Source organism: Uliginosibacterium sp. 31-16, assembly GCF_030730865.1.
In the GTDB taxonomy this organism is placed as follows: Bacteria; Pseudomonadota; Gammaproteobacteria; order Burkholderiales; family Rhodocyclaceae; genus Uliginosibacterium.
Map to the genome: position 1 here is coordinate 861,608 of NZ_JAVALZ010000001.1, position 111,010 is coordinate 972,617.

At 62.7% G+C, this 111,010-nt stretch carries 115 protein-coding genes and 1 pseudogene; 63 read left to right on the forward strand and 53 right to left on the reverse strand.

Annotated features, from left to right (window positions below; all coding sequences use genetic code 11):
- The first annotated feature begins 92 nt into the window (after positions 1-92).
- The 17 genes from mreC to Q9Q94_RS04060 all read left to right on the forward strand — a co-directional run bounded on the left by mreC (position 93) and on the right by Q9Q94_RS04060 (position 13,911).
- Positions 93-1,109, forward strand: coding sequence for a rod shape-determining protein MreC (gene mreC / locus Q9Q94_RS03980; protein WP_305978720.1), 1,017 nt, complete (start codon positions 93-95; stop codon positions 1,107-1,109).
- The gene (mreD, locus tag Q9Q94_RS03985; RefSeq protein ID WP_305978721.1) at positions 1,109-1,630 is read left to right on the forward strand and encodes a rod shape-determining protein MreD; all 522 of its coding nucleotides are present in this window, start codon (positions 1,109-1,111) and stop codon (positions 1,628-1,630) included. Before mreC ends, mreD begins: the two co-directional genes overlap by 1 nt.
- 22 nt (positions 1,631-1,652) lie before the next feature.
- Positions 1,653-3,557, forward strand: a complete 1,905-nt coding sequence (gene mrdA, locus Q9Q94_RS03990; RefSeq protein ID WP_305978722.1) for a penicillin-binding protein 2 — start codon at positions 1,653-1,655, stop codon at positions 3,555-3,557.
- Positions 3,550-4,683 (forward strand): rod shape-determining protein RodA, encoded by a 1,134-nt coding sequence (rodA, locus tag Q9Q94_RS03995; RefSeq protein WP_305978723.1) that lies wholly within the window; start codon positions 3,550-3,552, stop codon positions 4,681-4,683. Before mrdA ends, rodA begins: the two co-directional genes overlap by 8 nt.
- 24 nt (positions 4,684-4,707) lie before the next feature.
- Positions 4,708-5,724, forward strand: coding sequence for a septal ring lytic transglycosylase RlpA family protein (locus Q9Q94_RS04000; protein WP_305978724.1), 1,017 nt, complete (start codon positions 4,708-4,710; stop codon positions 5,722-5,724).
- A 245-nt stretch (positions 5,725-5,969) separates the two neighbouring features.
- Positions 5,970-6,239 carry a YbeD family protein gene (locus Q9Q94_RS04005; protein ID WP_305978725.1) on the forward strand — a complete coding sequence of 90 codons (270 nt, stop codon included), beginning with the start codon at positions 5,970-5,972 and terminating at the stop codon, positions 6,237-6,239.
- Positions 6,236-6,862: a lipoyl(octanoyl) transferase LipB gene (gene lipB, locus Q9Q94_RS04010; protein WP_305978726.1), complete on the forward strand. Its 627-nt coding sequence runs from the start codon at positions 6,236-6,238 to the stop codon at positions 6,860-6,862. Before Q9Q94_RS04005 ends, lipB begins: the two co-directional genes overlap by 4 nt.
- Before the next feature lie 16 nt (positions 6,863-6,878).
- Positions 6,879-7,826 (forward strand): lipoyl synthase, encoded by a 948-nt coding sequence (gene lipA, locus Q9Q94_RS04015; RefSeq protein ID WP_305978727.1) that lies wholly within the window; start codon positions 6,879-6,881, stop codon positions 7,824-7,826.
- 232 nt (positions 7,827-8,058) lie between these two features.
- Positions 8,059-9,279 (forward strand): glycoside hydrolase family 5 protein, encoded by a 1,221-nt coding sequence (locus tag Q9Q94_RS04020; RefSeq protein WP_305978728.1) that lies wholly within the window; start codon positions 8,059-8,061, stop codon positions 9,277-9,279.
- Between the two features lie 133 nt (positions 9,280-9,412).
- Positions 9,413-10,309, forward strand: coding sequence for a hypothetical protein (locus Q9Q94_RS04025; protein WP_305978729.1), 897 nt, complete (start codon positions 9,413-9,415; stop codon positions 10,307-10,309).
- 84 nt (positions 10,310-10,393) lie between these two features.
- Positions 10,394-10,927 (forward strand): DUF2628 domain-containing protein, encoded by a 534-nt coding sequence (locus tag Q9Q94_RS04030; protein WP_305978730.1) that lies wholly within the window; start codon positions 10,394-10,396, stop codon positions 10,925-10,927.
- 91 nt (positions 10,928-11,018) lie between these two features.
- Complete coding sequence (locus tag Q9Q94_RS04035) at positions 11,019-11,330, forward strand: helix-turn-helix transcriptional regulator (RefSeq protein WP_305978731.1); 312 nt, start codon at positions 11,019-11,021, stop codon at positions 11,328-11,330.
- An 84-nt stretch (positions 11,331-11,414) separates the two neighbouring features.
- On the forward strand, positions 11,415-12,146 hold the full coding sequence (locus Q9Q94_RS04040) for a YiiX/YebB-like N1pC/P60 family cysteine hydrolase (RefSeq protein WP_305978732.1): 732 nt from the start codon (positions 11,415-11,417) through the stop codon (positions 12,144-12,146).
- A 20-nt stretch (positions 12,147-12,166) separates the two neighbouring features.
- Positions 12,167-12,712 carry a hypothetical protein gene (locus Q9Q94_RS04045; RefSeq protein ID WP_305978733.1) on the forward strand — a complete coding sequence of 182 codons (546 nt, stop codon included), beginning with the start codon at positions 12,167-12,169 and terminating at the stop codon, positions 12,710-12,712.
- 88 nt (positions 12,713-12,800) lie between these two features.
- Complete coding sequence (locus Q9Q94_RS04050; protein WP_305978734.1) at positions 12,801-13,184, forward strand: hypothetical protein; 384 nt, start codon at positions 12,801-12,803, stop codon at positions 13,182-13,184.
- Positions 13,181-13,537: a DUF4124 domain-containing protein gene (locus tag Q9Q94_RS04055; protein ID WP_305978735.1), complete on the forward strand. Its 357-nt coding sequence runs from the start codon at positions 13,181-13,183 to the stop codon at positions 13,535-13,537. The genes Q9Q94_RS04050 and Q9Q94_RS04055 overlap by 4 nt, the downstream gene beginning before the upstream one ends.
- On the forward strand, positions 13,534-13,911 hold the full coding sequence (locus Q9Q94_RS04060) for a YchJ family protein (RefSeq protein ID WP_305978736.1): 378 nt from the start codon (positions 13,534-13,536) through the stop codon (positions 13,909-13,911). Before Q9Q94_RS04055 ends, Q9Q94_RS04060 begins: the two co-directional genes overlap by 4 nt.
- An 84-nt stretch (positions 13,912-13,995) precedes the next feature.
- Here Q9Q94_RS04060 and Q9Q94_RS04065 read toward each other — a convergent pair whose 3' ends face one another.
- From Q9Q94_RS04065 to ybgC, 11 genes are all read right to left on the reverse strand, one after another.
- On the reverse strand, positions 13,996-14,901 hold the full coding sequence (locus Q9Q94_RS04065) for a prohibitin family protein (protein ID WP_305978737.1): 906 nt from the start codon (positions 14,899-14,901) through the stop codon (positions 13,996-13,998).
- Positions 14,902-15,027: 126 nt separating this feature from the next.
- On the reverse strand, positions 15,028-15,444 hold the full coding sequence (locus tag Q9Q94_RS04070; RefSeq protein ID WP_305978738.1) for a hypothetical protein: 417 nt from the start codon (positions 15,442-15,444) through the stop codon (positions 15,028-15,030).
- Positions 15,437-16,117 (reverse strand): 7-cyano-7-deazaguanine synthase QueC, encoded by a 681-nt coding sequence (gene queC / locus Q9Q94_RS04075; protein WP_305978739.1) that lies wholly within the window; start codon positions 16,115-16,117, stop codon positions 15,437-15,439. The genes Q9Q94_RS04070 and queC overlap by 8 nt, the downstream gene beginning before the upstream one ends.
- A gap of 170 nt (positions 16,118-16,287) precedes the next feature.
- Complete coding sequence (queE, locus tag Q9Q94_RS04080; protein ID WP_371929815.1) at positions 16,288-16,989, reverse strand: 7-carboxy-7-deazaguanine synthase QueE; 702 nt, start codon at positions 16,987-16,989, stop codon at positions 16,288-16,290.
- On the reverse strand, positions 16,946-17,719 hold the full coding sequence (ybgF, locus tag Q9Q94_RS04085; protein WP_305978741.1) for a tol-pal system protein YbgF: 774 nt from the start codon (positions 17,717-17,719) through the stop codon (positions 16,946-16,948). The genes queE and ybgF overlap by 44 nt, the downstream gene beginning before the upstream one ends.
- A 68-nt stretch (positions 17,720-17,787) precedes the next feature.
- On the reverse strand, positions 17,788-18,321 hold the full coding sequence (gene pal, locus Q9Q94_RS04090; protein ID WP_305978742.1) for a peptidoglycan-associated lipoprotein Pal: 534 nt from the start codon (positions 18,319-18,321) through the stop codon (positions 17,788-17,790).
- Positions 18,322-18,370: 49 nt separating this feature from the next.
- Complete coding sequence (gene tolB, locus Q9Q94_RS04095; RefSeq protein ID WP_305978743.1) at positions 18,371-19,651, reverse strand: Tol-Pal system beta propeller repeat protein TolB; 1,281 nt, start codon at positions 19,649-19,651, stop codon at positions 18,371-18,373.
- Between the two features lie 22 nt (positions 19,652-19,673).
- On the reverse strand, positions 19,674-20,495 hold the full coding sequence (locus tag Q9Q94_RS04100; protein ID WP_305978744.1) for a TonB C-terminal domain-containing protein: 822 nt from the start codon (positions 20,493-20,495) through the stop codon (positions 19,674-19,676).
- Positions 20,496-20,499: 4 nt separating this feature from the next.
- Positions 20,500-20,907: a protein TolR gene (gene tolR, locus Q9Q94_RS04105; RefSeq protein ID WP_305978745.1), complete on the reverse strand. Its 408-nt coding sequence runs from the start codon at positions 20,905-20,907 to the stop codon at positions 20,500-20,502.
- 3 nt (positions 20,908-20,910) lie between these two features.
- Complete coding sequence (gene tolQ, locus Q9Q94_RS04110; RefSeq protein WP_305978746.1) at positions 20,911-21,585, reverse strand: protein TolQ; 675 nt, start codon at positions 21,583-21,585, stop codon at positions 20,911-20,913.
- Positions 21,582-22,013 carry a tol-pal system-associated acyl-CoA thioesterase gene (gene ybgC / locus Q9Q94_RS04115; RefSeq protein ID WP_305978747.1) on the reverse strand — a complete coding sequence of 144 codons (432 nt, stop codon included), beginning with the start codon at positions 22,011-22,013 and terminating at the stop codon, positions 21,582-21,584. The genes tolQ and ybgC overlap by 4 nt, the downstream gene beginning before the upstream one ends.
- 203 nt (positions 22,014-22,216) lie before the next feature.
- On the opposite strand from ybgC, the gene dksA reads away from it, so the two are divergent.
- The 3 genes from dksA to Q9Q94_RS04130 all read left to right on the forward strand — a co-directional run bounded on the left by dksA (position 22,217) and on the right by Q9Q94_RS04130 (position 25,027).
- On the forward strand, positions 22,217-22,624 hold the full coding sequence (gene dksA / locus Q9Q94_RS04120; RefSeq protein ID WP_305978748.1) for an RNA polymerase-binding protein DksA: 408 nt from the start codon (positions 22,217-22,219) through the stop codon (positions 22,622-22,624).
- 146 nt (positions 22,625-22,770) lie between these two features.
- Complete coding sequence (locus tag Q9Q94_RS04125) at positions 22,771-23,943, forward strand: sulfate transporter (protein WP_305978749.1); 1,173 nt, start codon at positions 22,771-22,773, stop codon at positions 23,941-23,943.
- Between the two features lie 199 nt (positions 23,944-24,142).
- Positions 24,143-25,027 (forward strand): AEC family transporter, encoded by an 885-nt coding sequence (locus tag Q9Q94_RS04130; protein ID WP_305978750.1) that lies wholly within the window; start codon positions 24,143-24,145, stop codon positions 25,025-25,027.
- 102 nt (positions 25,028-25,129) lie between these two features.
- Here Q9Q94_RS04130 and Q9Q94_RS04135 read toward each other — a convergent pair whose 3' ends face one another.
- Positions 25,130-26,047, reverse strand: coding sequence for a LysR substrate-binding domain-containing protein (locus tag Q9Q94_RS04135; RefSeq protein WP_305978751.1), 918 nt, complete (start codon positions 26,045-26,047; stop codon positions 25,130-25,132).
- A 243-nt stretch (positions 26,048-26,290) separates the two neighbouring features.
- Here Q9Q94_RS04135 and Q9Q94_RS04140 point away from each other — a divergent pair, with 243 nt between their 5' ends.
- Entirely contained in the window at positions 26,291-27,757 is a 1,467-nt protein-coding gene (locus tag Q9Q94_RS04140) for a DegQ family serine endoprotease (RefSeq protein WP_305978752.1), read from the forward strand.
- A 334-nt stretch (positions 27,758-28,091) separates the two neighbouring features.
- On the forward strand, positions 28,092-30,008 hold the full coding sequence (locus Q9Q94_RS04145) for an ABC transporter substrate-binding protein (protein WP_305978753.1): 1,917 nt from the start codon (positions 28,092-28,094) through the stop codon (positions 30,006-30,008).
- 72 nt (positions 30,009-30,080) lie between these two features.
- Here the strand turns inward: Q9Q94_RS04145 and Q9Q94_RS04150 are convergent, their stop codons facing one another.
- Positions 30,081-31,010, reverse strand: a complete 930-nt coding sequence (locus tag Q9Q94_RS04150; protein ID WP_305978754.1) for a ZIP family metal transporter — start codon at positions 31,008-31,010, stop codon at positions 30,081-30,083.
- Positions 31,011-31,262: 252 nt separating this feature from the next.
- Complete coding sequence (locus Q9Q94_RS04155; RefSeq protein ID WP_305978755.1) at positions 31,263-31,544, reverse strand: hypothetical protein; 282 nt, start codon at positions 31,542-31,544, stop codon at positions 31,263-31,265.
- On the opposite strand from Q9Q94_RS04155, the gene Q9Q94_RS04160 reads away from it, so the two are divergent.
- Positions 31,543-33,153 (forward strand): GDSL-type esterase/lipase family protein, encoded by a 1,611-nt coding sequence (locus tag Q9Q94_RS04160; protein ID WP_305979481.1) that lies wholly within the window; start codon positions 31,543-31,545, stop codon positions 33,151-33,153. The genes Q9Q94_RS04155 and Q9Q94_RS04160 overlap by 2 nt on opposite strands.
- Positions 33,154-33,421: 268 nt before the next feature.
- Positions 33,422-33,682, forward strand: coding sequence for a TIGR02647 family protein (locus tag Q9Q94_RS04165; protein ID WP_305978756.1), 261 nt, complete (start codon positions 33,422-33,424; stop codon positions 33,680-33,682).
- A 69-nt stretch (positions 33,683-33,751) separates the two neighbouring features.
- Here Q9Q94_RS04165 and Q9Q94_RS04170 read toward each other — a convergent pair whose 3' ends face one another.
- A complete protein-coding gene (locus Q9Q94_RS04170; RefSeq protein WP_305978757.1) occupies positions 33,752-34,741 on the reverse strand; it encodes a succinylglutamate desuccinylase/aspartoacylase family protein in 990 nt (329 codons plus the stop codon).
- Positions 34,742-34,887: 146 nt separating this feature from the next.
- Between Q9Q94_RS04170 and yciA the strand changes: the two genes are divergently transcribed.
- The gene (gene yciA / locus Q9Q94_RS04175; RefSeq protein ID WP_305978758.1) at positions 34,888-35,343 is read left to right on the forward strand and encodes an acyl-CoA thioester hydrolase YciA; all 456 of its coding nucleotides are present in this window, start codon (positions 34,888-34,890) and stop codon (positions 35,341-35,343) included.
- A 115-nt stretch (positions 35,344-35,458) separates the two neighbouring features.
- On the opposite strand, the gene Q9Q94_RS04180 is transcribed toward yciA, so the two are convergent.
- Positions 35,459-37,045 (reverse strand): YdiU family protein, encoded by a 1,587-nt coding sequence (locus tag Q9Q94_RS04180; RefSeq protein WP_305978759.1) that lies wholly within the window; start codon positions 37,043-37,045, stop codon positions 35,459-35,461.
- 89 nt (positions 37,046-37,134) lie between these two features.
- On the reverse strand, positions 37,135-38,157 hold the full coding sequence (locus Q9Q94_RS04185; RefSeq protein ID WP_305978760.1) for a zinc-binding alcohol dehydrogenase family protein: 1,023 nt from the start codon (positions 38,155-38,157) through the stop codon (positions 37,135-37,137).
- Between the two features lie 127 nt (positions 38,158-38,284).
- On the opposite strand from Q9Q94_RS04185, the gene Q9Q94_RS04190 reads away from it, so the two are divergent.
- Positions 38,285-39,190: a LysR family transcriptional regulator gene (locus tag Q9Q94_RS04190; RefSeq protein WP_305978761.1), complete on the forward strand. Its 906-nt coding sequence runs from the start codon at positions 38,285-38,287 to the stop codon at positions 39,188-39,190.
- A 67-nt stretch (positions 39,191-39,257) separates the two neighbouring features.
- Here Q9Q94_RS04190 and Q9Q94_RS04195 read toward each other — a convergent pair whose 3' ends face one another.
- Positions 39,258-40,145: an AraC family transcriptional regulator gene (locus tag Q9Q94_RS04195; protein ID WP_305978762.1), complete on the reverse strand. Its 888-nt coding sequence runs from the start codon at positions 40,143-40,145 to the stop codon at positions 39,258-39,260.
- A gap of 1 nt (position 40,146) precedes the next feature.
- On the opposite strand from Q9Q94_RS04195, the gene Q9Q94_RS04200 reads away from it, so the two are divergent.
- The 4 genes from Q9Q94_RS04200 (at position 40,147) to Q9Q94_RS04215 (ending at position 42,727) form a co-directional block, all read left to right on the forward strand.
- On the forward strand, positions 40,147-40,827 hold the full coding sequence (locus Q9Q94_RS04200; protein ID WP_305978763.1) for a GFA family protein: 681 nt from the start codon (positions 40,147-40,149) through the stop codon (positions 40,825-40,827).
- A 36-nt stretch (positions 40,828-40,863) separates the two neighbouring features.
- On the forward strand, positions 40,864-41,739 hold the full coding sequence (locus Q9Q94_RS04205; protein ID WP_305978764.1) for an alpha/beta hydrolase: 876 nt from the start codon (positions 40,864-40,866) through the stop codon (positions 41,737-41,739).
- Between the two features lie 18 nt (positions 41,740-41,757).
- Positions 41,758-42,255 (forward strand): nuclear transport factor 2 family protein, encoded by a 498-nt coding sequence (locus tag Q9Q94_RS04210; protein WP_305978765.1) that lies wholly within the window; start codon positions 41,758-41,760, stop codon positions 42,253-42,255.
- Positions 42,256-42,454: 199 nt separating this feature from the next.
- Positions 42,455-42,727, forward strand: coding sequence for a hypothetical protein (locus Q9Q94_RS04215; RefSeq protein ID WP_305978766.1), 273 nt, complete (start codon positions 42,455-42,457; stop codon positions 42,725-42,727).
- A 49-nt stretch (positions 42,728-42,776) separates the two neighbouring features.
- Here Q9Q94_RS04215 and Q9Q94_RS04220 read toward each other — a convergent pair whose 3' ends face one another.
- The 3 genes from Q9Q94_RS04220 to Q9Q94_RS04230 form a co-directional block, all read right to left on the reverse strand.
- Positions 42,777-43,838: an SMP-30/gluconolactonase/LRE family protein gene (locus Q9Q94_RS04220; protein ID WP_305978767.1), complete on the reverse strand. Its 1,062-nt coding sequence runs from the start codon at positions 43,836-43,838 to the stop codon at positions 42,777-42,779.
- Positions 43,839-43,903: 65 nt separating this feature from the next.
- A complete protein-coding gene (locus Q9Q94_RS04225; protein ID WP_305978768.1) occupies positions 43,904-44,953 on the reverse strand; it encodes a hypothetical protein in 1,050 nt (349 codons plus the stop codon).
- A 362-nt stretch (positions 44,954-45,315) separates the two neighbouring features.
- Positions 45,316-46,299, reverse strand: a complete 984-nt coding sequence (locus Q9Q94_RS04230) for a glycoside hydrolase family protein (RefSeq protein WP_305978769.1) — start codon at positions 46,297-46,299, stop codon at positions 45,316-45,318.
- Positions 46,300-46,582: 283 nt separating this feature from the next.
- Between Q9Q94_RS04230 and Q9Q94_RS04235 the strand changes: the two genes are divergently transcribed.
- Positions 46,583-47,086, forward strand: a complete 504-nt coding sequence (locus Q9Q94_RS04235) for a DUF1993 family protein (protein WP_305978770.1) — start codon at positions 46,583-46,585, stop codon at positions 47,084-47,086.
- On the opposite strand, the gene cadR is transcribed toward Q9Q94_RS04235, so the two are convergent.
- Positions 47,071-47,562: a Cd(II)/Pb(II)-responsive transcriptional regulator gene (gene cadR, locus Q9Q94_RS04240; protein ID WP_305978771.1), complete on the reverse strand. Its 492-nt coding sequence runs from the start codon at positions 47,560-47,562 to the stop codon at positions 47,071-47,073. The two genes, Q9Q94_RS04235 and cadR, sit on opposite strands and share 16 nt — an antisense overlap.
- Before the next feature lie 94 nt (positions 47,563-47,656).
- Between cadR and Q9Q94_RS04245 the strand changes: the two genes are divergently transcribed.
- From Q9Q94_RS04245 to Q9Q94_RS04255, 3 genes are all read left to right on the forward strand, one after another.
- Positions 47,657-48,274, forward strand: a complete 618-nt coding sequence (locus Q9Q94_RS04245) for a cation transporter (RefSeq protein WP_305978772.1) — start codon at positions 47,657-47,659, stop codon at positions 48,272-48,274.
- 80 nt (positions 48,275-48,354) lie between these two features.
- Entirely contained in the window at positions 48,355-48,723 is a 369-nt protein-coding gene (locus Q9Q94_RS04250; RefSeq protein WP_305978773.1) for a YajD family HNH nuclease, read from the forward strand.
- A 147-nt stretch (positions 48,724-48,870) separates the two neighbouring features.
- Entirely contained in the window at positions 48,871-49,083 is a 213-nt protein-coding gene (locus Q9Q94_RS04255) for a VF530 family protein (protein WP_305978774.1), read from the forward strand.
- A gap of 11 nt (positions 49,084-49,094) precedes the next feature.
- On the opposite strand, the gene Q9Q94_RS04260 is transcribed toward Q9Q94_RS04255, so the two are convergent.
- From Q9Q94_RS04260 to Q9Q94_RS04280, 5 genes are all read right to left on the reverse strand, one after another.
- Complete coding sequence (locus Q9Q94_RS04260) at positions 49,095-49,676, reverse strand: DUF3299 domain-containing protein (RefSeq protein ID WP_305978775.1); 582 nt, start codon at positions 49,674-49,676, stop codon at positions 49,095-49,097.
- A 4-nt stretch (positions 49,677-49,680) separates the two neighbouring features.
- Positions 49,681-50,241 carry a carbonate dehydratase gene (locus Q9Q94_RS04265; RefSeq protein WP_305978776.1) on the reverse strand — a complete coding sequence of 187 codons (561 nt, stop codon included), beginning with the start codon at positions 50,239-50,241 and terminating at the stop codon, positions 49,681-49,683.
- A gap of 77 nt (positions 50,242-50,318) precedes the next feature.
- Positions 50,319-51,587: an ABC transporter permease gene (locus Q9Q94_RS04270; protein ID WP_305978777.1), complete on the reverse strand. Its 1,269-nt coding sequence runs from the start codon at positions 51,585-51,587 to the stop codon at positions 50,319-50,321.
- A complete protein-coding gene (locus Q9Q94_RS04275; protein WP_305978778.1) occupies positions 51,584-52,282 on the reverse strand; it encodes an ABC transporter ATP-binding protein in 699 nt (232 codons plus the stop codon). The genes Q9Q94_RS04270 and Q9Q94_RS04275 overlap by 4 nt, the downstream gene beginning before the upstream one ends.
- 2 nt (positions 52,283-52,284) lie before the next feature.
- Positions 52,285-52,827, reverse strand: coding sequence for a DUF2796 domain-containing protein (locus Q9Q94_RS04280; protein ID WP_305978779.1), 543 nt, complete (start codon positions 52,825-52,827; stop codon positions 52,285-52,287).
- A gap of 152 nt (positions 52,828-52,979) precedes the next feature.
- Here Q9Q94_RS04280 and chrA point away from each other — a divergent pair, with 152 nt between their 5' ends.
- The 5 genes from chrA (at position 52,980) to Q9Q94_RS04305 (ending at position 57,564) form a co-directional block, all read left to right on the forward strand.
- A complete protein-coding gene (gene chrA / locus Q9Q94_RS04285) occupies positions 52,980-54,323 on the forward strand; it encodes a chromate efflux transporter (RefSeq protein WP_305978780.1) in 1,344 nt (447 codons plus the stop codon).
- The gene (locus Q9Q94_RS04290) at positions 54,323-54,691 is read left to right on the forward strand and encodes a YbaN family protein (protein WP_305978781.1); all 369 of its coding nucleotides are present in this window, start codon (positions 54,323-54,325) and stop codon (positions 54,689-54,691) included. The genes chrA and Q9Q94_RS04290 overlap by 1 nt, the downstream gene beginning before the upstream one ends.
- Positions 54,692-54,765: 74 nt before the next feature.
- Positions 54,766-56,514, forward strand: a complete 1,749-nt coding sequence (locus Q9Q94_RS04295; RefSeq protein WP_305978782.1) for a DUF4037 domain-containing protein — start codon at positions 54,766-54,768, stop codon at positions 56,512-56,514.
- A 25-nt stretch (positions 56,515-56,539) separates the two neighbouring features.
- Positions 56,540-57,148, forward strand: coding sequence for a DUF4125 family protein (locus Q9Q94_RS04300; RefSeq protein ID WP_305978783.1), 609 nt, complete (start codon positions 56,540-56,542; stop codon positions 57,146-57,148).
- Positions 57,149-57,345: 197 nt separating this feature from the next.
- The gene (locus Q9Q94_RS04305) at positions 57,346-57,564 is read left to right on the forward strand and encodes a hypothetical protein (protein ID WP_305978784.1); all 219 of its coding nucleotides are present in this window, start codon (positions 57,346-57,348) and stop codon (positions 57,562-57,564) included.
- 255 nt (positions 57,565-57,819) lie between these two features.
- On the opposite strand, the gene Q9Q94_RS04310 is transcribed toward Q9Q94_RS04305, so the two are convergent.
- From Q9Q94_RS04310 to Q9Q94_RS04355, 10 genes are all read right to left on the reverse strand, one after another.
- Positions 57,820-58,272, reverse strand: coding sequence for an Hsp20 family protein (locus Q9Q94_RS04310; protein ID WP_305978785.1), 453 nt, complete (start codon positions 58,270-58,272; stop codon positions 57,820-57,822).
- Between the two features lie 147 nt (positions 58,273-58,419).
- Entirely contained in the window at positions 58,420-58,779 is a 360-nt protein-coding gene (locus Q9Q94_RS04315; protein WP_305978786.1) for a DUF1304 domain-containing protein, read from the reverse strand.
- Between the two features lie 24 nt (positions 58,780-58,803).
- Positions 58,804-59,103 carry a putative quinol monooxygenase gene (locus tag Q9Q94_RS04320; protein ID WP_305978787.1) on the reverse strand — a complete coding sequence of 100 codons (300 nt, stop codon included), beginning with the start codon at positions 59,101-59,103 and terminating at the stop codon, positions 58,804-58,806.
- Between the two features lie 84 nt (positions 59,104-59,187).
- On the reverse strand, positions 59,188-59,826 hold the full coding sequence (locus tag Q9Q94_RS04325; protein ID WP_305978788.1) for an NAD(P)H-dependent oxidoreductase: 639 nt from the start codon (positions 59,824-59,826) through the stop codon (positions 59,188-59,190).
- Positions 59,827-59,877: 51 nt separating this feature from the next.
- On the reverse strand, positions 59,878-60,558 hold the full coding sequence (locus Q9Q94_RS04330; protein WP_305978789.1) for a type 1 glutamine amidotransferase domain-containing protein: 681 nt from the start codon (positions 60,556-60,558) through the stop codon (positions 59,878-59,880).
- Positions 60,559-60,574: 16 nt separating this feature from the next.
- Positions 60,575-60,985 (reverse strand): organic hydroperoxide resistance protein, encoded by a 411-nt coding sequence (locus Q9Q94_RS04335; protein WP_305978790.1) that lies wholly within the window; start codon positions 60,983-60,985, stop codon positions 60,575-60,577.
- A gap of 30 nt (positions 60,986-61,015) precedes the next feature.
- The gene (locus Q9Q94_RS04340; RefSeq protein WP_305978791.1) at positions 61,016-62,038 is read right to left on the reverse strand and encodes an NADP-dependent oxidoreductase; all 1,023 of its coding nucleotides are present in this window, start codon (positions 62,036-62,038) and stop codon (positions 61,016-61,018) included.
- A gap of 48 nt (positions 62,039-62,086) precedes the next feature.
- Entirely contained in the window at positions 62,087-63,241 is a 1,155-nt protein-coding gene (locus Q9Q94_RS04345; protein ID WP_305978792.1) for an iron-containing alcohol dehydrogenase, read from the reverse strand.
- A gap of 84 nt (positions 63,242-63,325) precedes the next feature.
- On the reverse strand, positions 63,326-63,922 hold the full coding sequence (locus tag Q9Q94_RS04350; protein ID WP_305978793.1) for a TetR/AcrR family transcriptional regulator: 597 nt from the start codon (positions 63,920-63,922) through the stop codon (positions 63,326-63,328).
- 247 nt (positions 63,923-64,169) lie between these two features.
- Positions 64,170-65,060 carry a LysR family transcriptional regulator gene (locus Q9Q94_RS04355; protein ID WP_305978794.1) on the reverse strand — a complete coding sequence of 297 codons (891 nt, stop codon included), beginning with the start codon at positions 65,058-65,060 and terminating at the stop codon, positions 64,170-64,172.
- 104 nt (positions 65,061-65,164) lie between these two features.
- On the opposite strand from Q9Q94_RS04355, the gene Q9Q94_RS04360 reads away from it, so the two are divergent.
- Together Q9Q94_RS04360 and Q9Q94_RS04365 are read left to right on the forward strand one after the other, a co-directional pair.
- Positions 65,165-66,037: an MBL fold metallo-hydrolase gene (locus tag Q9Q94_RS04360; protein ID WP_305978795.1), complete on the forward strand. Its 873-nt coding sequence runs from the start codon at positions 65,165-65,167 to the stop codon at positions 66,035-66,037.
- A gap of 73 nt (positions 66,038-66,110) precedes the next feature.
- Positions 66,111-66,809 carry a DsbA family protein gene (locus tag Q9Q94_RS04365; RefSeq protein WP_305978796.1) on the forward strand — a complete coding sequence of 233 codons (699 nt, stop codon included), beginning with the start codon at positions 66,111-66,113 and terminating at the stop codon, positions 66,807-66,809.
- 457 nt (positions 66,810-67,266) lie between these two features.
- On the opposite strand, the gene Q9Q94_RS04370 is transcribed toward Q9Q94_RS04365, so the two are convergent.
- Positions 67,267-68,022, reverse strand: a complete 756-nt coding sequence (locus Q9Q94_RS04370) for a DUF5677 domain-containing protein (protein ID WP_305978797.1) — start codon at positions 68,020-68,022, stop codon at positions 67,267-67,269.
- Positions 68,023-68,204: 182 nt separating this feature from the next.
- Between Q9Q94_RS04370 and Q9Q94_RS04375 the strand changes: the two genes are divergently transcribed.
- Positions 68,205-68,690 (forward strand): hypothetical protein, encoded by a 486-nt coding sequence (locus Q9Q94_RS04375; protein ID WP_305978798.1) that lies wholly within the window; start codon positions 68,205-68,207, stop codon positions 68,688-68,690.
- Between the two features lie 147 nt (positions 68,691-68,837).
- On the opposite strand, the gene Q9Q94_RS04380 is transcribed toward Q9Q94_RS04375, so the two are convergent.
- The 7 genes from Q9Q94_RS04380 to Q9Q94_RS04410 all read right to left on the reverse strand — a co-directional run bounded on the left by Q9Q94_RS04380 (position 68,838) and on the right by Q9Q94_RS04410 (position 77,564).
- Positions 68,838-71,963 (reverse strand): efflux RND transporter permease subunit, encoded by a 3,126-nt coding sequence (locus Q9Q94_RS04380; RefSeq protein ID WP_305978799.1) that lies wholly within the window; start codon positions 71,961-71,963, stop codon positions 68,838-68,840.
- Between the two features lie 115 nt (positions 71,964-72,078).
- Positions 72,079-73,575 (reverse strand): efflux RND transporter periplasmic adaptor subunit, encoded by a 1,497-nt coding sequence (locus Q9Q94_RS04385; RefSeq protein WP_305978800.1) that lies wholly within the window; start codon positions 73,573-73,575, stop codon positions 72,079-72,081.
- Complete coding sequence (locus Q9Q94_RS04390; RefSeq protein ID WP_305978801.1) at positions 73,572-74,840, reverse strand: TolC family protein; 1,269 nt, start codon at positions 74,838-74,840, stop codon at positions 73,572-73,574. The genes Q9Q94_RS04385 and Q9Q94_RS04390 overlap by 4 nt, the downstream gene beginning before the upstream one ends.
- Complete coding sequence (locus Q9Q94_RS04395; protein WP_305978802.1) at positions 74,837-75,331, reverse strand: cupredoxin family protein; 495 nt, start codon at positions 75,329-75,331, stop codon at positions 74,837-74,839. The genes Q9Q94_RS04390 and Q9Q94_RS04395 overlap by 4 nt, the downstream gene beginning before the upstream one ends.
- A 13-nt stretch (positions 75,332-75,344) precedes the next feature.
- On the reverse strand, positions 75,345-75,689 hold the full coding sequence (locus tag Q9Q94_RS04400) for a copper-binding protein (RefSeq protein ID WP_305978803.1): 345 nt from the start codon (positions 75,687-75,689) through the stop codon (positions 75,345-75,347).
- Positions 75,690-75,765: 76 nt separating this feature from the next.
- Positions 75,766-76,077, reverse strand: coding sequence for a hypothetical protein (locus Q9Q94_RS04405; RefSeq protein WP_305978804.1), 312 nt, complete (start codon positions 76,075-76,077; stop codon positions 75,766-75,768).
- Between the two features lie 179 nt (positions 76,078-76,256).
- On the reverse strand, positions 76,257-77,564 hold the full coding sequence (locus tag Q9Q94_RS04410; RefSeq protein WP_305978805.1) for a putative acyl-CoA thioester hydrolase: 1,308 nt from the start codon (positions 77,562-77,564) through the stop codon (positions 76,257-76,259).
- Between the two features lie 352 nt (positions 77,565-77,916).
- On the opposite strand from Q9Q94_RS04410, the gene gatB reads away from it, so the two are divergent.
- Both gatB and Q9Q94_RS04420 read left to right on the forward strand, forming a co-directional pair.
- Entirely contained in the window at positions 77,917-79,380 is a 1,464-nt protein-coding gene (gene gatB / locus Q9Q94_RS04415) for an Asp-tRNA(Asn)/Glu-tRNA(Gln) amidotransferase subunit GatB (protein WP_305978806.1), read from the forward strand.
- A gap of 71 nt (positions 79,381-79,451) precedes the next feature.
- Positions 79,452-80,180 (forward strand): annotated as a pseudogene (locus Q9Q94_RS04420) (YoaK family protein); the annotation flags it as partial.
- A 223-nt stretch (positions 80,181-80,403) separates the two neighbouring features.
- Here Q9Q94_RS04420 and uxuA read toward each other — a convergent pair.
- The 4 genes from uxuA to Q9Q94_RS04440 form a co-directional block, all read right to left on the reverse strand.
- Positions 80,404-81,453, reverse strand: a complete 1,050-nt coding sequence (gene uxuA / locus Q9Q94_RS04425) for a mannonate dehydratase (protein ID WP_305978807.1) — start codon at positions 81,451-81,453, stop codon at positions 80,404-80,406.
- Between the two features lie 24 nt (positions 81,454-81,477).
- On the reverse strand, positions 81,478-81,681 hold the full coding sequence (locus Q9Q94_RS04430; RefSeq protein WP_305978808.1) for a hypothetical protein: 204 nt from the start codon (positions 81,679-81,681) through the stop codon (positions 81,478-81,480).
- Between the two features lie 18 nt (positions 81,682-81,699).
- Positions 81,700-82,557: an SDR family oxidoreductase gene (locus Q9Q94_RS04435; RefSeq protein WP_305978809.1), complete on the reverse strand. Its 858-nt coding sequence runs from the start codon at positions 82,555-82,557 to the stop codon at positions 81,700-81,702.
- Positions 82,558-82,901: 344 nt separating this feature from the next.
- Complete coding sequence (locus Q9Q94_RS04440; RefSeq protein WP_305978810.1) at positions 82,902-83,801, reverse strand: LysR substrate-binding domain-containing protein; 900 nt, start codon at positions 83,799-83,801, stop codon at positions 82,902-82,904.
- A gap of 115 nt (positions 83,802-83,916) precedes the next feature.
- Here Q9Q94_RS04440 and creB point away from each other — a divergent pair, with 115 nt between their 5' ends.
- From creB to Q9Q94_RS04470, 6 genes are all read left to right on the forward strand, one after another.
- The gene (gene creB, locus Q9Q94_RS04445; RefSeq protein WP_305978811.1) at positions 83,917-84,597 is read left to right on the forward strand and encodes a two-component system response regulator CreB; all 681 of its coding nucleotides are present in this window, start codon (positions 83,917-83,919) and stop codon (positions 84,595-84,597) included.
- A gap of 178 nt (positions 84,598-84,775) precedes the next feature.
- Positions 84,776-86,206, forward strand: a complete 1,431-nt coding sequence (gene creC / locus Q9Q94_RS04450; RefSeq protein ID WP_305978812.1) for a two-component system sensor histidine kinase CreC — start codon at positions 84,776-84,778, stop codon at positions 86,204-86,206.
- Between the two features lie 256 nt (positions 86,207-86,462).
- Positions 86,463-87,302: an abortive infection family protein gene (locus Q9Q94_RS04455; RefSeq protein WP_305978813.1), complete on the forward strand. Its 840-nt coding sequence runs from the start codon at positions 86,463-86,465 to the stop codon at positions 87,300-87,302.
- Between the two features lie 128 nt (positions 87,303-87,430).
- Entirely contained in the window at positions 87,431-87,961 is a 531-nt protein-coding gene (locus Q9Q94_RS04460; RefSeq protein WP_305978814.1) for a GNAT family N-acetyltransferase, read from the forward strand.
- Positions 87,962-88,392: 431 nt separating this feature from the next.
- On the forward strand, positions 88,393-89,733 hold the full coding sequence (gene creD, locus Q9Q94_RS04465; protein WP_305978815.1) for a cell envelope integrity protein CreD: 1,341 nt from the start codon (positions 88,393-88,395) through the stop codon (positions 89,731-89,733).
- Between the two features lie 196 nt (positions 89,734-89,929).
- Positions 89,930-90,766, forward strand: a complete 837-nt coding sequence (locus tag Q9Q94_RS04470; RefSeq protein ID WP_305978816.1) for a hypothetical protein — start codon at positions 89,930-89,932, stop codon at positions 90,764-90,766.
- Between the two features lie 123 nt (positions 90,767-90,889).
- Here Q9Q94_RS04470 and Q9Q94_RS04475 read toward each other — a convergent pair whose 3' ends face one another.
- Complete coding sequence (locus Q9Q94_RS04475) at positions 90,890-91,609, reverse strand: FadR/GntR family transcriptional regulator (RefSeq protein WP_305978817.1); 720 nt, start codon at positions 91,607-91,609, stop codon at positions 90,890-90,892.
- 300 nt (positions 91,610-91,909) lie between these two features.
- Between Q9Q94_RS04475 and Q9Q94_RS04480 the strand changes: the two genes are divergently transcribed.
- The 11 genes from Q9Q94_RS04480 to Q9Q94_RS04530 all read left to right on the forward strand — a co-directional run bounded on the left by Q9Q94_RS04480 (position 91,910) and on the right by Q9Q94_RS04530 (position 103,941).
- Positions 91,910-93,064, forward strand: coding sequence for a mandelate racemase family protein (locus tag Q9Q94_RS04480; protein ID WP_305978818.1), 1,155 nt, complete (start codon positions 91,910-91,912; stop codon positions 93,062-93,064).
- A gap of 38 nt (positions 93,065-93,102) precedes the next feature.
- On the forward strand, positions 93,103-94,701 hold the full coding sequence (locus tag Q9Q94_RS04485; protein WP_305978819.1) for an ABC transporter substrate-binding protein: 1,599 nt from the start codon (positions 93,103-93,105) through the stop codon (positions 94,699-94,701).
- 66 nt (positions 94,702-94,767) lie between these two features.
- A complete protein-coding gene (locus tag Q9Q94_RS04490; protein WP_305978820.1) occupies positions 94,768-95,808 on the forward strand; it encodes an ABC transporter permease in 1,041 nt (346 codons plus the stop codon).
- 10 nt (positions 95,809-95,818) lie between these two features.
- On the forward strand, positions 95,819-96,718 hold the full coding sequence (locus Q9Q94_RS04495) for an ABC transporter permease (RefSeq protein WP_305978821.1): 900 nt from the start codon (positions 95,819-95,821) through the stop codon (positions 96,716-96,718).
- A 12-nt stretch (positions 96,719-96,730) separates the two neighbouring features.
- On the forward strand, positions 96,731-97,603 hold the full coding sequence (locus tag Q9Q94_RS04500) for an ABC transporter ATP-binding protein (RefSeq protein WP_305978822.1): 873 nt from the start codon (positions 96,731-96,733) through the stop codon (positions 97,601-97,603).
- Between the two features lie 11 nt (positions 97,604-97,614).
- A complete protein-coding gene (locus Q9Q94_RS04505) occupies positions 97,615-98,400 on the forward strand; it encodes an ABC transporter ATP-binding protein (protein ID WP_305978823.1) in 786 nt (261 codons plus the stop codon).
- Positions 98,401-98,417: 17 nt separating this feature from the next.
- Complete coding sequence (locus Q9Q94_RS04510; RefSeq protein WP_305978824.1) at positions 98,418-99,212, forward strand: HpcH/HpaI aldolase/citrate lyase family protein; 795 nt, start codon at positions 98,418-98,420, stop codon at positions 99,210-99,212.
- Positions 99,213-99,249: 37 nt separating this feature from the next.
- Complete coding sequence (gene glxR / locus Q9Q94_RS04515; RefSeq protein WP_305978825.1) at positions 99,250-100,140, forward strand: 2-hydroxy-3-oxopropionate reductase; 891 nt, start codon at positions 99,250-99,252, stop codon at positions 100,138-100,140.
- A gap of 86 nt (positions 100,141-100,226) precedes the next feature.
- Entirely contained in the window at positions 100,227-101,510 is a 1,284-nt protein-coding gene (locus Q9Q94_RS04520) for a glycerate kinase (protein ID WP_305978826.1), read from the forward strand.
- A gap of 47 nt (positions 101,511-101,557) precedes the next feature.
- Complete coding sequence (locus Q9Q94_RS04525; RefSeq protein WP_305978827.1) at positions 101,558-102,868, forward strand: putative acyl-CoA thioester hydrolase; 1,311 nt, start codon at positions 101,558-101,560, stop codon at positions 102,866-102,868.
- A gap of 287 nt (positions 102,869-103,155) precedes the next feature.
- Positions 103,156-103,941, forward strand: coding sequence for an aspartate dehydrogenase domain-containing protein (locus Q9Q94_RS04530; protein ID WP_305978828.1), 786 nt, complete (start codon positions 103,156-103,158; stop codon positions 103,939-103,941).
- A gap of 10 nt (positions 103,942-103,951) precedes the next feature.
- On the opposite strand, the gene Q9Q94_RS04535 is transcribed toward Q9Q94_RS04530, so the two are convergent.
- The 3 genes from Q9Q94_RS04535 to Q9Q94_RS04545 all read right to left on the reverse strand — a co-directional run bounded on the left by Q9Q94_RS04535 (position 103,952) and on the right by Q9Q94_RS04545 (position 107,850).
- Complete coding sequence (locus Q9Q94_RS04535; RefSeq protein ID WP_305978829.1) at positions 103,952-105,277, reverse strand: polysaccharide lyase family 1 protein; 1,326 nt, start codon at positions 105,275-105,277, stop codon at positions 103,952-103,954.
- A 124-nt stretch (positions 105,278-105,401) separates the two neighbouring features.
- A complete protein-coding gene (locus tag Q9Q94_RS04540; RefSeq protein ID WP_305978830.1) occupies positions 105,402-105,989 on the reverse strand; it encodes an LURP-one-related/scramblase family protein in 588 nt (195 codons plus the stop codon).
- Between the two features lie 49 nt (positions 105,990-106,038).
- Positions 106,039-107,850, reverse strand: coding sequence for a hypothetical protein (locus Q9Q94_RS04545; RefSeq protein WP_305978831.1), 1,812 nt, complete (start codon positions 107,848-107,850; stop codon positions 106,039-106,041).
- A 240-nt stretch (positions 107,851-108,090) separates the two neighbouring features.
- On the opposite strand from Q9Q94_RS04545, the gene Q9Q94_RS04550 reads away from it, so the two are divergent.
- A complete protein-coding gene (locus tag Q9Q94_RS04550; RefSeq protein WP_305978832.1) occupies positions 108,091-109,089 on the forward strand; it encodes a LacI family DNA-binding transcriptional regulator in 999 nt (332 codons plus the stop codon).
- Positions 109,090-109,470: 381 nt separating this feature from the next.
- Positions 109,471-110,724: a hypothetical protein gene (locus tag Q9Q94_RS04555; RefSeq protein ID WP_305978833.1), complete on the forward strand. Its 1,254-nt coding sequence runs from the start codon at positions 109,471-109,473 to the stop codon at positions 110,722-110,724.
- Positions 110,725-111,010: the final 286 nt, after the last annotated feature.

The following is a 111,010-nucleotide window of genomic DNA, read 5'->3' on the forward strand; positions in this document are numbered from 1 at the left end:
GCTCAGGTTTCTTGTATGCAACCAGCAATGCGCCGCAAGGCGCATTGCCGTATTTCACGTATCACGTTTCACATGTGACGCAGCACTGACGCATGGCCTCCCACGATCACCAGACTCCCCCATTCTTCAAGCGCGGCCTGCCTCCGGCAGCACGCCTGACGATCTATCTGGCCCTGTCGTTCTCCCTGCTGGTGGCTGATCTGCGCCTGCATTACCTCGAAACCCTGCGTCAGGCCCTGTCGGTTCTGACCTACCCGTTGCAGATTGCTGCGGCTACACCGGCAGATTTCGTCTCCAATGCCTCGGACTATTTCAGCGGTCTGATCAGCGTGCAGCGCGAAAACAAGAGGCTGAAGACCCAGCAGCTCAATATGGCCAGCCAGGTCTTGTTTACCGAGCAGCTGCAGCGCGAGAACATCGAGCTGCGCGGCCTGCTGGCCATGCAGGCATCGCTCAAGGTGCGCAGCACGGCAGCAGAAATCATCTTCACCGCACGCGACCCCTTCTCGCGCAAGGTCATCCTGAACAAGGGCGGCCAGCAGGACATCGAACCGGGCTCGCCAGTGGTTGATCCGCTCGGCGTGATCGGTCAGGTCACCCGCGTGTTTCCGCTGCATGCCGAAGTGACCCTGCTCTCCGACAAGGAACAGGCGATCCCGGTCATCGTTGAACGCAGCGGGCTACGTGCGGTGATGTTCGGCACCGGCAATGGCCTGATGGAACTGAAATTCCTCGCCGCCAACGCCGAGGTGAAGCCGGGCGACCGCATCCTGACCTCGGGGCTGGATGGAGTCTTCGCTCCGGGTCTGCCAGTGGCGACGGTGCTCAAGGTGACCCGCGACAGTGCCGAATCTTTCGCCCGGATCCTGTGCAGACCGACCGGCAGCGTGGAGCGCAACGGCCCGGTGCTGGTGCTGTCGCGCACCGGACCACGTCCGCAGCGTCCGGCCGACGACGACAGCATTGATCCGCGCCGCGCCTCGGGTGGCCGCATCCGCCAGAACAAGGCCGAGGCGCCTGCCTCTGCACCGACACCGGCCAGTGCCCCTGCGCCGGCCCAGAGCGTCGCCCCGCCCGCGGCAGCCAGCCCGGCACGCAAGGAGCCCTGATGCAAGCGACCCATCGTTCTTCGCGCCTGCTCCTGCCAGTCCGCATCAGCTTTGTAGCCCTCAGCCTGATCGTGGCACTGGGTCTGAATTTCGTGCCGGTTGGCCGCTTCTACGCCGTGCCGGATTTCGTCGCACTGGTGCTGGCCTTCTGGTGTGTACGCGAGCCGCACCGTGTCGGCATGGGCACCGCCTTCATCGTCGGCACCCTGGTGGATGTGGTGCATGGTGCGGTCATGGGCCAGCATGCTGCGGCCTATGTGCTGCTGGCCTGGGCCTCCATCGTCAATTCACGCCGCCTGCTGTGGTTCTCGCCAGGGGCCCAGGCCCTGCACATGGTGCCGCTGTTCCTGATGGTGCAGGTCGTCATGCTGATCCTGCGCCTGCTGGCAGGCCATCGCTTCCCCGGCTGGGAATATTTCTTCACCTGCTTCACGACGGCCGCACTGTGGTTGCCCACGTACTACCTGCTGTTGCTGCCCCAGATGCGTCCGATTGACCGTGACGAGAACCGACCACTTTAGGTAGTGGATTCGCTCCCCAGGCATGGAACTCAAAGCCCCTGAACAGGAACTCTCGCGTTTCCGCGCCCGTGTGGCAGCGGCGGCGGTGTTCGTGCTCGTCGGTTTCAGCCTGATCGTGGCGCGTTTCGTGTATCTGCAGATCGTGCGCTACGACTACTACGCCACGCGTGCGGAAGAAAACCGTATCTCGCTCTTGCCCATCGTGCCCAACCGCGGCCTGATCATGGATCGCAACGGCGTGGTGCTGACCCGCAACTATTCGGCTTACACACTGGAAATCACGCCGTCGAAGGTGCGCAACCTGGAAGACACGATCGACGAACTGGCCGAGTTCATCGACATCCAGACCAAGGACCGCAAGCGCTTCCGCAAGCTGCTCGAAGAGAGCAAGAACTTCGAGTCGCTGCCAATCCGCACCCGCCTCACCGACGAGGAGGTCGCCAAGTTCATCGCCCGGCGTTACAAGTTCCCCGGCGTGGACATCAAGGCGCGCCTGTTCCGCCAGTATCCCTTCGGCGAATTTGCCTCGCATGCCATCGGCTACATCGGCCGGATCAACCAGAAGGAAATGGCCCGGATCGAGGATGACGAAGATCTGGCGGCCAATTACCGGGGCACCGAACACATCGGCAAGACCGGGCTGGAGCAGAGCTACGAGAAGGAGTTGCACGGCATTACCGGTTTCGAGCAGGTCGAGGTGGACGCTTCCGGCCGCGCCGTACGTTCGCTGGCGCGCACGCCGCCGATACCGGGCAACAACCTGCAGCTCACGATGGATGCCGAGTTGCAGCGCATCGCCGAACAGGCTTTCGGCAACCGCCGTGGTGCCCTGGTTGCCATCGAGCCGGGCACCGGCGGGGTGCTTGCGCTGGTATCCACCCCGCGCTTCGATCCGAACCTGTTCGTCGACGGCATCACCCCGGACAACTGGGATGTGCTCAACACCTCGCTCGACAAACCGATGATCAACCGGGCGCTGAACGGCGCCTATCCGCCCGGCTCGACCTTCAAGCCCTTCATGGCGCTGGGTGCGCTGGTCACCGGCAAACGGGCCGCCAACGTGGCGATTGCCGACCCGGGCTATTTCGTCTTCGGCAACAATACCTTCCGCGACGACAAGGTCGGCGGCCACGGCATGGTGGATATGGTCAAGTCCATCGTGGTCAGCTGCGACACCTACTACTACACCCTGGCCAACGAGATGGGCATCGACCTGATCTCGGACTTCATGGGCAAACTGGGTTTCGGCTCGCGCACCGGCATCGACATCGAGGGCGAATCTACCGGTGTGCTGCCCTCGCAGGCCTGGAAGAAAAAACGCTTCAAGAAACCCGAACAGCAGAAGTGGTACGCCGGCGAAACGATCTCCATCGGCATCGGCCAGGGTTACAACGCCTACACCCCGCTGCAGCTGGCACATGCCACGGCCACCCTTGCGGCGGGCGGCATCATGTTCAAGCCGCACATCGTCAAGTACGTGGTGGACGCCCAGACCGGCCAGCGTCGCGTGGTTGAGCCGACGCCGGTGGCGGATCTGGGCTTCAAGCCCGAGCATCTCGACGTGATCCGCCGCGGCATGGTCGGCGTGATGACGGGTGGCACCGGCGCGCGCGCCTTTGCCGGGGCCAAGTACGAAGCCGCCGGCAAGACCGGCACCGCCCAGGTGTTCTCGCTCAAGGGCGGCAAGTACAAGGAAAGCGAGACCCACGAGCGCCTGCGCGATCACGCCCTGTTCATCGCCTACGCTCCGGCGAAAGACCCGAAGATCGCGCTGGCCGTGCTGGTCGAAAACGGCGGTTTCGGTGCCGCCGCCGCCGCGCCGATTGCGCGTCAGGTGCTGGACTATTATCTGCTCGGCGTAAAACCCGCCGGAGCGGCACCGGAAGATGCCGACGCTGACCCGGAAGACGCCCACACCCATGATTAACCTGACCGATCTGCGCCTGTTCCTGTTGCGTCTGGTGCGCCCGATCGACCCCTTCCTGCTGGGGGTCACCCTGTGCATCATGGCCTGCGCCTACCTGATGATGCTCAGCGCCTCGCCCGAGCGCATGAACGCGCACATCCTCAATATCATCGTGGCCCTGGGCGTCATGTGGATCATCGCTAGCCAGCCGCCACCACGCCTGCACAGCTTCGCCCTGCCGCTGTATGTGCTCGGCGTGCTGTTGCTGATCGGTGTGGCCCTGTTTGGCGACATTTCCAAGGGCGCGCGACGCTGGCTGAATCTGGGCGTGATGCGCATCCAGCCCTCGGAACTGATGAAGATCGCCATGCCGCTGATGCTGGCCTGGTATTTCCAGAAACGCGAAGGCGCCCTCAAGGTGCGCGACTTCCTGATCGCCACCCTGCTGCTCGCCATGCCGGTCGGCCTGATCGCGGCGCAGCCCGATCTGGGCACAGCCATCTTGGTGCTGGGCGCTGGGGTTTTCGTAATCTTCTTTGCCGGGCTGTCGTGGAAACTGATCATCCCGGTGGGCGTGCTGGGCATTGCCGCGGTCGTCGCGGTCATCATCTTCCAGACCGACATCTGCGCACCGGAGGTGAACTGGCCAGGCCTGCACGACTATCAGAAACATCGCGTGTGCACCCTGCTCGATCCCTCGTCCGACCCGCGCGGCAAAGGCTTCCACACCATCCAGTCAACGATTGCAGTGGGCTCCGGCGGCTTCCTCGGCAAGGGCTGGCGCCAGGGCACCCAGACCCATCTGGACTTCCTGCCCGAACGCCACACCGACTTCATCCTCGCCGTGATCTCGGAGGAGTTCGGCCTGGCCGGCGTGCTCATCATCGCCATCCTGTACTGCCTGCTGATCGCCCGCGGGCTGATGATCGCGAGCAACGCCGCGACCCTGTTCGCACGCCTGCTGGCCGGTTCGGTCACAATGATCTTCTTCACCTATGCCTTCGTGAACATGGGCATGGTCAGCGGCATCCTGCCCGTGGTCGGCGTGCCGCTGCCGATGGTGAGCTACGGCGGCACCGCACTGGTGACCCTGTGTCTGGGCATCGGCATCCTGATGAGCGTTCAGCAGCACCGCCGCCGACGCTGATGCCGGATTCGGGAAAGGGATGACATGAGAGCCACCCAACGCCTGCGTTTCATCGCCTGCCTGTGCAGCGGCGCCCTGCTTGCCGCTTGCAGCACCGTGCCCTACGAGCGGCCCGCAGAGCCACGCTCCAGCCAGCCAGCCTCGAAACCCGCGCCAGCAGGCGCTGCGCAGGCACCCGGCGTGCTGAATCCGCCCGTCACCACCCAGAAAGGTGGCGGCTTCTACAAGGATGACGGCCCCGGCGAGAACATCCCGCCAAATCTTGCCGACATCCCCGATGCAGTACCGCGCGTCGAACCGATCCGTGCCGCCAACACGCGCCCCTACGCCGCACTGGGCCAGACCTTCACACCGCTGAAGGAACTTCAGCCCTTCAGCCAGACCGGCATCGGCAGCTGGTACGGCAAGAAATTCCATGGCGCCAAGACCTCCAGCGGCGAGCGCTACGACATGTACGGCATGACCGCCGCGCACCCGACCTTGCCGATCCCGAGCTACGCCCGCGTCACCAATCTGGCCAACAACCGCAGCGTGGTGGTGCGCGTCAATGACCGCGGCCCCTTCCTGCACAGCCGGATCATCGACCTCTCGTATGCCGCGGCCTGGAAGCTCGGTTACGTGAATCAGGGCAGTGCGCGCCTGCAGGTCGATCTGATCGTGCCGGATGAGCTGGACAGCCTGATCGCCGCCGCCCCTGCCACGCCTGAAACCGAGCCGGCTCCGCCAAGCGCCAGCGCATCGGCCCCGGCCGCAGTTGCCGTCGCCCCTTCACCTGCCGCACCCACAGTGGACAGCCCGGCGAATGTCGACAGCGGCATTTTCCTGCAGCTTGGCGCCTTCGCCTCCAGTGCAAACGCCGACAGCTTCCGCGACTACGTACAGGGCGAACTCAAATGGCTGCAACACGCCGTCCAGACCCGCCTGATCGGCGACAAGTACCGTCTGCACGTCGGCCCGTTTGCCAGCGCCAGCGAGGCCCGTGGCGTGGGCGAGCGGATCGCCGCGGCGATCCGGGTTCAGCCTTTCGTGGTGACCCGCTGAAGAGCCGCACCGGACGAGCCTCTTCAGCGCATCACGCTGCAGAATGAGGCTGGATGCACCTCTCCAGACACCTGACCTGCAGATGCCCGCCGCACGCGGATCTTCGGGACTGTGCATTTCCAGCAGGCTTCCCCGCCGATTTGCCGGATAATCCCGGCTGAGCGACGCAACTCTTGAAGTCTGAGGGCGCGCCTCAATATGCCAAGAAATCAGCCGGCCTCCACGGCTGGCACCGGACCCGATTCATGTCTCAAGAACGCACCAGCCTGCTCGAATTCCCCTGCGATTTTCCGCTCAAGATCATGGGTGCGCGCCACGACGCCTTTGCCCAGACCATCGTCGCCGTCGTCCTCGTGCACGCCCCGGATTTCGACCCGGCCACCCTGGAAATGCGCCCCTCCAAGGCCGGCAACTACCTGTCGCTGACCTGCACCATCCGCGCCACTTCGCAGCTCCAGCTCGACACCCTGTACCGCGAACTCTCCTCGCACCCGATGGTGAAGGTTGTCTTGTGAGCCTTGTGCACCGGCCGCTGGGTAGCGTCGATTACGTCACGACCTTCGAGGCCCAGAAACGCTTCACCGCCGAACGTGGCCCCGACACGCCGGACGAGCTGTGGCTGCTGCAACATCAGCCGGTCTACACCCTGGGCCTGGCGGGGAAGCCGGAGCATCTGCTGATCCCCAGCGAAGTGCCGGTCGTGAAGATCGATCGGGGCGGCCAGATCACCTATCACGGCCCCGGTCAGGCGGTGGTTTATCTGCTGATCGACCTGGCCCGCCGCAATCTCAAGGTACGCGAACAGGTCACGTTGATGGAGCAGGCCATGCTCGACGTGCTGGCCAGCCACGGCATCACCGCCGAACGCCACGAAGGCGCTCCCGGCGTATATGTGCGCGACGCCAAGATTGGCGCGCTGGGCCTGAAAATCGCCCGCGGCTGCAGCTATCACGGCCTGTCACTCAACGTCGATCTCGACCTCGCCCCCTTCCTGCGCATCAACCCCTGCGGCTACGAAGGCTTGCGCAGCACCAGCCTGAAAGAAGAAGGGGCGACTGTCACGACCGACGCCGTGCTGGCACAATTGGCGACTCGCCTGACCGAACTCCTCGAACGCGACTACCCCCTCGCGCGATAAAACAGAAAGTCCCCCGATGAGCACCGACAACCCCAAGAAACTCCGTGGCGCCGACAAAACCGCGCGCATCCCGATCAAGATCGTGCCGGCCGAAAAGCTCAAGAAGCCCGAGTGGATCCGCATCAAGCTCGGCACGGCCGAAGAAACCGCGCGCTTCAACGAGATCAAGGACACCCTGCGCGACCACAAGCTGCACACCGTGTGCGAGGAAGCCTCCTGCCCCAACATCCACGAATGTTTCGGCAAGGGCACGGCCACCTTCATGATCATGGGCGACATCTGTACGCGCCGCTGCCCCTTCTGCGACGTCGGCCACGGCCGCCCCGAACCGCTCAATGCGGATGAGCCGAAAGAACTGGCACAAACCATCGCCGCCATGCGCCTCAAGTACGTGGTGATCACCTCGGTGGACCGCGACGACCTGCGCGACGGCGGGGCTGCACACTTCGTTGAATGCATCCAGGCAACCCGCGCCGCCAGCCCGCGCACCCAGATCGAAGTACTGGTGCCGGATTTCCGCGGCCGCATGGAAGTCGCACTGGAAATCTTCAACCAGGCACCGCCGGACGTGATGAACCACAACATGGAAACCGTGCAGCGTCTCTACAAGGCGGCGCGCCCCGGCGCGGACTACGCCTATTCGCTGAAGCTGCTGAAAGAGTTCAAGGCCATGCATCCGCAGGTGCCGACCAAGAGCGGCCTGATGGTCGGGCTGGGCGAGACCGACGAGGAAATTCTGGAAGTGATGCGCGACCTGCGCGCCCACGACGTGGAAATGCTCACCATCGGCCAATACCTGCAGCCCTCCGGCGGCCACCTGCCAGTGCTGCGTTACGTCACGCCCGAGACCTTCAAGATGTTCGAGACCGAAGCGCTGAAGATGGGCTTCAAGAACGCCGCCTGTGGTCCGATGGTCCGCTCCAGTTACTGGGCAGATCAGCAGGCGCAGGGCGCAGGCGTTTAACAGGAAAACAACAGCTTCCTGCGAAGCCGCACCCCGCCTTGCTCCCCGGCAAGGCATGCTGGAGAGCCTCATCCCGCGCGGCTCTCCAGCCAGTTCAGGCTTGCCAATAGAGCGTGATGAATTTCACGCTTGTCAGACAAAGACTTACTTGGGTCAGGGTAAACCTTGTCAGTCTGCACACTTCCCAGTTTGATGCCGCCTTGGCTGAACAAATCAAACTGACGAGGCAAAAATGACGGGATTGCATGCGCGCGGGTGGGTACTGGCACTGAGTCTGAGCACACTCGCCGCTTGCGGCGGGGGTGGCGGTGGGAGTGGCAGCGATGGCGGCACAGGCACGAGCTCCGGCAGTTCGTCGTCGAGTTCCAGCAGCTCCTCATCCTCTTCAAGCAGCTCCTCAAGTTCCAGCAGTTCGTCTTCTTCCTCCAGCAGCTCCTCGTCTTCCAGTTCGAGCAGCTCATCCTCAAGCTCGTCGTCCAGCAGCTCCTCGTCTTCGGGCGGCGGCAGCGCTCTGTCCTACCGGGGAGTCAGTCTTGCCGTAGCCGAGTTCGGCGCGGGCGTATGGGGTGACGGGACATTCCCGGGCACCTACAACACCACCTATACCTACCCGACCAACGCCGAAGTGGATTACTTCGTCGGCAAGAAGATGAACACCTTGCGCCTGCCCTTCCGCTGGGAGCGCCTGCAACGCACCCTGGGCGGCGCGTTTGACAGCACAGGGCAAGGCTACATGGACAGCTTCGTCGCCTATGCCACCAGCAAAGGCGCCTATGTTGTGCTCGATCCGCACAATTACGCCCGCTACAACGGCAACAACGTCATCGGAGCCGCCGGCTCCAGCGTGAGCCAGGCCCACTTTGCGGATTTCTGGAGCCGTCTGGCGACCCGCTACAAGGGCAACAGCAAGGTCATCTTCGCCCTGATGAACGAGCCGCATGACATGTCCACCAGCCTCTGGGTCGACAACGCCAATGCGGCCATCACCGCGATCCGCGCCACAGGGGCCACCAACCTGATTCTGGTGCCGGGTAATCACTGGACCGGAGCGCACAGCTGGACCACCACCGACAACGCCACCGAGATGCTCAAGATCGTGGATTCGGGCAACAACTACGTGTACGAAGTCCACCAGTATCTGGACAGCGACAGCTCCGGCACCAACAGTGCCTGCGTGAGCAGCACCATCGGCGCCGAGCGTCTCGCCGCCTTCACCGCCTGGCTCAAGAGCAATGGCAGGAAAGGCTTCCTCGGTGAGCTAGCCGGCGCCAACAACACGACCTGCCAGGCTGCGATCACCGGTCAGCTGCAGCACCTGAAGGACAACGCCAGCGTCTGGGTCGGCTGGACCTGGTGGGCCGCCGGCCCGTGGTGGAATGACTACATGTTCACCCTCGAACCGAATGGCGCAGACCGCCCGCAGATGAGCTGGCTGACGCCCTTCCTGCCCTGAAGCGGCACAGGCAATCCAGCTCTTTCCGCAAGCACGCCCTTTTCCTGCAAGGAGAGGGCGTTTTTCATTCCGCAACGGATCCGGTGCGGAACTCGACTAAGATTGCCGCCTTCCTGCCGCACATCATTGCCCCATGCTGTACCGTCTATTGATCTGTTTTGTTGTATTGCTTGCCAGCGTCCTGCCGGCAGCACAGGCCAGCACCGCATTCTGGTGTGCGGAACGCTTTCTCGACCCGGCCGCCAAACCCTTTGACGCGCAACACCTGAAGGTGGCGCAGCGCGGCTATCTGTACGCCATGGCCGCCGCGCTGGCGCTGCAGAAGAACAATGCGGAAGGGCGTGCCTACCACTTCGCCACACCCGCCCGCCTGCGCGAGGTGGATCGCCCGCGCCGTGATCGCTCCGGCTTTGAAGTCAGCAGCTTCGAGCTGCTGGATGCGCCGGGCGGACAGGTCAAGGAACTCGTGATCGCCTTCAGCGGCTCGAATGATGACGCCGACTGGGACACCACCAACTTCGGTGACGACACCCGTCAATACACGCTCGCTCGCCGCTATCTGCAAAAGATGGCGGCGCGCCCTGAGTACCGCACGGTGCGTCTGGTCGTCACCGGTTTTTCACTCGGCGGCGCGCTGGCGGTGCATGTCACCAAGCATGCCGAAACACGGCGACTGGTTGCAGAAACCTGGGCCTTCAACCCCAGTCCGAAAACCTGGGTGGGCAACCAGACCGACCGGCGCATCTGGCTCGCTGCCACGGCCAGCGATGGTCTGGCCCCATTGCGCCAGCTCGGTGCCAGCCTGTTGCCCGGCGTCGGCCTGATCGGCGCTCCGGCCAATCAGCGTGCCGAGAATTTCTACCTGCTCGAAGCCAACCCGGTGATCAGCCACTACCGCTGGGTGCTCACCCGCAACCTGCTGCACGTGGCGGACCTGGCGCAGCGCATCGAACAGAGCTCCGATGCGCCCACCGAAGCGTTCGATATCCTGCAGGCATCCAGCTTCCGATCTTGCCAGAAACCAGGCTGATTACATTCGCATAGGCTGTCTGGACGCCATGTACTGCAGCATGCCAGAATCGGCCCCTTCACCACTTCTGCGTACGCACCCATCATGGACAGCACCAATCCCTACCAGCCTCCCAAAGCCGAACTCGATGGCAGCACCCCGCAATCTGAAGCCCTGAACGGCGATCAGGCGCTGGAAACCTTCATCGGCAAGAAATACGCGTACTACACGCGCAAGTGGGAAGAAGCACAGCGCAAGGGCAGCATCCAGTCGTGGAACTTATCGGCTTTCTTCCTGGGTTTCGCATGGATGGCCTACCGCAAGATGTACAAGTACTGCGGAATCTTCATCGCCGCAATCTCGGTGGAAACCGTGTTAGAGATGATGCTCAATCTGCCTCAGGCAATTTCCAGCGGCGTCAATATCGGGCTTGCGGTCTGTTTCGGCATGTTTGGCAATCACCTGTACAAACTCCATGTCGAGCAGAAGATCCGTGAGATCAGCGCTCACGGCAGCCCTGCCCAGATCAACGCCGAACTTGCCCGCCAGGGCGGCACCAGTGTCGGTGCTGCGATTGGCTTTGCCGTGCTGCTGCTGGCGGTCATTCTCGGTCTGATGATGCTCATCGGCGACTTCTGAGCCCTGCTGGCAAGCACTCCCGGGCGGCCTGCGGGCCGCCTTTTCATTTCCGGCTTGACAGACGCGATAACATATCGATATCTTTCGATATATGAACAAGGACTACTCCCGCGCCATCCCTCCCGCCTGGCAGAGCATGGCGGCTGTTTTCGTGGCGCTCGGCGACGAGCATCGCCAGCGCATCCTGCTGACGTTCTCGCCGGCTGAGCGACTCAATGTCGGACAGATCGCCGAGGTGTCGACGCTGGCTCGCTCGACCGTCTCGCACCACCTGAAGATCCTGCGCGAGGCGGGCGTACTGAGCTCGGAGAAGATCGGCAAGGAAGTGTATTTCTGGGTGAACAAGCCACTGCTCGCCGAGGTGTTCGCCAGTGTGGCGGAGTATCTAGACAAGAACGCCTGAAACACACCGCAGCCGGCAGACCGCCGGCTTTATTTGACTTAACGTAACGATATGTTTCGATATTTCGACTCAAGGAGACTTTCCATGCAAGGCAAACACTGGCGTCGTTTTGCGGCCATCCTGCTGCTTTCACCGCTTGGTCTGCTGGGGCTGAACGATCTGCACGCCGCCCTGTTCGTCCGCCGTGCGAGTCTGCCGGATGAGGTGGTGCGCAACCTGCAGGTCGGCGATGTGGTGTTCACCCGCGAGCCCTACTATCTGCTGCGCAAGGTGGCGGATGCCAGCGGCAGCTGGAGCAACCATGTCGGCATCGTGATCGACACCACCGGCGCCGAACCGCTGGTGGCCGAGAGCAAGGTGCCGAAATCCGTGATCACCCCGCTCTCGCGTTTCGTCGGGCGTTCAGAGGCCGGCTATGTTGCGGTGCGCCGCCCGGTGCATGCGCTCAGCATCGACGAGGAAAACCTTCTGGCCGAAGCCGCCCGTGCCCGCATGGGGCGCTGGTACGACCTCGGCTTCAATCTGCATTCCTCACGTCAGTTCTGCTCCAAACTGGTCTATGAAAGCCTGCGCGCAGCCACCGGGGAGGAGGTCGGTGAGGTCAGCAATTTCGAGGCTTTGCTGAAGAGCAACCCGGACGCACCGCTGGCCTTCTGGCGCATCTGGTATCTGGGGCGCATCCCCTGGCAGCGCGAAACCGTCACCCCGGCCAGCCAGCTCGTCAGTGCGCAACTCGCAACGATCTACGACGCCAGCCAGCCGCAGCCTCGCGAACCGGGCGCCTCGGTCAGCAATTTTTTCCGGGAAACGCACTGAGCAAGCGCTAACATCCCTGCATGCGCGACGAATCTCCCGGCGAAAGCGACCCTGACACTGAAGCGGAGGACTGGCGTCCGGTCTCCGGCATCGAGATTGGCTTCGTGCTCCTGCTGCTTGCCTATGTCCTCTGGCAGCATTTCCTGACAGAAGATCGCTGGGTCTTCCTGCTGGATAACGCCAATCTGGCCATCCACGAAGCGGGACATCCTCTGATCGGCCTGCTGTCGGAACGCCTGATGGTGTACGGCGGCACCCTGTTCCAGCTGGCTTTCCCGCTGGCATTTGCGCTGCATTTCCGGCGCCAGCGTCATGCCACGGGCTGGGCGGTTTCACTGGCATGGTTCGGCGAGAACCTGCTCAATGTCGGACGCTACATGGCGGATGCGCGCGCACAATTGCTGCCACTGGTGGGTGGTGAGCATGACTGGACGGAAATCTGGGGCCGCTGGGGCCTGCTAGCCCGGGATACAAGCCTGGGCGGATTCACCCGCTTGATTGGCCTCGCGGTCATGGTGTGGGCAGCGTTCTGGCTGTGGCGACGCTGGTGCAGTGCTCAGGACTGAAGCCCGCCCGACGCATCCCTGCAGCCGGTCACCGGTTCGTCGCCACGCTGCAGTTATACTTGCGCCGAATATCACCGGAGCCCATCCCATGCGCATTCCCCGACAACGCGGCGCGGCCGCCCTGATCATCCTTGGCGCGATTCTCGCCGTCGTCGTCCTGCTTGCTGCGGCGTACACCTGGCTGTCCTTGAGCTATGACTATTCGGACGGTGAACGTGCTGGCTATGTGCAGAAGTTTTCGCGCAAGGGCTGGGTGTGCAAGACCTGGGAGGGCGATCTGGCGCTGGTGAACCTGCCAGGCCAGCCGGCCGAGATCTTCACTTTCAGCGTACGTGACGACGCTGTGGCCACGCAGATCAACGCCTTGATGGGCAAGCGCGTCACCCTGACCTATGAACAGCACATCGGCGTGCCGAGCAGCTGTTTCGGCGAAACGCAGTATTTCGTGACAGCCATCAGGGCGGTGGAATGAGCGGCGTGAAGTGGCTGCGTCTGGGTGGCCTGCTCGCGGCGCTGGCCGGCGTGGCCTGGTATGCCGGTCTGCTGCCACGGCTGACGCAGCTTGCCACCGGAACGCTGGCTCTGCCCGAAGTGATGACGCCCGCCCCCCAACTGTTCCGCTGGAAAGACGCCAGGGGCCAGATCACTTACGGTACGCAGCCACCGCCAGGGGTGAAGGCCGAGCCGGTGGCGGACAAGGGCACGATGAGCATGGTGCCGGCCGCGAAGATTCCCGAACCGCCGAAGAAGGAACTGCCACCGGGTGTGACGATCCAGCAGCTTGCCACCGAGCGCGCCATCGATCAGGCGACCGGCGCAAAATGAAGTCGCCCTGCCCCTGCGGCCTGCCCGCAACGTATTCCGCCTGCTGCGGACGCTACCATGCCGGCGCTGCCGCGCCGACCCCCGAGGCGCTGATGCGCTCGCGTTACAGCGCCTTTGCACTGGGGCTGGGTGATTATCTGCTGGCGAGCTGGCACGCCTCGACCCGACCTGCCGATCTGGATGTCATCACTCCGCCGCAGCCGAAATGGATTGGCCTGCAGATCCTTGGCGCGGCCCTGCAGGATGAAAGCCACGGCACGGTGCATTTCATCGCCCGCTGCCGGGTCGGCGGGCGGGCCGAGCGGCTGGAGGAAATCAGTCGCTTCGTGCGTGAAGAGGGGCGCTGGTACTACGTCGACGGGGCGATTGCCTGAAGAAGCGCGCCCCGCCTACCTGTGCGCAAGGCTTGCCCGCAGAGCCGCGCCTGAAGAGGATCTGCGGGCAGGTGCTGCGTGGCGTTATTTGCTGACGTTGAGGAAGGGAATCGGCGCACCGGCGTAGATGTGCTCGGGCAGCTTGCCGTCCCAGCGCTCGGCCTTGATCTTCTCGACCTCGATGCGGCGCAGCTCCAGCACTTCCTTGCTTTGCACCAGTGCGGCGTTCTGCACCTTCAGCGCCTCGGCCTGCGCCTGGGCGATCTTCAGGTTGGCGTAGGACTCGCCATCGGCCTTGGCGCGGGTCGCGGCCGCTTCAGCTTCGGCAATCGCCACCTTCTGCTTCTGCTCGGCTTCAACGGTCTTGAGCTGGTTCTCGGCCACCAGACGCAGCTGCTCCTGGGTCACCTTCTGGTTGATCGCCGCCATGTAGGTGTCGGAGAAGGCGAAGTTGCGCATGTCGATGTTGATGACATTCGCTCCATACAGGGCGAGCTTCTCCTTCAGCGCCGTGTTGATGTCGCTGGAGACCTTGGAGCGCTGGCTGATCAGCTCCGGCGCGGTGTAGCGCGCGGTAACGGCCTTGAAGATTTCCTGGGTGGCGGTCTGCACGTAGGACGACAGGTTGCCGTCGTGCGAATACTTTTCGTACACTTCAGCGACCCGGTCGGTGGCGATGCTGTAGCGCACCGTCATGCTGACCTTGACCGGCTGGGTGTCGCTGGTGCTGCCTTCGGCATGCTCGATGGTGGCTTCCTCGGCGCGGATGTTGAAGACGGCAAGCTTCTGCCAGGGAGGCAGGAAGACCAGACCCTCGGGTTCGATGCCCTTGATCGCGCCGAACTGGGTGATCACCCCGCGCGTGCCGGTCGGCACCGAATTGAAGGGATTGGCCCACAACAGCAGGATCAGTACGGCAAGGCCAATGCCCGCGTCGCGCAGCACGGCGGACAGGTTGAGGCGATTGGTGTCGGTGGTATAGCGGCCCATGAAGATTCCCCTGAGAAATGACGGCGCCAATGACGATATGAATGACAGCCGAATGCATTGTGCCTTGCGTCAGGCGCTGCAGACCAGCCACGACGACAGGAGGTGGGGCTGCGCCGGGAATGTCGCTCAGCGGGCGCCGAGGTTCAGTTTGGGGCTCAGGGCCTCCACCTGCTTGCGCTCTTCATGGCTGAGCGCCTTGTAGCCGCGCCCCCAGGGCCAGCCATACCCCCAGCGAAAACGTGTCGGCCAGAACGGCGAGCCACCCACGCGCACGCCGGCCAGCATCAGCGCCGCAATCGCCGGTTCGCCAACCGCGCCGACACAGCGCTCCAGCTCCCGGTCGGCTGTCATGCGCTCGGCGTACGAGCCGCCGGCCCAGTACGCCAGATCGTGTGCCACGCAGCAGTCGCGCCACAGCGTTTTCTGGCTCGGCGTTCCGTCGGGGAATTCGCTGCAGCCGTCGGTGCTGAATGGAGCAGGTGCTTCCGCGTGGGCACTGGCCCAAACGGCAAGCAGCAGAACGGCCAGCCAGTGCTTAGGCATAGCGTGTCGGATCGGCAAGGCCTGCGGCTTCAAAGCCGGCGCGGCGTAGGCGGCAGGCGTCACACTGACCGCAGGCATGGCCTTCGTCATTGGCCTGATAGCAGGAAACCGTCATGCCGTAATCAACGCCCAGCGCGGTACCGCGCTGCACGATCTGAGCCTTGCTGAGGTGAATCAGGGGCGCATGGATAGAGAGCTTCAGGCCTTCCACGCCGGTCTTGGTGGCGAGATTGGCCATCGTTTCGAAAGCGGCGATGAATTCGGGGCGGCAGTCCGGATAGCCGGAGTAATCGACGGCATTGACGCCGACGAAGATCGCGTTGGCCTTGAGCACTTCAGCCCAGCCCAGCGCCAGCGAAAGCATCACGGTGTTGCGTGCCGGCACGTAGGTGACCGGGATGCCGCCTGCCTCCACGCCGGTGGTCGGCACCGCGATGTTGGCGTCGGTGAGCGCCGAGCCACCGAACTGCCCCAGATCGACGTGGCCGACGCGATGTTCCTTCGCACCCAGGGCCGCGGCTACCCGCGTCGCGGCATTCAGTTCGGCCGCATGACGCTGGCCATAAGCCACCGACAGTGCATAGGTTTCATAACCTTCCGCGCGGGCAATCGCGAGGCAGGTGGCGGAATCGAGTCCGCCGGAGAGCAGGACTACGGCACGGGGAGCTGACATGAGGGAACGGCCTTGAAAATTCTGGAAACAGGGCGGGATTATCCACCTTTCGCGGCGCCCGCCGCTAGGCGACGCGCTGCCTGAAGAGCCGCCCGGGGCGGACCTGTGCAGGCAGGCGGGCTGGAGAAGCCCGCCGGGAGCGGGTCTCGGGGCAATACCCGAAGGCCGGCTTAAACGCCCGTCTTGTCGCCCCAGATGATGCGGTGCATCTGCAACTGCATGCGCACCTGCAGGCGGTCGCGCAGGACCCATGCCGCCAGATCCTGCGGATCGAGCTTGCCACTGACGGGCGAGAGCAGCACGGTACAGCGCCCGCTCAGCGCGTGTTCCTGCAGGATTTCGCGGGCCCACAGATAGTCGGCCTCGTCGGCGAGGATGATCTTGATCTCGTCGCTGGCGGTGATGTGGGCGAGGTTGCTCCACAGATTCTTCGCCACTTCGCCGGAACCGGGGGCCTTCAGATCCATGATCTTTGAGACGCGTGGATCAACCCCACTCACATCCAGCGCACCGCTGGTTTCCAGCGACACCGAGTAGCCCGCGTCGCACAGCGCACGCAGCAGTTCGAGGCAGGGCTTTTGCGCCAGCGGTTCGCCGCCGGTGACACACACGTACTGCGCGCCATGCCCTGCCACCTCGGCGAGGATGCTGTCCAGCCCGCGCATCTCGCCGCCGCTGAAGGCATATTCGGTATCACACCACACACAGCGCAGCGGACAGCCGGTCAGGCGCACGAACACGGTGGGCAAGCCTACGCGCGTGGACTCGCCCTGCAGGGAATGGAAAATCTCGCTGATGCGCAGGCGCGATGCTGTACTGCTCACCGGCTTACTTCTTTTTGCCCAGACGCTGCTTGGCCGTCTTGGCCGCATCGCTGTTCGGGTAACTGGCGACGAGCTTTTCCAGCGTGGCCCGGGCGCTCTTGGCGGCACCGGCTTCGGTCTCGGCATTGGCCTGACCGAGCAGCGCATCCGGGGCCAGCGTATCGTCCGGCCAGATGCTCACGAGCTTGGCGTAATACTCCTTGGCGCCTTCAAAATCGCGAGCCTGCAGCAAGGCAGATGCCGCCCAGAAGTGCGCGCCGGGCTGAAAGGCGCTCTTCGGCCAGGCCTTGATGAATTGCTTGAAGGCAGCGACAGCATCCACGTGCTTGCCCGCACGCAGGGTGTTGATGGCGGCTTCGTAATCCTTGGCTTCCTGCGCCGGATCCACTCTGGTCTCGGTCGCAGCGGGAGCAGACTGAGCGGCAGTCTGGCCCTGGGTGAGCTGGGCAACCAGCGCTTCGATCTTGCGCAGGCGGTTATCCAGATCAATGTAGAAATCCTTCTGGCGCTTCTGCGCCTGCTCGCCATCGTTGGCAAGCAATTCCACCTGGCCGCGGATCTGCGAGAGATCCTGACGGGTACGTTCGAGCTGGTTGTTCAGCTCCAGCTGGGCACGCGAAGTTGCGTCGGTGGACGACTCTACCTTCTGGATGCGCGCATCGGCTTCCTGCTTGATCTGGTCAATGCGACGGCGCGCTTCTTCATCGTCAAACAGGCCGGCATGTGCAGGCAGGGACGAACTCAACAGCAAGGCGAGGAACAGAGCATGCAGTTTCAAGATGACTCTCCAGAAATGAGGAGAGCGGACCCACGGGTCCGCTCTGTCAAACACGAGCAAACAATCGCTTACTTGGCGCCGTAAACCAGGTCACCGCGACGGTTTTCAGCCCAGGAGGCTTCGTCGTGGCCAGTGGCCTTGGGCTTTTCTTCACCCAGCGACACGGCTTCCAGTTGCTTTTCCTGCACGCCCAGCAGCTTCAGGTTGGTGTAGATGGCTTCAGCGCGCTTCTGACCCAGGGCCAGATTGTATTCACGCGAACCGCGCTCGTCAGCATTGCCCTGGATCAGCACCTTGGCAGCCGGGTTGGCCTTCAGGTACTTGGAGTGGGCTTCGATCACGGTCACGTAGTCCAGCGCGATATCGTACTTGTCGTATTCGAAGTAGATGCTGCGCTTCTTCAGCAGCTCGATCTTGTTCAGGGCGTCAGCATCCTTGAACGGATCTGCCACAACCGTCTTCGGTGCAGCAACAGGCTTGATGTCGGACTTGGCGGACTGGTCAGCCGTACGGGCTTCAGTCTTGGCCGGTTCGACCGGTGCGGTGGTACAAGCGGCCAGCAGGGCGGCAAGGGTTGCGGCAACAACAAGGGACTTCTTCATGGCTTTTTTCTCCGGATCCGAAGGTTTATGGTTGAAGGGAAGACTGTCATTACTTCTCAAACGGCCCCCAAGCCGGTTCACGCACATCGCCAGCCCGGTTGTTAAGCCGGTAGCGGGTGCGGCCGTCGGTGGAGACAACCGAAAGCACTCCACGCCCGCCTGCCTCTGTCGCATAGAGGATGGTGCGGCCGTCGGGCGCAAAACTGGGTGATTCATCCTTGGCAGAGTCAGTGAGAGCCTGCGTTTGCTGGCTGGCCAGATCCTGCATGGTGATCTGGAAGCGGCCATCATTACGCGAGATATACACCAGCGTCTTGCCGTCAGGGGAAACCCGAGGGCTGACATTGTACGCTCCTGCGAAGGTAACGCGTTGCACGGCACCACCATCAGCCGGCACGCGATAGATCTGGGGGCTGCCGCCACGATCGGAAGTGAAGTAGATATGGTTGCCATCCGGCGACCATTGCGGCTCGGTATCAATGCCATTGGAACTGGTCAGACGACGCAGGCCGCTGCCATCCATATTCGCGACATAGACCTGTGACAACCCATCCTTGGTCAGCGTCATGGCCAAGCGGCGCCCGTCCGGCGACCAGGATGGGGCCGAGTTGGAGCCCTTGTAATTGGCCAGCACGGTGGTCCGCACGCTGTCGAGCGCGCGCACGTAGATGATCGGCTTCTTCTTGTCGAAGCTCACATAAGCAAGGCGTTTGCCATCCGGCGACCAGGCCGGCGACATGATCGGCTCCTGCGAAATGAGGGCCGGTACGGCATTTTCCCCGTCGAAATCCGAGATCAGCAACTGATAGCGCGAACCCTGTTTTTCAACATAAGCGATCCGGGTCGAGAAGATGCCGGGCTGACCAATCAGCTTTTCATACACCTTGTTGGCGATGTGGTGGCCCAGCGCACGCTGCTGGTCCGGCCGCACCGAGACCTTGAGGACGAACAGTTCGGTCGCCCGCACCGTGTCATAGAGGCGGAAGCGCACATCAACCAGCCCGCCCTGACCCGGATTGATGCTGCCGAGCAACAAAGCGTCGGCGCCACGCCCTTTCCAGGCCGCGTGATCCGGCTGCACCCCCTCCACGCCAAGCAGGTTGCCTGGCTCGACAATGCGCAACAGCCCGGTCAGCGCCAGATCCTTGCGCACCACCTCGCTGACACTGCCCTGCATCAGGGCTTCGCCGGCAAAGTTCGGGGCGGCCAGTGGAATGCTGTTGGCGCCAGAGCCAAAAATTTCAATGGTCAGCTGGGCCGACGCCAGCGGAGCAGACAGGAGAGCGCCGAGCATGAGCAGCGCGGCAAAGGCTTTCTTGAAATTCATCATGTATTGCAGTTCTTCCGTGATTTTATTCCCCATCCGCCAGCGGATGGAATTTCAAAATTAACTCGCGCTGAAATACTTCACCTTTTGTGGGTTTGGGCAATGGCGAAGATTTGAGGATCGCACGCCTGACAGCCTCATCCAGACTGCTGTTCCCTGATGATTTGTTCAGTTTTGGCTCACCCATGATTTCACCGGAAGGTAACAGTTCTACCTTGAATTCAACCACCGGATTGCCGCTTGCTCCGGGCGGACGCATCAGGTTCGACTTCACTTTCTGCGCAATCTGCCCCATCCAGTCCCCGGTCGCGCTGCCCAGCGAGGCTGCAGCATTCAGCGCATCCTGCTTGGCGCGCGCATCTGCAGCAGCCTGATTCAGCCGATTCTGGTTGTTTACTGCACCAGCCTTGGCAGCTTCATTGGCCAGCATCTGCTCCATGCGTGACATGGGCGGCGCTTTTTCCGGCGGTTTTTCGGCCGGTTTCGTCACCGGCTTTGATTGCGCGACCGGAGGCACCGGCTTCGGCTCTTCCTTCTTTTTCTCCGGCTTCTTCTTTTCCGGCTCCTTGATGGCGATATCGGGCTTGATCACCGGCGCGGGCTTCACTTCGACCGGCTTGACCTCCACCGGCTTGGGCGGCACAACTTCCTTGACTGGCGGCGCAGGCGTTTCCGGCATCGAAGCGGGCGGCAGGCTGCGCACCAGCTCGACGCTCACGGCGGCAGGCGGGCGACTCTGCCACTGCACGCCGTAAAACAGCACAGCGACCAGCAACCCGTGCATGAGCAGGCTGAATACAGCTGCCCCCCATTTGCCGGGCTCAGGTCGCTGAAGCGTGAATTCCATGCTTTTACTGTGCGGACTGCACCAGCAGCCCCACCTTGTTAACATTGTTTCGTTGCAACAGGTCCATCAGCTTCATGACCTCCTCGTAACTCATCTTCTTGTCCGCCTGGATCACCACCGGACGATCAGGGTTCTGCTCCTGCGCAGCCTTGAGCCGCTCCAGCAACTCCTGCTCTTTAACGGACGAGGGGCCTTTATTGGTCTGCCGGTCTTCCAGGGTCCAGTTGTCACGCCCCTTGACCGTAACGATCAGGGGCTGCTCCTTGGCCTGTGAAGTCTTCTGCATCTTGGGCAGATCAACGGTGCCACTGGGCATCATCGGCGCAGTAACCATGAAGATCACCAGCAACACCAGCATCACGTCGATGTACGGCACGACGTTGATCTGGTTCATGACTCGACGTTGGCGCATGATTTATCTCAGCTGGCGCTGGAGGATGTTGGAGAACTCCTCCATGAAGCTCTCGAAGCGAATCGACAGGCGATCCACCTCGTGGATATAGCGGTTGTAGGCCACCACCGCCGGAATCGCAGCAAACAGGCCGATGGCCGTAGCGACCAGCGCTTCTGCAATGCCGGGGGCAACGTGGGCCAGAGTGGCAGAACCGACATTGGCGAGGCCCCGGAAGGAATTCATGATGCCCCACACCGTGCCGAACAAGCCGACATAGGGGCTGACCGAGCCAACCGAGGCAAGGAAGGCCAGATGCGCTTCCAGATCGTCGATCTCGCGCTGATAGGTGGCGCGCATGGCGCGCCTAGCGCCATTGATGATGTCTGCCGGCTCCAGACCCTTCTGGCCATGCAGCTTCGAGAACTCGCGAAAGCCTGATTCAAAGATGCGGGCCAGCGGGCCGGCGTTGTCGCGGTCCTGCGACACATTGCGATAAAGCTGCACCAGGTCGATACCGCTCCAGAACATCTGCTCGAAATTCCCCGTTTCAGCGCGCACTGCTCGAAGGGTCAGGCCCTTGCGGAAAATCCAGTACCAGGACATGAAAGACACGCCGGCCAGCATGGCCATGACAAACTTGACCACCAGACTGGCTTCGGCAATCAGGCTGAGGATCGATAAATCTTGAGAGTTCATGCTTCGCTTTCGAGAAGACTGCGCAGGGAATCAGGAATCCGCGTGGCACGACGGCGGTTCCAGTCGACGCAGGCGATGGTGACAATGGCTTCAAACAGACATTCGTCGCGGCGCATCACGCGCTGCAGGAAGCGCAGGGAGGCAGCACCCATTGAAGTCACGGTGGAGAGGACCAGCAATTCGTCATCAAGTTCCGCACTCTGGAAATAATCAGCCTCCACGCGGCTGACCACGAAGACGATGCCTTGTGTGGCACGCAACTCATGCTGATTGATGCCGAGTGCCCGCAAACGCTCGGTACGGGCGCGCTCGCAGAAACGTAGGTAGTTTGCGTAATAGACAACGCCGCCAGCATCGGTATCTTCGTAATAGACGCGTACTGGCCAGGCCGACTGACGGGCGGCGCCGGTATTGTGAATCTCGGACATCCTGCTATTGTACCGTCCCCGAAGCGTCCGGGTCTGATTACAATCGCCCGCCGGTCATATGGATGACCGTCAAAACCCGTCTGACCTGCACAAGACGCCAAGCGTACGGATTGTGTAAAGTGACGCATGACTGTGATTTATCAAGGGAGTCGGGCACAATGCCGCGTCCCTTGCACTCGAATAATTGATGGAGGAGTGTCCCCATGGCGCTGACAGAAGCCGCACTGCTGAAGATGCCCGAATCGGAGTACATGAACGAGCAGCAGCTGGCCTTTTTCCGCGATCGTCTTTCCTCGATGCGCAGCGAGCTGCAACTCAAGGTAGACGAAACCGTCGAGCACATGCGCGAACAGGAAACGGTTGCCGATCCGGCCGACCGTGCCACGGTGGAAGAAGAACACGCTCTTGAATTGCGCACCCGCGACCGGGAGCGCAAACTGTTGAAGAAGATTGATCAGGCCTTGAATCGAATCACGGACGGCTCCTACGGCTTTTGCGAAGAAACCGGGGAACCTATCGGTCTGGCCCGTTTGCTGGCTCGCCCCACGGCAACCATGTCGGTTGAAGCCCAGGCGCGCCGCGAACGCATGCAGAAAATGTTTGCCGATTGAGCAAGTCATGCCTCAGCGTCCCGTCTGCACGATTTTGTCCGCCCGGACGGGAATGGCTTCGGCATGCTTGCCCGGTCTGGACTAGCTTGTTTCAGGTGATTACCCGATCACCATTACTGGCTGCTTAGCTCGGGTCTGAACACAATATGGCGCTACCTTTTTTCGGTAAGAAACCCGCCAACGGCGACAGAGCCGGCGATTCGTCGCACCCGGGGAAATCAGACAAGGGCGACGTCACCACCTCGCTTGATTTCACCCATGTTGGCGACATCGGACGCTCACTGGCCGCTGCTGCCGGCAAGATCCAGGTACAGGAAGTCTCGGTCGAGGACGTTGCGGCCATCGAAGAAGCTGCGGTGCTCTATGCCAACGCCAACGACAGTGGCGCCAAGGCGGTACTGGAAGAGGCCGTAAACGGCAGCAGCAAGAAATCAGACCGGCTCTGGCGAATGCTCTTCGACCTGTACCGGCTCACTGGCGACAAATCCGCTTTTGACAGTCATGGCGTGGACTTTGCCAAGCTGTTTGAAAAATCTCCTCCGGTCTGGGACGACGCCACCCCCGTTGCCTCGGCGGCAGGCCCGAAGGACGCAGCCCCCGCCGTCAATCTGTCCGGCAATCTGTCGGGCAACGCTCGCACCCAGTTTGAGCAGTTGGTCCGCATCGGCGCCAAAGTCGGCAAACTGCGCATTGATCTGTCGCGTCTGCGTGGCATTGATGACGCCGGTTGTACGCTGCTCAGCGATACGCTGGAAAGCCTCAAGCGCGGCAAGGTCAAGGTAGCCTTGCTGGGCGCGCAACAGGCCCTGAGTCTGCTCGAACCGAAACTCAAGGTTGGCGAAGCGGCCGACCGCGTGTACTGGCTGGCTGCGCTGGCAATGATGCAGCAACTCGGCGACGAGGCACGCTTTGAAGACATGGCGGTGAATTTCGCCATCACCTTCGAGGAGTCGCCACCGTCCTGGGATCCGCCCGAAGCCGTACTCAGCCCGACCGATTCGGGAGATTTTCCGAAACTCGAGGAAGCGCCGGTGCCCGAGCGCGAAGGCTTCATCCTCGACGGAGTCGTTGCCGGCGCCCAGCCCGAAGTCCTGCGCAAGCTGGCCGTTTATGGCTCGGATCGCAATTCCATCGAAATCGACGCAACCCAGCTCAAGCGCCTAGAGTTCGTCAGTGCTGGCTCGCTGTTCAACCAGCTCGCCCAGTTCCAGACCCAAGGCAAGCTCACCGTGATCCGCCACCCGAATGAGATGGTGGCCGCGCTGATGCGCGTGATGGGCATCGATCAGGTGGCCCAGATCGAACACAAGAAGTTCTAGAAACAGGCATGAACTGCACCGGGATATCTCAGGACTCCGGTGCTGAAAGCGTCACTTATGCCCTCCCGGCCCCCTTGCCGCAGCGCCTGTGCGCGGCCTTTCCCGGCTGAAATCACGGCAGGCTTGCGCTGAATCAGTCTGCTGCGAGAGCGCGGTACCACCACCTCGTTACAATGCCTGACTGCCACGCGAGGTCGCCATGCTCGAACGCATCATCTCCATCCTGTTCCCGGTGTTCGCCATTACCGCGATCGGCTATTTTGTGTCGCTGCGCCGCAAGCCGGACATGGCTCAGGTCAATCAGCTGATCGCCGACGTGTTCGTACCGGCACTGGTTTTCGGCGCCTTGGCCGGGCGCGATTTCCACATTTACGAATACCGCTGGCTGGCGCTGGCCATGCTGCTGGTGACCATTGCCTGCGGCGCGGTCGGCTTCGTGCTGGCGCGCATCCTCAAAGTCGGCCACCGCGTGCTGGTACCGCCGATGATGTTTTCCAATTCAGTTAATCTCGGCGTGCCGGTGGCTGTGCTGGCGTTTGGCGACCGTGCGCTGCAGCCAGCCATCGTGCTGTTCCTGATTTCCAGTCTGCTGCATTACTCCTACGGCCTGTGGTTGCTGGATCATCAGGCGCGCGTATCGCAGATGTGGCGCGTGCCTTCGCTGCTGGCCATGCTCGCCGGCATTGCGGTATCGCTACTGGGCATCCAGGTGTGGCAGCCCGCCGTCACCGCGCTGCGCATGCTCGGCGATATCTGCATTCCGCTGATGCTCTTCGCGCTGGGCGTGCGGCTGACCGACATCAGCTTCAAAGGCTGGAGCATCGGCGTGATCAGTGGTCTGGTGCGGCCGGCCGCAGGCATGATTCTGTCCTGGGCGGTGGCTGAACTGCTGGGCATGCAAGGCTTCGAGAAAAGCCTGCTGGTCATTTACGGCGCGCTGCCGCCCGCAGTGATGAACTACATTTTTGCCGAGCGCTACAACGCCGACCCTGACCGGGTGGCTTCCATCGTGCTGATCGGCAACCTGCTGTCGCTTGTGATCCTGCCGCTAGCCCTGGCCCTGGCTTTGCAGACGGCGCCCTGAAATCCGCTTGCAGCAAGGCTCTTCGGACATGCCTGTCTGAAATCAGCCATCAGCAAGGATCTTCAGGCGTAAAGCCTGAAGAAGCCCGCCACAAGAAGCTCTTCAGGAACCTACCGGCGTAACCCCTGGCAGCTTGCTGTCCAGAATCGCCGCTCGCAGGAGGTCGATGACCTTGGTGCGCGGGTAGGTGACCCGCCAGGCAATCGCCACCCGCCGGCTCGGCTCGGGTGCCGCGAACGGCCGGATCGCCACGAGTTTCTGGTTTTCCTTCAGCGGGTCTGCTGCCGAACTTGGCAGCACCGTGACGCCCAGCCCCGTTGCCACCATGTGGCGGATGGTTTCCAGCGAGCTGCCTTCCATGGTCTTCTGCAGGCCGGTGCCATGGGCACAGCGCGGGCAGGCCTCGATGACCTGATCACGGAAGCAGTTGCCCGCGCCCAGCAGAAGCAGCGGCTCTTCCTGCAGCAGGGTTGAGGAAATCTGTTTTTCCTTGCTCCATGCGTGGGCGGCAGGCAGCACCACGCGGAAGGGTTCGTCATACACCGGCTGGGTGACGATGCCCTGTTCGGTAAAGGGCAGCGCCAGAATCGCCACATCGATGTCGCCTTTCTTGAGCAGATCGGCAAGACGATGGGTGTAATTCTCCTGAATCATCAGCGGCATGCGCGGCGCACGCTCGGCCAGCAGCGGGATCAGCGATGGCAGCAGATACGGCGCAATCGTGTAGATCACACCGATGCGCAGCGGCCCGGAGAGGGCGTCGCGCCCCGCTTCGGCCAGGTCCCGGATCTGGCTGGCCTCACGCAGCACGCGCTCGGCCTGCTCAACAATGTGGCGGCCGATCTCGGTCACCTTCACATCCACCGCGCTGCGCTCGAACAGCAGCACGCCAAGTTGCTCTTCGAGCTTCTTCACGGCCACCGACAAGGTCGGCTGGCTGACGTGGCATTTCTCGGCGGCGCGCCCGAAGTGGCGTTCCTGAGCAAGAGCAACGATGTATCGCAGATCGGTAAGCGTCATGACATGGTCCCGGCCAGCGTATCCGGACACGGCGTCCGGATAGGATTTTCCAATTATAGGCCGATGAGCGGATAGTTTTTTGATCAGTGTCGACGCCTCTTGAACTTGTCCGCATCCCACCCCATTTCTTACCCGACGCGCAAGACCGGAACCTTCATCAGGCAGCCCGGTCATACGCTGCAGCGTGCCGGACCAGGCGTCTGATCACGCACCGAATCTGTTTTCATGTCTCTGGAGGAGTTTATGCCCTGGTCTTTGACACGCGCTGCGCTTGTATCCAGCGTGGCGGCTGTAGCATTTACCGGTTGCCTGCAGGAGTCAGGCATCAATTCATCGCACGCCAGTGGGGCTGCGAGCACCGTTGCAGCGGCCAGCGCCCGGGTCGCCCTGCCCGACTTCAGCCCGCTGGTCGAGGCCATTGGCCCCGCCGTGGTCAACATCAGCGTGACCAGCATCGACAAGAGCGCGCGGGCCGCATCGCCTTTTGGTGACGAAAACGATCCCTTCGATCTGTTCCGCCGTTTCGGCATTCCGGTGCCCGGCCAGAACGGTCAGGGCCAGCAAGCCCAGCCACGCGTGCAGCAAGGCGTGGGTTCCGGTTTCATCGTGAGTGGCGATGGCTACATCCTGACCAATGCCCATGTCGTGGATGGCGCCAGCGAAGTCACCGTCAAACTCACCGACAAACGTGAATTCAAGGCCAAGGTCATCGGCGCCGACAAACGCACCGATGTGGCCCTGATCAAGATCGACGGCAAGGATCTGCCCACCGTGAAAACCGGTAATCCTGACGCCGCCAAGGCCGGTCAGTGGGTGCTCGCCATGGGCTCGCCCTTTGGTCTGGAAAATACCGTGACCGCCGGCATCATCTCGGCCAAATCGCGCAAGCTGCCGGACGAAACCTATGTCCCCTTTATCCAGACCGACGTGGCGATCAACCCCGGCAATTCCGGCGGCCCGCTGATCAATCTGGATGGCGAGGTCATCGGCATCAATTCACAGATCTATTCGCGCTCGGGCGGCTATCAGGGCATCTCGTTCTCGATTCCCATTGATGTGGCACTCAAGGTCAAGGAACAGCTGCAGAAGCACGGCAAGGTTTCGCGCGGCAAGCTCGGCGTGGTGATCCAGAACGTAGACAAGGATCTGGCCCAGTCCTTCGGGCTGGACAAACCTGCCGGTGCCCTGGTCAGCTCGGTCGAACAAGGCGGCCCGGCCGACAAGGCCGGCCTGCAGAATGGCGACATCATCCAGCAGGTCGACGGCGTGGTTGTCGCCGAATCCAGCGACCTGCCACGCATCATCGGCGAGCGCAGCCCGGGCGACGTCGTGAAGCTCAAGGTCTGGCGCGACAAGAGCGGGCGTGACATTTCCGTCAAACTCGGAGAGCAAGCCAGCGAGCGCATCGCCCTGGGCAAGGATGATGACCCAAGCGGTGCCACGGGCGGCAAGCTCGGACTCGTCGTGCGCCAGCTCAACGCACGTGAGGCCCAGCGCCTGGGTATCCCCAGCGGGGTGCTGGTCGAAGAAGCCAGCGGTGCAGCCGCCAAGGCGGGTATCCGTCAGGGCGATGTGATCCTCGCCGTAAGCAACCAGAAAATCACCAGTGCAGAGCAGCTGCGCAAAGCCGTCGAAGGTGCCGGCAAGAACGTACCGCTGCTGATCCAGCGCGGCGAAATCCAGCAATACGTGGTGGTGCGCACCAACTGAACGCAACTGTTTCCTGTCTCCTCCCCTTGCCGGGCCACCTTGTGTGGCCCGCTTTTTTTATTGCTGCGCGCGACAAGGCGGATGAAAGGTAATCGTTTTCCTTTTGTTACCTTTGAATATCCTGTTCGGCGCCCGTCCCGTCGCCGGACGGGCAGAGACGAATTCCGTTTTTTTCCAGGGCCTTTCGATATGGCGCAGTCAACGCGCGGAAAACCCATATCGGAAAGTCCTGCCGGCATTCACGACACTCGTCTTGACTTCCCGAGTTAAACGTTTTACTTTGTAATCATCGGCAGCGCCGTCATTTCTTTCGCCGCTTTCCAGGAGACACCCGATGAGATTCCCCGCCCGGCCTTGCGCCGCCCTTCCCCTGATCGCCTTGCTGGCCTGTCTGGCCGCACCGGCGGCCCACGCCTTCAAGCAGGCCCCGATGCTGGACAAGGCCGTACAGGACAAGGTCCTTGAACCGGTCGACAAGCGCCTGCCGGAGAAACCCGAGCTCATCGCTCCTGTCGCCAAAACCGGCAGCTACGGTGGCACCCTGCGCACCGCCATGCGGGCGAACGCCGATCACAACAGCATCACCCGCATCATCAGCGGCCAGGGACTGGTGCGCTGGCGCATGGATTTCAACGGCGTCCTGCCCAATGTCGCCGAAAGCTGGTCGATCAGCCCGGACGGCAGCGAATACACCTTCAAGCTGCGCCGTGGCATGCGCTGGTCCGACGGTTCGCCTTTCACTGCGGACGATGTGCTCTTCGCCATGAATGATCTGGTCTACAACAAGCAGTTCTTCGCCTCCTCGCCCGACCAGTATGTCGTCAAGGATCAGCCTGCCATCCTCAGCAAGCTGGACGACTCCACCGTGCGCTTCAAGTTTGCCGGCCCCAATCTGGGCTTTCTCGACCAGCTCGCCACCCCGCTGGGCCAGCATCCTGTGATGTATCCGAAGGCTTATTGCAGCCAGTTCCACCCGAAATACAACCCGAAGGTCGAAGAACTGGTCGCCCGGGAAAAGGCCAAGAGCTGGGCCGTCCTGATGCGCATCAAGTGCGGCGACATCGAAACCCCGACGCGCTGGGGCAATCCCGAGAAACCGACCCTGGATGCATGGGTGATCAAGGAGCCCTACACCGGCAGCGCCACCCGCGTCACGCTGGAGCGTAACCCCTATTTCTGGCAGGTTGATCCGGCAGGCCAGCAACTGCCCTACCTCGATCGTGTGCAGTTCCAGATCATTTCCGAGGTGGAGACCATCGTGCTTGCCACCATCAATGGCCAGCTCGATTACCAGCACCGCCATATATTCGGCATCCAGAACCGTCCGGTTCTGTCGGAAAACGCAGCCAAAGGCGGCTACCGTGTCATGGCCCTGCCCGGCACCGGTGCCAACTCGGTCGGCCTGTGGCTGAACCATTCAACCAAGAATGCCAAGCTGCGCCCCTTCCTGCGCAACAAGGATGTACGCGTCGCACTGTCCATCGCGACCGACCGCAAGGAAATCAACGATATCGTGTATCTCGGTCAGGGCATGCCCTGGCAGATCGGCCCGCTGAAACAGTCCAAGTGGTTCAACGAAAAACTCGGTACGCAGAACCTGAGCTACGAGCTCAAGCGCGCCAACGAGCAGCTTGACCGTGCGGGTCTCGCCAAGCGTGACGGCGACGGCTTCCGCGTCTATCCGGATGGCGGACGCGTGTCGCTCAACGCCATCGTCTCGACCGCCCAGACCAACCAGATGGAAACCCTGGAACTGATCCGCAAACAGTGGGCCAAGGCTGGCGTCGAATTGACCATCCTGTCTTCGGAGCGCTCGCTGTTCTACGACCGCGCCACCAACAATGAATACGACATCAGTGTCGACATCATCCCCGGCGGCATGGACATCACCATGAACCCGCGCGCCGTGGTGGCTGTGCATCCGCAGGAGTCCCGCATGAGCCTGCCCTGGGCACGCTGGTTCCTGTCCAATGGCAAGCAGGGTGAAGAGCCGCCAGCCAGCATGAAAACCCGCATGCAGCTTTATGAACAGTGGCAAAGCGCGGCCACGCCGGCTCAGGCCGAGGCCCTGTTCAAGCAGATCCTCGAAATTGCTGCCGACGAATTCGAGATCATCGGCGTGATCCGCTCACCCAGCGACACCGCCATCCGCAGCAACCGCCTGCAGAACGTGTACGAGCAGATGCTGATCAGCTGGACCTACCCGAACCCCGCGCCAGCCCTGCCACAGCAGTGGTTCCTGAGCAAATAGACACCTGCCTCACCCGCTCCTCCTCCTTCGCCCCGGCCCGCCAAGCCGGGGCTTTTTCATGCCCGGGCGATTTCAGCCCAGCGCCGTATCCAGCACCATCATCAGCGCGAAGCCCAGCATCAGGCCCAGCGTCGCCGGGGTCTGATGACCATTGCGATGGGTCTCGGGAATCACTTCGTGCGAGACCACGAAGATCATTGCACCAGCAGCCAGCCCGAGGCCGACCGGATATGCCAGCGGAAACCCGCCGGTCAGCCCCAGCCCGAGCAAGGCCCCCAGCGGCTCCATCAGCCCCGACGCGGCAGCCAGCAGCACCGCCTGCAGATTGCGCACACCCGCTGCGCGCAGCGCCATCACCACCGCCAGACCTTCAGGGATGTCCTGAATGGCAATCGCAGTCGCCAGTGGCAGCCCGACGGATACGTCGCCTTGGGCAAAGCTCACGCCCATCGCCATGCCTTCGGGCAGGTTATGCAAGGTAATCGCCAGCACGAACAGCCAGACCCGGTTGAGGCGCTCGGCACCGGGGCCACAATCGCCACAGCTCTCATGCGTATGCGGCGTAAACCGGTCCATGCCGAGCATCAGCATCACCCCCAGCGCCAGCCCCAGCACCACCGTCAGCGCCGCCAGCAGACCACTGCCGGTCATTCCCCTGGCCGCGTCGATCCCCGGCAGGATCAGGGAAAAGGAGCTGGCCGCCAGCATCATCCCGGCAGCAAAGCCGAGCATGCTGTCCTCAGCCTTCTGGCCCACGTTGCGCAGCACCAACCCGGCAGCAGCACCCAGCGTCGTCGCGCCGAACCCCGCCAGCCCGGCCAGCGCCCCGAAACGCAAGCCAATGGCCGCATTGCCGCTGGCAAGGCTGATCGCGCTTTGCAGCAGCAGACCCAGCAAGGCCAGACTGGCAATTGCCAGACCGGCAGCCGCCAGCGGATAGTGGCGCGCCTGTGTCAGCCAGGCCTCCGGCAGACTCGGGCGGGCAGTTGTAGCTTCGTTCATCGCGGCATCCTCACTCACAGAGGCATGAATTCTGGCCTGAAACGCTACGCTGCGGGGCTATTGAGGCAATTAGTCCCAGTCGAGAGCCTTGCACAGCCTCTCCTGGCCTGCCTCTCCAGAGGGGCTGGCGGGAGAAGTCCGCCAGATGCGGCTCTTCAGGCAGCGGAAAGCGTTTTAAAACACGAAAAAGTCACACCCACCCAATAAACCGCAATTCCGATCAAGCATAAAACGAGGGTTTCCCCTAGCGTGTTACCGGTCACCGCGCTTCTCGCGCGGACAAGTAATAACCAAGGAGGAAGACATGAGGAAATTTTCATCCATAGCTGCGGCAGCCTTGCTGTCGGTGCTATTGGCAGCCTGTGGCGGTGGAGGCGGCGGCTCGGGCGATAGCGGTAGCGGCAGCACGAGTTCGAGCAGCTCCAGTTCAAGCTCCAGCAGCTCCGGCTCCAGCAGTTCAAGCTCGAGCTCCAGTTCAAGCAGTTCCAGCAGTTCTTCCAGTGGGGGCGCAACGACAGCCGTGACCATCCACATGCTGGGTGACTCGACAATGACCCCTTATACCCTCGACCGTCGCCCGCAGATGGGCTGGGGCGAGGCTATGCCACAATTTTTCAACTCCAGCGTGACCGTCAAGAACTGGGCACTCGGTGGCCGCAGCTCGCGCAGCTTCTATTACGAGGCCACACGCTGGCCGGCGATCCTGCCGCAGATCAACAACGGCGACTATGTGATCATCCAGTTCGCTCACAATGATCAGAAATACGGTGCGGATTACGCGGTGTACGGCACGTATGCCTTCTGCAGCGATGGCTCAGGCAACGGAGAGACCTGTTCCGGAGCGACTGACGCGATCGACACCACGGTCGACAAGTCCGAACACTCCTACTATCAGTTCCTCAAGAAATACGTCTCCGAAATCAAGGCCAAAGGGGGCAAGCCGATCCTGATGTCACCGATCGTACGCAAGTATTTCAGCGGCACTACGATCACCGGCGAAGGTCAGCATAACGTCGGCATCAAGACTGGTGAAACCTATGCCCGTGGCGACTATGTGGCCGCCATGAAGGCCGTGGCAACCCAGTACAGCGTGCCTTTCGTTGATCTCACCGCCGAGACCAAGACAATCGTCGAAAGTTATGGCGACGCAGCCGCGACAGCAAATCTCTACATCGCAGCGGACAGCACTCACCCACAAGTACTGTTTGCCAACCTGATCGCCAAGCGCGCCGTAGAAGGCATGAAGGGCCTGAGCATCCTGAGCGATTACATGGTCCCGGTCTCCTCGCTGATTGCCAGCCCGAACACGCTGGCCTGGAGCACACGCTATGTCTCCGTGCCCTCGACCAAGTCTGTCACGCTGTCGGCATTCGATCTGACCCCCGCGGCAAGCACGGTCACGGTCACCGCGCCCAGCAGTGAATTCCAGCTCTCGCTTGACAATACGACCTGGGCCTCCAGTGTCAGCATTCCGTACACCAACAGTGCCTTCACCAGCACGCTGTACGTGAAGTTCACGCCTGCGGCGGTGCAGGATTACAGCGGCGTGATCAGCTTTGCGCTGGGTGGTGTAGCCATGAGCAACACGATCGCGGTCAGTGGCTCCGGTGTGGCGGCAGGTGCAGGCGTAGATTCGTACGCCTCGTGGTTCACTGCCGGCACGGTGCTAACGCCGGTCACCGATGGTTTGGTGACAGCTTCAGATGTCACGGTCTCCGGGCTGACAGCGACCACCGCCAAGGTTCTCGCTGTCGACGGTCAGGACACGACGGTTGCCCGCTATACAGCCGTATCGGCGGCACGCGTGGCTACCGAGTACCTGCAGTTCGCGGTAGCGCCCTCGTCAGGCACCTTCAATGTCGACACGATCTCGGCGTATCTGACGACCAGTGGCGGCTCGACAGTCCAGGCAGACATGGAGTACTCAACGAATGCAGACTTCTCCGCTTCGACGAAACTCAATACCGCAGCTGCGCTGTCTTTCAGCAAAGACACCATGGTCAAAAACGAGTTTGGCGTGACCATTGTCGTACCCGCCGGCAAGACGCTCTATCTGCGCATCTACCCCTGGAATACGGCAGGAACAACAGGCAAGTCACTAGCCCTGTATAACGTCAAGGTATCCGGCAAGGTCGCCCAGTAATCTTCCGGGTTGCAGTATCGCAAGGCCGGGGCACACGCCCCGGCCTTTTTCATGGGCCCTGCCTGCCAACCCGCGCCAGCCGGGCCTGCGCAGCAGGACACGCTGACAAGCCGCTCTCCTTGCGACTCTTCAGCCGATGCACTATCCGCATTACCTGTGATACGCCTCAAATTTCTGTAAACAAAACCGGATAGCCCTGCACCAGAAGCGGGCGGAAGGCTAAGATGCAGCCAGTGCCCCGAGGCACACCGATAACGAGGAGATCACAATGCCCTATACGCCCGAACTGCTTGAAGAACTCAACATCCTGCAGCGTTTTGATCTGGCCACCAGCCAACAAGGCATCAAGATCCACCACGACGCATCCCCGGCCGTGATCGCCGCCGCTCAGCGCCTGCACGCCAAGGGCCTGATCAGTCTCGCCGATGGCGGCTACCTCACCCCGCTGGGTCGCGATGCGGCCGAACAATCTCAGATGCTGCTCGGCATCCTGGTCACTCCGCCAGCACGCGCCACCCAGGCCGCGTGAACCCGGCTCCGCCAGACAAAACGCCGCAGGCCCGTAAAGGCCTGCGGCGTTTTTCGTTGACGCGCCCGTTCAGAGCTTGCGCGGGCTTGGCAGGGCGAAATAGAACCACTCGTTGCCGGCCAGCGATTTCGGATTCGGGAAGACGATGAACCCATTGCCGGGCGCGGTGACCGGTGTGCCGTCGTGGCGGGTACCAATCAGCTCGCCGGCCTGCACCGGGTCGAAACTCTTCCACTCGCGGGCAAACCGGTCATCCGGGTGCAGGCGGTCGATCACTTCCGCGAGACGCAGCAGCTCGGGGGCGGGATGTGGCGCCGGCACCGGCGCGTCGATCAGACCGAGCAAGGCCAGGGTGTTGTGGATGGCACGGTAGGCCACTTCCGGCGCAGCCGGATCTTCGTGCTGACCACATTCCAGGGTGATCGAATAGCCACCGTGGGCACGCATGTATTCGGTGGTGCCGACGCCGTAGCTCGGGTCGGTGGACAGCATCTGCGCACGCAGGCTGGCGTCACCGTAGGCCAGACGCTTTGCCACCCCGCGTGCATACGTGTCGAGCCAGCCTTCGACGATGCGGCGCACGCCCAGGCGCACGGCCAGTGCCTGCTCCTGCTCGGCGTGGCTGAAGGGTTCCAGCGTGCCCGTGTTGTTCTGCGGGCCAAGCATGGCGAAGGGCTCGCCGCCGGTGTGGAAGGAGTGCAGGTCAAGCAGCGCGTCGTGCGCTTCGAGCAGCGGGCACAGGGCGTTGGCAATGCGGTCTTCGTAGTCAACCGGCTCGGTCGTCGGGCGCAGGTTGCGGTTCAGGTTGCGGTCGCCCATGCGCTGCTTCAGGTGATACGCCAGCGGATTGGTGATCGGCACGAAGGTGAGCTGCCCGCACTTCAGGCTCAGTGCACCGGAGTCGAATTCGGCAATGATCTTTTCGATGGCACGCGAGCCGCACACTTCGTTGCCATGCACCGCGCCCAGTACCAGCAGCTTCGGTCCGGGCTCCAGACCGGCAAAGCTGTGCACGCGCAGTGCGGTGGTGGAAGGCTGGGTGTGGACGGGGTAAGTCATGGCAGGGCTCCGGATGAAGATCGATTCAGCGGGCGCGTATTGTCGCAGGAAGCGCTGCCCGACGGGGCTATCAGCTTCATGTGCCCCGGTATTTGGGCCAAAGTGCATAATCCGGATACCCCCAACAGCAAAACAGGAAATACCCCATGACTGACTCTGTCCGCAATCCGCGCGGCACCCTGCAGCTGCGCACACTGGCCATGCCGGCCGACACCAACCCGAGTGGCGACATCTTCGGCGGCTGGCTGATGGCGCAGATGGACCTGGGTGGCGCGATCATGGCCAAGGAGCTGTCACGCGGCCGGGTGGTGACCGTCGCCGTCGACGCCATGAGCTTTCACCTGCCGGTGGCCGTGGGCGACGTGGTGTGCTGCTATGGCGAATGCGTGCATGTCGGGCGCACCTCGATCAAGATCAAGGTTGAAGTGTGGGTCAAGAAGGTCACCTCCGAGCCCATCGGCGAGCGCTACTGCGTCACCGAAGCCACCTTCAGCTATGTGGCCGTGGATGCCACCAAGCGCCCGCGCCCGATTCCACGCGACAACAACAGCGAACTGGACGCCGCTCTGGCGCAGATCGCCGCCTCCGCCGGCTCTGCCTGAAGAGGCGCATCTGGCGGGCGTTCGCAGACCCCCTGCCTGCGGAGCGTTCATTGACGAGCCTGCGCAGCAATGCCCTGAAGAAGTCCGCCATAAGCGGCTCTTCAGCCTGCTCCGCTCACGAGCTGCACGACAAAGCCGAGCAGCCCGGCGCGTTGCGCGCCCAGTCCGGCCGGCGGCCAGCCAGATCGGCGCAGCCGGCCTGCTCCGTGTAAGGATCGCGGATCGCCTGCATGAGCCGCTCCAGCACGCTCAGGTCGCCCGCCTCCGCGGCCTTGATCGCATCCTGCGCCAGCCAGTTGCGCGGAATGATCCACGGATTGGCCGCGTTCATGCGTGCCGCGTGGGCCGCTGCCGGTTCTGGCGATGCGGCGATGCGCGCCTGCCAGACCATCAGCCAGCCGGCGAACTGTGCCAGCACGCCGGCGCCAGGTGGCGCGTAGAACGCCGGCGCCAGCTCGGCCAGCGCAGCCTCTGGCGCGGTATCCGGGTGGATGCGCGCCAGCGCGCGATAGAAAATCGTCATGTCGGTGTCGACCGCCGCAAAGCACGCAAAAAGCTCGCTGACCAGCTTGAAGTCCGCTTCGGCATCACCCTCCTGCAGCAGCCCGAGCTTGTCGCGCAGCATCGCCAGATAGCAGGCTTCGAAGTGATCGGCATACGCCTCCAGGCAGGCTTCCAGCGCCGCCTGATCCTGCACCAGCGGCATCAGCGCATTGGCCAGGCAGCTCAGGTTCCAGCCGGCGATGCGCGCCTGTTGCGCGTAGGCGTAGCGGCCGCCGCGATCCGTGGTGTTCGGCGTGAAGCCGGGATCGAAATTGTCCAGCCAGCCATAGGGGCCGTAGTCGATGCTGAGGCCCAGCACCGAGAGATTGTCGGTATTCATCACACCATGCACGAAACCCACGCGCAGCCAGTGCGCCACCATCAGCGCCGTGCGCCGGCAGACTTCGCCGAACCAGGCGACGTACACCTCCGGCGAAGGCGCTCCCAGCGCCGGGAAATGCGTGCGGATCGTGTCATCGAGCAATTGCCGCAGCAGCGCCAGTTCACCGCGCGCAGCGAAAATTTCGAAGTGGCCGAAGCGCAGGAAGCTCGGCGCCACGCGGGTAACGATGGCGCCCGGCTCGTGCTGAGGGTGGCCGTCGTAGAACATGTCACGCAGCACCGGCTCGCCCGTTGCCACCAGACACAGCGCGCGCGTGGTCGGCACGCCCAGACGGTGCATGGCCTCGCTGCACAGGTATTCGCGGATCGAGGAGCGCAGCACCGCGCGGCCATCCGCGTGGCGCGAATAGGGAGTCAGCCCGGCGCCCTTCAGTTGCACTTCCAGCCGGATGTCATCAGCTCCGATGGCCGTGCCAAGCATCGTGGCGCGGCCGTCACCCAGCTGGCCGGCCCAGTTGCCGAACTGGTGACCGCCATAGCAGGTGGCATAGGGCTGGCTGCCGGGCAGCAGGCGATTGCCGGCGAAGACCTCGGCGGCGGCCTGTGCATCCAGCGGCGCGGTGCCCAGCCCGAGCAGCGCTGCACAGTCGGCCGACCAGTGGAGCAGGCGCGGTGCAGCCACCGGCGTCGGTGCGCAGAAGGAATACACGGCGCCCTGCACCTGGCGCGGCTGCGGCGTATCCAGCGCATCCGCAGGCAGGCTGCGGATGAAACGTGCGTCGAAACGCAGGGCGGCAAGATCGGCAGGCAGGGACATGATGCGGCAGACGGCTGGGGGAGAACATCCAGTCTACGGCTTCAGCAGAAAATTTCAGCCCTGCCACCGACAGGGCCTCTCTCACCCCCTCAAGCCCAGCCTTCCAGCACGATCTTGCCACGCGCCTTGCCGGACTCCAGCAGCGCATGCGCGCGGCGCAGGTTGGCCGCGTTGATCGCACCAAAATGCTCGCCCAGCGTGGTGCGGATCACGCCGGCATCCACCAGCGCGGCCACGTCCTCAAGGATGCGATGCTGCGCAATCATGTCCGGCGTCTGGTAGATGGCTCGCGTGAACATCAGCTCCCAGTGCAGCGAAATGGCCTTGCGCTTGAGCAGCTTGATGTCGAACGCCGCCGGATCATCAATCAGCCCCAGGCGCCCCTGCGGCGCGAGGCTCTCGACGATCTCGGCAATATGCTGATCGGTCTGGGTGAGGCTGGCCACGTACTCCACCGGCGCCAGGCCGAGGCGCTTGAGTTCGCTGGAGAGCGGCTGCGTATGGTCGATCACATGATGCGCGCCCAGCTCGCGCACCCAGGCCTGCGTTTCGGGCCGCGAGGCCGTGCCGATCACCGTCAGGCGGGTCAGGCGCCGCGCCAGCTGGACGAGAATGGAGCCCACCCCGCCCGCCGCACCGACGATCAGGATGGATTGGCCGAGGCCCTGGCCGGGTGCCACACCCAGCCGGTCGAACAGCAGCTCCCAGGCCGTCAGCGCAGTCAGCGGCAGCGCGGCCGCTTCGGCATTGCCTAGCGAGGCCGGGGCGTGGCCGACGATACGCTCGTCAACGAGATGCAACTGGCTGTTGGCGCCGGCACGCGCAATCGAGCCCGCGTACCACACCCGCTCACCGGGGCGGAACAGCGTGACCTCCGGCCCCACCGCCCGCACAATGCCCACCGCATCCCAGCCGAGCACCTTGCTCTCACCCGCCGGCAGATTGGCGCTCTTGCGCACCTTGGTGTCGACCGGATTCACGGCGATGGCCTGCACTTCAACCAACAGGTCGCGGCCTGTTGCCACCGGGTCCGGCAAGTCGAGTTCAAGCAAGACCGCGTCGTTTGCGACAGGCAGGCCGAACTGGGCGCTGGTGTAGCCAATGGCTTTCATGGGAATTCCTTTCTTTTCTGAGGTGAGGCCACCGGCAAGGCCGGGGCGGCATGGACACATCATCCGCCCTTTCTCATTACAGAAAAACCGGCGCAGAATGGAATCCATCTTCAAATGGATTTTGAAAATGAAGGCGCTGCTAGATCTCGACATTTTCGTCCGCACCGTGGAATCCGGCAGCCTCTCGGCCACCGCCCGGACACTCGATCTCACCCCCGCCGCCGCCAGTGCGGCCTTGAAACGCCTGGAGGCCGAACTGCAGGCGCCACTCTTCGTGCGTTCCACGCGGAGTCTGCGACTGACCAGCGAAGGCGAGCGCTTCCTCGCCTACTGTCGCGTGGCACTCGATGCACTGCGCGAGGGGCAGGCCGCGCTCTCCGCTGAGCGCCAGCAGATCAAGGGCACGCTGCAGATCGCCGCCCCCTCGGATCTGGGACGCAACGCCCTGCTGGGCTGGCTGGACGAATTCCGCGTATTGCATCCCCAGATCCGCTTCCGCCTGCAACTCTCCGACCGCAATGCTGACCTCTATCGCCAGCCGGTGGACATCGCGCTGCGTTACGGCGAACCCGGCGAATCCAATCTCATCGCCCAGCCGCTGGCGCCGGACAATCGCCGCGTGCTGTGTGCAGCTCCGGCCTACCTCGCGCGCCGGGGCGCACCGGCCTCCCCCACCGAGCTGAAGGGTCACGACTGCCTGTGTTTCATGAGCGGCGAAGATGTGCGCGACCGCTGGCGTTTTCGCCGCGGAACCGAACGCCTCAGCGTACGCGTGACGGCCAGCCAGGTCGCCAATGATGGTGATGTGGTGCGGCGCTGGGCCCTTGCTGCGCAAGGCATCGCCTGCAAATCGCGGCTGGATATTGCTGGCGACCTCGCCACCGGCCGCCTGCTGCCACTGTGTCAGGACTGGGAAGGCGAGCCCGCCCCGCTCTACCTCATCTGCCCCGACCGTCGCCTGCTCACCCCGGCGATAGGTCTGCTGCGCGATTTCATTCGCACCCGCTGCGAGGCACTAATGCCGTCTGCATGAGAATCATTGCGTGGAGAAACTCTCCCGACAATCCACATTGCGGCGTGCCTGTGCAGCCGCACATACGTCAATCGGAGTCCTCTCCCAGTCGATACAGGGTGGGACTGACGCCTGTCAGGCGCCGGAAGACGCCGGAGAAGTGCGCATGGGATGAGAAGCCCAGGCTGTTGGCAATGTCGGTCACGCTTTCCCGATCCATACGCAGGCGACGCTTGGCGCTCTCAATCCGGCGGATAAGCACGTACTGATGCGGAGTCTGCTTGAAGGCATCGCGGAAGGCCTGCATGAAATGCGAGCGTGAAAGATCCGCCACTCTGGCCAGATCGGCAATGTTGAGCGACCCCTCAAGATTCGCCTCGATGTACTCGGCAACCCGACGGAGCCGCCAGTCCGCCAACGCGTCGCAGCGCGTGATGGCATGGCCACCGATGCGCTCGGCCATTTTTGCGAATGCGCCCAGCGCCAGGGATTCGCAGTACATCAGGTTGCGATAGGGGCGTTCCAGTTCCTCGGCCAGCATGACACTCAGCCGACTGATAGCCGCATCCGAACCCGGCAGGCCGGGATGCAACAGGCCCGGCTGAATGCGGTGCGCGTCTGCGACCTCTTCCCACAGCGTCACGGGCAAATGCAGTGACAAGGTATTGCTCGGGCCGGACCAGCGATTCCGGCTGGGTACGTGGGCGGGCAGTACGCTCATGTCACCGAACCGTAATTGTCCGGTGTAACGGCGATCCGTTTCCAGCTCGAAACGGGCACCACGCTCGGCGAGACACACTGCGATCAGGTGGTGATTCAGGCCGGGATGGCTGTGGCCTTCCGGATTGCTGCCCATGCACCAGCGCCCCACCATGAAATGGTCTGCCCCCAGGATCTGCGTGCGGTGGTGGGGTTTGACAAACGTGGGCATCGGTCCGATATCAAACTCGAACTTTCCCCCGGGACGGAATTTCATCTTGCGCTACCTCGTCATGCATCCTGCCTGTTGTCAGAGAGGCAGTCAGACAATTATGTACGCCACCGGCGTATTCTGGAAGCGTCATTCACCCATCCTTTGGCATAGTTTTCCTGGCGCGCTTCCCGAAAGCGACTGCTTCAATGAAGCAGAGTGCCAAGCGCAATACCGGCGGACGAGAACATCCCGGTTTACCGGCGGTGATCCCGAAAACCACCCTGCTCGTGTCGACAACCCAGCGGAGAAAAAACCAATGACCACCATGACCGGGTCCTGCCTTTGCGGCGGGGTGAAGTACACATGCAACGCAACGCCGGTTATCACCGGCAATTGTCATTGCCGTGACTGCCAACGATCGTCGGGGAGCGCATACGCACCGACACTCTTTGTACCGGTCGAGGCGCTTTCAATACATGGAGAAGTCCGCTATTTCCAGAGCATCGGTGGCAGCGGATTCAAGGTGGACCGGGGTTTCTGCCCGAACTGCGGGTCGCCGCTGTTTGCCAAGGTGGAAGTCATGCCCGGGCTGATTTCCATACGTGCCGGCACGCTGGATGACCCCTCTGCCTACGTGCCCAGTGCTGATCTGTTCGTCAGCCAGGCAGCACCCTGGGATCACATTCCGGATGGCGCGATGAAGTTTGACGGAATGCCTCCGCAATCTGCCTGTCGCCCGGATTGAGGTCCGGCGTCGATTTGTCCGCCTCGGGATATCTCCATGAAACCGCAGCACGTCTATTTTGAAAGCAACGGGGCCGTACTCAGTGGTCTGCTGTATCAGCCTGAACGCGCGGGGCCCTGGCCTGCAGCCGTGGTGGCAGGCTCCTGGACCAGCGTCAAGGAGCAGATGCCAGCCACGTATGCGCAGGCCCTGGCGAGCCTGGGATACGCCGCACTGTGCTTTGATTTTCGCGGCTGGGGGGCTTCCAGCGGCGAACCGCGCTATCTCGAGGACCCACAGCGAAAGATTGCCGATATTCATGCCGCACTTGGATTCATGAAAGCGCGTGCGGACATTGATACAGACAACATCGCGCTTCTTGGCATCTGCGCATCGGCCGGCTACATGACCCACGTGGCAGCCCAGAGCGATGTCCCGCATGCCTTGTGCCTGATTGCACCCTGGCTCCACGATCGCGGCATTGTTCTGGAAACGTATGGCGGCGAGGCGGGTGTCGAAGCCCTGATGAGCGCCGCACGCAATGCGGAAGCTTCTGATGGCGTCGTGATCGAAGCCGCCAGTGCAAGCAATCCCGGAGCCCTGATGTACCAGGTGCCGTACTACACGGAACCGGGCCGGGGCCTGATCCAGCAATACGACAATCTGTTCGATGTGCGCTCCTGGGCGCCATGGCTGTCATTCGACGGAATTGCCGCCGCAGAGGGGATCACCATACCAAGCTGCATCGTGCATTCAAAAGCCGCCGCCATCCCGCATGGAGTGACGCGCTTCGTCTCCCGATTGCCCCGGTTTGCGCAAGTCGCCTGGCTGGAGGACGTCAGTCAGTTCGACTTCTATGACCGCCCCGACGTAGTCGCCGAAGCAACACGAATGGTCGTCGCACATCTTGATGCGCACAGGCGCACATCCTGAACCACGGAGAATCTGAACATGTCTTCAATATCCGATCTGGGCGCAGAAAAGGACCGCGCCATCCTGCACAAGACCGTCCGGGATTTTGGCGCTTTTGCAGACGATGGTGCCTTTGACCGTCTGGCCGCATTATTTGCTCCGCGCATAACGCTGGACTACAGCAGTCTCACCGGACAGCCTGCCAGTACCCTGTCTTCGACTGAGTTGATGGCCCAATGGGCAAGCCTGTTGCCCGGATTTGACCTGACGTGCCATGCCATCAACATTCCATCGGCCGACATCCGCGGTGTGCTGGCCACGGTCGAGGCTGCCGTCTGTGCCGATCACTTCATCGCCGATCAATGGTGGCAAGTACAGGGCTGCTACGAATTCGTGTTTCACAAAATCGATGGTGCGTGGAAGATCGAAACCCTCCGGTTTCATCTGACCGGCGAATCAGGCTCCCGGGATGTATTGGCCCTGGCCGTCGAAGCCGTATTGCGCCGCAAACCCCGTACGCAGATCGGCAAGGCCTGACTGCCTGCCAGGCACCTGGCCTGTCCGACGCATAGCTGGCACGCAAGCGCTGAACATTTCGCTGCTGCAATGCAGCTCATCACCCGCCTGACCCTGCCAAGGATGCCTCCCGTGTGGAAGCATCCGCGCCACGGCACCGCTGAAAATCCCTTGTCGATGCTTCCAGTCAAAGGGCCATCGCAGGCACGCGACTCAACTCGTGCAACTTGAATGGCTGATTCTGTACCCTGCTGCGCCCTGGGCGTCCTTGCAGCGCACCAGCGAGAATCTCACTTACCCCCACATGATCTGGCGTGACGCCTTCGCGCGTGCCTATCTGCACACGAACGACGCACCAATCGCGAGCCTTCTCCAGACCAGCGTACGTCGCAGGACCACCACTGATCGTAATCTCACCACGCTGACGATTGCCCGCATGACGGGGGCGGAATTGAAACAGGAGCAGGCCATAAAAAAAGCAGCCCGGCCATGAGCCGGGCTGCAAGAACACTCGTAGCACGTCCATGACGTGCCGGGAGTCGTCAGGAAGCAGGAGGAGTCAGAACCCGCAGCGCGGCGTTGTACGAATCGGCCACATAAACTTTACCAGTCGTAGCGTCGAAGTAGATGCCTAAGCTGTCCGCACCAAATCTGGCTGCCTGGCCCGCGCCGTTGACGAGGGCTCCGGTCGTCGCACTCCCCGCGATGATGGAAGCGGATCCGCCTCCGGCCGGGACCATCACGACCCGTCCACCGGAAGTGACAAACAACCGACCATCCGGCGCCATCGTCAGCGCAAGCGGTCGATCGATACCAGAGGCATAGGTCGTTACCACTCCGGCCGGTGTGATCTTGCGGACGGCATTGTTTTTGTAGTCCGCCACATACAGGTTGTCCTGCGCATCGACCGTAATCCCGGAGGGAACATTGAAGCTCGCCGCCTTACCTGTACCATCCGTGCTGCCCTCCGCGCCCGAACCCGCAAAGGTACTGGTCGTGGTGCTGGTGTCCAGCTTGCGGATGGTACGGGCACCCGCGTCCGTAATGAAAGCATTCCCCTTGGAATCGTAGACGAGACCGCGGGGTGCAACAAAACGCGCCGCCGTCCCGACGCCATCCGACGTGCCACTGTTTCCGTCGCCTGCCAGAAGCATCGTGCTGCCGGTGGTGGACACACTCCAGATGGACCGCCCGGTCTCGTCAACCACGGTGAGGCGTCCTGAGAGCGGTTCCAATGCAACGCTGGTCGGGCCTTTGAGAACGCCTGCTGCGACCAGCGCGTTCGAACCACCGCTCACCGGGAGTTTGTCAATTCCGGGCCCCTGCCCCATCGCCCCCATCGCGACGTAGAAGTTGCCGGACGCATCACGCGCAAGCCCCATGGGGAAATAACTACCGCCCCAGTTGTAATGGGTTGCAACGGTGTAAGCGGGACCGGCAGCGAGGCCGCCCGACGAACTGCTTGAACTGCTGGAACTGCTTGTGCCGCCAGAGCCCGACGATGAACCCGAGCCTGAATCGCCGTCCGAGCCGCCACCGCAGGCAGCAAGCCCCCCGGCCATGAGCAGAGCGGTCAGCCATGTTGTGATACGTCGTGCGTACATCTGTTTCTCCTTGCTTTGATACCTGATGTGAAGGGGTAAGTTCGCCCGCCAGATGCGGGCCTGGATCAGCGTGCTGCAGCCAGCTTGTCGCAGCTGATTTCGAAGGTTTTGGTGATCTCGCTGGTGATCGACTGGTTGGCCCAGCGATTGACATTGACGATGGCCGCCATGCACTTGCCACTGGTCTTGTAGAGCCCAAGTGCCGAGGTGTAGTGCTTCTCCAGTTGCCCCAGCGCAGTGCGGTTCTCCCACCACACATCGCCAGTGAGGAAAAATTTGTCGAACCGAGTACCGGAGGCTTTGGTGGCGGACTCGGCCGCCTTTTTTTCGGCGGCCACATCGACGATCGCGCCACGCGTGGGAATGGTGTTGAAGGATGGATCGCCGGCCGCCTGACGCGCCTTGAAGGCATCAAGCTGGGCCTTGTACTTCGTCACCCCGCCTTCAACATTCGCCGTCAGCGGGGCGCGCGCCAGAATGGTCGTGGTGAAGGCATTCATGTCCCGCGTATAGATGCGGAACTCCTGCGGCCAGGTGCCTGCACGGCCACCGCCCACCAGACGGAGCCAGCCATCCACTGAGAGCGGTCGCAACTCGCCGGGAGCCATTTCGATGACGATTTCGCTTGCCTTGAGTTCGGCATCCGTCGGCAGGAAGTTGTTGTAAATGACGGCGGCAAGCTCGTCCGGCTGATCCGGCGGCACAATCTGGATACCGATTGCCTTGCGATTGGCGTATTCGCTCGTTCCCGTCAGATTCCAGGTAAAGACGTAGCTTTCGACCGGTCTGGGCAGCTTGAGGTAGAGGTAGACCGGATCACCGTCACGTGCACTGCTGATGCGATGTGCCCGGGCGTCGGCCAGCGACTTGGGTCTGACACTGGAAATGACCAGCTCGGCCCCGGGCAGCTGGGCAACGTTGGCATCTGCAGCGCCATCCGCCCCCGCCCCCTTTGCAACAGCATCTGCGCTGTCCGGCGCGGCTTGCCGCAGTGCGCCCTGCGCGCCCGAGCGCAAGGCATCTCCCATCTTGTCGAGAAAGCCGGCAGCGTTTGCCGGCGCGAGCATGTTGCATGACGCGAGCGCGATCAATGCGGCCCATTTTGCTGGATGCATTTCTGATAGTCCTGAATTGCTGATCAAGGTGTGCGTTGCCCTTGCGTCGCACGGGACGGACTATCTCAAAGGACCGGATCGACTCGCTTCCACAATCCTCCGGGGATGTACATAAAACGCCGGCTGATTTTTTTATGCTTGAGCCGCTGGAAGCGCACGGGGCTGCGCCTCCGGTCATCCGGATTGGCAACGACAACAATATGATGTGCTGCCGGGAAGGAGAGCCCGTAGCTTCATCGGGCGCCGCTTCCGGGTATCGGCTCGCAGCGCCGCAGCGGACGGGCATGCGCGGGCAAGATGCCCGGAGAAGACCGCTGGACGCGGCTCTTCAGGCACCCCGTGGCACTTTCGCCACGCGCCTCTCAGCGCCAGGGTAGCGACAGGTAATACGCCCCGAGCTCGGTCAGCTGGCCTTTGGCGCCCAGCAAACTGGTGAAATGCGGATCACTGCTCCAGCGGCCGGTGAACCAGGCGTAGCGGAAAACATCGCTGCGGCTTTCGCAGGTGGCAACCATGTCGCTCATTTGCGCCTTCTGCTTGGCCAGCGTATCAATCTGGGCGCCATCCTGCTGACTGTGCCAGTTGGCGAATTCGGTGACCCAGAAAGGCTTGCCGTATTTGGCAAGGCGATCCAGCTGAGCACCCAGACCATAGTCATACCAGTGGAAGGCGAGATAGTCGATCTGCGGCTCGCGGTTGGCGTTTGCGCTGCGATACGCTGCATGGAAGGCGTCAAGCCACACGACCGGATCGGAATACCCGGCCATCGTGCCCCAGGTCATGGCAGGCCCGACAATTTTGACGCCGGTGTGCGCGGCAATGGCCTCGTATCTGGGCCAGATGGCGGCAGCCTGGCTGGGCGTCAGGTTGGCCTGATCGACCAGATTCGGCTCGTTCATCACCAGCAGGTACTTGATCTGCGGATTGGCAGCGAGAAATGTCTCGACGGCGGTGGCATCGAAATTGCCGTTCCACAGCATCGGATAGAAATCCATCGCATATTTGCTGCGCACATCCGCAGGCAGGCTGGTGTTCGGCTTCGGGCTCCAGTTGTACCACCAGCTTACGCCCGGCGACAGTACGGCCAGGTCTTCAACACTCGCCAGATCATAGGCAATACCGCGCTTGCTACTCTTTGCCGTTTGCCCGCCACTGCTTGAACCCGAACTGGAAGAACCCGAGCTTGAGCCGGATGAACTGGAACCCGAACCGGAACTGGAGCTTGACGAACTGCCGGAAGCACCGACCCCTGTATCAGAGGTGCCGGATGAGCCTGCTCCGCCGCCACAGGCGCACAGCAACAGACTCAGAAGCAGAGGGACGAATAAACGGCGCAGGGTGAACATGAAATCTCCGGGATCAGCACACAGCGCATCTGCCATGCGGTCAGCCGGCGATGCGTGTCTGTACGGGTTGCCTCAACTGGCGACAGCCCGTTTTGAAAGTGGCCCTGATTCTTTCACGCCCTTTTGCCGATCATCGAACCGGCCCGCCGGATGGATGAACCGGGCGCATGAGCTGTACTCCGGCAGTGCAATACGCTCCTGCAAACTGCAACACGCCTCACCATGCTGCTAAGCTTCGCAGACGGTATCAAAACAATCTTGAATTCCCAGACAGGAGAGCCCCATGAACATTTCGATGCATGCCGCCAGCGCCCCGCGTTTCGTTGCCCAGCTGAAGGCATTGGATGCGATTCTCGGCAAGGCCGAAGCGCACACGACGGCAAGGAAGATCGACCCCTCCGAATTGCTGACTGCGCGCCTGTATCCGGACATGTTTGCTTTCACACGCCAGGTGCAGATCGCCTGCGATTTCGCCAAGGGCACGGTGGCACGGCTGGCGGGCGTGGAGGTGCCGGGCTATACGGATACCGAGCAGAGCTTCATCGAACTGCACGCGCGCATTGCGAAGACCATCGCCTTTGTCGAATCCATTCCGGCCGCGTCGATTGATGGTTCGGAGGGGCGCGACATCACGCTCAAGGCCGGCCAGCGCGAACTGAGCTTCAAGGGCCTGGATTACCTCACCGCCTACGCCTTGCCGAATTTCTATTTCCACGTGACGACGGCCTACAACATCCTGCGTCACAACGGGGTGGAGATCGGCAAACGGGATTACCTCGGCGCCTGATCTGCTGGTGTGCATGGCCCGGCGGCCGGGGTTCCGGTGCCGGGCGCATGGCAGGCGCAGGCTTCGCCATGCGCTGCCGAAATCAGCTCATGCAGGATGCCGCAGTCACCCGCCACGTGGTGCTGCACGCAACGGCTGCGCAGCACGGTGAGCTGCCGTTCGAGTGCCTGCATGCTGGTCAGCCGGGCGCGCACGCGCGCGAGCTGGGCGTCGATCAGCTCGTTGATGTCGCCACAATCCGCCTCAGGGCGCTGCAGGAAATCAAGCAGCCGGCGGATGTCAGCCAGCGACATGTCCAGCGCGCGGCAATGCCGGATGAAGGACAGCTGCTCCAGATGCGCCGCGCCGTAAGCGCGATAGCCATTGGGCTGGCGCGCCGGGGGCGGCAGCAGGCCGCTCTTCTCGTAGTACCGGATGGTTTCGACATCGATCCCGGTGGCCCGGGCCAGTTCGCCGATACGCCAGACAGTGTTCATGTTCCGCTCCTCGTCAGACATCTGATCTTAGACGCTTGACCCTGGAGTGACTACAGGGTGTTGAATGAAAACTCACCCCAAGAGGAGATTGATCATGTCTGGCTGCTGCGGCACTTCCACCTGTTCCTCCCACGCGACGCTGAGCCCGCGTTTTCGCAAGGCGCTGTGGATTGCGCTGTGGGTGAACGCCGCGATGTTCGGCGTGGAGATCGTCGGCGGGATCAGCTCCGGCTCGGTCTCGCTGTGGGCAGATGCGGTCGACTTTGCCGGCGATGCCGCGAATTACGCCCTGTCGCTCGCGGTCCTCTCGATGGGGCTGATCTGGCGCGCTCGCGCCGCCTGGCTGAAGGGGCTGACGATGACCGCGTTCGGCGTCTTCGTGCTGCTGCGCACGGGCTGGGCTGCCTGGCAGGGCGTTCCACCGGAACCGCTGACCATGGGCGTGATCGGCTTCGTCGCGCTGGCGGCCAATGCCGGCGTGGCCGTATTGCTGTACGCCTTCCGCGAGGGCGATGCGAACATGCGCTCGGTGTGGCTGTGCAGCCGCAACGATGCCATCGGCAATGTGGCCGTCATGCTCGCGGCGGCAGGCGTGCTGGGCACCGGCAGCGGCCTGCCCGACGTGGCGGTGGCGCTGATCATGGCCGGGCTGGCCTTGTCTTCCGGCATCGCCGTGCTGCGTCAGGCGCAGCAGGAGCTTGCAGTGGCCTGAGCCGCCGGGAGCCCGCCGGTGCATTGACGCCTCGCGAGCCCTGCCGGATCATTCGGAATCCTTTGGACAGCGCCCTCATCATGCCCCACCGCAAGACTCCCGATTCCAGCCGGCTCGATCAGATCGTGGCCGGTGCACGCCAGACAGCCGCCCAGCGCGAGGCGGGCTACCGCGAACGCGCCCTGAAGATCTACCCGTGGATCTGCGGCCGCTGCCGGCGCGAATTCACCCAGGTCAACCTGCGCGAGCTGACGGTGCATCACCGCGACCACAACCACGACAACAACCCGTCCGATGGCAGCAACTGGGAACTGCTGTGCGTGTATTGCCACGACAACGAGCACTCCCGCTACCTCGAAGCAGATGCCGGCGGCAGCAGCGATGCGGGCAGCCTGGCGGCAGCGACGCACAATCCCTTCGCGGCGCTGAAGGGCATGCTCAAGAAGTAGCCATGACCCGCCCGGAGAGCCGCTTATGGCGGACCTCTTCAGGAAGCCTATCCTGTCAGTCAGCATCCGCGCGGATCTGCCGGCATGCATGCTGGAGAAGACCACCCCATGCGGCTCTCCGGGCACCTTTATCCAAAGCCTTCAACCATGAACCCCCAAGCCAACAACCCGCTGCACGGCCTGACCCTGGAAACCATCCTGACCCGGCTGGTCGAGCATCACGGCTGGGAGGAACTCGGCCGGCGCATCGAGGTGCGCTGCTTCCTGTTCGACCCGAGCATCAAATCCAGCCTGAAATTCCTGCGCCAGACCCCTTGGGCGCGCGCCCAGGTGGAGGCGCTGTATCTGGCGACTTTTTGAGCCGTTTCTGATCAGGGGGCCGGCGGCCGCACATAGGCTTCGGCTAGTTGCCCCTGCAGGGTGTAGGCGGCGCTGCCGAGCGGGCTGTCCTTGCGGTCGATGCGCAGCCGGCCGCTGATCCAGAAGGGCTCCATCATGCGGCCGGTGAAGGGTTTGTCCATCACCACATGCAGGGTCTGGTTGGTCGGCGGCGGCGGGCTGTGGATGCAGGCGCCGAAGTAAGGCACCAGCAGGAATTCGCGCAGCTGATCGCGTTCGGCGTCCAGCGGTACCAGAAAGCCGGCGATGCGCACGTTCTGCTGGTCCAGCGCGGGCACCGTGGGCGCGTCGTTCCAGGCATCCTGCAGCTTGCGCAGCATCTCGTTGGCGCGCGGATCGCCGTCCTTGAGCGCGGCGAATTCCTCGCGCTTGAAACCGTCCAGTGGATCCCAGCCCTTGGGCGCCAGATCGTCCCAGTTGATTTCACGATAGTTCGCGTCGGCCGCACTGCCGGCCACCGGCAGCCGCTCGCCGAGCCGGAAAGCCGGCGGCGTGGAGCTTTCGCCGCAGCCCAGAAGCAGCAGCGCGAGCAGGATGGAAAGAGCGCTGCGCATCGTGTCAGAACTCGTTCTGCAGTTTCTTGTAGCCGGCCACCAGCTCGTTGTTGGTGCGCACCACGTCTTCCGAAAACTCGGCGGCCGAGGCCGTCACCTTCGGAATGGTGGCCAGATCGGTGTGGGCGTTGATATAGGTGGTGGAGGGCACATAGAAGCCGGCCGGCAGGTCGCAGCCGTCGACCACCGAGTTGTGGCGCACCACGCAGCCTTCGCCCACCTTGCAGTTGAACACTACGCTGTTGAAGCCGATGAACACACGCGGGCCGATCTCGCAGGGGCCGTGCACGATGCTGCGATGGGCGATCGAAGTGTGCTCGCCGACGTTCACTGCGGCGCCGGATTTGGAGTGGATCACCACGCCGTCCTGAATGTTGGAGTGGGCGCCTATCGTAATCGGCTGCATGCCGCCGGCTTCGTCCACCTCGTCGGCGCGGATCACCGCATAGGGCCCGATGAACACATTGTCATGCACGATGACCTTGCCGCAGAGGATCGCGGTGGGGTCGACGAAGGCTGATTCGGCGATCTGGGGCAGATCGCCGCTGGGGTTCTTGCGGATCATGGTGGACTTTCCCGGAGTTGAGTATCTGAAGGTGGAACCGAAGAGGGTAAGCGGAGTTCGTGGGGGGTTTGATGTTTTTACAGCCTCGGGCTCAAGCCGTCCGCCAGCGAGATCTGATAGGCGCGCCAGGCTGGCAGCAGGCTGGCCAGCAGTCCGGTAGCGGCGATGCCGCCAAGCCTGAGCCATTCCGCCTGCTCCGGCCATACGCCGGCCAGCACGAGGCCAAAACGGCTTTGCAGCCAGGCCCCGCCCAGCCACACGGCCAGCTGCAACAGGGTCAAGCCCAGCAGGCAACCGGCCAGCGTGACGCCCAGACCTTCGAGGATCAGCAGGGCCAGCACTTCGCGCGGCCGCGCGCCCACCGAGCGCAGGATCGCCAGCTCGCGCCGGCGCGCGTCCAACCCGGCCAGGATCACCGCCATCAATCCGGCCAGACTCACCGCCGCCACCAGCGCAGACACCGCTTGCAGCGCGCGTTCGCCCACCTCCAGCATCTGCCAGAGCTGGTCGAGCGCCACGCCGGGCATCGCGGCGCTGAGCGCTTCGCCGGGCACCTCGTTGAGTTCGCGTTGCAGCCGGAACACGTCGCTGCGCCGCTTCAGGCCGACCAACTGGGCGGTGATGGATTTCGGCGTTAGATCGAATTTCTGCACCAGCTCCGGCGGCACCGCCAGGCCCGGCAGTGGCATGCCACCCTGCCAGTCAAGATGGATCGCCTCCATCGAGGCGAGCGAGATGTGCACGCTGCGATCCACCGGTGTGCCGGTGGGGGCAAGGATGCCGACCACGCGGAAAGGTTTGTCGCTGTGCTCGGCGCCTTCCAGCTCGGGGCTGCCGTGCGCCAGCACGATGGGTGCATCGAGCGCATAGCCCAGCTCGCGCGCCACACCGGCGCCGATCACCGCTTCGAACAGGCCGTCGAAGGCCCGGCCCTGCGTCAGCCTCAGCGCTTGGCCGTCGCCGAACCGGTAGCGTTTGAAATAGTCCGGCAACGTGCCCACCACTGGAAAGCCGCGATGCGCGTCGCCCAGCGAGATCGGCACGGTCCAGGCCACGGCGGGATGTGCAGCGATGCGCTGCGCCGCCGCCCAGCTCAGGTTGGGCGTCGGTTCGCCGATGCGGAACACGCTGTAGAGCAGCAGATGCACGCTGCTGCCGCGCGCGCCGACCACCAGATCGGTGCCCGCGAGCGCGCTGGAAAACCCTTCGCGGGCTCCGGCCCGCACACGTTCCACGCCCAGCAGCAGGGTGGCGGCAAGGGCGATCGAGAACAGGGTTAGGCCCAGCGCATAGCGCCGGTTCCAGGCGCTGGCGAGCGCAAGACGTAACAGGACCGGCAGCTTCATGCCGCACCCCCGCTATTGAATTCGGCCAGCGCCTGCACCCGGCCGAAATGTGCGGCGAGGCGCCGGTCATGACTGACGAAGATCAGGCTGCTGCCGGCTTCATTCGCTTCGCGCAGCAGCAGGTCCACAAAGTCTTGCTGGCGCTGCGCGTCCAGTGCGGAAGTCGGCTCGTCGGCGAGGATCAGCTCGGGCCGGCCGATCAGGGCGCGGGCGGCGGCCACGCGCTGCTGCTGGCCGACCGAGAGCGCGCTAACCGGCTTTTGCCAGTCCGCCACGAACAGGTCCAGATGCGCCAGCAGGCGCTGCGCCTCGGCCTGCAGCGAAGCCGCGCCGCGCGCCAGGGCGCGGGCCTTGCGCAGTTTCGAGAAACGGCAGGGCAGCAACACGTTGTCGATGACAGAGAGATAAGGCAGCAGATTGAACTGCTGGAAGATGTAGCCGATGTGATCGCCGCGCAGGCGGTCGCGCGTCGCCGCAGGCAAGTGATCGACGCGTTCGCCCAGAAAGCGGATTTCGCCCGCCGAGGGGCGCAGCACGCCGGCGAGCAGGCTCAGCAGCGTACTTTTGCCGCTGCCGCTGGGCCCGTGGAGAAACAGGTGCTCGCCCGGCTGCAGGGCGAAATGCGCGATGGCCAGGCAGTCGGCGGACTGCTCCGGCCAGCGCTGGCGCAGATCGCGCAGTTCGACCAGCGCCATGCTCACCAGCTGAGCTTGCGCGACTTGGCGGAGAGTTTCGCGGCGCGCTGAATCTTGTCGGCAGCGAGCTGGGCGTCGATGAAACGCAGGCGCTTGAATCTGTCGAAAGTATTCACTTCGATGCTCTTCAGCTCGGCAGGCCTGGCACATTTGAACTGATAGTGCGCATCCAGATCCGCATGCTCGTGGCCATGAGCATCGGCCTTGGCTGTTGGTGCAGCCTTCTCGCCGAGCAGTTCGGGTGCGATGGCGGCGGATTCGAGTTTCACGCTGCTCAAGATGCAGCCTGCCGCCGCAGTGGGAACGAAAAGCTTGTCGCCGGCGCGCAGCAGCGCGGCCACTTCGCGCACCTTGGCGAAATCCTTTTCGTACTGCGGTTTGCGCTCGAAGCCGAGCAGGCTGTCTAGCGGAGCTTCCAGCTCGATGCTGAGCAGCTCGCCTTCGATGCTGATTGCCAGTTCGGCCACGCCGTGGCTGTGGCCCTTGGCGGCCAGGGCTGGAGTGCTGAGCAAAAGACCGGCGAGCAGGGGCAGTGCGAAGCGCATGGCGGTTTTCCTTTCGGGCGACGAATCCGTAAGGCCGGAATTGGAGCACGCCCCAGCCGCTCTTGCAACTCTGTTGCAAGAGCATCAGTGGTTCAGGCAGTGATCTGCAGCCTTTACACTGCAGACTTTGACTGTTGCTCCCGGTGCTTCCGATGCGCGATTCCGGTTCCATTCCCTTTTTCGTCGCCCTGCGCTTCTGGCTCAAGCTCGGCTTCATCAGCTTCGGCGGGCCGGCCGGGCAGATCGCCATCATGCACAGCGATCTGGTCGAGAAGCGGCGCTGGGTTTCAGAGAAGCGTTTTCTGCACGCACTCAACTACTGCATGCTGCTGCCCGGGCCGGAGGCGCAGCAGCTGGCCACCTATCTGGGCTGGCTGATGCACCGCCGCTGGGGCGGCATCGTTGCGGGGGCGCTGTTCGTGCTGCCCTCGCTGCTGATCCTGATTGGTTTGTCATGGCTGTACATGGCGTTTGGCCAGCAGCCGCTGGTGGCCGGCCTGTTCTACGGCATCAAGCCCGCGGTGTGCGCCATCGTGCTGCAGGCGGCCTGGCGCATCGGCGGACGCACCCTGCACAACCGCTGGCTGTGGGCCATCGCGGTGCTGGCCTTTGTCGCCATCTTCGCCCTGCAACTGCCGTTTCCGCTCATCGTGGCCGGCGCCGCGGCGCTGGGCTGGCTGGGCGGACACGTACGCCCGGCGGCTTTCCAGACCGGTGGCCATGCCTCGGCGGCGAAGTCTTACGGCCCGGCACTGATCGATGACGACACGCCCACGCCGCCGCATGCACGCTTCAGCTGGACGCGGCTGGCCCTGATCCTCGGTGCCGGCGCGCTCCTGTGGCTGCTGCCGATGGGCCTGCTCACCGTCCTCTGCGGCTGGCCGCATTTGCTCACGCAGACCGGCTGGTTCTTCACCAAGGCGGCGTTCCTCACCTTCGGCGGCGCCTACGCGGTGCTGCCCTATGTGTATCAGGGCGCGGTGCTGCACTACGCCTGGCTCACCCCCACGCAGATGATCGACGGGCTGGCGCTGGGGGAAACCACGCCGGGGCCGCTGATCATGGTGGTGGCCTTCGTCGGCTTTGTCGGCGGCTGGAGCGAGGCCACGCAGATGGCCTCCGGCGCCTTCCTGTCCGGCCCGGCCATCCTGCTGATGGCGGTGGCCGGTGCCTGCGTCGCCACGTACTTCACCTTTCTGCCCTCCTTCATCCTGATTTTCGCAGGGGGGCCGCTCGTGGAATCAACCCGCGATGATCTGAAATTCACCGCACCGCTCACCGCCATCACCGCTGCCGTGGTCGGGGTGATCCTCAATCTGGCGCTGTTCTTCGCCTGGCACGTGTTGTGGCCACAGGGCTTCGCCGGCAGCCTTGAATGGCCCGCGCTGCTGATTGCGCTGTGCGCGGCGGTTGCGCTGCTGCGCTTCAAGGCCAATGTCATGGCGGTGATCGGCGCCTGCGCGCTCGCCGGTCTGCTGCTGCAGGGGCTGCGCTGATGCACCGCGCGATGATCCGCCTGCTGTGGCGCGTGCTCGCCGGCACCGCCGTACTGCTCGGCCTGATCGGGGTCTTCGTGCCGGGCCTGCCGACCGTGCCGTTCCTGCTCCTTGCGACCTGGGCCGCAGGACGAGGCTGGCCGGCACTCGAAACCTGGCTGCTGACGCATCCGCGCTGGGGCACCAGCATCCGGGCCTGGCGCGAACACGGCGCGATGCCGCGGCGCGCCAAATGGGCCGCCTCGATCATGATGGCCCTGAGCACCGGGCTGATGTATCTCTCCCGCGCGCCGCACTGGCTCACCCTGGGAGTGGCCGTGCTGATGCTGGGCGTGGCGCTCTGGTTGTGGCGGCGCCCCGAAGCGTGAAAAGTTGATCTGCGCCGCAGCTTTCGCCGCCCGGTCTTGCTAGGCTGGCGGAAAACCATCAGAGAGGAATCAGCATGGATATCCAGAGCGTGCTGCAGACGCTGGACGGCCTGTTCCAGCAGGGCGCCTATGATCAGGTCGAGCCCTTCATGCTGGCGCATATCGCGCAGGCCGAGGCTGAAGGTGACAAGGGCGCGGTGCTGAGCCTGCTCAACGAGCTGATGGGGTTTTATCGCGCCCATTCGCGCTTTCAGGATTCGCTGGCCGTGGCCAGCAAGGCACTCGGTCTGCTCGAAGAACTGGGCCTGAAAAACAGCGTGCACTACGCCACCACCCTGCTCAACGTGGCAACGGCCTGGCGGGCAGATGGGCAGACGCAGCGGGCCATCGGACTCTTCGAAGAAGTCGGGCGGATGTTCCTCGCACTGGGCGTGGAAGACGCCTTCCTCGTCGCCACGCTCTACAACAATCTCGCGCTGGCCTGGCAGGAGGCGGGGGACCACGCGAAGGCGGTGCAATTCCTCGAAGCCGCGCTGCCGATCAGCCGGGGCCGCCCCGGCGCCGAGCACGACGTGGCGGTCAGCCTGACCAATCTTGCCCAGTCGCGTCTGCGCCTCGGGCAACTGACCGAAGCCCGTATTGCGCTGGAAGAAGCCGACCGGCTGTTCACCGCCTTGCCCCGCCCCAGCGGCCACCACAGTGCGGCGATCGCCGCGCTGGGCGAGCTGTGTTTCAAGGAAGGCCGGCTGGCGGAGGCTGTGGCTTTTTACGAGCGGGCGCTGGCCGAGATCGAAACCCGCTTCGGCAAGAATCAGCCGTATGCCGACATGCTGGAAAGTCTGGCCGTGGTGCTGGAAAGTAGCGACCCGGCGCGCAGCGCGAAGCTGAGCGCCGAGGCCCGGCAGGTCGCCGCGTCCCTGCGTCCGCAACTCAAGGGTCTGGAGCTCGCACGCAGGTATTACGAGAGCTTCCGTGGCGAGCTGCTGGCCAACTGGGCCCCGGTCGCGCACCGGGTGGCGGCCGGGCTGGTGGGGCATGGCTCGGAGTGCTTCGGTTTTGACGATGAACTCTCGCGTGACCACGATTTCGGCCCCGGCTTCTGCCTCTGGCTCACCGACGCCGACCATGCCGCCATCGGCGCGCAGATGCAGGCGGATTACGACCGGCTGCCGCGCGAGTTTGCCGGCTTCCCGGCGCGTCAGGCCAGCCCGCGCAGCGGCCAGCGTGTCGGCGTGTTCCGCATCTCCGACTTCTGCCGGGAGTTTCTGGGAGCCCCCGAACTGCCGGTCAGCGAAGCCGACTGGCTGCAGATTCCCGAAGAGCGGCTGGCCTGCGCCACCAACGGCGAAGTGTTCAGCGATCCGCTCGGAGAGTTCAGCCGCATCCGTACGGCACTTCAGGCCTACTACCCGGATGGCATCCTGCGGCGCAAGCTCGCGCAAGCGGTCGCGAAGATGGCACAGAGCGGCCAGTACAATCTGCCGCGTGCCCTCCAGCGTGGCGAGCCTGCCGCCGCGCTGATGGCACAGGCCGATTTCATCCGCCATGCCTGCGCGGCGATCCATGTGCTGAATCGTCGCTATGCACCGGTCGCCAAGTGGCTGGTGCGCAGCGTCGGTAGCCTGCCGACGCTCTCTGCCCTGCAGGCGCCACTGAACCAGCTGGCCCAGACCCCGGCAAAGGAAGCCGGCGCACTGGTCGAAACGATCTGCGCCGCCGTCCTGCAGGAACTGATCGCGCAGGGCTTCACGCAGGCGGGCGACGCCTTCCTTGAGGCGCATGTCGACAACATTCTGGCTGGCGACAAGAGCAACAAGGCCTGAGCCGGATCACACACAAGGAAGCGACATGAGCCTCATCGACGATATCGTGGAACTGGAATGGCAGGCCTTCGACAAGGTGCAGAACGAAGGCGGGCGGGCCAGCTGTCAGGACAATTTCGAGACCTTCCGCATCATGCGCAAGAGCCAGTTCCTCGCCTGGGATGTGGCCACCCTGTCCGGCTACCACCAGGATCTCTGCATCGCGGCCAGGCGCGGCCGCAACCTCGTGCAGGAAAAGTACGCACGCATGATGGCATCCACCGCACCGGCCGAATACGCTGCCTTCGCGCATCAGCTGCCGCCCCTGAGCACATGGCAAAAGCGCGCAATCGAGATGATCATCGAAACCCAGCTCGTCTGGCGTGAAGCCTTCGCCGCGCAATACCCCAAGCTCTCCGGTCAGGCCCGCCTGATCCGTACGGCGGAAGACAGCGCCTATGGCACTTCGTTTGAGACCTATCTGCGCGGCGAGCTGGGCACCTATTCCGAAGACACGCTCAAAGCTTATCAGCGCATGGTCGAAGACTATCTGCAGGAAGACCGTAATCTCACTACCATGACGATGGAACACACCGCGAAACTTTACGGTTACGCCAGTTTGAGGGATGCAGAATCGAAGCTTGTGGAGTCTTGAGCCGATCAGGTCGGCGCACAGAAATCCATCACCCATCATCGCGCTTCGACAAGAAGCGCGGTGGATTGCTTTACGGTCCCACTCTGCCTGCTGCACCGTACGCGGTCGCAATTTTGCAAGAGCATTTTGATTTTGAGTAAGTTCGTCTGAGTTTACGAAAAAGCAATGTGATTCGTAAATCAATCTGGAGCTAGCTAATGAAACTAAATTTTTCTGGCACAAGAAAGAAAACAGTTGGCGTTTTAGCCTTTGCCGTTATGTGCTGGTGGATCGGAGATATTTGGGTTGTTCTTTCAAACATAGAGCGTTACTCGATAATCGAATTATTAAGAACGCTTGTTGCACCTCCAGTATTTATTTTTTGGACGTTGCATGCAGCCGAAGTTGTTCAGCAAGGCAGCGATAAGGTGGCGTGATGGTGGTACAAGAATCAACACTTTCAGACGAAATGCAGCCTTACTGTGCGCCATGCATGCCAATGAATGAAACACCCGCATAGAGCCTTGTAGGATGGGTCTTTGACCAGCCTTGTAGGGTGCGCAATGCGCACCCTACGAATTGAACTTCTTCTTCCCGGTTTTCTGACGGTCCGCACCAGGTCACAAGTGGCCTGAATGAAAAATCCCCTGCCGGCTTCCCGGCAGGGGATTTTTTTGGGGAGGGGATGAAACTCAGGCAGCTTCACCCTTGATCAGAGGCAGGGATTCGCCGCCATCAATGAGGATCTTGCGCGGTTTGTGGGCTTCCGGGATCTCGCGTTCGAGTTCAATGTCGAGCATGCCGTTGGCGAAGTTGGCGGCCACCACCTTGACGTGATCGTCGAGCTGGAAGCGCTGTTCAAAATCACGCGCAGCGATGCCGCGGTGCAGGAAGGTGCGCTGCGCGGAGTCAGCGGCTTTCTTGCCGATAATCCGGAGAGTGTTCTTCTCGGTTTCCACATCCAGTTCGTCGCGCGAGAAGCCGGCCACTGCCATGCTGATGCGGTATTTGTCTTCCGACACCAGTTCGATGTTGTAGGGCGGGTAGCTGGGCTGCTCGTTGCGCAGCGCGGCTTCGGCAAGCTGGGCAAGGCGGTCGAAACCGATGGCGGAACGGTACAGCGGGGAGAAGTCATAAGTACGCATGGTTCATATCCTCGTAAGCGATATAAGGGTTGGCCGGCCTCACCGTGAGCACCGGCCCTTCCTATTTGCGTACGCCCTGCACGCTTTTCAAGTCCTTGAAATCAGGGGGCTTGATCCCCATTTTTGATTGATTTTTCCCGGCGCACATCACGCCGCCAGCCATACCAGCACGATGGCCAGCGCAGCCGGAATGCCCTGCACGAAGAGGATCTTCTTCCCTACGGTGGCAGCACCGTACACACCGGCGACCAGCACGCAGCCGAGGAAGAAGAGGCGCACTGCCACGCCTTCCGGTCCCAGCCACAGGCCCCAGAACAATCCGGCAGCAAGGAAACCGTTGTAGAGCCCCTGGTTGGCGGCGAGCACGCGCGAGGCAGCTGCGAATTCATCGGTGAGGCGGAAGGTTTTCTTGCCCAGCGGGCGGGTCCACAAAAACATTTCCAGCACCAGAATCCAGCTTTGCAGCAGGGCGATCAGGAGCGTGGCGAGAGCGGCGGCAATCTGCATGATTTTGTCCTGAAAAGAGTGTGCTCAGACCGCCACGTCCACTGCCGTGGTGATGCTGATCGCGAGCGGCCGGGCGAGCAGCGGGGTGATCTGTTCCTTGAGGGTCTGGAAGTGAGCGGACTGGGCGTGGGCAGCCAGTGCAGCCTGGTCGGTATAGGTTTCAAAAAACTGGAATCCGGGCTCGCCCTGCACGGTCCTGAACAGGTCGTAGCGCAGGCAGCCGGGCTCCTTGCGGGAATGTGTGACGGCTTCGCGCAGGATCGCTTCGGCGGCTGCAAGATGTTCGGGTTTCGGGGTAACGCTGGCAAATACGTGAATGCTCATGGCGGGGTACCGGGCGGGGGGTGATCGCTGGAAACAGCGTGCTTGAGCGCACCCACGCAGAACGCGGGTGCGCGCTTCCACGGCTTACTTGAGCTCGATGATGAAGTTGTCGCGGCTGCGACGTACCTTCTTCAGGCTTTGCAGCCAGTCGCCTTCATCGGCGCGATAGCCCAGCGGCAGAATGATCACGGAGCGCAGGCCGCGCGCTTTGAGACCGAGGATTTCATCGACCTTGGCCGGGTCGAAGCCTTCCATCGGCGTGCTGTCCACGCCTTCTTCGGCGGCGGCGATCAGCGCGGTGCCCAGGCCGATGTAGGCCTGACGTGCGGCGTGCTGGTAATTGGTTTCCGCGTCGCGCGGCACGTAGCTGCCCAGCACTTGCTGGCGGTAGTTCTCCCAGCCTTCGTTCTTGAAGCCGCGCTCGTCATTGACGAGATCGAACATCATGTTGATGCGCTCGGCGGTGTAGTTGTCCCAGGCGGCAAATACCAGCAGGTGCGAGGCTTCGGTGATCTGGGCCTGATTCCAGGCGTGCGGCCGGATCTGCTCGCGCAGTTCCGGGTTGCTGACGACGATCACTTCATAAGGCTGCAGGCCGCTGGACGTGGCGGTGAGGCGGATGGCTTCGAGGATGCGTTCGACCTTTTCCTGGGGAACGATCTTGGCGGGGTTGAATTTCTTGGTGGCATAGCGCCACTGCAGTTTGTTCAGAAGTTCGGACATGAATGACTCGCTTTCTGGATCTCTTGGGGTTGAGGGAGGGTAGCGATCGGATCAGGCCAGCGCAGCCAGCAGCTTCTGCGCGACCAGTTCGGACGATGCAGGATTCTGACCGGTGATCAGCGCGCCGTCGACTACCGCGTAGGGATGCCAGTCCGGCCCCTTGCTGTAGTCGCCACCATTGGCCTTGAGCATGTCTTCAACAAGGAACGGCACGACCTTGGTGAGCTGCACCGCTTCTTCTTCAGTGTTGGTGAAGCCTGTGACGCGACGCCCCTGCACCAGCGGAGTGCCGTCAGCATTTTTCGCATGGCGCAGCACGCCGGGTGCGTGGCACACCACACCAAGCGGCTTGCCGGCGGCAATGGTGGTCTCAATCAAGGCGATGGACTGCGCGTCTTCGGCCAGATCCCACAGCGGACCATGACCGCCGGGATAGAACACCGCATCGAAATCGGCGCTCCGGACATCCGCCAGACGCTGCGTGCTGGCAAGTTCCGCCACGGCGGCGGCATCCGCGCGGAAGCGGTGGGTAGCTTCGGTCTGGAAGTCCGGCTCGTCGCTTTTCGGGTCCAGCGGTGGCTGACCGCCAGCGGGTGAAACGAGCGTGACGGACATGCCAGCGTCCTTGAAGACGTAGTAAGGCGCGGCGAATTCTTCGAGCCAGAAGCCGGTCTTGAGGCCAGTATTGCCAAGCTGGTCGTGCGAGGTAAGGACCATCAGGATTTTTTTCATGGTGTGGCTCCGGTGATCAGGCGACAGTGAGGTGCAGGCGCACGTCGACATTGCCGCGCAGGGCGTTGGAATAGGGACAGATGGCGTGAGCCTTGGCGAGCAGAGCCTCGGCAGCGGTCTGGTCAAGACCGGCGAGCGTCACATACAGATCCACGTCGAGCTTGAAGCCACCTTCAGGTGTCTGCCCCATGCCGACTTCGGCACTGGTCTGGCTGCTGGTTAATGGCAGCTTCGTGCCGGTGGCGATGTGCTTCAGCGCGTTATCGAAGCAGGCGGCATAGCCCAGCGCGAAGAGCTGTTCCGGGTTGGCGCCGGTCTTGCCCGTGCCGGGCATGGCGAGCTCGATCGTGAGGCTGCCATCATCAAGCGAAGTGCTGCCGGAGCGGCCGCCAGTGGCGGTGGCGCGGGTCTTGTAGAAGATTTTCATGATGTTTCCTTTCAGTGTCGGGTGAGGTGTTCAGTCGGAAATTTTTACGATGAGCTTGCCGAAGTTATTGCCCTTGAGCAGGCCAATGAAGGCGTCCGGTGCGGCATCCAGCCCGCTCGCGATGTCTTCACGAAACTTGATCTTGCCCTCGGCGAACCACTTGCCCATCTCCTGCAGGAATTCCGGATAGCGATGGCCATAGTCGTCGAAGATGATGAAGCCCTGCATGCGGATGCGCCGCTTGAGGATCGTGGTGGCCAGCAGCGGCAGGCGATCCGGCCTGTCCGGCAGGCCGGTGGTGTTGTAGCTGGCGATCAGGCCGCACAGCGGCACGCGCGCTTTGGTGTTGAGCAGTGGCAGCACCGCGTCGAAGACCTTGCCGCCGACATTCTCGAAATACACATCGATGCCACTCGGGCAGGCCGCGGCGAGTTGCTCCGCCAGATCATCCGCGTGGTGATCGATGCAGACATCGAAGCCGAGCTCAGTCATCACGTAATCGCACTTGGCCTTGCCGCCAGCGATGCCGACGACACGGCAACCTTTGAGCTTCGCGATCTGCCCCACCACCGCACCAACCGCGCCGCTGGCCGCAGCCACCACCACGGTTTCGCCGGCCTGAGGCTGGCCGATGTCCAGCAGGCCCATGTAGGCGGTGAAGCCGGGCATGCCGAGAATTCCCAGCGCCAGCGACGGCCTGGCGAGATCGCCCAGCTTGTGCACACGGGTGCCGTCAGACAGCGCGTAGTCCTGCCAGCCGTTGAAGCTCAGAACCAGTTCGCCGGTCTTGTAGTCAGGATGACGTGACTGCACGACGCGACTGACCGTCGCTCCGACCATGACTTCGCCGATGGCTACGGGCGGCGCATAGGACTTGGCGTCACTCATGCGGCCACGCATGTAGGGGTCGAGCGACAGGTAGAGGGTGCGCAGCAGGATCTGGCCGTCGGCAGGCGTCGGAACCGGCGCACTTTCGAGGCGGAAATTGGCAGGCAGCGGCTCGCCGACCGGACGGCTGGCGAGGACGATGCGCTGGTTGAGTTGGGTATTCATGACAGTTTCCCGGGGAACGTTTGAATATGGTGCGGACACGTGACTGTTTCAGAGGCTGGCTTCAAGCACTTGCCGGCTGACTTCCAGCGTGACGTCCCTGTGCTCGCCGATGGCGACCATGCCGTGCGCCTTGAGCTGCTCCAGGATGGCCGTGACCGCGTCCGTACCAAGCTCGTAAGCGCTCAGACGGGTCGGCACATCCAGGCTTTCGAAGAAGCTGCGGGTGCGGGCGATGGCGGCATCGATGCGTTCGTCGTCGCTGCCTTCGCGGATATTCCAGATGCGTTCGGCGTACTGCAGCAGCTTGCTGCGCTTGGCCTCACGACGCACCTGGAGCATGGCCGGCAACACCGCCGCGAGGGTGCGGGCGTGGTCGATATCGTATTTCGCGGTCAGCTCGTGGCCGATCATGTGGGTCGCCCAGTCTTGCGGCACGCCGGCACCGATCAGGCCATTGAGCGCCAGGGTCGCCACCCACATCAGATTGGCGCGAGCGTTGTAATCGGTGCTGCTGATCGCGTTGGGGCCGTGTTCGATCAGCGTCAGCAGGAGGCCTTCGGCAAAGCGGTCCTGCACGTGCCCGTCCACGCTGTAGGTCAGGTACTGTTCCATGACATGCACGAAGGCGTCGACCACGCCGTTGGCGAGCTGACGCTGCGGCAAGGTGTAGGTTTTGGTCGGGTCCAGCACTGAGAACACAGGGAAGAGTGCCTGGTTCAGGAAGGGCAGCTTGGCGCCTTGTGCTTTCAGCGTCACAACGCCACCGTCATTCATCTCGGAGCCGGTGGCCGGCAGGGTCAGCACCGTGCCAAAAGGCATGGCGCGGCTGATGTTGCGGCCGAACTTGAAGAGGATCTCGCTCGCTTCGCCTTCGAACAGCGCGGCTGCAGCGACAAACTTCGTGCCGTCGATCACCGAACCACCGCCTACCGCGAGCAGGAAGTCGATCTGCTCCTGCTTCACCTGCGCCACGGCGCGCATCAGGGTTTCATAAGACGGGTTGGGCTCGATGCCGCCGAACTCGAACATCTTCCGCCCGTCCAGTGCCGTGCGCACTTCAGCCAGCGTGCCGGTCTTGCGGGCGCTTTCTCCGCCAAACAGGATCAGCACGCGCGCATCGGCCGGCACGAGCTTGTCCAGATCGGCGATACGGCCTGCACCGAAGACGATGCGCGTCGGGTTGTAGAAATCGAAATTCAGCATGCTGGTTATCCTGTTTATTAGACCGGTCGTCTAGTTTGTGATCAAAAAAAGGCGGCGCGCCGGGCGCACCGCTGCAGGGGGCGTTCAGTTCAGCAATTCACGGGTACGCGTCATGGCGGCTTCAAAACTGCTGCGATCACGGCGCAGCTTGGCCAGCAGGGAGGCACCGAGCCAGGCCTCGTAGAGCCACTGGGCGAGTTCTTCTGCCGGGTGCGGGTTGCCAATCGAGCCGTCGGCCTGACCAGCACTTACGTAATCCGCCAGCTGGCGCAGGATGCGTTCGGTGCCGGCAAGCATGCTGTGACGCATGCTGTCGGACAGGTCGGCGACCTCGGCCGCCAGCTTCACGATCAGACAGTACTGCGCGGCATCCTTGCCCTGCTGCGTTTCGATCCAGCGCTCGAAGTAAGTCAGCAGGCGCTGCGCTCCGGTCAGGCCGGGGTGTGCGCTGAGCGTGGTGAGACGAGCCATGTAGGCGTCGAAATACGCATCCAGCAGCGCGGCGCCGAACGCCTCCTTCGACGCAAAGTAATGGTAGAAGGAGCCTTTGGGCACCTCGGCTGCGGAGAGGATTTCCGCCAGCCCCACCCCCACGAAGCCTTTGGCCGCAATCAGTTGCTGGCCGCAGTCGAGGATGTGCTGACGGGTATCGGGACGATTTTCGGTGCGCTCGGAGTTCATGGACGCCATCTTAAATCACAAATAGACCAGTCGTCTAGTAAAATTTTCAGGCTCTTCCCTGCAGGAGCATCCGACCACAGAGTCACGCCCAGCCTGCCTGAAGAAGCGCGCGTGGCGGGCGTTTCCAGACAGGGCAGGTGGAGAGGCAGGCTGTGCGCCGGTCTCCGGGCAGGCACGGGCGCAGCACATTGATCGCCATCTTGATAGGCGCCGGGCGTGATGTCAGCCCGACCGGGTTCCCGTTGCCTCAGCCGGCTGGCCGTGCGAACCAGCTCACCAGAAAATCCAGCATGGTGCGAAGGGTGGCTGACTGATGCTGGCGCGAGCTGTAGATGCCGTGGATGCCCAGGGTTTGCGGTATCTCCTGTGGCAGCAGCGCCACCAGCTTGCCGCTGGCGATCAGCGGGGCGGCAGAGAATGTGGGCTGCATGCTGATGCCGGCGCCTGCGGCAGCCGCCTCCAACAGTACCACCGAATCATTGGCGCTGAGGTTGCCGCTCACCGGCACGCTCAGGGGTTCGCCCGCGCGCTCGAAATTCCACAGGCTCTTGCCGAAATACGCGTAGGTCAGGCAGTTGTGCAGGGCCAGATCCTCGGCGCGTTGTGGTGTGCCGCGCGCCTTCAGATAGGCCGGCGCGGCGCAGATGACCGAGGGGCATTCACCCAGCGGGCGGGCGATCAGGTTGGGGTCGAGCTGGTTGGTGATGCGGATCGCCAGATCAATGCGCTCCTCGACCAGATTCACCGCCTTGTTGCCGATCTGCAGATCGATGGCGGTGCGTGGATAACGCTGCAGATAGGCCGCCATTGCCGCCGCCAGGCTCGCCTGCGCCAGCGAGGGCGCACAGGCAATGCGCAGCATGCCGGCTGGCTCATCCGCGCTGGCATCGGCCGCGCGCGGCATCTGCTCGGCCAGTGCCAGCATCTCGCAGCAGCGCGCCAGCGTGGCTTCGCCAGCGGAGGTCAGACCGAGGCGGCGCGTCGTGCGATGGAGCAGGCGGGCGCCGGCCCAGTCCTCCATCTCGGCGAGGTAGCGCGTGACCATGGCGCGGGACATGTCCAGCGCTTCGGCCGCGGCAATCAGGCTGCCGCGTTCTGTGATGGCCACGAAGACCTGGGCGGCGATGATGCGATCCATGATTCGTCCGTTTAAAGCAATCAATCATTGCAGGATAGCGGCTTTTTCGCGCGATCTGTGCAACCTATGCTTCGCTCACTCCAACCCGAACAAGGAAGCACAGCATGATCCGCAAAACCATTGTGATGGCCCTCGCCACCCTCGGCCTGAGCACCGCCGCCCAGGCCGCGCCGCTGACGCTGGAGGTCTACAACCCCGGCGAGAACGCCATCTTCCCGGTTTCCTCCGAAATCATCACGGGCGAACACGAAGCCATCCTCATTGATGCCCAGTTCCAGCGCAACGACGCCGAGGCACTGGTTGCCAGGCTGAAGGCCAGCGGCAAGACGCTCAGCACCATCTACATCAGTCATGGTGACCCGGACTACTACTTCGGGCTGGATGTGATTCAGGCGGCCTTCCCCGCCGCGAAGATCGTCGCTACGCCGCAGACCGTCGCCCACATCAAGGCCAGCATGGACGGCAAGCTGGCCTACTGGGGGCCGATCCTCAAGGAGAATGCGCCGCAGAAACTGGTGCTGCCCGAGGTACTCACCGGCGACACGCTGAAGCTGGAAGACCAGACCATCCAGATCAAGGGCCTGAAAGGTCCGAGCCCGGAGCGCAGCTATCTGTGGATTCCCTCGCTCAAGACCGTGGCCGGCGGTGTCGTCGTCTCCAGTGGCATCCACGTGTGGGTCGCCGACACGCAAACCGCCCGGTCGCGCAAGGACTGGCAGGCCACCCTCAAGGCGATTGCCGCATTGAAGCCGGCCGCCGTGGTGCCCGGCCATTATCTGGGTGACGCGCCCAAGGGACTCGGCGCGGTGAAATACACTCGCGATTATCTGAAGTCTTTCGAGACCAACGCGCAACAAGCCAGGGATGCCAACACACTGATCGCCGCCATGAAAGCGCGTTACCCGCAGGCCGGCGAAGCTGCTTCACTGGAACTGAGCGCGAAGGTCATCAAAGGCGAGTTGAAGTGGCCGCAATAACGCATTGAAACGACAACCGGGCAGGCTCCGCCACACGTGGATGGAGCGATGCCCGAGGCAACAGGAGCCCGACATGAATACCCTGCATTACATTTTCGACCCTCTCTGCGGCTGGTGCTATGCCGCAGCTCCCTTGATCGAGGCCGCACGTGAGGTGCGCGGCCTGAAGCTCGCCTTGCATGGCGGCGGCATGCTGACCGGACCCAATCGCCGTGCGATCACTCCGCAATGGCGCGACTACGTGATGCCGCATGATCGCCGTATCGCCGAGCTCACCGGCCAGCCCTTCGGCGAAGCCTATTTCGAGGGCCTGCTGCGCGACACCAGCGCCGTGATGGATTCGGCCCCGCCCACCACCGCCATCCTCGTCGCCGAGGAAATCGCCGGGCGCGGGCTGGAGATGGCGCATCGCGTACAGCGTGCCCATTACCTTGAGGGGCGTCGTATCGCCGAACCCGAGGTGCTGATTGCGTTGGCCATCGAACTCGGGCTGGACGCGACAGCCTTCACCGCTGCCTGGAGGCGACTCGAAGGGCCGGCGACAGCAGCGCATATTCGCGACAGTCGCGCATGGCTGGCGCGCGCAGGCGGGCAAGGCTTTCCGACGCTGGCGCTGGAAGCCGATGACGGCACGCTGACCCGCATCGAGCCGGGCGAATGGCTGGGTCGTCCGGCCGCGTTCGCTGCAGCCTTGCGCGAACGTGTGCCGGCATCGCCTGACGAAGCGCCGGGCGCGATCCCGCATTGCGGGCTGGATGGCTGCAAGCTCTGACCCGCTGAAGAGGCGCACCGGAAAAGGATTTCCGAGCATCCTGCCCCGTCAGCCACGTCCTGCGCCCCTCACCGGGCCTGCACGCTGAAGACGCTTGCCAGACGAGCCTCTTCGGCCACCGGCCCCGAGCGCACGAAACGGGTGGTGTGCGTCGCCACGTCACTGCACCCATCGCGCCGGGCAGCCGGCGCCCGACGAAGTCACTGGCGCGCTTGGGGTGAGCCTGCAGCGCGTGTTCGCAGACTGCGCTGGCGTGCCGCCCACGCGTTTCCTGCGATTGAAAACGACGAACCGGAGATGACTTCACACTGCGGCCTGGATGGCCAGCGCGATGAGCGGTTTTGAGGGGCAGCTTGGTTGTGCGGTTGGGGCACTTGGCGAGCAAAGCGGAGTGAGCATACGCGAGGGCGCCAGAAGTGTGATTCCCGTGCGACGCTTCGATTAAGCCCTAAGGCTCCTATATCGAGAATTCAGCCTCCGCGGCTCCTGATTCTGCTTGTGCCAGAACGTCGCTCCAAGCTTTGTTCATTTCCCCAAACACAGCGTCAAATAATCCTGCCGGGAATAGAGCGATTTTTGACAGAGGTTCAGTCACCGCCACGATTATTCGCAGTGCGATAGAAAGGATGGTAATGATGACTTTTGAAGGCGTTGGTGCCATATAGGTCATGGACTCATCGCCTTGATGACGCAGAGCCAACACCGCTAAATCATTGTGTGAGAAACCGCAAAGCATGGAATAAGGCCCCAATAAGTCGGCCAAACCTGCATCCAGAATTTCGTTCCCAATATTCTTCGGACGAAAACCTTCCGCGTGTAAGGCGTCAAAGCGAGGCTTGCAGTTGTTCAGGCGGCCTTGCACAAAAGGTTGAAGTTCTTGGGGTAACTCTCCTTCTTGAATGAGGCCCTCGTAGATTTTCTTTTCACCTTTTAGCTGGCTGTACATCATCTGATCTACGTAATTATTGTGCTTCCCGAGTAAATTCATCGCCACGAGCGCTTCGAGCATAGACCGAACATGTACGGATGCATGTGATGCCATGCCTGAGCGGATCAACAGCAATGCCGCTTCAAACTGCTCGCAAATAGTCAGGAATAGAGCAACCCGAGGTCTGTCAGGTTTGGTTGTAGGGGGGCTCATATTGTCTATCAAGACATGAGCAAATTTCGCAATGGATTCCGCTCTTGAAATTATTAGTTTTTCATCCATCATTGTTCCCCAAGTACCTGCCTAGTTATGCCTAGGATGTGGCCATGATCAGATGCCCTCCCGAGGGCGTCAATCACCGTGCAGCGACATTGCGCCGGATGTGCGATTTTCCCTTGCGGCGCAATGCGCGCCTTTGGCGCTTCGATTGCGCCCTACGGTTTTAGCGTTTTCCTTCGTGAGGTCTTATGAACATTGATAGACGTATTAACAAATTCAGGCTCGCCAGCAGAGAGCTGTTCAATAACTATTTTCTGGAGGAGTTTCTGGCAGATGAAGATTGGGATTTCTATGAGCAATTCACGACCATTGAAGAAAGCCTGTTCCAAGCTTTGGTGACAGCGCAATCCGGCATCGAAGAAATCATCTATGGGTTTCCTCAACCCGCAATACAGGTTGTTGCTCGGCAAGGAAGCTCAGGTATGCCCATCATGCTGAATCGGGAAATCGATAGCGGCTATTGGGATCACCCCATAAAGCAATGCGTGCCTGGCTGTGTGTTTACGTTCAAAATATTTTTTGACTGGGACCAACGCTCGTACAAAGACAATCGCTACGTTCGAGCCATAGTCAAAACGTGGCCAGACAATCCAAGCCTTGTTGGCAAGCATGTTCTTATCGAAACGCACTATGTTTCGTACGAACAAGTGACGCCGGAGCCTGCGTCACGGTAAGCACGTCGTAGGGCGTCAATCGCCGCACAACAGCATTGCGCCGGATGTGCGATTTCCCATACGGCGCAATGCGCGCCTTCGGCGCTTCGATTGCGCCCTACGATACTGCCCGGAGAAGCTCGCTACATAAGGCTCTCCGGGCACCCTTCATTTCCTCCTGCGTCGGCGCATCAACAAATACACCGCGGGCACCAGAAACATCGACAGCAGCGGTGCAGTGATCATGCCGCCGACCATGGGTGAGGCGATGCGCTGCATGACTTCGGAACCAGTGCCACCACCCCACATGATGGGCAGCAGACCCGCAAGGATCACTGCCACGGTCATGGCCTTGGGGCGCACACGCAGGACAGCACCTTCGCGGATCGCGTCCAGCAGCGCTTCGCTGTCGCTCATGCCCTTCGCCAGCCGCTCTTCCCAGGCGTGTTTGAGATACAGCAGCATGATCACGCCAAACTCGGCCGACACTCCCGCCAGCGCGATGAAGCCGACCGCCCCCGCCACCGACAGGTTGTAGCCGAGCAGCCACAGCAACCAGATCCCGCCTACCAGTGCGAAGGGCAGCGTGGCCATGATCAGCAGGGCTTCGTCCACGCGGCGGAAGGTCAGGTAGAGCAGCAGGAAGATGATCATCAGGGTGAAAGGCACGACGATCTTCATCTTGGCGGCAGCACGCTCCATGTATTCGAACTGGCCGGACCAGGCAATCGAATAGCCGGCTGGCATCGTCACCTGCTGGCTGACAGCTTGCTGCATGTCGTGCACGGTACGGGCCAGATCGCGGCCACGGATGTCGACATAGACCCAGCCGGAGAGGCGCGCGTTTTCGCTCTTCAACATGGGCGGGCCATCACCAACGCGGATCTGTGCCAGATCCCCCAGCGAAAGACGCTGGGCACGCGGGCCGACGATGGGCAACTCGCGCAGCTTCTGCACCGAATCGCGCAGTTCGCGGGGGTAGCGCACATTGATCGGGTAGCGCGCCAGGCCCTCGATGGTTTCGCCGACATTCTCGCCACCGATGGCTGCGCTCACCACGCTCTGCACGTCGGCAATGTTCATGCCGAAGCGCGCGGCGGCGTCACGATCGATATTCACGTCGATGTAGCGCCCGCCCGTGAGGCGTTCGGCCAGCGCCGAACTGACGCCGGGCACTTCCTTCACCACGCGCTCGATCTGCGTGGTGAGGCGCTCGATCTCGGCCAGCGAAGCCCCCCCGACCTTGATACCCACCGGGCTCTTGATGCCGGTAGCGAGCATGTCGATACGGTTGCGGATCGGCGGCACCCAGATATTGGCGAGCCCCGGCACTTTCACCGTGCGGTCCAGTTCCTCGATGAGCTTCTCGGTGGTCATGCCGGCGCGCCATTCTGATCGCGGCTTGAGCTGGATGGTGGTCTCGAACATCTCGATCGGTGCCGGGTCGGTCGCCGTTTCGGCGCGACCGGCCTTGCCGAAGACGCGCGCAACTTCGGGCACGCTCTTGATCAGGCGGTCGGTCTGCTGCAACAACTCGCTGGCCTTACCGGCAGAGAGCATGGGCAAGGCTGTCGGCATGTAGAGCAGATCACCTTCGTCCATCGGTGGCAGAAATTCACCACCAATATGCTGCAGCGGCCACAAACTCAACAGCAATAGAACGAGCGCCCCGGCCAGGGTGGCTTTCGGCCAGGCCAGCACGCCATCGAGCAGCGGGCGGTAAATGGCGATGAGGAAGCGGTTGAGCGGATTCCTGTGTTCGTCCGGAATCTTGCCGCGAATCAGATAACCCATCAGGACCGGGATCAGCGTCACCGCCAGCGCAGCAGCGGCTGCCATGGCATAGGTTTTGGTGAAGGCCAGTGGTGCGAACAGCCGACCTTCCTGCGCCTCCAGCGTGAACACCGGAATGAAGGACAAGGTGATGACCAACAGCGAGAAAAACAGCGCTGGACCGACCTCTGCAGCGGCTTCCGCGATGATCTGCCAGTGCGCCTCACCGCGAGGTTCTTCGCCGGGATGCGCGTGCTTCCACTTCTCAAGATGCTTGTGCGCATTCTCGATCATCACCACCGCCGCATCCACCATCGCCCCGATGGCAATCGCAATGCCGCCCAGAGACATGATGTTCGCGTTGACGCCCTGGTAATGCATGATGATGAACGCCATCAGAACGCCCAGCGGCAGCGAGATGATCGCCACCAGCGAAGAGCGCAGATGGAACAGGAAGATGAAGCACACCAACGCCACGACAACAAACTCTTCCAGCAATTTGTGGCTGAGGTTGTCTACTGCGCGCTCGATCAGCTCGCCACGATCATAGGTCGGCACGATCTCCACGCCCTCGGGCAGGCTGGATTTGAGTGAATCCAGCTTGGCCTTCACTGCGTGGATGGCTTCCAGCGCGTTCTTGCCGGATCGCAGCACCACCACACCACCGGCGACTTCGCCCTTGCCATCCAGCTCTGCAATGCCACGGCGCATTTCGGGGCCAACCTGCACGTTGGCTACATCGCCCAGACGCACCGACACACCGGAGGCTTCACTCATCAGCGGAATCTTGCGAAAGTCGTCCAGAGTCTGCAGATAGCCCGAAGCACGTACCATGTACTCGGCCTCGCCCAACTCCAGCACCGAGCCGCCTGTTTCCTGATTGGCGCGGCCGATGGCGTCGATCACCATCTGGTGGCTCAGCCCGTAGGCGCGCAGCCGGTCGGGATTCAATACGACCTGATACTGCTTGACCATGCCGCCCACCGAGGCGACCTCAGCCACATTCGGCACGGTCTTCAGCTCGTACTTGAGGAACCAGTCCTGCAGGCTGCGCAGCTGCGCCAGATCGTGCTTGCCGCTCTTGTCGACCAGCGCGTAGCTGTAGATCCAGCCTACGCCGGTGGCATCCGGCCCCAGCGCGGTCTTGGCGGACGGCGGCAGGCGTGACTGCACCTGATTCAGATACTCCAACGCGCGCGAACGCGCCCAGTACAGGTCCGTGCCATCTTCGAACAGCACGTAGACGAAGGAGTCGCCGAAGAAGGAGAAGCCGCGCACTGTCTTCGCGCCCGGCACCGAGAGCATGGTGGTGGTGAGCGGATAGGTGACCTGGTTCTCGACGATCTGCGGCGCCTGCCCCGGGTAGCTGGTGCGGATGATCACCTGCACGTCGGACAGATCCGGCAGTGCATCCAGCGGCGTGCGCAGTGCGGCGTAAATGCCCCATGCGCTGAGCATCACGGTGGCGAGCAGGACGAGGAAGCGGTTGTGGATCGACCAGCGGATGAGTTTGGCGATCATGGCTGGCCTCCCGAAGAATTGCCGTCATTCCGGCGAAGGCTGGAATCCAGCGCGCGGGTGACAAACTGGATCCCGGCCTTCGCCGGGATGACGCCAGTTGTGATAACGACCCCGTTCATTTCCCACCCCCGATCGCCATTACATGCGTGAGCTGCGGCTCACCGCTGGCCGGGGTGGTGAAAACAATATGCACCTTCTGACCGGGTTTCAGATCTTTGGGCAGACCGTCCTTGGGCAACTTGAAGCCCATGGTCATTGCTCCCCACTTCAGTTCAGGAATCGCCGGATGGGAAAGCATCGCCATGCCATCCACTTCGGACTCAAATACCGCCTCGACCTGATATTCCTTCGCCGCATCGCTCTGGCCGAGCGGCTCCGCAACACGCGTGCCGACCGAACGCAGACTGGCTTCCGAATCGAGCAGGAACTGACCCGAGACAACCACCTTCTGCCCGGCGACCAGCCCACTCGTGATCTCGATCTGGCCGTTGGCCTCCTGTCCGCTCTGCACATCGACCGGACGGTACTTGCCTTCGCCTTCGGCGAGCATCACCACGTTACGGGTGCCGGTACGGATCAGGGCTTCGCTCGGAATCACCAGACCCGCCCGCCCAGTGCCACCGAGTGAAACTCGTACAAACATGCCGGGCGTGAGCCGGGCGCCAGGATTGGCAAGTTCAATGCGCGCCTTGAGCGTGCGCGTGGCAGCTTCCACCTCGGGCAGGATGGCCTGCACCCGGCCCTTGAAGACCTGCCCGGAGAAGCCCGCCAGGATTGCTTCTACAGGCATGCCGGCCTTGATCAGGCTTGCCTGGCTTTCCGGAATTTCGGCATTCACCCAGACGCTGTCCAGCGCGTTGATCCGGAACAGCGTGGCACCCGCCATCACGGTCATGCCTTCACGGACGGCGAGCTCGGTCACGCTGCCGGCAAGCGGTGCGTTGATCGTGATGCGAGCCTGCACGGCGCCGGATTTTTCGACCTGCGCAATCAGTGCCTCGCTCATGCCGGCCTGGCGCATGCGTTGACGGGCGCCATCGAGCAGCGCTGCCATGCCTTCGCCCTGCATCTTCTTCACCGCGAGAAATTCTTCCTGCGCTGCCACCCAGTCCGGTACGTACAGTTCGGCGAGGGCTTGTCCCTTGCTGACGCGATCCAGGGTGGCACGCACAAACAGCCTCTCGACAAAGCCGGTGTTGCGCGCCTGCACCACAGCCAGCCCGCGTTCGTTCCACGCCACACTGCCACTGACTTCGATCTTCGGCGCGAGCTGGCCCTGCACGACTTCGACGGTGCGCAGACCGAGGTTCTGGGTCTGGCGCGGACTAACGCTGATACCGCCGGCATCCGCCGCCTCATCAGCGAAGACGGGCACCAGCTGCATGTCCATGAAGGGCGACTTGCCGGGTTTGTCAAACTTCTGACCAGGTACCATGGGATCCTGCCAGTACAAGACCTTGCGGCCGCTGGCCGGATCGATCTTGCCGTCGCTGCTGATGCTGGCTTGCGGCGTGGCGGAATGGCGTGCGCCAAGTTGATAGGCACCGATGCCGATCGCGCCAAAGGCAACCAGGATGGCCATTACAAGTGCGGTTTGACGGGATTTGATCATTGTTGTGCTCCTTGCGCAGGCGAGGATTGATCCTCCTGCGGGTTCAGGAAATTGAGCTGAGCCCAGGCGCGTGCGGCCTCAAGGGCTACGCGCTGGCGCTCCATGCGGGTGTCGACGGTCATGCGGCGGGCTTCAAGCACGCGTGGCAGGCTGCCGGAACCGGCGCGATAGGCGGCCAGTGCCGCGTCGATTTGCTGGTTGCTCAGCGGAATCAGTACTTCGTCATAGCGCTGCAGGCGTTCGCGGCTATTCTTCAACACGGCCAGATTGCCGCGCAGCTCACTCAGATAGGCACGCCGCATGTCTTCCTGCCGGGCACGTGCTTCGTCCAGCTGCGCAAGCTTGGCACCAAGTTCGCGATCCTGCCGGCTGGCCCGGTCCCAGGGCAAGGGCATGGAAACATTCAACGAAACCATGTTGGCGTAGCTGGGCCCGCGAAAACCATACATCAGCTCGACAGCGACATCCGGCTTTCGATTTTCGCGTGCCACGCGGGCATCGGCTTCTGCAACAGCCACCATGCCTTGCTGCGCAGCAAGGGTCGGATGACTTGCACTGGCCTCGCGCAGGTCCTCCGGCTGCCAGTCGAGCGAAGCCAGTGGCGGCGGTGCATCCACCGGACGTTCGGCGGCATCGCCAACCCAACGTGCCAGGCGCGCACGTGCCATGGCAATGTCACGCTGCATCTGGGCGAGCTGGTCCTGCGTACGTTCGATGGCAAGCCGATTGGCGAACACATCGGCCTGCTCGCCACGCGCTGCGCGGAACGCCGATTCGGCAACCTGCTTCTGCAGCTTCAGTTCGGAGATCTGCTGTTCGAGCAGGCTGCGCATGCTCTCCTGATACGCCACGTCCAGCCACGCCAGCGTAGTTTCGCGACGGGTATCGGCGAGAATCTGGCGTTGGTTGCTGCGCGCCAGATCGGCTTCGCGCAGGGCCTTGTCGGCACGGGCCTGACGTTTGTCGCCATGTGTGAATTCCTGCATCAGGCCAACCTGGCGCATGGTCATGCCTTCCTGCGTCAGGCTCCAGGCCATTTCACCGGCCACAGGCACGTTATTGACGCCCAGTTTCAGCACCGGATCAGGCAGTTGCCCTGCGGCCACCGCCATTTCACGTGCAGCGGTTTCCTGCGCACGACTGGCTTCAAGTTGCGGCACGTGGTTTTCAGCCAAGCGCCGGGCTTCATTCAGCGAGAGTGGCTCTGTCGCCAGCAATGGACCGGCAAGCAGCCAGAGCAGCCAGAGTGAATGCCGAGTTTTCATGATTTCACCTCGATTGTGCCGCGCATGCCGGCCTGGAAATGCCCATTGATCAGGCAGGCAAGGGCGAACTGGCCGGCGCGATTGAAACGCCATACCAGCACACGCGATTGCCCGACCGGAACGTGTGCCATGTGAGCTTCGGCGTGTTCCATAGTGGGGAAGCGCCGCATCATCTCGGCATGCTCGTTCAGTGCCGCAGGCGTACCGATGACCAGTTCGTGGAGCTGCGCCCCTGCATTGGTGATGATCAGGCGCACCGTCTCACCGCGTTTGACGCTGAATCTGTCAGGGCTGAAACGCATGTCATCGCTCATGCTCAGACGGATTTCACGCTGCACGGCTCTGGAGGCACCGGCGATACCCCAAGGAGTCTGTTCGGCATGCATTGCATGCTGGCTGGTCTGGTGAGTTTCTTCGTGGGCGAACGCTGGCTGTGCGAGCCCGACAAGGGCGACACACGACCAGACCACCCTCAGTGATCTGCTGGACATGACGGTCCTCCGTTCAGCGCTGGATGGACGAAATGCTCAGTACGCCGGCATTCTCTTCGGCCCGGAAGCGAACCTGCTCACCGGGTTTGAGATTGGGTGGCAGAGCGACGCCATCCTTGATGACGAACACCATGGTCATGGGCGGCATGCCAAGATTCTTCAGCTCACCGTGCTTGAGGGTGATCTTGCGGGTCTTGAGATCGAAGGCGCGGACTTCACCGCTGCTCAGATCGCTGCTGACGTTGCCCGCGGGCATGGCCGTCATGTTGTGTCCGGCATGCTGGGCTTGAGCAAACGGTGCGGAGAGGAAACCTGCTGTGGCGACGGTGAACGCAAAAAGGGCGGAACGGATTTTCATGGCAATTTCCTGATTGAAACGAACGTAACAAGCAAGCGGTAGCACGCAAGGCGTACCGCTGGAGGTTGTGACTGCTTCAGGAAATGCGGCGGGGAGGTCGTTCCAGACCGTCAGGAATGTGGCCCTTGGGGGCAGGGTAAAACGCGGAGAGATACTGATTGCTGCCTAAAGGCCCAGTCAGTTGTGGAATTTCCGTAGCACCAGACAATGCCCCGGTGCAGCAGCTGCTGCAAACCTTGGCCTTGATCGGCGCGTGACCGCCATGGCTGGGGAGGTCGGGCAGCATGTCGTCGACCGCAGCAGCCATCGAATCGTGGCAATCCGTACCCACCATGCTGCTGTGTTGTGTCGTGCTGTGCCCGGTTTCGCTACCCAGACGCAAGGACATGACCGATGCTGAAACACCCTGTAACGGGAGTGTCAGCATGATCAGCCAGACGAGAAGGAGGCGAAGCGCGTGAGCCATGGTGGCAGTTTAGTACGGAAACCGGGTATTTGGTTCCGGGTGTGTGCACGTAAAAAAAGGGATGGCCGCAGCCATCCCCTGTGTCAGCAAGCCGCAGCGGCTTACTTTGCCGGAGCCGGGCTGACGCCCGGGCCGTAGTTGTTGAATTCCCACAGGCGGTTGAATGCCGGGTCATCGAGGTTGCGCGCGGGATCGACGTTGCCGGTGTGCATGCGGTTGGTGGTGGCGGCACGATCCCATGGAGTGGCGACACTGAAACTTGCATCGATGTAGCTGTCGCGCACCACCAGCTGACCATTGGGTGATTTGCCGATCAGGTAGCCCGTGCCGCCGGCGCCCTGATCCCAGGAGCGACCGATGAAGCTGTGGCCGGCCTTCTGCTGCACGGCGTCTCCGGTGAAGCGGCTGTTGATGACCAGAAAGCCCAGCGAGGAGTTCGGCAGGGTGTCCGGTGCCAGCACGATGGCCGGCTTGTCACGGCGGCTGGCCACAACACGGAATTCGCAGTTGTCGAACACGGCGTTGGCGCGACCGAAGACGAAATCGGTGTCGCCCTCGATGTAGCAATCCTTCACGTAGGCGCGGGCAATCTTGTCGGTCGGATAGGTCCCGTTCTTGTTCGGGATGGTCGGCGCCTCGCCCACATTGACCAGGAAGGTATCCTGCCGGCCGATCAGGCGCAGCTTCTCGAACTGGGCACGGTCACCGTCGCTGCGCAAGGCCACGGCCTGATGCGTGTCGGCATTCACCGTATCCAGCAGGGTGTTGGTCACGGTCAGGTTGGCCATCTGGAAACCATCCGCCTGCACCCACATCACGGTGGCGCAGGGCGTGTCGATTTTCTTGGCAGCAGGCAGATCGGCACAGCTCCTGAACATGGCCCAGGCCGGGTCGCCTTCCTTGAACTGACCCGACGGATTGACCGTCTGCACATACTCGGCGGGCAGCACCAGCGCATCAAGCTTCAGTTCCAGATTGACGTCAGCCGGCTTGCGACCGCCCCCGATGATGCTGATGGCCGGCGCGTCGATCGGCACGTACACCGCACCGGTATAGGTGCCGGGCAGCACCTTGATGAACTGGCGCTCCTTCTTGCCGGAGCGGATCGCGGCATTGACGGCCTGCTGCACGGTGGCATGCGTTCCGCCCTTGCCGACAACGAAATCGGCCGGGGCCGCCGTGTCGATGGGCTGCGGTGCCCACGGCTCGGCGATCGGCGCCGACAAGGCACCACGCCGGGCAAAATAGTGTGCCGGGGTGAACGCGGCGGCTTCAGCGGCAGAGAGCACGGGGCGGCTGACCGTACCGGGTGCGATCTGGGGCGAAACGGGTTTCTGACTCATCAGGCTGCATCCAGTCAGGGCCAGCATCAGAAAAGATGCGGCAGTTGTTGCTGCGAAGGACTTCATGGGTTTTGCTCCTCCGGAATCCACGCCAGCCGGCAGGCTGGCACCGGTCACAACCCTAACATTGACAAGGGCACACCTCAAGCCGTGAAAAACCTTAAACCGGCCGGAATATGCGTGCTTTTTAAGAGATCTCAAACTCCCATCTGAACACGCTGCAGAGCCGCGCGCCATAAGGATCTTCGGGCAGCCGGCCTGAATCACCGCACGGCGGGCGGTTTTCCGGCAGGCCTGTCTGCGGACACAGGCGGGCAGCGGCTCGACAAAGGACACAAGGGGACACGCATGAACAGGTCGGGCACCGGTGGCATGCGGTACCATTACGGGTTCGCAAAACCTGTTCTGAAAGCCTGCCATGCGTCGCGATTGGGAAGTTGTCATCGGCCTGGAAACCCACGCCCAGCTCAACACCGCCTCCAAGATCTTCTCCGGAGCCAGCACCGCCTTCGGTGCCGAGCCCAATGTGCAGGCCTGCGCCGTGGATATCGCCCTGCCCGGCGTGTTGCCGGTATTGAACCGCGGCGCGGTCGAGCGCGCCATCCGGTTTGGCCTCGCCATCGGTGCCGAAGTGGCGCCGCGTTCGGTGTTTGCGCGCAAGAATTACTTCTACCCCGATCTGCCCAAGGGCTACCAGATCAGCCAGTTCGAGCTGCCGGTGGTGGTCGGCGGCGAGATCACGATCCAGGTTGGCGAAGGCGACAAGGCTTACGAAAAGGTCGTGCACCTGACCCGCGCCCACCTCGAGGAAGACGCCGGCAAGAGCCTGCACGAAGACTTCCACGGCCAGAGCGGCATCGACCTGAACCGCGCCGGCACGCCGCTGCTCGAAATCGTGACCGAGCCGGACATGTCCAGCTCCGCCGAAGCCGTGGCCTACGCCAAGGCACTCCACGCCCTCGTTCAGTGGATCGACATCTGCGACGGCAACATGCAGGAAGGCAGCTTCCGCTGCGACGCCAACGTCTCGGTGCGCCGCCCCGGCGAGCCGCTGGGTACGCGCCGCGAGATCAAGAACCTCAACAGCTTCCGCTTCCTGCAGCAGGCCATCGACTACGAAATCCAGTGGCAGATCGAGACCCTAGAAGACGGCGGCAAGATCCAGCAGGCCACCGTGCTCTTCGATCCGGATTCCGGCGAGACCCGCGTGATGCGCACCAAGGAAGATGCCCACGACTACCGCTACTTCCCCGACCCCGACCTGCTGCCGCTGGTGATTGGTGATGACTGGAAAGCTGCCGTGGCCGCCGCGATGCCGGAGCTGCCGGCGCAGCTCGCTGCGCGTTTCCAGAGCGAATACGGCCTGTCCGCGTATGACTCTGCGGGTCTTACCGCCAGCCGGGATACGGCGCTGTATTACGTCGAGGTGGTCAAGCTCGCCGGTGCCGCGCAAGCCAAGATTGCCGCCAACTGGGTGATGGGCGAGCTCGCCGCACGCCTGAACAAGGAAGAGAAAGGCGTGGCCGCCAGCCCCGTCTCCGCAGCCCAGCTCGCCGGGCTGATCGCGCGGATTGCCGACAACACCATCTCCAACAACATCGCCAAGAAGGTCTTCGAGGCGCTGTGGAATGGTGAAGGCGGCAGTGACGCAAATGCAGCCGACGAAGTCATCGAAAAGCAGGGTTTGAAACAGGTGACCGACGCCTCGGCCATCGAGCCGATCATCGACGAGGTGCTGGCGAACAACGCGCAGAACGTTGCCGAATACAAAGCCGGCAAGGAGAAGGCTTTCAACGCGCTGGTCGGTCAGGTCATGAAGGCCAGCAAGGGCAAGGCTTCACCCGCACAGGTGAATGAATTGCTGAAGAAGAAACTCGGCTAGGCCGGTACGCAGGGTCCGGCCTGCGTGTAGCGCGGGCCGGGGAGGTTCGCAGTCACGCAGGTAGCAGTTCCATGCCTTTCCAGTATGTTCGCCGCCTCACCGGGCGGAAGCGCAATGCCGACAGCAATCTGCATCTGGGCTTTGCGCTGGCATTCGTAGCTGGCGCGACCAATGCCGGCGGTTTTCTGGCCGTACGCCAATACACCTCGCACATGACCGGCATCGTCTCGTCGATGGCCGACAATCTGGCCCTGAGCCAGTACGGGCTGGTGCTGGACGGGCTGGGTGGGCTGATCTCCTTCCTGCTCGGGGCCGCGTGCTCGGCGGTGATGATCCATTACGCGCGCCGCGAACGCATGCACAGCGAGTTCGCCCTGCCTTTGCTGCTGGAGGCCGGCCTGCTGCTGTGCTTCGGTTTTCTCGGCGGCCAGATGGCCAGGATCGAAGGCCTCTTCGTACCGCTCACGGTGATGCTGCTGTGCTTCATCATGGGTCTGCAGAATGCGGTGATCACCAAGATCTCCAGCGCCGAGATCCGCACCACCCACATCACCGGCATGATCACCGACATCGGCATCGAGCTTGGCAAGCTGTTCTACTGGAACCGCCTGCACCTGAAGCAGCCCGCCGTGCTGGCCAACCGGCAGCGCCTGCGGGTGCTGATCCAGCTGGTGAGCTGCTTTTTCGTCGGTGGCCTGCTCGGCGCCCTGGGCTTCAAGAAGGTCGGCTACTCCTCGACGATCTGGCTCGCCCTGCTGCTGATCGTGCTGGCCGCGCTGCCTGTGGCGGATGATCTGCGCGCCTTCGTGCGCCGCAAACGCCGCGGTCAGTAGCCTCAAGCAGGCCATCCGCCAAGCGGCTTCCAGCCTTGCGCTGCAGACAGCCTGCCGCGAAAGCCGCGCAGATGTTGCCTGTGCAGGCAGGCATCCCGCGAAAGACCGCCACAAGCGGCTCTGCGAGCACCCATGAAAAAGCCCGGTCCTGTGTGCAGCAGGCCGGGCTTTTTGCTGACAGGTCAGACGTTCAGCGGCGGGCGCCGAACTTGTCGACGGCTTCCCACAGACCGTTCAGGTACACCGCACCCAGCGCACGGTCGTAGAGACCGTAGCCGGGCTTGCCGGTTTCGCCCCAGATCATGCGGCCGTGGTCCGGACGCACATAGCCGGTGAAGCCGACGTCGTGGTAAGCCTTGATGATCGCCGCCATGTCCAGCGAGCCGCAGTCCGAGCGGTGTGCGGTTTCCTCGAAGTCTCCATTGGCCGACACCTTGACGTTGCGCAGGTGCGCAAAGTGGATGCGACCCATGCCGCCAAATTCGCGCACCAGCGCTTCGACATTGTTTTCCGGGCCGGCACCGAGCGAACCGGAACACAGGGTCAGGCCGTTGGCCTTGGTGTCGACGATCTTCAGGATGCGCGCGAGGTCGTCGCGGTTCTTGACGATGCGCGGCAGGCCGAAGATCGGACGAGGCGGATCGTCCGGGTGAATCGCCATCTGGATGCCGACTTCCTCGGCAACCGGGATGATGGCCTTGAGGAAGTATTCCAGGTGCGACCACAGCTTCTCTTCGTCGATCTTGCTGTATTCGTTGAGCAGGGCCTTGAGTTCATCGGGCTTGTAGCTGGCATCCCAGCCGGGCAGCGAAATGCCCTTGGAGACGTCGATCTCTTCGACTTCCTGCGTCGAGAACGCCAGGGTGCTGGAACCATCGGCCAGCTTCTTGGCCAGCGTGGTGCGAGTCCAGTCGAAGACCGGCATGAAGTTGTAGCAGATCACCTTCAGACCACAGGCCGCCAGATTGCGGATGCTCTGCTGGTAGTTGGCGATCAGGCGGTCGCGCGTCGGCTTGCCGAGCTTGATATCTTCATGCACCGGCACGGATTCGATGACGTCGAAGGCCAGGCCGGCGGCTTCGATCTTCGCCTTGAGCGCCTGGATCTTGTCGACCGGCCACACTTCGCCAACCGGCACGTCATACACGGCCGAAACGATGCCATGCATGCCCGGGATCTGGCGGATGTAGTCGAGGGTGACGGGGTCGCTGTCGCCATACCAGCGGAAGGACATTTTCATCGTATATCTCCTTGGGTGGTTTTATCAGTGAGCCGCGCCGGCGTGCATGCGCTGCGGCACGCCCGGCATGGCCAGGGTTTGTTCGGGCAGGCCGTCCGGATTGACGCCCACCGGGCTGCAGACCCAGCGCATTGCAGCCTTGTTACGGGCAATATAGGCCCTCGCCCGCGCTTCCGAAGAAAAAGCGGCCAGCGGCTTGTCGCCCCATACGATCCAGATCTGCATCATCGTCGTGCGCTCCCGCTTTCAAACGCCGGAATAAGCCGAAAAACCGCCATCAACCGGCACGACGATGCCGTTCACGAAGCCCGAAGCCTCCTCGCAGGCCAGCCACAGCAGGGTGCCGGTCAGTTCGTTGGCTTCGCCGAAGCGCTTCATCGGCGTGTTGTTCAGAATCTTGCCAGCACGTGCGGTCGGCTCGCCAGTCGGGGAGAACAGCAAGGCGCGGTTCTGGTTGGTGACGAAGAAGCCCGGAGCGATGGCATTCACGCGCACGCCAACCGGCGCCAGATGCACTGCCAGCCACTGGGTAAAGTTGCTGACCGCAGCCTTGGCCGCGCTGTAAGCGGGGATCTTGGTCAGCGGGCGGAACGCATTCATCGACGAGATGTTGAGGATCGAACAGCCCTCGCGACCGATCATCTGCTTGGCGAAAACCTGCGAGGGCAGCAGGGTGCCGAGGAAGTTCAGGTCGAACACGAAGCGCATGCCTTCGGGGTCGAGCGTGAAGAAGGTCACCACCGCCGGGTCGGCTTCCGTGATGTCTTCCGGCAGCATGGCCTCACGCGTAGTCGTGCCCTTGGGGTGATTGCCGCCAGCACCGTTGATCAGCAGATCACAGGGGCCGAGCCGGCTCAGCACTTCGGCGGCAGCCTGTTCCAGCGAGGCACGCTCCAGCACATTGGCCGCCAGGCCGATCGCTTCGCCGCCGGCCGTGCGGATTTCGGCGGCTACGGCTTCGGCAGCCTCCAGCTTCAGGTCCACGATGGCAATGCGGGCACCGCTGGCCGCCAGGGCGCGGGCCATCTCGGCACACAGCACGCCGCCGCCGCCGGTGACGACGGCCACCTTGCCGGAAAGATCTACGGAAAAAGCTTGTTGCATGATCGGGTCTCCTCGACTTTGTAAATGTTGTCAGCGGAGTCAGGACCCGACTGGAACGGGCCATGAGCTATGCGCTGGATGAGTTCAGCATCGCGCAGGATCTTCATACCGTCCAATTCAAAATAAGTTTTCCTTGATACCTTTTGAGTATGGCAATAAGGAACTCGCCTTAACGCCTGTTCACGAGCTCTCCCAGGCGTTCGTGCCGGGTGCGCACGCAGCGTGACATCAAGGCCTGGCACCGCTTGCCCTGCCCCTGATACGCGGCAAAGCCGGGCACCCGGGTCGAAAGGGTCTGGCGGAGTTTGTCGTGGCTTCCGGGGCTGAAGAGCGTGAGCCGCCCTTCAGGACGGCATGCCGGCCGCGTGCTGTGCGCGGAACGCCCGCACAGTATCGAGCAAGGCCGCCAGCAGCGGGCTGGATTCATCGCGGCGGTACGCGCAGTGCAGCAGCACCCGCGCCTCCACCTCGCCCGCCAACGGGCGATAGACAACATTGGGTAATTGCAGGCTGCGTACCGAATCAGGCACCAGCGCCGTACCGAAGCCGCCGGCCACCATCACGGCGGCGGAAATCATGTCGGCAGCTTTCTGCAGGGTGTGCGGCTCGAAGCCATGATGGAGGAAGAGCGCGCGGGTGGCCGTGAACACGCTGGAGTCCTGCTCGCCGATCAGCAACTCGTTACGCAACTGCTCGACCCCGACCTGTTCCTGCGCAGCCAGCGGATGGCGCGTGTTCAGGGCCACGTAGACGGCTTCGGCACACACCGTCTCGACACACAGCTCGGGCGTTTCCGGCAGGTAACGGTCAAATGCGATCATGATCCGGCCGCGATGCAGCGCTTCGATCTGCGGCCCCTTGGCCGCGCTGTGCAGGGCCAGCTCCACGCCCGGGTGACTGGCCGAAAAACTGTTGAGGATCTGCGGCACGATGCTCAGCATCGCCGAGCCGAACACGCCGATGTCGATCCGCCCGATCTGGCCCTTGCCTGCCCGCCGCGCCTGCTCGCTGGCCAGCTCCATGCTGGAAGCGATATGCCGGGCATGTTCCAGAAAGGTCCTGCCGGCATCGGTCAGCTCCACCCCCCAGGGCGTGCGCTTGAACAGGGCCACGCCCATCTGCTCTTCGAGCGCCTGGATCTGCCGCGTCAAGGGCGGCTGCGAGAGATGCAGCCGCGCGGCGGCCCGGCTGATGTTGCGCTCCTCGGCCACTGCGATGAAATACTTCAACTGCCGGATTTCCATCCTGAAGCCCTCTGCCTGAGCGATTGAACGGACGCAAGCTTACACCTGCCAGCCGCTCGCCCGGCGCTGCCTGCCCGGCTTGCCCCGCGTGATGCCTGTACCGGACAATGCCGGCATGAATCCCGTCATCCTGCTCGTCGAAGACGAACCCGCGATTGCCGACACCCTCGCGTGGACGCTGAAGAATGAAGGCTTCGCGCCCTGCCACGTCAGCACCGGCGCCGCCGCGCTGGAACGCCTGGCGCAGGGTGGTGTGGCGGTCGCGGTGCTGGATGTCGGCCTGCCGGATCTTTCCGGCTTCGAGGTCTGCCGGCGAATCCGCACGCAGGACGCCGCCCTGCCGGTGATGTTCCTGACCGCGCGCAGTGAAGAGATCGACCGCGTGCTCGGCTTCGAGATCGGTGCCGACGACTACGTCGCCAAACCCTTCAGCCCGCGCGAAGTCGTCGCCCGCCTGCGCGTGATGCTGCGCCGTACCGGCGCGCTGGCCGCTCCTACCCAGCTCTCACCGGGCCTGCTGCTCGACGAAGCCGGCGCACGCGTCCTGCATGCCAACGCCCCGCTACCCTTGACGCGTTATGAATACCTGCTGCTGCGCCACCTGCTCAAGCAGCCGGGGCGCATCTTCTCGCGCGACCAGCTGCTCGACGCGGTGTGGGGACAGGACAGCGAAAGCACCGACCGCACCGTCGACACCCACATCAAGACCCTGCGCGCCAAGCTGCGTGCGGTGGCGCCAGAACTCGACCCGATCCAGACCCACCGCGGCATGGGCTACTCGCTGGTGGCGGGATGAAGATTTGCGATAGCCCTGCAGCACCTTGGCTATGGTGTTCGCAGCTCCGCAAATTACCGTTCATGCCGAGTGACTGGCAGCGCCAGTTGTATCGAGGCAGGGGCCCCGCCCTCGATACACGCCTTCGGCGCACTCGGGCCGAACGGTTTGCAAGCTGTTTCGAACCAGGTCAAAAATCATGAACCTCCCCCTGCGCATCCTCCTTGGGTATTTCCTGATCGTCGGGCTGGCGGCCTTCTTCGTGTTGCGCATCTTCGTTGGCGAAGTGCAGCCCAGCGTGCGCGAGACCATCGAGGAAACCATGGTCGATTCGGCCAACCTCCTCGCCGCGATGGCGGTGGATGATCTGCGCGCCGGACGCATCGGCGACGGCGCCTTTGCCCAGCACATCGCCGAATACCGCCAGCGCGGCATCAACGCGCCGATCTGGCATTTCCGCAAGACCACCCTGGATTTCCGCGTCACCATCACCGATGCTCAGGGCATCGTGCGCTACGACTCCGATAACCGCGCGGTAGGCGCTGACCATTCGCGCTGGAACGATGTGTACCGCACCCTGCGCGGCGAATACGGCGCCCGTTCAACGCGTGACGATCCAGACGACGACGCCAGTTCCGTCTTCTACGTCGCCGCACCGGTGCGTGATGGTGAGCGCATCATCGGCGTGCTCACCCTGGCCAAGCCCGTGCGCACCGTGCAGCCCATCATCGAGCGTAGCGAGCAGACCATCGTGCGCAACGGCGTCTGGCTGCTCGGCGGCTCGGCGCTGATCGGCCTGCTCGTCACCCTGTGGCTCACCGGCTCGATCCGCCGCCTGCGCAATTACGCCCGCGCCGTCGCCGCAGGCGAAGCCGCCACGCCCCCCACGGGCGGTGGGCAGGAACTCTCGGACCTGGCCCGTGCCATGGACGCCATGCGTCAGAAGCTCGAAGGCAAGCAGTATGTTGAGCAGACCGTTCAGGCGCTGACCCACGAACTGAAGAGCCCGCTCGCCGCGCTGCGCGGCGCCGGTGAAATCCTCGCCGAACCCGAGCTGCCCGTGGCCGAGCGCCAGCGCTTCGCCCGCCACGTGCAGGAGCAAGGCGCCCGCATGTTGGCCTGCGTGGAGCGCATGCTCTCACTCTCGAAACTCGAAGCCGGACGCGGCCTCGGCGAAGCGGAAACGATCGACACCGGCGAACTCATCGCCGACCTGCTGCGCGTGCGCCAGGCCCGCGCCGATGCAGCCGGCATCCGCTTCGAGGACTGCGTGCCGGAGGCCGGCATCACGCTGCGCGGCGACCGCGAACGCCTGCTGCTGGCGCTCGGCAACCTGCTCGATAACGCGCTGGACCACGCCCCGACCGCCAGCACGATCAGCCTCGCCCTGCAGCAGGCCGACGGCCAGCTCGTCTTCAGCATCCGCGATCAGGGCCCGGGCATTCCGGACTACGCCCTGCCGCACCTCTTCGAGCGCTTCTACGGCCTGCCCCGCCCCGATGGCAGCAAGGGCTCCGGCCTGGGTCTCGCCATCGCCCAGGAAGTCGCCCGCCTGCACGGAGGCAGCGTCCGCCTCGCCAATCATGCCGCGGGTGGCGTGGAGGCTTGCTTACGGATTACAGTAAATTGATCGCTCTATCGGATCGAATGCTGTATGAGTACAATCAGCCAGAGGCAGACCGTCGAGATTGACACTCAAAATCCGTCGTTCGTTACTGCTGCTTTTTCTGCCGATTTAGTAGAACGAAAGTTATACGGTAGTCGCTCTAAAACGCATGCCTGGAGCCATTCCATGGCCGGATTGACATGGCAGGTTATGCAGCAATCCGGAAAGTTGTGGCGCAATTTTGCTGTTCAAATTTATCGTTGGGCGTCTGGAGAGAGGCGTGGCTAACAAGATTCCAAATTCAGTCATTGGCGCAGTCGCTTCTGTAATCGGCGCGTACTACTACAGTCATTCAACGCTGAACTCGCTCTTCATGGAAAGCGGGGCACCTGGTGACGTGCCTGCCGGAAACTGCGAGACGAAGTGCTCCCTCTGGCTTCGGCAATGCAATGAAGATCCAACAGTGGATGCGTTGGCAGTGCTCGGCCAAGTCATTCAAAAGTTCATGGAAGAACCAAACGACTGGAGCTCTGAGATCGCTGATGGTCAAAAACGAATCCGTGAGAGTCTCGCGAAGAACCAACTCACGTATCAAGTAAATGGCTACGTCGGGCTTGCTGGCGCAAGCCTCGCCGCCAAAACGCTTGCCGACTTCCTTCGAGCTGGCGACTACACTTCTGTCGAAGCAGAGTTTGAGCGAGCAATTGGGCAGCTTGAGCGTGATCCTCATGCGGCCATCACTGCCGCTTGCTCAATCATTGAGGCAACCTGCAAAACCTACATCGAGACGTTCGCCCTTGAACTGCCGACCAATCAAACAGTAACGCCTCTTTGGCGCACTGTGCAGAGTCACCTAGGTCTCAACCTGGACCCAACGCTACGAGACGATCAAAAGAGAATTCTTCAGGGTTTGGCCTCCATTGTCGATGGTGTCGGCGCGTATCGAACGCATATTGGCTCAGCGCATGGTCGAGGAGTAAGCCCACCGTCACTGGAGGTGTCGGAGGCGCGCCTCGCAGTGAACGCATCACATTCGTTGGTCATATTCATCATGGAGCGTTGGCATTCAGCGCAGACGCCCAACCCTTCGTTCCAGCGGACTGCCTTCGGCAGCCGCTGAACTCAAACGTTAAAACATCCGCTCCCGCAAAAAATGACAGTCCGCACCGGGTCGTTATGAGGCAGATATAGCGACCGAAAGTCGCCTGTTATGATCCGCGCCACCCGACCCGATTCCGCCATGAGGCCATGAGCAAGCCAAGCAGTTCATCCAGTCCAGCGACAATCCCCGGCATCGAGATCCGCCGTGCCGGCGAGGCCGATGTGGCCGGTATTCATCGGCTGATGACAGCAAATCTCGCGGCGAATGGTGGCTGCCTGTCGGCGAGTTTTTCGCCGGAGCAGATCGTGGCGATGCTGCAGACCGCGCCCATGCTGGTCGCCCACCGCGAAACTGAAGTCGTCGGTTTCCTGATGACGGGCTCGCGTGCGGCCAGTGGCGAGGTTCCCGTTCTGCGGGCGATGCTCGAGGCCTATCCGGGCGCCGAGGATGCCTATGTGTATGGCCCGGTTTGCGTCGCGGCGGATGTGCGGGGGCAAGGACTGGCGCAGACGATGTTTGCCGAGCTGCGCCGCCATCTTCCGGGTCGCGAGGGCATTCTCTTTGTGCGCCGGGACAATGCGGCATCGCTGCGCGCGCATGCGAAGATGGGCATGCGCGAGGTGGCGGAATTCAGCTTCCGGGATGCCGGCCACGTGGTATTCGCGTACCGTGGATAAACCGCGTACGGCGCAATGATAAGCAGGGCGCACTGAGCGTAGCGAACTGCGCCGCACGTCAAAACCTCAAACAACAAATCCAGAGTTTTTCGTGACCGGGCCGGAACCAGAATTGCCGTGTGGCGGGAATTCTTTCGGCGCAGTTCGCTGCGTTCAGTGCGCCCTACTCTCTGGATCCCGGCCTTCGCCGGGATGACGTCAATCGTTCTTCACGTTGCCGGATCATATGAGACAGGGGAAATTCCAGTTCGCAATTGAGCCGAAACGCGAAGACGAGCCGCAGACGGTGCTGTAGCACGGCAAGGCGAAGTCGACAAAGTGTCGGTTCTATTGCGGATTGGAATACTTCACCCCCGCTTCACACAGCCCTCATCGGCTCCTCAAAGTGAAATCGCATCCTGATGGCGTGTTCAACCCTCAGGGAGATTTTCATGCGCAGTTTTCTTTTCAAGATGCTGATGATCAGCGTGCTGGCGGTACTGCTGTTCGTGGCCGGGACGATGGTGCGGGGCGTGGTGGCGGATCGGATGATGAACCGCGATGTCGCGCGCCAGTCGATCAGCGAGAGCCTGGCAGAAAGCCAGACGCTGGCAGGCGTGGTGCTGCGCGTGCAGTACTCCGAGCACTGGCTGCAGCCGGTGGCGGACAAGGAAGGACGGGTGCTGCGTCAGGAGGCACGCAGCACCCGCCACGAGATGCTGGTGTTGCCGGAGACGCTGGCACTGGATGGCAGCCTGATCAGTGACCCGCGCCGGCGCGGCATTTTTCACATCAATGCCTATGTGTTGAGCGGACGACTGGCCGGCACATTGAAAATGCCGAAAGTGGATGAGCTGTCACACAGTCAGCCGGATTCCACGCTGCGCATCGAGAGTGCCGATGCGGTGCTGGCCGTGAGCGACCCGCGTGGCCTGCGCAAGCTGGCGCTGAAGCTGGACGGGCACGAGCTGGCGCTGGAGCCGGGCACCGGGCTGGCACCGTTGCGCAGCGGAGCCCATGCTGAAGTGCCGGAGGCAGACAAGCTGGCGGGCAAGACGCTGGCTTTCGAGATGCCACTGGATCTGGCCGGTACGGATTCGTTCAGCATGGTGCCGCTGGCACGTGATACGAGTGCGAGCCTGACTTCGCGCTGGCCGCACCCCTCTTTTGGCGGGCGTTTCCTGCCGGAGTCGCGCACCATCAGCGACACGGGTTTCGAGGCGCAATGGCACGTCAGTGCGCTGGCTTCGAACGCACGCCAGAACTGGCCGGAGGGCGCGAGCTCGCGTTCGGTGGATGCGTTCTCGGTGAGTCTGGTAGACCCGGTGGATATCTATTCGATGTCGGACCGCGCAACGAAATATGCCGAGCTGTTCATCGCGCTGACGCTGGGTGCCTTCCTGCTCTTCGAGCTGCTGCGCCGCCTGAACCTGCACCCGATGAACTACCTGCTGATCAGCGCCTCGCTGCTGATCTTCTTTCTGATGCTGCTGTCGCTCTCCGAGCAGATCGGTTTCGGCCTGGCCTACCTCTCGGCGGCGAGCGCCTGCGTGTTGCTGATCGGCTTCTACAGCGCGCATCTGTTGCGCAGCCTGTGGCTGGCGACCGGTTTCACGCTGGGGCTGGGCGCGCTGTACGGGGCGCTGTACGTGATCCTGCTTTCTGAACAGAACGCTTTGCTGATGGGCAGCCTGTTGATCTTCGCCCTGCTCGCCAGTGTGATGGTCGGCACCCGCAAGGTGGACTGGAATGCTCTGTTGGCGGTGCGTAGCGAAGTGAAGCCGCTCGACTGAGCATCGTGGCACCCCGCGCGGGGCGGACTTCTTCAGGCAGGCATGCTGGAGAAGCCCGCCCCGTGCGGCTTTTCAGGCCATGCCCGCAGAAAGACGCGCGGCAGTTCATGCCTTCCCGATGGGGCTGCCGGGCGGCCGGGGCAGATTTATCCTCTTGCGGTGTTCGGCAAGCCATGCCGATTGATGCGAGGACATCATGGACAGCCTGTATTACCAGCCCTCCGGCAAACTGCCGGTCAAGACCCTGCCCGCCTTCCTGCTGACCGCCGCGTGCGCCGTGCCGCTGGGCTGGCTGTACGCCTGGCTGATCTGGCATATCCCGCTCGTCTACATCAATTTCCTGATCACGCTGGGCTTTGGTGGTGCCATGGCGGTGGCAATGATGATGGCGCTGGATCACGGCCATTGCCGCAATCCGCTGCTCGCCACGCTGGGCGGACTCGCTGTCGGCCTGCTGGGCTGGTATGCGCAGTGGGCCGCCTGGCTGGGTTTCGTGCTGGCGGATTCGGGGCTGGCGCCGGGCTGGCTGGATCTGCTGAGCCGGCCACACGCCGTGTGGGATCTGGCCTGGCGGGTGAATGAAACCGGGGCGTGGTCGCTGCGCAATTCGAGCGAGGCGGTCTCCGGCATCTGGCTGGACATCGTGTGGGGTGTTGAAGCGCTGATCCTGCTCGGCCTGCCCATGTTCGGTGCGCGCAGCCAGGCCACCACGCCATTTTCGGAGACCGCCGGGCTGTGGTTCGAGAAAGTCGAACTGAGCCGCAAATACACCTGGGTCGGCGATGTGCAGGCTTTCGTCAGCCAGCTTGAAAGCACGCCAGGCCTGCTGCGCGACATGCTGCAGCACGCGCCCGAAGCCGATGCCAGCCGCTATGCGCTGGCCAGCGTGTATCAGTGCCCCGGCGATCCGCATGCCTACTTCAATCTCGACAACGTGGAAGTCAGCATCAAGGACGGCAAGGAGAAAACCAGCCGCAGCACGGTAATCGCGGCGTTCCGCATCAACGCGGAGCTGGCAGGCAAACTGGCCTGACAGGGTGCCTGCAAAGCGGCTTGTGGCCTGCGTCTGCAGGCAGTCAGGCTGCAGACGCGCGCAGGGCAAGCGTTTTCAGACTACCCCCTTGAAGATCCTTGCTGTATGCGGCTTTGCGGCGTGTCATGCAGAGAGCTGGGCGATGCTGCGCTGCAGGCGTGCCTTGCTCTCCGACAGGTGCATGCGCAGTGCAGCGCGGGCCGCTTCCGGGTCCTGACACTCGATGGCGTAGCAGATCTGCTCGTGTTCGCGCTGCACGCGCGCCAGGTAATCGGGCATCGGCACGCTGTCCAGACGCACTGACTGCAGCCGCGCCCGCGGAATCAGCAGCTCGCCGACGTAATTGAAGAGATTCAGGAAGTGCGCGTTGCCAGCCGCCTCGGCCATGCTGCGGTGGAACTTCATGTCGGCCTGCACCGCATCCTCGCCGCGCGCAATGGCTTCGTTCATCTCGGCCAGCGCGGCTTTCATCGCGGCCAGTTGCTCGGGCGTGCGGCGCTGCGCGGCGAGCACTGCCGCTTCGGATTCCAGCGCGATGCGCAATTCGAGCACCGCAACCATCTCCTGCACCGCCGAGAGCCCGGCAGTGTCGATCTGGAAGCCATCCGTTTTGTCCTGCTGCATGACGAACGCGCCCACGCCCTGCCGGGTCGACACACGGCCGTTGGCACGCAGGTTGGCAATCGTCTCGCGCACCACGGTGCGGCTGACGCCGAACTCCGCAATCATTTCCTGTTCGCTCGGCAGACGTGTACCGACTGCGTACTGACCTGACGCGATGCGCTCGGCCAGCGTGCGCGTCAGCTGGCCAGTCAGGGTTTCCTTGCGTCGTATTTTCTGCATGCGCTGCTCCTACCGGTCTTCAAGCAGACCACTTGTATGATGACTAGAGCGTTTATGTGCATAAACTGCTGCCACTTGTTTCTTATCATATCAATGGAATACGCGGCTGACCAGTATGAAGCCGCAGCACAAGCGCTCTCAGGCAAGCCTTGAATCACTTTAACAGCCGGATTTTAGGGGTTTACACCTAAGGGTTCGGCTTGTTTGACAGTTTTCGTTCCGCTTCACTAAGATTCATCTCAACTCGTATGACGACTGACGAGCAAGACAGTCGAAACAAACCCGGTTGAGGAGCATTCCATGAAGATTGAAAGCCTGCGCGGCACCGTATTCACCTACCCCACCCGCCGCTCGGTCGACAGTGCTGGCCATTCCCATCCGGGGCCGGAGAAAGACGCGAAGATGGCCATGCTGACCATCACCTGCGACGACGGCAGCGAAGGCCACGCCTTCGGCCCGGTGGAGGTGATCCGCAAGCACGTGCTGGATGCTTTCTTCCGCAAGGTCATGGTGGGGGCCGACCCCTTCATGCGTGAACAGATCTGGCAGGACCTCGCCCACTGGCAGCGCGGCAGTGCCGGCCAGCTCACTGACCGGGCGATGGCCGTGGCGGATCAGGCACTGTGGGATCTGGCCGGACGCAAGCTGGGTCAGCCGGTCTACAAGCTGATCGGCGGCTACCGCGACAAGGTGCCGGCCTACGGCTCCACCATGTGTGGCGACGAACTGCCCGGCGGCCTGTCCACTCCCGAGGAATATGCGGCCTTCGCGCAGAAGCTGGTGGCGCGTGGCTACAAAGCGATCAAACTGCATACCTGGATGCCGCCGGTGGCCTTCGCACCGAGCGTCGAAATGGACATCAAATGCTGTGCCGCCGTGCGCGAAGCGGTCGGCCCGAACATTGATCTGATGCTCGACGGCTACCACTGGTACAGCCGCACCGAGGCACTGAAGATCGGCCGCGCCCTGGAGAAGCTGAACTTCGCCTGGTTCGAGGAGATGATGGACGAGCAGAGCATGTCGTCCTATGTGTGGCTGTCCGAACAGCTCGACATCCCCATCCTCGGCCCGGAGTACATGGGCGGCAAGCATCACACCCGTGCCGAATGGATCAAGTCTGGCGCTTCGGCGATCACCCGTGCCGGTGTGCCGGGCGTGGGCGGCATCACCCCGACCCTCAAGGTGGCCTACATGGCCGACGCCTTCGGCATGAACTGCGAGGTGCATGGCAACGGGGCCGCGAACCTTGCGGTATGTGCCGCGATCAAGAACTGCCAGTGGTACGAGCGCGGCCTGCTGCATCCTTTCCTTGAGTACGACGAAGTCCCCGCCTATCTCAACAGTCTGGCCGATCCGATGGATGCCGAGGGCTTTGTGCATCTGTCGCAGAAACCCGGTCTGGGCGAAGACATCAATTTCGACTACATCGCCGCCCATACCGTCAGCACCTATTGAAGCTGCACAGCCGCCCAATACACACGGAGGAGACCACCATGAAATTACCGTATCTGCTGGCTGCCTGTGCCCTGTCGATCGCCATGATCGGCAGCGCACAAGCCAAGACGCCAACCGATCAGCTGATCATCGGCATGAGCATGAACAACCTGCTGTCACTCGACCCGGCCGGCGCCACCGGAAACGACGTGGTCGAGGTCAACGCCAACATGTATGACTCGCTGGTCGAGCTGGATCCGGCCGACACCTACAAGATCCTGCCCGGCCTGGCCGAGAGCTGGAGCGTCGCGGCGGACAACCGCAGCATCACCTTCAAGATCCGCAAGGGCGTGAAATTCCACTCGGGCAACCCGCTGACCGCCGAGGACGCAGCCTGGTCCCTGCAACGCGTGCTCAAGCTGAACCTCGCACTGGCCTCGGTGTGGAAGGGCTATGGCTTCACGGCCGCCAATGTGGAACAGAACATCCGCGCGCTGGATGCCGAGACGCTGGTGCTGACACTGCCCGAGCCGACGGACCCGAAGCTGGTGGTCTACACCCTCGGTACCTCGGTGGGTGCGATGGTGCTGGATCGCAAGAAGGTGCTGGCCAACGAGAAAGACGGTGACATGGGCCGTGCCTGGCTCACCACCAACGAGGCGGGCTCTGGTCCGTTTGCGCTGAACGAGTGGCGCCAGAAGGATGTGCTGCTGATGACGCGCTACGACGGCTACTGGCGCAGCCCGGCCAAGCTCAAGCGGGTGGTGCTGCGTCACATGACCGAGTCGCAAACCCTGCGCCTGATGCTGGAGCGCGGTGACATCGATGTGGCCAACGGCATGTCGGTGCCGGATGTCGAAGCGATGAAGAAGAATCCGAACGTGGGCATCGAGGCCGTCAAGCGCGGCAACGTGTACTACGTGGCGGTCAGCGTGAAAGATGCGAAGTTCGCCGACAAGCGCGTGCGTCTGGCAATCCGCAACCTGATTGATTACGACGGCATCAACAAGACGGTGATGCCGAACTATGGCCTCTACCATCAGCGCCCGGTGCAGATGGGCCTGCCCGCCACCCTGCCCAACCCCGGCTACAAACTGGATGTGCCGGCGGCACGCAAGCTGCTGGCTGAAGCAGGCTTCCCGAACGGGTTCAAGACCACCATCCGCGTGCTCTCCGACCCGCCCTTCATCAACATCGCCACCAATCTGCAATCCACCCTGGCACTGGGCGGCATCGAAGCCAGCGTGATTCCGGGCACAGGCAATCAGGTGTACGGCGCAATGCGCGATCGCCAGTTCGAGATCATCGTTGGTCGTGGCGGTGGCGGCGCTGAACCGCATCCGCACAGCAGCCTGCGTTCGCTGGTCTACAACCCGGACAACCGGGATGAAGCCAAGCTGACCAACTTCCAGGGCTGGCGCACCTCCTTCATCAGTCCGGAAATCAACGCCCTGATCGAAAAGGCTGAAATCGAGCAGGACGAGAAGAAGCAGACCGCGATGTACCAGGAGATCCAGAAACTCTACGACCAGCAGGTTGGCGCAATCCAGCCGGTGTCGCAGATGGTGGATACCGTGGTGCTGCAAAAGGATGTGCGCAATTTCCACAGCCATCCGGCTTCGACCACGCGCTGGCGCGAGGTTTCCAAGCAGCGCTGAGTTCCTGACCCACCGTCATCCGGGCTGCGGCACGGATGACGGCCTCCTGTCGCAACGGAGCCTTTCATGTCGATATTCTTCCCTTCTGGCCGTTCTGCGCGCCGGCTGACCAGCTTCGGCCATCGCCTGGGCATCGTGGCGGTAACCCTGCTCGGTCTGCTGGCTCTGACTTTCTTCATCGGTCGTGTCATGCCGCTGGACCCGGTCCTGTCCATCGTCGGCTCGGATGCCGACCAGTCCACCTACGATCAGGTGTTCAAGCAACTCGGGCTGGACCAGCCGCTGTACACGCAGTTCGCCTACTACCTGCGCGATCTGCTGCATGGCGATCTGGGTCGTGCGCTGCTGACCGGCAATGCAGTCACCGCCGATATCGCCCGTGTCTTCCCCGCCACCATCGAACTGGCCACCATCGCCATCCTCTTCGGCACCTTCGTCGGTGTGCCGCTGGGCGTCTTCGCCGCCACCCGCAAAGGCCGCATGGGCGACCAGGTGGTGCGCGTGATCAGCCTGTGCGGTTACTCGGTGCCGGTGTTCTGGTTCGGCATGATGGGCCTGATCATCTTCTACGCCTGGCTGGACTGGGCCGGTGGCGCAGGGCGTGTCGATCTGGCCTTCGACGGTCTGGTGCAGAGCCGCACCGGCCTGCTGCTGGTGGACTCCGCCCTGGCCGGCGAGTGGGAAGTCTTCCACAGCGCCATCAAGCACATCACCCTGCCCGCCTGCATCCTCGGTCTGCATTCGATGGCCTACATCGCTCGCATGACGCGTTCATTCATGCTGGCGCAGCTGTCGCAGGAATACATCATCACTGCGCGGGTCAAGGGTCTCTCCGAACACGAGGTCATCTGGAATCACGCCTTCCGCAACATCCTCGTGCAACTGCTCACCATCGTCGCCCTGGCCTACGGTTCCCTGCTCGAAGGCGCAGTGCTGATCGAAACCGTGTTCGCCTGGCCCGGCTTCGGCAGCTACCTCACCAGCAGCTTGCTGCTTGGCGACATGAACGCCGTGATGGGTTGTGTGCTGCTCATCGGCATCATCTTCGTGACCCTCAACCTGATCGCAGACGCCCTGTACCAGGTCTTCGATCCACGTACTCGATAAGGCTGGCGCCATGACTACAACTACGTCTCCCGCTGCATTTGACAGCACGCCGCAATCCTCGGCCCAGGCCCTGCGCCAGAATCTGCTGCGCAATCTGCGCAAGCTGCTGCGCAATCCGCTTTCCGTCGCCGGTCTGGTCGTGATCCTGCTGCTCCTGCTGCTGGCAGCCTTCGCACCACTGGTCGCCACCCACAATCCGCTGCTGCAGGATCTGGGCAATACGCTCAAGGCGCCCAGCGCGGCAAACTGGTTCGGCACCGACGAATACGGTCGCGACATTTTCAGCCGTCTCGTCTATGGCTCGCGCATCACGCTCTACATCATCTCGCTGGTGACCGTCATCGTCGGTCCGGTCGGGCTGACCATCGGCGTAGTGTCGGGCTACTTCGGCGGCTGGGTGGATACGGTGTTCATGCGCATCACCGACATCTTCGTGTCCTTCCCCGGTCTGGTGCTGGCGCTGGCTTTTGTTGCCGCCCTCGGCCCGGGGCTGGATCACGCCGTGATCGCCATCGCCCTGACCGCCTGGCCCCCCATCGCACGTCTGGCCCGGGCCGAAACGCTCAGTCTGCGCAAGGCGGATTTCATCGTCGCGGTGCAACTGCAGGGCGCCTCGCCACTGCGCATTCTGGTGCGTCACGTCGCGCCGATGTGTCTGTCATCCGTGGTGGTGCGCCTGACCATGAACATGGCCGGCATCATCCTGACCGCCGCCGGTCTGGGCTTTCTCGGCCTGGGTGCCCAGCCACCGATTCCGGAGTGGGGCGCAATGATCTCAGCAGGCCGCCGCTACATGCTGGAGTGCTGGTGGCTGGTAGCCATGCCCGGCGCGGCCATCATGATGGTGAGCCTGGCCTTCAATCTCTTTGGCGACGGCATGCGTGACGTGCTCGATCCGCGCAGCGAATAAGGAGCACGCAAGATGACTCAGGAAACCCAGGTGATCCAGTCCCCCATGCTGCAGGTGGAAGACCTGCGGGTGAGCTTCAAGACCGGTGAGGGCATGGTGGACGCCGTGCGCGGCGTGTCCTTCAATCTCGGCCGCGAGAAGCTCGCCATCGTTGGCGAGTCCGGTTCGGGAAAGTCGACCGTTGGCCGCACCCTGCTGCGACTGCATCCGAAGAGCGCCCGCATCACCGCGACGCAGATGCGCTTCGGTGACATCGACCTGCTCAGTTGCTCCGAAAAGACCATGCAGGGCATCCGTGGCCGACGCATGTCGATGATCATGCAGGACCCGAAGTACTCGCTGAACCCGGTGATGCGCGTTGGCGACCAGATCGCCGAAGCCTATCTGGCTCATCATAAGGTGCCGCGCAAGGAAGCAGATCAGCGCGTGCTGACCATGCTGGAGGCCGTGCGCATCCGCGATCCACAACGCGTGTTCCGCATGTATCCGCATGAAGTATCCGGCGGCATGGGCCAGCGCATCATGATCGCCATGATGCTGATCACCGAGCCGGAAATCGTCATCGCTGACGAACCGACCTCGGCGCTGGATGTATCGGTGCGCCTGCAGGTGCTCGCCACGCTGGACGATCTGGTCAGCCAGCGTGGCCTGGGCCTGATTTTCATCAGTCATGACCTGAATCTGGTACGCAGTTTCTGCGACCGCGTGCTGGTCATGTATGCCGGTCGGGTCGTCGAATCCATCGCTGCAGCGGATCTGGACAAGGCCCAACACCCCTACACGCAAGGCCTGCTCGCCGCCCTGCCAAGTGTCGACGCGCGCCGCCCGCGCCTGCCGGTGCTGCAGCGCGACCCAAGCTGGCTGACCGAGCCGATTCATGCCTGAGGAGAAACAGAATGGCAATGATTGAAGTCGACAAACTCAACCTGAGCTTCGGCGAAGGGGATGACGCCAATCAGGTACTGCACGACGTGTGCATTGCCGTCAGCGAAGGCGAGGCCTTCGGTCTGGTCGGTGAGTCCGGTTCGGGCAAGACCACCGTATTGCGCTGCCTGGCCGGCCAGTACAACCACTGGAGCGGACGCCTGGCCATCGACGGCGAGAACCTCGGCCGCAAGCTGGAAAAGGCACGCTGTCGCAAGGTGCAGATGGTGTTCCAGGACCCTTACGGCTCACTGCACCCGCGTCACACCGTGGAGACGGCACTCACCGAGCCGCTGGCCATCCATGGCATTGGCGACGCCAGCCGGCGCATCGATGCGATCCTCACCAAGGTCGGTCTGCCGACCAGCTTCCGCTACCGCTACCCGCACCAGCTTTCCGGCGGCCAGCGCCAGCGCGTGGCGATTGCCCGGGCGCTGATTCTGGAGCCGCGCATCCTGCTGCTCGACGAGCCGACTTCGGCACTGGATGTATCGGTGCAGGCCGAGATCCTCAACCTGCTGGCGGATCTGCGCCAGCGCGAAGGCCTGACCTACCTGCTGGTCACCCACGATCTGGGCGTGGTCGCGCACCTGTGTGACCGCGTAGCGGTCATGCAGCACGGTCGCATCGTCGATCTGATCGAAAGCGCCAATCTGGTCGGCTGCGTCCCCGAACACCCCTACACCCGCATGCTGGTTGAAGCGAGTCGCCACTACGACCGCCACATGGCCGACAGCGTGGCGCCCGAAGCCGCCTGAACCAAGGAAATGAAATCATGGACATGATCCTCAACCGCTTCAAACACGGCCTCGCCAGCGGGCAATTGCAGATCGGCCTGTGGTCGCACCTGTCGAATCACGTCAGCACCGAAGTCATCGGTGGTGCCGGTTTCGACTGGATCGTGCTCGATGCCGAGCACTCACCCAACGAAACCTTCCTGCTGCATCAGCAACTGCAGGCACTGGTCGAAGGCGGCAGCAGCCCGGTGGTGCGCGTCGCGTGGAATGACAAGGTGCTGATCAAGCGAGTCCTCGACATCGGCGCACAGACTTTGCTGATTCCGCAGGTGCAGAACGCGCAGGAGGCGGCCGATGCGGTGGCCGCCACGCGCTATCCGGCAGAAGGCGGCATGCGTGGCTTCACCGGTCTCTCACGCGCCTCGCGCTTCGGCCGCATCAAGGATTACCACCAGCGCGCCAGCGAGGAGCTGTGCGTGATCGTGCAGGTGGAAACCGGCGAAGCCCTGAGCCAGATCGAGGCCATTGCGGCAGTGAAAGGCATTGACGGCATCTTCATCGGCCCCGGTGATCTGTCCGCCGCACTGGGCCACATCGGCAATCCCGGTCATCCCGTGGTACAGGCCGCGATCAAGAATGCGGTTGCACGCATCCGTGCTGCCGGCAAGCCGGCCGGCATCCTCACCGGTGACGAAGCCCAGGCCCGTCAGTACATCGAGTGGGGTTGCAGCTTCACCGCGGTCGGGGCTGATATCGCCTTGCTGGCACGCGCCTCGGAACAGCTTGCCGCGCGTTTCCAGCCGCTCAAGACAGCGCATGCAAGCGCCGCCTGAATACATCTCTCCTCCCAACTTTCAAAGGATCCAGATCATGCAGAAAATCGGTTTTGTCGGGCTCGGCATCATGGGCACCCCGATGGCAGGCCACCTCATCAAGGCCGGCCATGAAGTCTCGCTGTACAGCCTGCCGAGCGTCCCCGCCACACTCATCGAGCAAGGCGGCAAGGCCTGCGCCAACGGCAAGGAAGTTGCGCAGAACGCCGATATCATCTTCATCATGGTGCCGGATACTCCGCACGTGGCCTCAGCACTTTTCGATGCAAACGGAATTGCCGAAGGCCTGACCGCCGGCAAGATCGTGGTGGACATGAGTTCCATCTCACCGATCGAGACCAAGGAATTTGCGGCACGCGTACGCAGCCTGGGTTGCGATTATCTGGATGCACCGGTTTCCGGCGGTCAGGTCGGCGCCCAGGCTGCCACCCTGTCGATCATGGTCGGCGGCGATGAAGCCATCTTCAACAAGGTCAAACCTCTGTTCGAATTGATGGGCAAGAACATCACCCTGGTCGGTGGCAACGGCGACGGCCAGACCGCCAAGGTCGCCAACCAGATGATCGTGGCAATGACCATCGAAGCCGTCGGCGAAGCCTTGCTGTTTGCCTCGAAAGCCGGTGCCGATCCGGCCCGCGTGCGTCAGGCGCTGATGGGCGGCTTCGCTTCCTCGCGCATCCTCGAAGTGCATGGCGAACGCATGGTCAAACGCACCTTCGATCCGGGCTTCCGCATCGAACTGCATCAGAAGGATCTGAATCTGGCACTGGGCGTAGCACGCAAGCTGGGGCTCGCCTTGCCGAACACCGCCACCTGTCAGGAACTGTTCAATTCCTGTGCTGCCCATGGCGGCAGTGCCTGGGATCACTCGGGCATGGTGCGCGCGCTGGAACTGATGGCCAATTTCGAAATCGGCCAGAAGCCCTGAAACCTGACTGCTTCGCAGGGGCAGCTGAAGCCGTGCCTGCGAAGTCCCCCGATCGACGCACATCGCATCATCGGGGGCGCATCTGCATGAGGACGCACATGGATCAGCGCACCCTGCTGGAAAACATGTTCAAGGCCGCCATCGCCGTGGCCCAGCCTTCGGCTTGCCTGCCACCATTCCTGCCGCCAAAGCCGCGCGGACGGCTGATCGTGATCGGCGCCGGCAAGGCTTCGGCCGAGATGGCACGCGTGGTCGAAACCCACTGGTCCGGCGCGCTGAGCGGGCTGGTGGTCACCCGCTACGGCCATGCCGTGCCCTGCGAACAGATCGAGATCGTCGAGGCGGCACATCCGGTACCGGATGCCGCCGGGCTGGACGCCGCACAACGCATCCTGAAACGGGTCGAAGGACTCAGCGCAGATGACACCGTGCTGTGTCTGATTTCCGGTGGCGGTTCGGCCTTGCTGCCACTGCCTTTGCCGGGTATCACTCTGGCAGACAAGCAGGCGCTCAACCGTGCCCTGCTCAAATCCGGCGCATCCATCCGCGAAATGAACTGCGTACGCCGCCATCTTTCGGCGATCAAGGGCGGGCGTCTGGCCGCTGCCTGTCACCCGGCACGGGTTGTCACCCTGCTGATTTCCGACGTGCCCGGCGACGATCCCTGTGACATTGCTTCCGGCCCCACCGTTGGCGACGCCAGCACCTGCAGCGATGCGCTGGCCATCGTGCGCCGATATGGCATCGAATTGCCGCCCGCCGTTCGCGAAGTGCTGGAGAGTGGACGTGGCGAATCGGTCAAGCCGGACGATCCACGACTGGCCACCTGCAGCACCCACCTGATCACCACACCGCGCATGGCATTGCAGGCCGCCGCCGAGGTGGCGCGCAGTGCCGGCATCCTTCCGCTGATTATTGGCGACAGTCTGGAAGGCGAAGCGCGCGAGACTGGCAAAACCATCGCCGGCATCGTGCGCAGTGTCAGCCTGCATGGCGAGCCCTTCCGTGCGCCCTGCGTGCTGCTCTCGGGCGGCGAGACCACCGTCACCGTGCGCGGCAACGGACGCGGCGGACGCAATGTCGAATTTCTGCTCGCACTGGGCATCGCCCTCGATCACCTGCCCGGAGTATGGGCACTGTCCGGCGATACCGATGGCGTGGACGGTCAGGAGGAGATTGCCGGCGCCGTGCTCACCCCCGATTCGCTGGCACGCGCCTGGGCGCTCGGTCTGCACCCACGCGAAGCGCTCGACAACAACGATGCCCACAGCTTCTTCGGCGCCCTTGGCGATGCCGTGGTAACCGGGCCGACACTGACCAACGTGAATGATTTCCGGGCGATCCTGATCGAGGCAGCCAAGGGCTCCTGATACGCACCCCGGCCTTCCATCCTGTTTTCTCTCATCTGGAGCTGAGCATGAAAAAAACTGCTGTGCCTGTCGCGATGTTTCTGCTGGGTCTGTCCCTGAGCGGCTGCAGCCTCGTTGCATCGCAGCCGTTATCGCCGCAAGCCTCTCCCGGCACAGCCAGCCGTCCTGTTCTCAGCACCGGAGAGGCCGGACATTTCACCCAGGAGCGCTATTTCGCACACAAGGGAAAGCTGTCAGCCCCCGAACAGGACCTCTGGCAACCGCAGCCCATCGGGATTGCGGCCGTAAAGGCCGATTACACCGTTGGCACAGGCGGCGCGTACGCCACGGTACAGCAGGCAGTCAATGCGGCGATCACCAGCGGCAAACGCAGCCGCCAGTACATCCGGATTGAACCCGGCACCTATACTGGCGCGGTGTACGTGCCGATTGATGCCGGCCCGCTGACCCTCTACGGCAGCGGCAGGCCCGAAGATGTGAATATCGAGCTCACGCTGGACGCGCGCACGCCGCCGTCGGCCTACATCGCTGCGGTGAATCCAGCCGGCCAGTTCAAGGCAGGCGATCCGGCCTGGAACATGTACAAGGTGTGCGCCGGGCAAACAGCCGACAAACCCATGGATACGCCTTGCGCTGCCGTGATGTGGGCACAGGCCGACGGCTTTCAGCTGAAGAACCTGACCGTGACCAACACCCTGCTCGAATCGGTTATCGATGCCAAACGCGAAGGCCATCAAGCGGTTGCTCTGCGCAGCGACGGCGACCGTGCCCAGTTCGAGAATGTGCGCCTGATCGGGCGCCAGGATACCTTCCTGGTCAACGTCGGCGAAGCCCCAACACCCACCAACAAGGTCGGCACCTACCCGCTCGACAAGATCGCCCGCGCCTACATTCGGGACTCGTACATCGAGGGCGATGTCGACTTCGTGTTCGGCCGAGCCAACGCGGTGTTCGACAACTGCGAGTTTCGCGCCGTATCCACGCGTCGCAGCGTACCGGCGATCGTCTTTGCGCCGGACAGCGTACCGGCCTCCTCACTGGGCTTCCTGGTCATGAACAGCCGTATCACCGGCGACAAGGGCCATCAGGAACTGAAATTCTCCAAGCTCGGCCGCTCCTGGGATCAGGGCGCTGGCGCCACCGGCTACCTGCCTGGCAGCTCGCCAAACGGCCAGCTGGTGATCCGTGACAGCTACATCGACGCAAGCTTCGATCTCGCCGCCCCGTGGGACAAGGCCGCCACCACTGGCCGTCCACATCGCGGCAACATCGCGCCGGAGCGCAAGTTCGACGATCCCGCCTTCAACCGTCTGTGGGAATTCAACAACTACGGTCCGGGGGCCGGACCTGCACGATGAAAGCCAGCCTCTCATGCGTACCTGAGTAAGCATGCAATCCTGCTGTTTCCTGCTTTCTGGAGCCCTGCATGTCCTTCACGATCTCTCACCACTTTGTCTGCGTCGAGCCAGGCTCGGCGATGCCGAGGTATCCGGGCCAACGCTGACCAATGTGAATGATTTCCGGGCGATCCTGATCCTGCCTTAAGGGACGAGGGGGGCACGTCATCGTCAGGGTGATTGCCCATTTCATGCACACGGACATTCGTTGATCATGCAGGGACTCTTTTGCTGACAAGGATCTTCCCATGCAGAAACTCAGACTGGCCATCGTCGGTTGCGGCTTTCTCGGCAATATCGTGGCCGACGCGTGGCGCTCGGGTTTGCTGGCGGAGTACGAACTGGTCGGCTGTCTGAGCCGCAGCGCCGGATCGACCAGCGCACTGGCCGGCAAGAACGGCTGTCAGGCCTGCACCACGCTTGATGAGCTGCTCGCCCTGAAACCGGATTACGTGGTCGAAGCTGCTTCACCAGCCGTCCTGAAAGAGATCGCCGAACCGGTACTGAAGGCCGGTGCAAACCTGGTGGTGCTGTCGATCGGGGCGTTCGCCGACGCGGCATTCCTGACGCGCACCGAAAGTCTGGCGCGTGAATCGGGCCGGCGCGTGCATCTGGCATCGGGAGCAATCGGCGGTTTTGACGTGCTGCGCACCGCGGCATTGATGAGCGCAATCGAGGCCAGCATCACCACCGAGAAAGGACCGGCATCGCTCAAGGGAACACCGATATTCAGTGAAGACCTGCTCGCCGCAAGCGAGCGCAGTGAAGTTTTTGCCGGCAGCGCCAGGGATGCAATTGCTCTGTTTCCAACCAAGGTTAATGTAGCGGTCTCGACCGCTCTCGCCACGGCAGGCGCCGACGCCACCCGGGTCAGTATCAACAGCGTACCCGGCTTCAAGGGCGACGATCACCGCATCGAGGTACGTGGCGAAGAAGTGCACGCGGTGGTCGACATTTATTCGCGCACCAGCGCGATTGCCGGCTGGAGCGTGGTGGCGCTGCTGCGCAATCTGGTCGCGCCGATCGTTTTCTGAGCGCGGGCGTTCAGGGCTGGCCGCGGGCGGCCAGCTCGTTCAGATACAGTTCCAGATGGGAGTAGCCGCTGGCGCTGGGCGTGCCGCCATCCCTGGCATCTTGCGGGTTCAGCCCATGTGCCAGCTCCCAGTCGTCTGGCATGCCATCTTCATCGGTATCGACAGGGGCCGTGCCGGCCGGCAGCACCGGCCAGCCACCAACTTCATCCTGATTGTCGATCAGCCGGCCCGTGCCCTGTCGCACCTGTTCGATCACGCGCACGTCCACCGCATCGCGCATCGGCACACTGGCTCCGGCATGGGCGAGCACCAGGGCGTAGGCCTCGGCAGCGGGCTGGGTGCTCAGCGCAGGCGCGGCAAACGCTTCCTTGCTGAGGGTGAAGAGCGGCGGCGGATTGCCGGTTTCCGGCCCGAAAAAGCCCTGTGTTTCGCTCACGTCCGGATGGCCGTCGAGCACGTTGTCGCTGGCGAAAAAGCGGGTTTTCTCGTTCACGAAGCGGGTGAAGGTCACCGGCTGGATCTTGCTGGTGCTGGGACCCGGCTTGAGGTAATTGGCCACGTAATTCACGCGGATGTCGCCATCCACGGTGCCGGTCGCGTAGCTGCCCCAGTCGTAGATCACGTTGTTGCGGAAATCAAAAGTCGGCGTCGGGCTGAAAATCTTGCCGTAATTGTCGCCAAAGCGCGGGCTGCGTCCCTTGTGATGAGCCCACAGATTGTGGTGCAGGCTGATGCCGCCGGCGGCACGCAGCAGACTGCCGTAGCCATGCGCGCCTTTCTTGTGGCCGGCATTGTTGAGGCTCTCGCTGATCAGGCACCACTGGATGGTGATGTCTGCAATGTGGCCGGCAGGCGACAGGGTTTCGTCGATCGACCAGCTTGCCGACACATGATCGAGCACGATCTTCGAGGCACCATCCTTGATCCAGATGGCATCCTCGCCGCGCAGGTTTTCATTGCCGTGGCGAACGCGGATGAAGCGGATGACCAGATTGCTGCCGGAAATTTCCAGCCCCGCTCCGCGCAGGGTGATGCCGCCACCGGGCGCCGTCTGCCCGGCAATCGTGATGTTGCTGCCGGAAATGCTCAGCGGCGAGTCCAGCCTGATTTCGCCGCCGACGCGGAACACGACAGTGCGCGCTCCCCAGCCGCTGACTGCCGAACGCAGGCTGCCCGAGCCGGAATCATTCAGGTTGGTGACGAACACCACCTTGCCGCCTCGTCCGCCCGTGGCGTCGGCGCCGAAACCTTCTGCCCCCGGAAAGGCCGGCAGGGCATGGGCGGCAGAGATGAAACCGGTAGCCAGCAGGGCGCTGCACAAACGTTTGATCGGCATGGCGGAAAGGAACGCAGAAGAATGGATGAAGGGGCTGCTGAAGAGCCGCCCCTGTATTGGTTCTTGCGGCATGCTGCCCGGAGAGCAAGGCGCATGGCCGCTCTCCGGCAGGGTCTGCGCAGGATTACTCCTTGAGCACCATGTCGATGCACATCACGGCGGCGAGGATCAGCTGGCGCACCGGATCTTGTGCCGGCACGACCGGGTCGATGATCAGCATGTAGTTGTCGGCCGAGGTGAACAGTTCCTTGCCGATGCCGGCCCACTTCTTGGTGACCTGGGCGATCTGCGTACCGTTCTTCTCGAAACGGAAATCCCAGCTGGTCCACGAGCCCTTGAGCCAGCACAGGCTGTTGCCGTTGGCATCCAGCACTTCGAACTTGCCGCCGATGGAGAGCAGCTTCTGGCGGAAGGAGCCGATGGTCTGGCCTTTTTCGTCGAGCACTTCCACCGTCGAACGGAAGATCGAGACGCCGCGCTTGATCTGCACCACCGGCTTGCCGGACGGATCAGTGATCTCGATGTGGAACGGGGTATAGCGCTTGTAATCGGTGAACCGCAGCAGCTTGGTGAAGAAACCCAGATTCGGCTCGCGGCACAGCAGAATGGTCTGGTTGCTGTCGGGATCAAGGATGTCGAAATTGTTGGCGGCCTTGAACATGCCGACATGCTCTTTGACGAAAAAGGTGTTGCGCTCAAGAATCGGGTGCATGGCAAGTCATCCTGCGGTTAGGAAACAAAGCGCGGATTATGCCTGTACCTTAGCGGTAACGCAGCGTCCAGCTGAGCGTGAAGGGTCGATCCAGCGTCATGACATGCGCCTCGCAGCGCACGCAGGTATGCATCTGGCCCATCGGAGCGCGATACAGCGAGTCCCTGCTCACATCGTCCACACGGCACTCCGGCAGGCCGCTGACGCTGAACTGCGCCGCCGCGCCATCGGCAAAACTCACGGTATGGCCCTGCTGCGTGGCCCGCGTGCTGAAGCTGGCGAATTCGAGAGAAATGCTCACGCCGTCGAGTGGTTCGCGCGGGGTATAGCGATCCGTCCGGGTGATCACGCCGGAATCCAGCGTGTAGCAGGTCTCCACCGCCAGGCGGGCATCCTGTACCGGCGCGTCGGCACCCAGCCGGTCCAGCGCCTGCTGCTGCCAGCTCACCTCCAGCGCCGTGCCGCGCTGTACGCACCGGAGCTGGCGCTGAAAGGCTGCCGGGATCAGCTCGCTGCCGTCCTGCAGGGTGAAGCGCGGCAACAGCTGCGGCCAGCGCGCGTCTGCTGCGCCCTGCACCAGCCCGCTGGAGAACGGAATGGAGAAATACGGATTGGCGGCATGCAGGCTGCTGCCGCCATTGATGACCGGCAGGCTGATCACGCGCAGCCCGTCGCGGAAGGTGATCAGCGCCCGGTCGTACTCGCCCTGCGCAAACCAGGTGGTGGTGAAACGCGGCAACTGCTGCAGACCGACGATGAAGTCGGCATCGGCCATCGGCGGCTTGCCGGCACGGCCCAGCGCGCTCCACTGCCGGCTGGTGTAGATCAGCTGATGCAGCAGGCTGAGGTTCTCGCCCAGGATGCGGTGCTTGCCACGATAGGCATCGGTGCGGCGGCCCTGGTCCCACAGGTTCACTGAATGCGTTGCGGCATCGAACCAGAAGTGCGCGTACTTTTCGGTCGCGCGCACGGCAAAGGCATAGGCCAGCTCGCGTTCCTGCGGCATCAGCACGTCGAGCAGTGCGGCGGCGGCCAGCACTTCCAGAAACGCGGTGTCACCGTAGGCCCCGATCGAACGGCCGAAGTCAAAGCCGTCGCCTGCCGGGTTCAGGCGCAGCAGGATCACCTCCACCGAACCGCGCAGCCAGGCCTTGAGCTGGGGCGTGACTTCCAGCCCGGTTTCGATGAAACGCTGACAGATCTCGCCGATCAGCAGAATGCTATAGCGGTCAAAACGCCCTTCCCCGTCGGTTTCGTCGGAGAAGCCAAACTCACCCGAGTAGGTCTGGTAGTGCTGCACCATCTTCTGCAACAGGATCTCGCCGCCCTGCGCCGATTCCCAGCCCAGCAGGTGACGCAGGCGGGCGATGCTGAAGGCCACGCCGTAGTAATTGGTCGGCAGATTGATCAGGCTGTAGTCCTGCGCGTCAACGAAACTGCGCCAGTCCAGCTTGTGCTGCAGGCGCGCCAGCGTCGCCGGCGCCACCGCCCGCACCAGCAGGCCGGCCTCGCGCAGGCGGTTCAGCGCCGAGACGTAATAATAGATACCCCAGCTGTCATTGGCCTCATCCAGCGTCAGCTCGGCAATCTGGCCAAAGCCGGCAAGGTAGGCCGGGAAGCGCGGATCGCTGGCTGGCGTGTTCAGCAGCAGGTAGCTCAGGCCGGTGGCGATCTTGCCGGGCAGGAACTTGTCGCGGCCATTGAAAACCGGAATGCCATCCAGCACCAACGCCTTGCGCTCGGCCAGCAGGCGGGTGCAGAAATGATCCAGCTGCGGCAGCAGGGCCTGCGCAACGATCTGCTCCAGGCTGGACGAAGCGGCCACGGGTGCCACCGACATGGCTGGCTGGTTTTGAGACATGCGCGGACTCCTTCGGCAAGACGGCATGGCACCCATGCAAAGTGCACCGGGACGCTGAATGGCCTGCCGAGTTAAACGATTAACTTTGTGCAAGCTTATGCGCTCGCCCCGCTGGCGTCAAGGAAGGAATGGGTTTTTCGTGCCAAGGCAAAGGCCGCGGCGGATTTGACGGGCGCCCGGCAGGCGGGCTAAGGTAACGTTGTTACCTTCCCTGCCGCGTGGCAACACCCGGCTCGTGCCATGTCTGCCAAACGTCCGCCCACCATCCGCGATGTCGCCGCCGCCGCCGGGGTATCCACCGCCACCGTGTCGAAGTTCATCAACGGCCTGCAGCACTTCACGCCGGAAGTCGAACAGCGCCTTGCCGCCGCCATCAGCAGCCTCGGCTACCGCCTCAACCAGCAGGCGCGCAGCATGGTCACCGGGCAGACCCGCACCTTTGGCCTGGCCGTGCAGGACGTGCGCAACCCGCACTTCGCCAACATCATCAAGGGTGCCAACCGCGTCGCGCTGGAGCACGACTACAACCTGCTCGTCGTCGACGTGCAGGAGCGCGCCGCGCACGAACGCCACCTGCTCGAAGCCCTGTCAGGACGCGTCGACGGCCTCATCGTCAGCTCCCGGCTACCCGATGAATCGCTGCTCTGGCTCAGCGAGCTGGGCAAGCCGGTGGTCTTCTTCGGCCGCCGCGATGCGCCCGGCATCCGCTGCGTACGCACCGACGGCCACCGCGCCGCCTACATGCTCGGCCGTCATCTGGTCGAGACCGGGCGCCGCCGCATCACCTACCTCGGCTTCCCCGCAGCACGCTGGGATGGTGAGCGCCTCGCCGGCCTCACCGAAGCGCTCGCCGAATCCGGCCTCAGCGCACAGGCCCATGCAGTTGAAATGCCCACCATGGAGGGCGGCCAGCGCGAAGCCTCGGCCCTGCTGCTCGCCAGCCAGCGCCCCGACGCGGTGGTCTGCTACAACGATCTGATCGCCATCGGCCTGATGCACGAAGCCCAGTCGCTCGGCATCCGGGTGCCGGAGGATGTCGCCATCGCCGGCTTCGACGACGTCCCCGTGGCCGCCTACATGCACCCGGCGCTGACCACCGTGAACATGCGCAGCGAGGAACAGGGCGAAGCCGCCATGCGCTTGCTGCTCGACGCCGTGCGCGGCGATGCACAGGACGCCAGCGACATCCTGCTGGAGCCGAGGCTGGTACCGCGCGCCTCGACGGCGCGCGTAGGGTGAGGCGGATTTGCCGGTGGCTGTGAGTTGGCCGCCCCTGCCGGCACACATGCAGGATGCGTACAATCGGCCACAAACGGACGGTCAATGACTCGCGAACCAATCCTGCTTCCTGCCGGGGATGATCCGCCGGATTGCATGCGTAGGGCGCTCTGAGCGAAGCGAACTGCGCCGAAAGAATGCTCGCCGCAAGGGAAGGATTGTCTGGGTTGTTGCCCGGCGCTACGAAGGTGAGCGGGCTTGTTGTTTGAGGTTTGACATGCGGCGCAGTTCGCTTCGCTCAGTGCGACCTACTTTTTATTGCGCCGTACGCGGTAAGCAACCAACTCAGGACCAAGTATGCCACCACCTGACCTCGCACAGGTATCGGTACTCATCAGGAGTATGTGGAACGAACCGGCGCTGACTCAGCGCCATCCACTCTTCAAGGAGTTAATGACCCATCTCACTCCCACTTCGCTCTGTGGGAGTGATTGGTTCGAGTTCATTCGAGCAATGCGAAAACTCGGTATGCCTGATCGGAGCTTGAGTCCCGGCGCTCCTCCAGGTAACTGCGAGAACGCAATCAAAGCGATCATGGACTATTTCGAGGGCACTTCGTACAAGCGCTCACACCTCATTCCACTAGATCTGCTCGACTTCCGTGTCGACCTTGAATTTGGTCCTGCGCAGATTCGTGAGCTCACCCACGAAGAGCTATCGGATCTACTGGCAGCGGAAACAATCAGCTGGTGTACTTACACTTCCCCGGCCCAGATCAACGAATCAATCAAGAGACTTGCTCAGTTCCCATGGCTAATCGTTACAGAGACTGTTGAACGAACCCCGACGCAATCTTTTCCCACGCCTGCAGACTTCGATCTACGCGAGATAGGCTCGGCACGGATTCATATGAATCGCTTGCCAGAGATTGCGGAGAAGGTGCTTTTCTTCCTCCTCCTCCCACAATGGCCAACTAATATGCATATATTTGGCTGGATTCCTTTTGTCATCCCTTGGTGCTACACCGTAAGCGAATGCCCCTTCGAGTACCCAGCTAGATTTCCCGGTCATGAAATGATGACCTGGGTGCCCAAGGGGCCAGATGACCACGACGCTCCAGAGCGCATCAACCTTTCAGAGGATGCAGATGAATTCATGGCCACGTTATTTAATCGGGATAAATGGTATTCGTTTGAACAGGCCTGTCGATCAGAGATCGTCACTGGTCCACTACGCCACTTCTTCACAAAGGGACTTCTCGACGACGGATTCGACTCTTTCCTGTCCCACATGATTTCAATGGAAGCTGTCCTTGATCGCGGGCCAATCAAGAGGGGGGTGCCGACTTGGCAGCAACGCGCACAAGTACTTTGCCCGGAGTCGGACGAAGTGCAGGCCGTACAGGAGCTGAGTGACATTCGGAACAAGTATCTGCATGGACAGCGCCTCCCTGATGGCCTACTGACCTTCGACGGCAACAAGCTATCTAGTGAGGGATTGAATCGCGCCCGGGAGACTGCCAGGTCGATAGTGGAAGCCGCAGTTAACGTAGCCGCGGCGAGGCCAGACCTAACCCGCTCCGACTGGCTGGCAGAGTTGGACGAACGTGTTCGTGAGATGGAGACGCCCCCAACAGCGAGTCGCAAGCATCCGTGACATGAAGTGCGTGTAGCCCGCGCCATGCGGGTGAGCACCGCGCACGCTGGACCCATGCTGGTGCTCGCATGACGCTATTTATCGGCTCTGCCATCAATGGATTCTTGAACGGTGCGCAATGCGCACCCTACGAATTGAACGTCTGCCCCTCAACTCTCCGACCATCCACGCCGGATCGATAACAGACTCCCCGGAAAATCATGCTGGACGTACCTCTCCAGAACGCCCACCTTTTCGCCCACCGACCCCATCCGCAGCACTGCCTGCACAGCCGCTCCCAGCCTTG

Coding starts and splice junctions, on each gene's coding strand:
- Q9Q94_RS04130 (WP_305978750.1), top strand. CDS start 24,143: ATGCTCGAACGCATCATCTCCATCCTGTTCCCGGTGTTCGCCATTACC.
- queC (WP_305978739.1), bottom strand. CDS start 16,117: ATGTCAGCTCCCCGTGCCGTAGTCCTGCTCTCCGGCGGACTCGATTCC.
- Q9Q94_RS04300 (WP_305978783.1), top strand. CDS start 56,540: ATGAGCCTCATCGACGATATCGTGGAACTGGAATGGCAGGCCTTCGAC.
- Q9Q94_RS04270 (WP_305978777.1), bottom strand. CDS start 51,587: ATGAAGCTGCCGGTCCTGTTACGTCTTGCGCTCGCCAGCGCCTGGAAC.
- Q9Q94_RS04365 (WP_305978796.1), top strand. CDS start 66,111: ATGAATACCCTGCATTACATTTTCGACCCTCTCTGCGGCTGGTGCTAT.
- Q9Q94_RS04305 (WP_305978784.1), top strand. CDS start 57,346: ATGAAACTAAATTTTTCTGGCACAAGAAAGAAAACAGTTGGCGTTTTA.
- Q9Q94_RS04135 (WP_305978751.1), bottom strand. CDS start 26,047: ATGACGCTTACCGATCTGCGATACATCGTTGCTCTTGCTCAGGAACGC.
- Q9Q94_RS04035 (WP_305978731.1), top strand. CDS start 11,019: ATGAACAAGGACTACTCCCGCGCCATCCCTCCCGCCTGGCAGAGCATG.
- creB (WP_305978811.1), top strand. CDS start 83,917: ATGAATCCCGTCATCCTGCTCGTCGAAGACGAACCCGCGATTGCCGAC.
- Q9Q94_RS04230 (WP_305978769.1), bottom strand. CDS start 46,299: ATGTTCACCCTGCGCCGTTTATTCGTCCCTCTGCTTCTGAGTCTGTTG.
- Q9Q94_RS04275 (WP_305978778.1), bottom strand. CDS start 52,282: ATGGCGCTGGTCGAACTGCGCGATCTGCGCCAGCGCTGGCCGGAGCAG.
- queE (WP_371929815.1), bottom strand. CDS start 16,989: ATGCGGCCAAGACGGCCAAGCAGCGTCTGGGCAAAAAGAAGTAAGCCG.
- Q9Q94_RS04125 (WP_305978749.1), top strand. CDS start 22,771: ATGGCGCTACCTTTTTTCGGTAAGAAACCCGCCAACGGCGACAGAGCC.
- cadR (WP_305978771.1), bottom strand. CDS start 47,562: ATGAACACTGTCTGGCGTATCGGCGAACTGGCCCGGGCCACCGGGATC.
- Q9Q94_RS04190 (WP_305978761.1), top strand. CDS start 38,285: ATGAAGGCGCTGCTAGATCTCGACATTTTCGTCCGCACCGTGGAATCC.
- Q9Q94_RS04005 (WP_305978725.1), top strand. CDS start 5,970: ATGTCTCAAGAACGCACCAGCCTGCTCGAATTCCCCTGCGATTTTCCG.
- Q9Q94_RS04505 (WP_305978823.1), top strand. CDS start 97,615: ATGGCAATGATTGAAGTCGACAAACTCAACCTGAGCTTCGGCGAAGGG.
- mreC (WP_305978720.1), top strand. CDS start 93: ATGGCCTCCCACGATCACCAGACTCCCCCATTCTTCAAGCGCGGCCTG.
- Q9Q94_RS04325 (WP_305978788.1), bottom strand. CDS start 59,826: ATGTCCGAACTTCTGAACAAACTGCAGTGGCGCTATGCCACCAAGAAA.
- Q9Q94_RS04220 (WP_305978767.1), bottom strand. CDS start 43,838: ATGTACGCACGACGTATCACAACATGGCTGACCGCTCTGCTCATGGCC.
- Q9Q94_RS04185 (WP_305978760.1), bottom strand. CDS start 38,157: ATGAAAGCCATTGGCTACACCAGCGCCCAGTTCGGCCTGCCTGTCGCA.
- Q9Q94_RS04245 (WP_305978772.1), top strand. CDS start 47,657: ATGTCTGGCTGCTGCGGCACTTCCACCTGTTCCTCCCACGCGACGCTG.
- Q9Q94_RS04390 (WP_305978801.1), bottom strand. CDS start 74,840: ATGAAAACTCGGCATTCACTCTGGCTGCTCTGGCTGCTTGCCGGTCCA.
- Q9Q94_RS04520 (WP_305978826.1), top strand. CDS start 100,227: ATGAGGACGCACATGGATCAGCGCACCCTGCTGGAAAACATGTTCAAG.
- Q9Q94_RS04475 (WP_305978817.1), bottom strand. CDS start 91,609: ATGCAGAAAATACGACGCAAGGAAACCCTGACTGGCCAGCTGACGCGC.
- tolR (WP_305978745.1), bottom strand. CDS start 20,907: ATGCGCCAACGTCGAGTCATGAACCAGATCAACGTCGTGCCGTACATC.
- Q9Q94_RS04470 (WP_305978816.1), top strand. CDS start 89,930: ATGGACAGCCTGTATTACCAGCCCTCCGGCAAACTGCCGGTCAAGACC.
- Q9Q94_RS04375 (WP_305978798.1), top strand. CDS start 68,205: ATGAACATTGATAGACGTATTAACAAATTCAGGCTCGCCAGCAGAGAG.
- Q9Q94_RS04500 (WP_305978822.1), top strand. CDS start 96,731: ATGACTCAGGAAACCCAGGTGATCCAGTCCCCCATGCTGCAGGTGGAA.
- Q9Q94_RS04485 (WP_305978819.1), top strand. CDS start 93,103: ATGAAATTACCGTATCTGCTGGCTGCCTGTGCCCTGTCGATCGCCATG.
- Q9Q94_RS04165 (WP_305978756.1), top strand. CDS start 33,422: ATGCCCTATACGCCCGAACTGCTTGAAGAACTCAACATCCTGCAGCGT.
- Q9Q94_RS04310 (WP_305978785.1), bottom strand. CDS start 58,272: ATGCGTACTTATGACTTCTCCCCGCTGTACCGTTCCGCCATCGGTTTC.
- Q9Q94_RS04100 (WP_305978744.1), bottom strand. CDS start 20,495: ATGGAATTCACGCTTCAGCGACCTGAGCCCGGCAAATGGGGGGCAGCT.
- Q9Q94_RS04340 (WP_305978791.1), bottom strand. CDS start 62,038: ATGAATACCCAACTCAACCAGCGCATCGTCCTCGCCAGCCGTCCGGTC.
- Q9Q94_RS04435 (WP_305978809.1), bottom strand. CDS start 82,557: ATGCAACAAGCTTTTTCCGTAGATCTTTCCGGCAAGGTGGCCGTCGTC.
- tolB (WP_305978743.1), bottom strand. CDS start 19,651: ATGATGAATTTCAAGAAAGCCTTTGCCGCGCTGCTCATGCTCGGCGCT.
- Q9Q94_RS04320 (WP_305978787.1), bottom strand. CDS start 59,103: ATGAGCATTCACGTATTTGCCAGCGTTACCCCGAAACCCGAACATCTT.
- Q9Q94_RS04055 (WP_305978735.1), top strand. CDS start 13,181: ATGAGCGGCGTGAAGTGGCTGCGTCTGGGTGGCCTGCTCGCGGCGCTG.
- Q9Q94_RS04045 (WP_305978733.1), top strand. CDS start 12,167: ATGCGCGACGAATCTCCCGGCGAAAGCGACCCTGACACTGAAGCGGAG.
- Q9Q94_RS04150 (WP_305978754.1), bottom strand. CDS start 31,010: ATGAACGAAGCTACAACTGCCCGCCCGAGTCTGCCGGAGGCCTGGCTG.
- Q9Q94_RS04235 (WP_305978770.1), top strand. CDS start 46,583: ATGAACATTTCGATGCATGCCGCCAGCGCCCCGCGTTTCGTTGCCCAG.
- Q9Q94_RS04195 (WP_305978762.1), bottom strand. CDS start 40,145: ATGAAATTCCGTCCCGGGGGAAAGTTCGAGTTTGATATCGGACCGATG.
- yciA (WP_305978758.1), top strand. CDS start 34,888: ATGACTGACTCTGTCCGCAATCCGCGCGGCACCCTGCAGCTGCGCACA.
- Q9Q94_RS04225 (WP_305978768.1), bottom strand. CDS start 44,953: ATGCATCCAGCAAAATGGGCCGCATTGATCGCGCTCGCGTCATGCAAC.
- ybgC (WP_305978747.1), bottom strand. CDS start 22,013: ATGTCCGAGATTCACAATACCGGCGCCGCCCGTCAGTCGGCCTGGCCA.
- Q9Q94_RS04280 (WP_305978779.1), bottom strand. CDS start 52,827: ATGCGCTTCGCACTGCCCCTGCTCGCCGGTCTTTTGCTCAGCACTCCA.
- Q9Q94_RS04460 (WP_305978814.1), top strand. CDS start 87,431: ATGAGCAAGCCAAGCAGTTCATCCAGTCCAGCGACAATCCCCGGCATC.
- Q9Q94_RS04315 (WP_305978786.1), bottom strand. CDS start 58,779: ATGCAGATTGCCGCCGCTCTCGCCACGCTCCTGATCGCCCTGCTGCAA.
- Q9Q94_RS04335 (WP_305978790.1), bottom strand. CDS start 60,985: ATGAAAATCTTCTACAAGACCCGCGCCACCGCCACTGGCGGCCGCTCC.
- Q9Q94_RS04170 (WP_305978757.1), bottom strand. CDS start 34,741: ATGACTTACCCCGTCCACACCCAGCCTTCCACCACCGCACTGCGCGTG.
- Q9Q94_RS04025 (WP_305978729.1), top strand. CDS start 9,413: ATGCTGTACCGTCTATTGATCTGTTTTGTTGTATTGCTTGCCAGCGTC.
- Q9Q94_RS04030 (WP_305978730.1), top strand. CDS start 10,394: ATGGACAGCACCAATCCCTACCAGCCTCCCAAAGCCGAACTCGATGGC.
- Q9Q94_RS04295 (WP_305978782.1), top strand. CDS start 54,766: ATGGATATCCAGAGCGTGCTGCAGACGCTGGACGGCCTGTTCCAGCAG.
- Q9Q94_RS04525 (WP_305978827.1), top strand. CDS start 101,558: ATGAAAAAAACTGCTGTGCCTGTCGCGATGTTTCTGCTGGGTCTGTCC.
- creC (WP_305978812.1), top strand. CDS start 84,776: ATGAACCTCCCCCTGCGCATCCTCCTTGGGTATTTCCTGATCGTCGGG.
- tolQ (WP_305978746.1), bottom strand. CDS start 21,585: ATGAACTCTCAAGATTTATCGATCCTCAGCCTGATTGCCGAAGCCAGT.
- Q9Q94_RS04260 (WP_305978775.1), bottom strand. CDS start 49,676: ATGCGCAGCGCTCTTTCCATCCTGCTCGCGCTGCTGCTTCTGGGCTGC.
- Q9Q94_RS04350 (WP_305978793.1), bottom strand. CDS start 63,922: ATGAACTCCGAGCGCACCGAAAATCGTCCCGATACCCGTCAGCACATC.
- Q9Q94_RS04480 (WP_305978818.1), top strand. CDS start 91,910: ATGAAGATTGAAAGCCTGCGCGGCACCGTATTCACCTACCCCACCCGC.
- Q9Q94_RS04360 (WP_305978795.1), top strand. CDS start 65,165: ATGATCCGCAAAACCATTGTGATGGCCCTCGCCACCCTCGGCCTGAGC.
- Q9Q94_RS04265 (WP_305978776.1), bottom strand. CDS start 50,241: ATGATCCGCAAGAACCCCAGCGGCGATCTGCCCCAGATCGCCGAATCA.
- Q9Q94_RS04140 (WP_305978752.1), top strand. CDS start 26,291: ATGCCCTGGTCTTTGACACGCGCTGCGCTTGTATCCAGCGTGGCGGCT.
- Q9Q94_RS04145 (WP_305978753.1), top strand. CDS start 28,092: ATGAGATTCCCCGCCCGGCCTTGCGCCGCCCTTCCCCTGATCGCCTTG.
- Q9Q94_RS04540 (WP_305978830.1), bottom strand. CDS start 105,989: ATGCACCCGATTCTTGAGCGCAACACCTTTTTCGTCAAAGAGCATGTC.
- Q9Q94_RS04410 (WP_305978805.1), bottom strand. CDS start 77,564: ATGAAGTCCTTCGCAGCAACAACTGCCGCATCTTTTCTGATGCTGGCC.
- rodA (WP_305978723.1), top strand. CDS start 3,550: ATGATTAACCTGACCGATCTGCGCCTGTTCCTGTTGCGTCTGGTGCGC.
- Q9Q94_RS04495 (WP_305978821.1), top strand. CDS start 95,819: ATGACTACAACTACGTCTCCCGCTGCATTTGACAGCACGCCGCAATCC.
- Q9Q94_RS04550 (WP_305978832.1), top strand. CDS start 108,091: ATGTCTGCCAAACGTCCGCCCACCATCCGCGATGTCGCCGCCGCCGCC.
- Q9Q94_RS04255 (WP_305978774.1), top strand. CDS start 48,871: ATGAACCCCCAAGCCAACAACCCGCTGCACGGCCTGACCCTGGAAACC.
- Q9Q94_RS04490 (WP_305978820.1), top strand. CDS start 94,768: ATGTCGATATTCTTCCCTTCTGGCCGTTCTGCGCGCCGGCTGACCAGC.
- dksA (WP_305978748.1), top strand. CDS start 22,217: ATGGCGCTGACAGAAGCCGCACTGCTGAAGATGCCCGAATCGGAGTAC.
- Q9Q94_RS04040 (WP_305978732.1), top strand. CDS start 11,415: ATGCAAGGCAAACACTGGCGTCGTTTTGCGGCCATCCTGCTGCTTTCA.
- Q9Q94_RS04395 (WP_305978802.1), bottom strand. CDS start 75,331: ATGTCCAGCAGATCACTGAGGGTGGTCTGGTCGTGTGTCGCCCTTGTC.
- Q9Q94_RS04050 (WP_305978734.1), top strand. CDS start 12,801: ATGCGCATTCCCCGACAACGCGGCGCGGCCGCCCTGATCATCCTTGGC.
- Q9Q94_RS04345 (WP_305978792.1), bottom strand. CDS start 63,241: ATGCTGAATTTCGATTTCTACAACCCGACGCGCATCGTCTTCGGTGCA.
- Q9Q94_RS04430 (WP_305978808.1), bottom strand. CDS start 81,681: ATGATGCAGATCTGGATCGTATGGGGCGACAAGCCGCTGGCCGCTTTT.
- Q9Q94_RS04380 (WP_305978799.1), bottom strand. CDS start 71,963: ATGATCGCCAAACTCATCCGCTGGTCGATCCACAACCGCTTCCTCGTC.
- Q9Q94_RS04000 (WP_305978724.1), top strand. CDS start 4,708: ATGAGAGCCACCCAACGCCTGCGTTTCATCGCCTGCCTGTGCAGCGGC.
- Q9Q94_RS04250 (WP_305978773.1), top strand. CDS start 48,355: ATGCCCCACCGCAAGACTCCCGATTCCAGCCGGCTCGATCAGATCGTG.
- Q9Q94_RS04555 (WP_305978833.1), top strand. CDS start 109,471: ATGTGGAACGAACCGGCGCTGACTCAGCGCCATCCACTCTTCAAGGAG.
- Q9Q94_RS04510 (WP_305978824.1), top strand. CDS start 98,418: ATGGACATGATCCTCAACCGCTTCAAACACGGCCTCGCCAGCGGGCAA.
- Q9Q94_RS04545 (WP_305978831.1), bottom strand. CDS start 107,850: ATGTCTCAAAACCAGCCAGCCATGTCGGTGGCACCCGTGGCCGCTTCG.
- Q9Q94_RS04535 (WP_305978829.1), bottom strand. CDS start 105,277: ATGCCGATCAAACGTTTGTGCAGCGCCCTGCTGGCTACCGGTTTCATC.
- Q9Q94_RS04155 (WP_305978755.1), bottom strand. CDS start 31,544: ATGTGGATGGTCACGGCTGTCGTTGCGCCCCCACTGGAAGAACTGCTG.
- Q9Q94_RS04330 (WP_305978789.1), bottom strand. CDS start 60,558: ATGAAAAAAATCCTGATGGTCCTTACCTCGCACGACCAGCTTGGCAAT.
- gatB (WP_305978806.1), top strand. CDS start 77,917: ATGCGTCGCGATTGGGAAGTTGTCATCGGCCTGGAAACCCACGCCCAG.
- uxuA (WP_305978807.1), bottom strand. CDS start 81,453: ATGAAAATGTCCTTCCGCTGGTATGGCGACAGCGACCCCGTCACCCTC.
- chrA (WP_305978780.1), top strand. CDS start 52,980: ATGCGCGATTCCGGTTCCATTCCCTTTTTCGTCGCCCTGCGCTTCTGG.
- Q9Q94_RS04205 (WP_305978764.1), top strand. CDS start 40,864: ATGAAACCGCAGCACGTCTATTTTGAAAGCAACGGGGCCGTACTCAGT.
- Q9Q94_RS04355 (WP_305978794.1), bottom strand. CDS start 65,060: ATGGATCGCATCATCGCCGCCCAGGTCTTCGTGGCCATCACAGAACGC.
- glxR (WP_305978825.1), top strand. CDS start 99,250: ATGCAGAAAATCGGTTTTGTCGGGCTCGGCATCATGGGCACCCCGATG.
- Q9Q94_RS04400 (WP_305978803.1), bottom strand. CDS start 75,689: ATGAAAATCCGTTCCGCCCTTTTTGCGTTCACCGTCGCCACAGCAGGT.
- Q9Q94_RS04160 (WP_305979481.1), top strand. CDS start 31,543: ATGCTGGGTGACTCGACAATGACCCCTTATACCCTCGACCGTCGCCCG.
- Q9Q94_RS04060 (WP_305978736.1), top strand. CDS start 13,534: ATGAAGTCGCCCTGCCCCTGCGGCCTGCCCGCAACGTATTCCGCCTGC.
- Q9Q94_RS04210 (WP_305978765.1), top strand. CDS start 41,758: ATGTCTTCAATATCCGATCTGGGCGCAGAAAAGGACCGCGCCATCCTG.
- mreD (WP_305978721.1), top strand. CDS start 1,109: ATGCAAGCGACCCATCGTTCTTCGCGCCTGCTCCTGCCAGTCCGCATC.
- Q9Q94_RS04070 (WP_305978738.1), bottom strand. CDS start 15,444: ATGCCTAAGCACTGGCTGGCCGTTCTGCTGCTTGCCGTTTGGGCCAGT.
- lipA (WP_305978727.1), top strand. CDS start 6,879: ATGAGCACCGACAACCCCAAGAAACTCCGTGGCGCCGACAAAACCGCG.
- Q9Q94_RS04020 (WP_305978728.1), top strand. CDS start 8,059: ATGACGGGATTGCATGCGCGCGGGTGGGTACTGGCACTGAGTCTGAGC.
- Q9Q94_RS04290 (WP_305978781.1), top strand. CDS start 54,323: ATGCACCGCGCGATGATCCGCCTGCTGTGGCGCGTGCTCGCCGGCACC.
- creD (WP_305978815.1), top strand. CDS start 88,393: ATGCGCAGTTTTCTTTTCAAGATGCTGATGATCAGCGTGCTGGCGGTA.
- Q9Q94_RS04385 (WP_305978800.1), bottom strand. CDS start 73,575: ATGATCAAATCCCGTCAAACCGCACTTGTAATGGCCATCCTGGTTGCC.
- Q9Q94_RS04065 (WP_305978737.1), bottom strand. CDS start 14,901: ATGGGCCGCTATACCACCGACACCAATCGCCTCAACCTGTCCGCCGTG.
- mrdA (WP_305978722.1), top strand. CDS start 1,653: ATGGAACTCAAAGCCCCTGAACAGGAACTCTCGCGTTTCCGCGCCCGT.
- Q9Q94_RS04405 (WP_305978804.1), bottom strand. CDS start 76,077: ATGTCCTTGCGTCTGGGTAGCGAAACCGGGCACAGCACGACACAACAC.
- Q9Q94_RS04180 (WP_305978759.1), bottom strand. CDS start 37,045: ATGTCCCTGCCTGCCGATCTTGCCGCCCTGCGTTTCGACGCACGTTTC.
- Q9Q94_RS04370 (WP_305978797.1), bottom strand. CDS start 68,022: ATGATGGATGAAAAACTAATAATTTCAAGAGCGGAATCCATTGCGAAA.
- pal (WP_305978742.1), bottom strand. CDS start 18,321: ATGAAGAAGTCCCTTGTTGTTGCCGCAACCCTTGCCGCCCTGCTGGCC.
- Q9Q94_RS04530 (WP_305978828.1), top strand. CDS start 103,156: ATGCAGAAACTCAGACTGGCCATCGTCGGTTGCGGCTTTCTCGGCAAT.
- Q9Q94_RS04440 (WP_305978810.1), bottom strand. CDS start 83,801: ATGGAAATCCGGCAGTTGAAGTATTTCATCGCAGTGGCCGAGGAGCGC.